The 115,343-nt window shown below is 69.3% G+C and carries 105 protein-coding genes and 8 pseudogenes (2 of these 113 only partly in view); 81 read left to right on the forward strand and 32 right to left on the reverse strand.

Translation table 11 applies throughout. The features are described from left to right. From HEP81_RS07825 to HEP81_RS07995, 36 genes are all read left to right on the forward strand, one after another. Positions 1-423 carry the 3' portion of a DUF6238 family protein gene (locus tag HEP81_RS07825; RefSeq protein ID WP_078967616.1) on the forward strand. It extends 21 nt beyond the left edge of the window, so the window shows 423 of its 444 coding nt (coding positions 22-444); the start codon falls outside the window, past its left edge; the stop codon is at positions 421-423. Positions 424-451: 28 nt separating this feature from the next. Further along, positions 452-1,966 carry a VirB4 family type IV secretion system protein gene (locus HEP81_RS07830; RefSeq protein WP_037661102.1) on the forward strand — a complete coding sequence of 505 codons (1,515 nt, stop codon included), beginning with the start codon at positions 452-454 and terminating at the stop codon, positions 1,964-1,966. Positions 1,967-1,978: 12 nt separating this feature from the next. Beyond that, entirely contained in the window at positions 1,979-2,800 is an 822-nt protein-coding gene (locus HEP81_RS07835) for a hypothetical protein (RefSeq protein WP_243279321.1), read from the forward strand. After that, positions 2,790-3,704: a hypothetical protein gene (locus tag HEP81_RS07840; protein ID WP_051850515.1), complete on the forward strand. Its 915-nt coding sequence runs from the start codon at positions 2,790-2,792 to the stop codon at positions 3,702-3,704. Before HEP81_RS07835 ends, HEP81_RS07840 begins: the two co-directional genes overlap by 11 nt. A 224-nt stretch (positions 3,705-3,928) precedes the next feature. After that, positions 3,929-4,501, forward strand: a complete 573-nt coding sequence (locus tag HEP81_RS41385) for a hypothetical protein (RefSeq protein WP_051850514.1) — start codon at positions 3,929-3,931, stop codon at positions 4,499-4,501. Between the two features lie 171 nt (positions 4,502-4,672). Next, on the forward strand, positions 4,673-5,113 hold the full coding sequence (locus HEP81_RS07850) for a hypothetical protein (RefSeq protein WP_421673926.1): 441 nt from the start codon (positions 4,673-4,675) through the stop codon (positions 5,111-5,113). A gap of 38 nt (positions 5,114-5,151) precedes the next feature. Continuing rightward, positions 5,152-5,892 carry a glycosyltransferase family 2 protein gene (locus HEP81_RS07855; protein ID WP_037661170.1) on the forward strand — a complete coding sequence of 247 codons (741 nt, stop codon included), beginning with the start codon at positions 5,152-5,154 and terminating at the stop codon, positions 5,890-5,892. Next, positions 5,885-6,991, forward strand: a complete 1,107-nt coding sequence (locus HEP81_RS07860; protein ID WP_037661099.1) for a hypothetical protein — start codon at positions 5,885-5,887, stop codon at positions 6,989-6,991. The genes HEP81_RS07855 and HEP81_RS07860 overlap by 8 nt, the downstream gene beginning before the upstream one ends. A 39-nt stretch (positions 6,992-7,030) precedes the next feature. After that, complete coding sequence (locus HEP81_RS07865; RefSeq protein WP_037661097.1) at positions 7,031-7,489, forward strand: hypothetical protein; 459 nt, start codon at positions 7,031-7,033, stop codon at positions 7,487-7,489. Next, the gene (locus HEP81_RS07870; protein ID WP_106980028.1) at positions 7,486-8,676 is read left to right on the forward strand and encodes a hypothetical protein; all 1,191 of its coding nucleotides are present in this window, start codon (positions 7,486-7,488) and stop codon (positions 8,674-8,676) included. Before HEP81_RS07865 ends, HEP81_RS07870 begins: the two co-directional genes overlap by 4 nt. A gap of 106 nt (positions 8,677-8,782) precedes the next feature. Then, a complete protein-coding gene (locus tag HEP81_RS07875) occupies positions 8,783-9,280 on the forward strand; it encodes a hypothetical protein (RefSeq protein WP_243279327.1) in 498 nt (165 codons plus the stop codon). A 100-nt stretch (positions 9,281-9,380) separates the two neighbouring features. Beyond that, positions 9,381-9,821: a hypothetical protein gene (locus tag HEP81_RS07880; protein WP_037661095.1), complete on the forward strand. Its 441-nt coding sequence runs from the start codon at positions 9,381-9,383 to the stop codon at positions 9,819-9,821. A 273-nt stretch (positions 9,822-10,094) separates the two neighbouring features. Next, positions 10,095-10,799 carry a hypothetical protein gene (locus tag HEP81_RS07885; protein ID WP_037661093.1) on the forward strand — a complete coding sequence of 235 codons (705 nt, stop codon included), beginning with the start codon at positions 10,095-10,097 and terminating at the stop codon, positions 10,797-10,799. Positions 10,800-10,825: 26 nt separating this feature from the next. Beyond that, positions 10,826-11,584, forward strand: a complete 759-nt coding sequence (locus HEP81_RS07890) for a hypothetical protein (RefSeq protein WP_037661092.1) — start codon at positions 10,826-10,828, stop codon at positions 11,582-11,584. After that, positions 11,581-12,228 carry a hypothetical protein gene (locus tag HEP81_RS07895; protein ID WP_037661090.1) on the forward strand — a complete coding sequence of 216 codons (648 nt, stop codon included), beginning with the start codon at positions 11,581-11,583 and terminating at the stop codon, positions 12,226-12,228. Before HEP81_RS07890 ends, HEP81_RS07895 begins: the two co-directional genes overlap by 4 nt. 321 nt (positions 12,229-12,549) lie before the next feature. Next, positions 12,550-12,933, forward strand: a complete 384-nt coding sequence (locus tag HEP81_RS07900; protein WP_037661088.1) for a hypothetical protein — start codon at positions 12,550-12,552, stop codon at positions 12,931-12,933. Further along, entirely contained in the window at positions 12,930-13,733 is an 804-nt protein-coding gene (locus HEP81_RS07905; protein WP_037661085.1) for an SPDY domain-containing protein, read from the forward strand. The genes HEP81_RS07900 and HEP81_RS07905 overlap by 4 nt, the downstream gene beginning before the upstream one ends. 29 nt (positions 13,734-13,762) lie before the next feature. Further along, positions 13,763-14,119, forward strand: coding sequence for a hypothetical protein (locus HEP81_RS07910; RefSeq protein ID WP_037661083.1), 357 nt, complete (start codon positions 13,763-13,765; stop codon positions 14,117-14,119). Further along, positions 14,110-14,931 (forward strand): SPDY domain-containing protein, encoded by an 822-nt coding sequence (locus tag HEP81_RS07915; protein WP_037661080.1) that lies wholly within the window; start codon positions 14,110-14,112, stop codon positions 14,929-14,931. The genes HEP81_RS07910 and HEP81_RS07915 overlap by 10 nt, the downstream gene beginning before the upstream one ends. 74 nt (positions 14,932-15,005) lie before the next feature. Next, positions 15,006-15,467 carry a hypothetical protein gene (locus HEP81_RS07920; protein ID WP_190275962.1) on the forward strand — a complete coding sequence of 154 codons (462 nt, stop codon included), beginning with the start codon at positions 15,006-15,008 and terminating at the stop codon, positions 15,465-15,467. A gap of 2 nt (positions 15,468-15,469) precedes the next feature. Next, the gene (locus HEP81_RS07925) at positions 15,470-16,249 is read left to right on the forward strand and encodes an SPDY domain-containing protein (protein ID WP_037661072.1); all 780 of its coding nucleotides are present in this window, start codon (positions 15,470-15,472) and stop codon (positions 16,247-16,249) included. A gap of 22 nt (positions 16,250-16,271) precedes the next feature. Continuing rightward, positions 16,272-16,955, forward strand: a complete 684-nt coding sequence (locus HEP81_RS07930) for an SPDY domain-containing protein (RefSeq protein ID WP_051850512.1) — start codon at positions 16,272-16,274, stop codon at positions 16,953-16,955. A gap of 126 nt (positions 16,956-17,081) precedes the next feature. Continuing rightward, a complete protein-coding gene (locus HEP81_RS07935) occupies positions 17,082-18,872 on the forward strand; it encodes a type IV secretory system conjugative DNA transfer family protein (RefSeq protein WP_037661069.1) in 1,791 nt (596 codons plus the stop codon). After that, on the forward strand, positions 18,869-19,126 hold the full coding sequence (locus HEP81_RS07940; protein WP_243279328.1) for an XF1762 family protein: 258 nt from the start codon (positions 18,869-18,871) through the stop codon (positions 19,124-19,126). Before HEP81_RS07935 ends, HEP81_RS07940 begins: the two co-directional genes overlap by 4 nt. A 170-nt stretch (positions 19,127-19,296) precedes the next feature. Further along, positions 19,297-19,518, forward strand: a complete 222-nt coding sequence (locus tag HEP81_RS07945) for a hypothetical protein (protein WP_037661158.1) — start codon at positions 19,297-19,299, stop codon at positions 19,516-19,518. Between the two features lie 193 nt (positions 19,519-19,711). After that, positions 19,712-20,854, forward strand: coding sequence for an AAA family ATPase (locus HEP81_RS07950; protein WP_037661066.1), 1,143 nt, complete (start codon positions 19,712-19,714; stop codon positions 20,852-20,854). Further along, positions 20,851-22,650, forward strand: a complete 1,800-nt coding sequence (locus tag HEP81_RS07955; protein ID WP_037661063.1) for a hypothetical protein — start codon at positions 20,851-20,853, stop codon at positions 22,648-22,650. The genes HEP81_RS07950 and HEP81_RS07955 overlap by 4 nt, the downstream gene beginning before the upstream one ends. Before the next feature lie 234 nt (positions 22,651-22,884). Continuing rightward, the gene (locus tag HEP81_RS07960; protein ID WP_037661062.1) at positions 22,885-23,487 is read left to right on the forward strand and encodes a hypothetical protein; all 603 of its coding nucleotides are present in this window, start codon (positions 22,885-22,887) and stop codon (positions 23,485-23,487) included. Between the two features lie 191 nt (positions 23,488-23,678). Next, entirely contained in the window at positions 23,679-24,089 is a 411-nt protein-coding gene (locus HEP81_RS07965) for a hypothetical protein (protein ID WP_037661061.1), read from the forward strand. A 67-nt stretch (positions 24,090-24,156) separates the two neighbouring features. Next, entirely contained in the window at positions 24,157-24,924 is a 768-nt protein-coding gene (gene trpA / locus HEP81_RS07970) for a tryptophan synthase subunit alpha (RefSeq protein WP_421673949.1), read from the forward strand. After that, complete coding sequence (locus HEP81_RS07975) at positions 24,917-25,360, forward strand: hypothetical protein (protein WP_037661060.1); 444 nt, start codon at positions 24,917-24,919, stop codon at positions 25,358-25,360. Before trpA ends, HEP81_RS07975 begins: the two co-directional genes overlap by 8 nt. A 54-nt stretch (positions 25,361-25,414) precedes the next feature. Then, entirely contained in the window at positions 25,415-26,338 is a 924-nt protein-coding gene (locus tag HEP81_RS07980) for an adenine nucleotide alpha hydrolase family protein (RefSeq protein WP_243279786.1), read from the forward strand. After that, a complete protein-coding gene (locus HEP81_RS07985; protein WP_037661059.1) occupies positions 26,335-27,591 on the forward strand; it encodes a DNA cytosine methyltransferase in 1,257 nt (418 codons plus the stop codon). Before HEP81_RS07980 ends, HEP81_RS07985 begins: the two co-directional genes overlap by 4 nt. Continuing rightward, a complete protein-coding gene (locus HEP81_RS07990) occupies positions 27,591-28,712 on the forward strand; it encodes a DnaB-like helicase N-terminal domain-containing protein (protein ID WP_078967612.1) in 1,122 nt (373 codons plus the stop codon). Before HEP81_RS07985 ends, HEP81_RS07990 begins: the two co-directional genes overlap by 1 nt. Before the next feature lie 64 nt (positions 28,713-28,776). Next, positions 28,777-28,986: a hypothetical protein gene (locus tag HEP81_RS41390; protein WP_243279330.1), complete on the forward strand. Its 210-nt coding sequence runs from the start codon at positions 28,777-28,779 to the stop codon at positions 28,984-28,986. An 11-nt stretch (positions 28,987-28,997) separates the two neighbouring features. Further along, on the forward strand, positions 28,998-30,140 hold the full coding sequence (locus HEP81_RS07995) for an SPDY domain-containing protein (protein ID WP_243279331.1): 1,143 nt from the start codon (positions 28,998-29,000) through the stop codon (positions 30,138-30,140). Between the two features lie 176 nt (positions 30,141-30,316). Here HEP81_RS07995 and HEP81_RS08000 read toward each other — a convergent pair whose 3' ends face one another. Then, positions 30,317-31,213 (reverse strand): DUF5655 domain-containing protein, encoded by an 897-nt coding sequence (locus HEP81_RS08000; protein WP_037661057.1) that lies wholly within the window; start codon positions 31,211-31,213, stop codon positions 30,317-30,319. Between the two features lie 406 nt (positions 31,214-31,619). Between HEP81_RS08000 and HEP81_RS08005 the strand changes: the two genes are divergently transcribed. The 5 genes from HEP81_RS08005 (at position 31,620) to HEP81_RS08025 (ending at position 41,456) form a co-directional block, all read left to right on the forward strand. Continuing rightward, the gene (locus HEP81_RS08005; protein ID WP_063755273.1) at positions 31,620-32,855 is read left to right on the forward strand and encodes a helix-turn-helix transcriptional regulator; all 1,236 of its coding nucleotides are present in this window, start codon (positions 31,620-31,622) and stop codon (positions 32,853-32,855) included. A 92-nt stretch (positions 32,856-32,947) separates the two neighbouring features. Continuing rightward, positions 32,948-34,192, forward strand: a complete 1,245-nt coding sequence (locus tag HEP81_RS08010) for a restriction endonuclease-related protein (RefSeq protein ID WP_157854548.1) — start codon at positions 32,948-32,950, stop codon at positions 34,190-34,192. Beyond that, positions 34,189-37,512, forward strand: coding sequence for an ATP-dependent DNA helicase (locus tag HEP81_RS08015; protein ID WP_037661050.1), 3,324 nt, complete (start codon positions 34,189-34,191; stop codon positions 37,510-37,512). Before HEP81_RS08010 ends, HEP81_RS08015 begins: the two co-directional genes overlap by 4 nt. A 107-nt stretch (positions 37,513-37,619) precedes the next feature. Next, positions 37,620-40,514, forward strand: a complete 2,895-nt coding sequence (locus HEP81_RS08020) for an RNaseH domain-containing protein (RefSeq protein WP_167739869.1) — start codon at positions 37,620-37,622, stop codon at positions 40,512-40,514. Between the two features lie 127 nt (positions 40,515-40,641). Beyond that, a protein-coding gene (locus HEP81_RS08025) for an IS5 family transposase (protein ID WP_243279756.1) occupies positions 40,642-41,456 on the forward strand; the annotation gives its coding sequence in 2 pieces (ribosomal slippage) (positions 40,642-40,990 and positions 40,990-41,456; 816 coding nt in all). A 267-nt stretch (positions 41,457-41,723) separates the two neighbouring features. Here HEP81_RS08025 and HEP81_RS08030 read toward each other — a convergent pair. After that, positions 41,724-42,614 (reverse strand): DUF5655 domain-containing protein, encoded by an 891-nt coding sequence (locus tag HEP81_RS08030; protein ID WP_037664721.1) that lies wholly within the window; start codon positions 42,612-42,614, stop codon positions 41,724-41,726. A gap of 202 nt (positions 42,615-42,816) precedes the next feature. Here HEP81_RS08030 and HEP81_RS08035 point away from each other — a divergent pair, with 202 nt between their 5' ends. Further along, complete coding sequence (locus tag HEP81_RS08035; RefSeq protein WP_037664724.1) at positions 42,817-43,071, forward strand: helix-turn-helix domain-containing protein; 255 nt, start codon at positions 42,817-42,819, stop codon at positions 43,069-43,071. Between the two features lie 122 nt (positions 43,072-43,193). Here HEP81_RS08035 and HEP81_RS42620 read toward each other — a convergent pair whose 3' ends face one another. Then, a complete protein-coding gene (locus HEP81_RS42620) occupies positions 43,194-43,625 on the reverse strand; it encodes a 3'-5' exonuclease (protein ID WP_421673950.1) in 432 nt (143 codons plus the stop codon). Between HEP81_RS42620 and HEP81_RS08045 the strand changes: the two genes are divergently transcribed. Then, positions 43,518-43,826, forward strand: coding sequence for a transposase (locus HEP81_RS08045; protein WP_190275964.1), 309 nt, complete (start codon positions 43,518-43,520; stop codon positions 43,824-43,826). The genes HEP81_RS42620 and HEP81_RS08045 overlap by 108 nt on opposite strands. Beyond that, positions 43,823-44,695 (forward strand): IS3 family transposase, encoded by an 873-nt coding sequence (locus HEP81_RS08050; RefSeq protein WP_190275965.1) that lies wholly within the window; start codon positions 43,823-43,825, stop codon positions 44,693-44,695. The genes HEP81_RS08045 and HEP81_RS08050 overlap by 4 nt, the downstream gene beginning before the upstream one ends. Positions 44,696-44,716: 21 nt before the next feature. Here HEP81_RS08050 and HEP81_RS08055 read toward each other — a convergent pair whose 3' ends face one another. The 3 genes from HEP81_RS08055 to HEP81_RS08065 form a co-directional block, all read right to left on the reverse strand. Then, positions 44,717-46,243, reverse strand: a complete 1,527-nt coding sequence (locus tag HEP81_RS08055) for a UvrD-helicase domain-containing protein (protein ID WP_051850808.1) — start codon at positions 46,241-46,243, stop codon at positions 44,717-44,719. Between the two features lie 5 nt (positions 46,244-46,248). Then, complete coding sequence (locus HEP81_RS08060; protein WP_190276115.1) at positions 46,249-47,496, reverse strand: ATP-dependent nuclease; 1,248 nt, start codon at positions 47,494-47,496, stop codon at positions 46,249-46,251. A gap of 77 nt (positions 47,497-47,573) precedes the next feature. Further along, a protein-coding gene (locus HEP81_RS08065) for an IS3 family transposase (protein ID WP_190275966.1) occupies positions 47,574-48,817 on the reverse strand; the annotation gives its coding sequence in 2 pieces (ribosomal slippage) (positions 47,574-48,535 and positions 48,535-48,817; 1,245 coding nt in all). Here HEP81_RS08065 and HEP81_RS08070 point away from each other — a divergent pair. Beyond that, positions 48,816-49,088, forward strand: a complete 273-nt coding sequence (locus HEP81_RS08070) for a hypothetical protein (protein WP_157854613.1) — start codon at positions 48,816-48,818, stop codon at positions 49,086-49,088. The two genes, HEP81_RS08065 and HEP81_RS08070, sit on opposite strands and share 2 nt — an antisense overlap. A gap of 139 nt (positions 49,089-49,227) precedes the next feature. Further along, positions 49,228-49,431: a hypothetical protein gene (locus HEP81_RS08075; protein WP_190275967.1), complete on the forward strand. Its 204-nt coding sequence runs from the start codon at positions 49,228-49,230 to the stop codon at positions 49,429-49,431. A gap of 63 nt (positions 49,432-49,494) precedes the next feature. On the opposite strand, the gene HEP81_RS08080 is transcribed toward HEP81_RS08075, so the two are convergent. Further along, positions 49,495-50,034: a hypothetical protein gene (locus tag HEP81_RS08080; protein WP_157854612.1), complete on the reverse strand. Its 540-nt coding sequence runs from the start codon at positions 50,032-50,034 to the stop codon at positions 49,495-49,497. Positions 50,035-50,555: 521 nt separating this feature from the next. Here HEP81_RS08080 and ilvB point away from each other — a divergent pair. Beyond that, complete coding sequence (ilvB, locus tag HEP81_RS08085; protein WP_051850608.1) at positions 50,556-52,331, forward strand: biosynthetic-type acetolactate synthase large subunit; 1,776 nt, start codon at positions 50,556-50,558, stop codon at positions 52,329-52,331. 208 nt (positions 52,332-52,539) lie between these two features. Continuing rightward, positions 52,540-52,842 (forward strand): cupin domain-containing protein, encoded by a 303-nt coding sequence (locus tag HEP81_RS08090; RefSeq protein ID WP_157854610.1) that lies wholly within the window; start codon positions 52,540-52,542, stop codon positions 52,840-52,842. Positions 52,843-53,800: 958 nt separating this feature from the next. On the opposite strand, the gene HEP81_RS08095 is transcribed toward HEP81_RS08090, so the two are convergent. Further along, positions 53,801-54,175, reverse strand: coding sequence for a LuxR C-terminal-related transcriptional regulator (locus tag HEP81_RS08095; protein ID WP_078967703.1), 375 nt, complete (start codon positions 54,173-54,175; stop codon positions 53,801-53,803). A gap of 361 nt (positions 54,176-54,536) precedes the next feature. Here HEP81_RS08095 and HEP81_RS08100 point away from each other — a divergent pair, with 361 nt between their 5' ends. The 9 genes and pseudogenes from HEP81_RS08100 to HEP81_RS08140 form a co-directional block, all read left to right on the forward strand. Beyond that, positions 54,537-55,259, forward strand: coding sequence for a hypothetical protein (locus HEP81_RS08100; RefSeq protein WP_157854608.1), 723 nt, complete (start codon positions 54,537-54,539; stop codon positions 55,257-55,259). 5 nt (positions 55,260-55,264) lie between these two features. Next, complete coding sequence (locus tag HEP81_RS08105; RefSeq protein ID WP_157854606.1) at positions 55,265-56,539, forward strand: NAD(P)-binding protein; 1,275 nt, start codon at positions 55,265-55,267, stop codon at positions 56,537-56,539. Positions 56,540-56,579: 40 nt separating this feature from the next. Beyond that, positions 56,580-57,326 (forward strand): HisA/HisF-related TIM barrel protein, encoded by a 747-nt coding sequence (locus HEP81_RS08110; protein ID WP_157854604.1) that lies wholly within the window; start codon positions 56,580-56,582, stop codon positions 57,324-57,326. Between the two features lie 92 nt (positions 57,327-57,418). Further along, entirely contained in the window at positions 57,419-58,339 is a 921-nt protein-coding gene (locus HEP81_RS08115; RefSeq protein ID WP_421673951.1) for a zinc-binding dehydrogenase, read from the forward strand. A 25-nt stretch (positions 58,340-58,364) separates the two neighbouring features. Further along, positions 58,365-61,505: an amino acid adenylation domain-containing protein gene (locus HEP81_RS08120; protein ID WP_157854600.1), complete on the forward strand. Its 3,141-nt coding sequence runs from the start codon at positions 58,365-58,367 to the stop codon at positions 61,503-61,505. Between the two features lie 66 nt (positions 61,506-61,571). Next, complete coding sequence (locus tag HEP81_RS08125; protein ID WP_037662517.1) at positions 61,572-62,240, forward strand: hypothetical protein; 669 nt, start codon at positions 61,572-61,574, stop codon at positions 62,238-62,240. Positions 62,241-62,305: 65 nt separating this feature from the next. Then, positions 62,306-63,223: an SAM-dependent methyltransferase gene (locus HEP81_RS08130; protein WP_037662515.1), complete on the forward strand. Its 918-nt coding sequence runs from the start codon at positions 62,306-62,308 to the stop codon at positions 63,221-63,223. Positions 63,224-63,380: 157 nt separating this feature from the next. Then, a complete protein-coding gene (locus HEP81_RS08135) occupies positions 63,381-66,512 on the forward strand; it encodes an amino acid adenylation domain-containing protein (RefSeq protein ID WP_078967699.1) in 3,132 nt (1,043 codons plus the stop codon). Further along, a pseudogene (locus tag HEP81_RS08140) lies at positions 66,509-67,108 on the forward strand (aminotransferase class I/II-fold pyridoxal phosphate-dependent enzyme); the annotation flags it as partial. The gene HEP81_RS08135 and the pseudogene HEP81_RS08140, both read left to right, overlap by 4 nt. 38 nt (positions 67,109-67,146) lie before the next feature. Here the strand turns inward: HEP81_RS08140 and HEP81_RS41395 are convergent. From HEP81_RS41395 to HEP81_RS08160, 4 genes and pseudogenes are all read right to left on the reverse strand, one after another. Next, positions 67,147-68,188: pseudogene (locus HEP81_RS41395) on the reverse strand (IS3 family transposase); the annotation flags it as partial. A gap of 989 nt (positions 68,189-69,177) precedes the next feature. Further along, positions 69,178-69,390: pseudogene (locus tag HEP81_RS08150) on the reverse strand (IS110 family transposase); the annotation flags it as partial. A gap of 43 nt (positions 69,391-69,433) precedes the next feature. After that, positions 69,434-70,630: an acyl-CoA dehydrogenase family protein gene (locus HEP81_RS08155; RefSeq protein ID WP_037662511.1), complete on the reverse strand. Its 1,197-nt coding sequence runs from the start codon at positions 70,628-70,630 to the stop codon at positions 69,434-69,436. Between the two features lie 25 nt (positions 70,631-70,655). Further along, positions 70,656-72,212 carry a class I adenylate-forming enzyme family protein gene (locus tag HEP81_RS08160; RefSeq protein ID WP_037662510.1) on the reverse strand — a complete coding sequence of 519 codons (1,557 nt, stop codon included), beginning with the start codon at positions 72,210-72,212 and terminating at the stop codon, positions 70,656-70,658. Positions 72,213-72,362: 150 nt separating this feature from the next. On the opposite strand from HEP81_RS08160, the gene HEP81_RS08165 reads away from it, so the two are divergent. Beyond that, positions 72,363-72,959, forward strand: a complete 597-nt coding sequence (locus tag HEP81_RS08165) for a TetR/AcrR family transcriptional regulator (protein WP_037662509.1) — start codon at positions 72,363-72,365, stop codon at positions 72,957-72,959. 20 nt (positions 72,960-72,979) lie between these two features. Here the strand turns inward: HEP81_RS08165 and HEP81_RS08170 are convergent, their stop codons facing one another. Next, complete coding sequence (locus HEP81_RS08170) at positions 72,980-74,302, reverse strand: MFS transporter (protein WP_037662506.1); 1,323 nt, start codon at positions 74,300-74,302, stop codon at positions 72,980-72,982. 160 nt (positions 74,303-74,462) lie between these two features. Here HEP81_RS08170 and HEP81_RS08175 point away from each other — a divergent pair, with 160 nt between their 5' ends. Then, complete coding sequence (locus HEP81_RS08175; RefSeq protein WP_037662505.1) at positions 74,463-75,644, forward strand: serine hydrolase domain-containing protein; 1,182 nt, start codon at positions 74,463-74,465, stop codon at positions 75,642-75,644. Between the two features lie 64 nt (positions 75,645-75,708). On the opposite strand, the gene HEP81_RS08180 is transcribed toward HEP81_RS08175, so the two are convergent. Both HEP81_RS08180 and HEP81_RS08185 read right to left on the reverse strand, forming a co-directional pair. After that, positions 75,709-77,958, reverse strand: coding sequence for an MMPL family transporter (locus HEP81_RS08180; protein ID WP_051850603.1), 2,250 nt, complete (start codon positions 77,956-77,958; stop codon positions 75,709-75,711). A gap of 86 nt (positions 77,959-78,044) precedes the next feature. After that, on the reverse strand, positions 78,045-78,749 hold the full coding sequence (locus HEP81_RS08185; protein WP_078967697.1) for an LmeA family phospholipid-binding protein: 705 nt from the start codon (positions 78,747-78,749) through the stop codon (positions 78,045-78,047). Positions 78,750-78,836: 87 nt separating this feature from the next. On the opposite strand from HEP81_RS08185, the gene HEP81_RS08190 reads away from it, so the two are divergent. Further along, positions 78,837-79,478 (forward strand): TetR/AcrR family transcriptional regulator, encoded by a 642-nt coding sequence (locus tag HEP81_RS08190; protein WP_051850602.1) that lies wholly within the window; start codon positions 78,837-78,839, stop codon positions 79,476-79,478. 733 nt (positions 79,479-80,211) lie between these two features. Here HEP81_RS08190 and HEP81_RS08195 read toward each other — a convergent pair. From HEP81_RS08195 to HEP81_RS08205, 3 genes are all read right to left on the reverse strand, one after another. Continuing rightward, entirely contained in the window at positions 80,212-80,784 is a 573-nt protein-coding gene (locus HEP81_RS08195) for an RICIN domain-containing protein (protein WP_037662501.1), read from the reverse strand. An 888-nt stretch (positions 80,785-81,672) separates the two neighbouring features. Next, positions 81,673-82,590, reverse strand: coding sequence for a cupin domain-containing protein (locus tag HEP81_RS08200; RefSeq protein ID WP_037662498.1), 918 nt, complete (start codon positions 82,588-82,590; stop codon positions 81,673-81,675). 105 nt (positions 82,591-82,695) lie between these two features. Next, positions 82,696-83,814: a YncE family protein gene (locus HEP81_RS08205; protein WP_037662495.1), complete on the reverse strand. Its 1,119-nt coding sequence runs from the start codon at positions 83,812-83,814 to the stop codon at positions 82,696-82,698. A gap of 93 nt (positions 83,815-83,907) precedes the next feature. Between HEP81_RS08205 and HEP81_RS08210 the strand changes: the two genes are divergently transcribed. From HEP81_RS08210 to HEP81_RS08225, 4 genes are all read left to right on the forward strand, one after another. After that, positions 83,908-84,051: a hypothetical protein gene (locus HEP81_RS08210; RefSeq protein ID WP_157854598.1), complete on the forward strand. Its 144-nt coding sequence runs from the start codon at positions 83,908-83,910 to the stop codon at positions 84,049-84,051. 24 nt (positions 84,052-84,075) lie between these two features. Next, positions 84,076-84,333 (forward strand): hypothetical protein, encoded by a 258-nt coding sequence (locus HEP81_RS08215; RefSeq protein ID WP_051850601.1) that lies wholly within the window; start codon positions 84,076-84,078, stop codon positions 84,331-84,333. 780 nt (positions 84,334-85,113) lie between these two features. Then, complete coding sequence (locus HEP81_RS08220; RefSeq protein WP_243279334.1) at positions 85,114-86,595, forward strand: PP2C family protein-serine/threonine phosphatase; 1,482 nt, start codon at positions 85,114-85,116, stop codon at positions 86,593-86,595. Then, complete coding sequence (locus HEP81_RS08225) at positions 86,595-87,086, forward strand: STAS domain-containing protein (protein WP_051850600.1); 492 nt, start codon at positions 86,595-86,597, stop codon at positions 87,084-87,086. The genes HEP81_RS08220 and HEP81_RS08225 overlap by 1 nt, the downstream gene beginning before the upstream one ends. 361 nt (positions 87,087-87,447) lie before the next feature. Here the strand turns inward: HEP81_RS08225 and HEP81_RS08230 are convergent, their stop codons facing one another. Both HEP81_RS08230 and tkt read right to left on the reverse strand, forming a co-directional pair. Continuing rightward, positions 87,448-87,726, reverse strand: coding sequence for a hypothetical protein (locus HEP81_RS08230; RefSeq protein ID WP_037662493.1), 279 nt, complete (start codon positions 87,724-87,726; stop codon positions 87,448-87,450). A 113-nt stretch (positions 87,727-87,839) separates the two neighbouring features. Next, complete coding sequence (gene tkt / locus HEP81_RS08235; RefSeq protein WP_037662492.1) at positions 87,840-90,053, reverse strand: transketolase; 2,214 nt, start codon at positions 90,051-90,053, stop codon at positions 87,840-87,842. A 257-nt stretch (positions 90,054-90,310) separates the two neighbouring features. On the opposite strand from tkt, the gene HEP81_RS08240 reads away from it, so the two are divergent. Then, a complete protein-coding gene (locus HEP81_RS08240) occupies positions 90,311-90,871 on the forward strand; it encodes a hemerythrin domain-containing protein (RefSeq protein ID WP_037662491.1) in 561 nt (186 codons plus the stop codon). A 54-nt stretch (positions 90,872-90,925) separates the two neighbouring features. Here the strand turns inward: HEP81_RS08240 and HEP81_RS08245 are convergent, their stop codons facing one another. Further along, complete coding sequence (locus HEP81_RS08245; protein WP_190275968.1) at positions 90,926-91,462, reverse strand: GNAT family N-acetyltransferase; 537 nt, start codon at positions 91,460-91,462, stop codon at positions 90,926-90,928. A 168-nt stretch (positions 91,463-91,630) separates the two neighbouring features. On the opposite strand from HEP81_RS08245, the gene HEP81_RS08250 reads away from it, so the two are divergent. Beyond that, positions 91,631-91,975, forward strand: a complete 345-nt coding sequence (locus HEP81_RS08250; RefSeq protein WP_037664509.1) for a type II toxin-antitoxin system PemK/MazF family toxin — start codon at positions 91,631-91,633, stop codon at positions 91,973-91,975. On the opposite strand, the pseudogene HEP81_RS41400 reads toward HEP81_RS08250, so the two are convergent. Next, a pseudogene (locus tag HEP81_RS41400) lies at positions 91,972-92,118 on the reverse strand (IS630 family transposase); the annotation flags it as partial. The gene HEP81_RS08250 and the pseudogene HEP81_RS41400 overlap by 4 nt on opposite strands. Before the next feature lie 358 nt (positions 92,119-92,476). Between HEP81_RS41400 and HEP81_RS08255 the strand changes: the two are divergent. Both HEP81_RS08255 and HEP81_RS08260 read left to right on the forward strand, forming a co-directional pair. Continuing rightward, positions 92,477-92,836 (forward strand): STAS domain-containing protein, encoded by a 360-nt coding sequence (locus HEP81_RS08255; RefSeq protein WP_051850793.1) that lies wholly within the window; start codon positions 92,477-92,479, stop codon positions 92,834-92,836. Positions 92,837-93,117: 281 nt separating this feature from the next. Then, positions 93,118-93,960, forward strand: coding sequence for an RNA polymerase sigma factor SigF (locus tag HEP81_RS08260; protein ID WP_037664510.1), 843 nt, complete (start codon positions 93,118-93,120; stop codon positions 93,958-93,960). Between the two features lie 80 nt (positions 93,961-94,040). Here HEP81_RS08260 and HEP81_RS08265 read toward each other — a convergent pair whose 3' ends face one another. Next, on the reverse strand, positions 94,041-94,400 hold the full coding sequence (locus HEP81_RS08265) for an STAS domain-containing protein (protein ID WP_037664513.1): 360 nt from the start codon (positions 94,398-94,400) through the stop codon (positions 94,041-94,043). 184 nt (positions 94,401-94,584) lie between these two features. Between HEP81_RS08265 and HEP81_RS08270 the strand changes: the two genes are divergently transcribed. Continuing rightward, on the forward strand, positions 94,585-95,043 hold the full coding sequence (locus tag HEP81_RS08270; RefSeq protein ID WP_037664514.1) for an ATP-binding protein: 459 nt from the start codon (positions 94,585-94,587) through the stop codon (positions 95,041-95,043). 53 nt (positions 95,044-95,096) lie between these two features. Here the strand turns inward: HEP81_RS08270 and HEP81_RS08275 are convergent, their stop codons facing one another. Next, positions 95,097-95,546: an ATP-binding protein gene (locus tag HEP81_RS08275; RefSeq protein WP_078967827.1), complete on the reverse strand. Its 450-nt coding sequence runs from the start codon at positions 95,544-95,546 to the stop codon at positions 95,097-95,099. A gap of 182 nt (positions 95,547-95,728) precedes the next feature. Next, complete coding sequence (locus HEP81_RS08280) at positions 95,729-96,601, reverse strand: alpha/beta fold hydrolase (protein WP_037664519.1); 873 nt, start codon at positions 96,599-96,601, stop codon at positions 95,729-95,731. Positions 96,602-96,725: 124 nt separating this feature from the next. On the opposite strand from HEP81_RS08280, the gene HEP81_RS08285 reads away from it, so the two are divergent. Beyond that, a complete protein-coding gene (locus tag HEP81_RS08285; RefSeq protein WP_051850795.1) occupies positions 96,726-97,145 on the forward strand; it encodes a MarR family transcriptional regulator in 420 nt (139 codons plus the stop codon). A 21-nt stretch (positions 97,146-97,166) separates the two neighbouring features. Here HEP81_RS08285 and HEP81_RS08290 read toward each other — a convergent pair whose 3' ends face one another. After that, positions 97,167-98,042, reverse strand: coding sequence for an IS5 family transposase (locus tag HEP81_RS08290; protein WP_051850796.1), 876 nt, complete (start codon positions 98,040-98,042; stop codon positions 97,167-97,169). A gap of 92 nt (positions 98,043-98,134) precedes the next feature. On the opposite strand from HEP81_RS08290, the gene HEP81_RS08295 reads away from it, so the two are divergent. Then, a protein-coding gene (locus tag HEP81_RS08295; protein ID WP_106980134.1) for an IS5 family transposase occupies positions 98,135-99,009 on the forward strand; the annotation gives its coding sequence in 2 pieces (ribosomal slippage) (positions 98,135-98,470 and positions 98,473-99,009; 873 coding nt in all). 263 nt (positions 99,010-99,272) lie between these two features. On the opposite strand, the gene HEP81_RS42625 is transcribed toward HEP81_RS08295, so the two are convergent. The 3 genes from HEP81_RS42625 to HEP81_RS08310 form a co-directional block, all read right to left on the reverse strand. Beyond that, on the reverse strand, positions 99,273-99,749 hold the full coding sequence (locus HEP81_RS42625) for a transposase (protein ID WP_106979999.1): 477 nt from the start codon (positions 99,747-99,749) through the stop codon (positions 99,273-99,275). A 153-nt stretch (positions 99,750-99,902) separates the two neighbouring features. After that, positions 99,903-101,051, reverse strand: coding sequence for a serine hydrolase domain-containing protein (locus tag HEP81_RS08305; protein ID WP_037659743.1), 1,149 nt, complete (start codon positions 101,049-101,051; stop codon positions 99,903-99,905). A gap of 650 nt (positions 101,052-101,701) precedes the next feature. Next, positions 101,702-102,154: a hypothetical protein gene (locus HEP81_RS08310; protein WP_051850427.1), complete on the reverse strand. Its 453-nt coding sequence runs from the start codon at positions 102,152-102,154 to the stop codon at positions 101,702-101,704. A gap of 507 nt (positions 102,155-102,661) precedes the next feature. Here HEP81_RS08310 and HEP81_RS08315 point away from each other — a divergent pair. The 6 genes and pseudogenes from HEP81_RS08315 to HEP81_RS08340 form a co-directional block, all read left to right on the forward strand. Continuing rightward, positions 102,662-102,841 (forward strand): annotated as a pseudogene (locus tag HEP81_RS08315) (peptide deformylase); the annotation flags it as partial. 219 nt (positions 102,842-103,060) lie between these two features. Beyond that, positions 103,061-104,194 (forward strand): PP2C family protein-serine/threonine phosphatase, encoded by a 1,134-nt coding sequence (locus HEP81_RS08320; RefSeq protein ID WP_037659746.1) that lies wholly within the window; start codon positions 103,061-103,063, stop codon positions 104,192-104,194. Positions 104,195-104,370: 176 nt separating this feature from the next. Next, positions 104,371-105,771, forward strand: coding sequence for a dihydrolipoyl dehydrogenase (gene lpdA / locus HEP81_RS08325; protein ID WP_037659748.1), 1,401 nt, complete (start codon positions 104,371-104,373; stop codon positions 105,769-105,771). A gap of 571 nt (positions 105,772-106,342) precedes the next feature. Continuing rightward, positions 106,343-107,154 (forward strand): IS5 family transposase gene (locus tag HEP81_RS08330; RefSeq protein ID WP_421673927.1). Its coding sequence is split into 2 segments (ribosomal slippage): positions 106,343-106,688 and positions 106,688-107,154, totalling 813 coding nucleotides; the frame shifts between segments, so codons are not numbered across the junction. A 795-nt stretch (positions 107,155-107,949) separates the two neighbouring features. Then, positions 107,950-108,330, forward strand: a pseudogene (locus tag HEP81_RS42630) (zinc-binding dehydrogenase); the annotation flags it as partial. A gap of 179 nt (positions 108,331-108,509) precedes the next feature. Further along, positions 108,510-108,701 (forward strand): annotated as a pseudogene (locus HEP81_RS08340) (4-hydroxy-2-oxovalerate aldolase); the annotation flags it as partial. On the opposite strand, the pseudogene HEP81_RS08345 reads toward HEP81_RS08340, so the two are convergent. After that, positions 108,692-110,128 (reverse strand): annotated as a pseudogene (locus HEP81_RS08345) (cytochrome ubiquinol oxidase subunit I); the annotation flags it as partial. The pseudogenes HEP81_RS08340 and HEP81_RS08345 sit on opposite strands and share 10 nt — an antisense overlap. Positions 110,129-110,279: 151 nt before the next feature. Here HEP81_RS08345 and HEP81_RS08350 point away from each other — a divergent pair. From HEP81_RS08350 to HEP81_RS08365, 4 genes are read left to right on the forward strand one after another with little or no spacing between them, the layout of a single operon-like run. After that, positions 110,280-110,684, forward strand: a complete 405-nt coding sequence (locus HEP81_RS08350) for a GntR family transcriptional regulator (RefSeq protein WP_197697413.1) — start codon at positions 110,280-110,282, stop codon at positions 110,682-110,684. After that, positions 110,681-111,646, forward strand: coding sequence for an ATP-binding cassette domain-containing protein (locus tag HEP81_RS08355; protein WP_063755262.1), 966 nt, complete (start codon positions 110,681-110,683; stop codon positions 111,644-111,646). The genes HEP81_RS08350 and HEP81_RS08355 overlap by 4 nt, the downstream gene beginning before the upstream one ends. Beyond that, the gene (locus HEP81_RS08360) at positions 111,643-112,638 is read left to right on the forward strand and encodes an ABC transporter permease subunit (protein ID WP_037659758.1); all 996 of its coding nucleotides are present in this window, start codon (positions 111,643-111,645) and stop codon (positions 112,636-112,638) included. Before HEP81_RS08355 ends, HEP81_RS08360 begins: the two co-directional genes overlap by 4 nt. A 54-nt stretch (positions 112,639-112,692) precedes the next feature. Then, positions 112,693-113,910, forward strand: a complete 1,218-nt coding sequence (locus tag HEP81_RS08365; protein ID WP_051850428.1) for an acyltransferase family protein — start codon at positions 112,693-112,695, stop codon at positions 113,908-113,910. Here the strand turns inward: HEP81_RS08365 and HEP81_RS08370 are convergent. Further along, complete coding sequence (locus HEP81_RS08370; protein WP_037659761.1) at positions 113,871-115,106, reverse strand: cytochrome P450 family protein; 1,236 nt, start codon at positions 115,104-115,106, stop codon at positions 113,871-113,873. The genes HEP81_RS08365 and HEP81_RS08370 overlap by 40 nt on opposite strands. Next, positions 115,103-115,343 carry the final stretch of a cytochrome P450 family protein gene (locus HEP81_RS08375; RefSeq protein WP_051850429.1) on the reverse strand. 1,034 nt of this gene lie beyond the right edge of the window, so only the last 241 of its 1,275 coding nucleotides appear in the window; the start codon falls outside the window, past its right edge; it ends in the stop codon at positions 115,103-115,105. Before HEP81_RS08375 ends, HEP81_RS08370 begins: the two co-directional genes overlap by 4 nt.

The following is a 115,343-nucleotide window of genomic DNA, read 5'->3' on the forward strand; positions in this document are numbered from 1 at the left end:
GCGCCCGACGCGCACCCCTACCTTCGGGCCGCCACCGCAGGCGTCCGCCACCACGCTCGGGCCCTCGACCATGCCGCGCCCCCGGATCGCGGGCACCTCGACACATTCCACGCCCACCTCACCGAACTACACCGGTTCATCGACCAGTTGGCCGAGGCAGCGCGGCCTCCGCATCCTGCAGCAGGCCGCCACCTCGCCACCGCGCACACCCGCCTGTGGCAGGCCGCCACCGAGATCCATGCCGCCTTCCACCTGCTCCCCGGCCAGGCAGACACCGAGACGAGCGCGTGCCATCCGGAACGGCTGCCCGAAGGGCCGCCCGTGCTGACCATCTGCCAACGCCACCTCGCCGCCGGACACAGCATCCGGCGCAAGACCACCCCCACCGACCTCCGCCCGCACACCACGGCCTGCGTGCGATGAGCACCACCCGCAGAATCGAAGGCCCCCGATGAGCCACCGGCCCGCCCGCCGCGCCCGCCGCGCCTCCGCCAGCCCGCTGTTCACCCCCCACGGCACCGACCGCGCCAGCCGCAAGGCCGCCCGCCGCCAGCTCGCCGAAGCCACCGCCAAGGCCCGCGCCGAAGCCAGCGCCCACCAGGGCGAGAGCACACCCGCCGAGCACGAGATGCCCGCTCCGCTCTACCCCCCGAGCGGACGGCCCGGGCCCGCCTCCGCCCGCCACAACCGGCTGAAGCTGCCCGCACACCGCATGACCACCGCGGTCGCCGCCGGCGCGTACCCGTTCCTCGCCGAAGGCGGGCTCGGCGCCGAGGGCATCTACATCGGCCGCGACGTCCACGCGGAAGCGTCGTTCGTCTTCGACCCGTTCGCGCTGTACGGCAAGGTCGAGGGATTCACCAACCCCAACCTCCTGCTCGCCGGAGTGATCGGCCAGGGCAAGAGCGCGCTCGCCAAGTCCTTCGCCTTGCGCTCGATCGCCTTCGGATACCGCGTCTACGTCCCATGCGACCCGAAAGGCGAATGGACGCCGGTGGCGAACGCGCTCGGCGGCCGGTCCGTCGCCCTCGGACCCGGACTGCCCGGACGCCTGAACCCCCTGGACGCGGCCCCGCGCCCAGGCAGCGTCACGGAGGCCGACTGGGCCGGCGAGATCCGCAAACGGCGCCTGCTCCTGCTCGGCTCCCTCGCCCGGACCGTCCTGGGCCGGGACCTGATGCCCATGGAACACACCGCCCTGGACGTCGCCCTCGATGCCGTCGTCACCCGCGCCGCCGACACACACCGCACCCCGCTCCTCGGCGACATCGCCGCCACCCTCAACAACCCCCACGCACTCGACGAGGCCGCAGGGATGATGTCGGGCCAACTCGGCGACGCAGCCCGCGACCTGGCCCACGCCATGCGACGCCTGGTCCACGGCGACCTCGCCGGAATGTTCGACGCCCCCTCCACCGTGAGCTTCGACCCCAGCGCACCGATGCTCACCATCGACCTTTCCCGCCTCGGCGGCTCCGGGGACGACACCGCCCTCGTCCTCGCGATGACCTGCGCGAGCGCCTGGATGGAATCCGCCCTCTCCGACCCCGGCGGCGGCCGGCGCTGGATCGTGTACGACGAGGCATGGCGCCTGATGCGGCACGTCGGCCTGCTCCAGCGGATGCAGGCCCAGTGGAAACTCAGCCGCGGCCTCGGCATCGCCAACCTCATGGTCATCCACCGGCTCTCCGACCTGCTCACCGCCGGCGACGCCGGCTCACAGGGCCGCGCCCTGGCCGAGGGCCTCCTGGCGGACTGCTCCACCCGGATCATCTACCGCCAGGAGACCGACCAGCTCCACGCCGCGGCGTCCCTGCTCGGCCTGACCTCCGTCGAAATGGACGCCATCGCGCACCTCAACCGCGGGCGCGGCCTGTGGAAGGTCGCCGGCCGGAGCTTCATCGTGCAGCACCTCCTGCACAGCCACGAACTGCGGCTCTTCGACACCGATGCCCGCATGCACTGAAAGCAGGAGCCCATGAGTTCCGACCCGCGTCGCGAGCTGATACCCCGCACCGCCACTCTCCACCTGATCGACTCGCTTGACGCCCTGCAGGCCAGACTCCGCTCGGCCGCCGAGCAGACACACCTGCTGGACGACGCCGGCCGAGTGCCCGCCACGCCGTCGTACGCCGAGCTGCTGCAGCACGCCGCCGAGGCACAGGTCCTTTCCCGCGATGTCCTCCAGCTGACAGCCGACTTCGCCCGCAGCAGCCACAGCACGACCCGCGCCGGCAACTCCGTCCTCGCCCACCTCGCGACGGCCACCACCATGCCGAGTCACGCCGTACCGCACTTTGCCGAAACCGCAGAGCATGCCCTCGCGCTGCTCCGGTCTGCCAACCCCGCTGACCGGGACTACCTCACGAACCACATGGTCTCGGACCACGCCACAGCACGCGCCTACCTGCGCCGCGCCTCGGACTCACTCCGAGGAGCAGCCAAAGAACTCAACGACCACCTCGGCGCCCGCCCACCGCTTCCTCCCTTCATCTCCCCCGCAGCAGAGCCCGACGCCTCCGCCACCCGGGCCGAACGGTCGCCACCGATAGCCGCGAACCTGATCCAGGCCGCAAGGAGACCCCTGAACCGCTCCGACCACATCAGCGACACCGACCGGGCCGACCACCAGCAGCGCCAGGCCGAGCACGACAACCACATGGCGCAGACCGCCGAACGGGAAGCACAGCTGGAGCATGACCTGATCGCCGCCTACGCCGAGTACGAAGCCGACCTCTCCCGCCGGACGCCTCCGCCCCATCCGACACCAGCGGCCCGCAGGAGAAGCCGTGGCCGCTGACGAAGCCAACACCTCAGCTGCTTCCGCGGCTCCCCTCGCGCCGCTTCCCGACCACCGCGACGTGCACACGCCGTGGTGGCAGGAGCTGCGGCGTCGCCACGCGCACATCACCACGCCGCTGCGGCAGCGCGGGCTGATGTGTGACATCGAGTTCGGCCTCAGCGCCTACCTCGTGCGCGTCTCGCTCCCCGACGACAGCTACCTGGTCATCAGCCCGCCGCACGAACCGTCCTCCGAGCGACCACCCGGAGACCCGGAAGGCTGGATCGCCACTCGCGAGCACCCCGACGACCAGACGCTGTTCGAGGTCATCTACGACTCGGCCCCCTCCACCGGCCCCGGTGTTCCCCAGCGGCCCGAAGCCCGCCACGGCGGCAGCGTCCAACCCCTGATCGAGGCGATCGACCACCGCCTCGCCCAGCTCGGACTGCTCCCCTCTCTCCTCGCGCCCACCGGAGACCCGCTCATATCCACCACCCCGCAGCACCCCGCACCTAGTCACACCGGCACCACAGGCCAAGCCCCCGCGTATGTCTACGGCGATGCCATCCTCGCCCTGACCGACCACCTCACCGGGACCGCCTCCTATACGGAGGTCGCCGCCCTGCTTCACCAGATGGGGGATCCGATCAACGGCCTCCTGGAGCGGCTCGCCGACTTCGTCGAGGCAGCCGGTGAGAAGGCCAAGGAATCCGAGGATGACGACGGCTTCGACCTGTCGTACGACCTCGCCGACGCCGCCGCCGATATCCGCAAGGCCGGGGAAGTCCTGTACGTGGCCGAAGACCGGATGCGGGCCCTGTCCCCGGCGCCTGCAACGCCACGGTCCCCCGCCGGCCCTTCCCGTACGCCGGCGTCTGCCGCGCCTGGCCTCCCGCTGGCGGCGCCGCGACGTACACGTTGACTCCGTCGCGTCCACACACTCCTTCGTCGCCTGCCATCCCGATCCCGAGCGGTACCCGCATCTGCGTCGCACGCCCGCTCACCGCCGACGGCATCGGCGTCGACTTCCGCCAGGCCACCACCCGCACCCGCCACCCGCCACCCGCGGCACCCGGCAGGCCCGCCAGCGCGCGGCAGTCGTCGTCCGCAGTACGTCGATAGTGCGGGCCGTGCGCATGCATCGCCTTGCCCGCCCTCACTGAACGTTCTCCCCGAGGATTCCCACTGAGAGACCCCGACTTCGAGCTGTACGACAACGTCGGCCGTGACGCCGACCAGATCGCCGCCGCACGCTACGGCACCGCCACCCGCAGCGACCTGTTGCGGTGGGCGAAGCGCGACGCGAAGCCGTTCCTTGCCGACCACCCCCTGCCCGACCAGCCGCTGCCCGCACCGGACGTCGACCCCTACCTCACCGCCCTCGCCGCGGCGAAAACGCCCGCCGAGGTCAGCGCCGTCACCCAGCATCTCCTGGACGCCGCGCAGCCCGCGCTGGGTGCGGTGAGCGAGGTCCTGGTGGCCATTGCCCGGCGGGGTGGCCGCAATCGCTTTGCGGAGCCGGGGAGCCCGCCCAAGATGCTGATGAGCGCGGCCAGTCAAGTCCTGGCACCGCTGAACCTCGCCGACCTGGCCGACCTGACGGTCCTGCGCGCCGAGTACGACCCCGCACCGCGCCCGCCGGCACCGCCCCAGGATCGGACGGCGCCCAGTCCTCCCGCGGTACCGCCCGGCACGCCCGGTCCGAAGCGCGCCCGCTGACCCCAAACCACCTCCCGGAGGAGGCACCCCCTGTCAACCAGCTCCTTCATAGCCCGCCCCAAGACTGACGGTTACGACGGCATCTTCGTCCACTACGACGGCCAGCCGAGTCAGAAACTCCCTCTGCTCCTCGCCGCCTTCCAGTACCGCTTCGACCGTGATGTGGACGCCATGGCCCGGCACCTCATCGACGACGTGGCCATCGGCTGGGACGAACTGGGCACCGACCTCCTCGACGGTGCACCGCCCGCGATCGTCACCGCGCTGACCGGCGGTGAGCAGTGGCCCAGCAGGGCCCTCGACGGCTTCCTGATCACACCTGACGGCTCCCCGCCGGACCGCATGACCGTCACCGAACGGTCAGCGGCCGACCAAGAGTTGAAGTGGGGCTATGTCCTGCGCCCCACGGGCATCGAAGTCATCAACGTACAGCTCCAGGCGGGCTGGGGTCCGGTCGTCGGCTGGGACACCGACCCGCGCACTCACTTCAGCGACCACACCGCTCACTGGGCTTTTCACCTGCCGGTACCGGCGGTCAAACCCGGACGGGCCGCCCGGCCCGCGCAGCCCGCACCCGGTACCGCGTCCCGGCGCAACACCACGCGACGCTGAACCGCCCGCTCATCGGAGACCACGACTTGCCCGCACCCCTGATCACGGTGGTCATCGCGACCCGCCTGCGCGAGGACCGCCTCGGATACCTGACCGCCATGCACACCAGCCTCACCCGGCAGTCCGTGCCCTGGGAGGCCGTGGTCGCGCTCGACGGCGCCTCACCCGAGCGCCTGCCGGCCCCGCTCGCCCAGGACCCCCGTGTCCGCACGCTGGCGCTGCCCCGTCAGGTCGGCGCCGCCTGCGCCAGGAACCTGGCCCTCGCTCACGTACGCACCCCGTACACCAACTGGGCAGACGACGATGACGAGTTCACCAACGACGCCATGGCCGTACGGCTGAACACCCTGGAGTCCACCGGGGTCGGCTGGTGCGCGGGCTGGAGCGAGGACCAGCACCCCGACGGGTCGACCACCCTGTGGCGCTGCCCCACGCCGCCCGGCCGGCACGAGGCCGGTGACGTGTGGACCTACTGGAAGTCACCGGCCGACACCATCCCCATCGGGCCAACCACGATCCTCGCCCCCACCGACCTCGTGCGCGCCGCGCCGATGGGCGGCCTCGTCCAGGGCGAGGACTACTGCGCGGCCCTCGGCGTCACTACTCTCGCTCCCGGAATCCTGCTGCCGGTCCCCGTGTACCGGTACCGCAAGTGGAACGGGCAGATGACGGCTCAGGCCGGATACGACCAGCTGGAGGCGGCGGCCCGCGAACACGCCTGGGCGTACGGCCGCAGCCTGCGCTCCGTCCTGCACAGCGAGGCCCTGGTCCGTGGCTGAGGCGCAGATCATCCTGTCGCACGGCCGGGAGTCCGGGATCGTGGCCGTCGCATCGGGCGAGCGGTACCAGTGGGCGCACACCGCCCTCGCGGAGAGCGGCTTCCAACGGGACGACGACGGCGTCTGGCACCTGCCCGCGGACGGCACCCAGACCACCGTGGTCGACCTGCTCAAGTGTGCGAAGCGGCACCGCACCAGTGTGAACATGAGCAGCCGCCGGTTCATCGGCGACGCCGCCCGCGATCTCGCCCGCCTCCTGCCCGGCCAGTGGCACGCCTCGGTCGAGGTCTACTCGCACCCCGCCTGGCAGGAGGACCTGGTCCCCTGGATCTGGGACAGCGGCGAACTCGGCCGCGCCGTCCGCAGCGAGCGGATCCCCTACGCCGCGCTTCTCACCAACGCGGTGCAGGGCACCACGATGCTGTTCATCGAGCGCCCCGGCCGTCAACTCGACTACCTGGTAGGCGCCTTCTCGCCCGAAGGGCTCGAAGGAGGCTACGGCGATCCCCACGCCCCGCGCGGCATCGTCCTGCCACCGTACGCCGGACCGGCGGCCCAGGCCCTCACCAGCCGGTACCTCCCCGCCTACGAGCAGGCCGTCCACGCCCGCCGGACGGCGGCCATCGCCGCCGTACTCGGGGACATCCGCCGCGAGCACAACACCTGGCAGGCCATGAACGCCTCCGGCCGCTACAGCGACGCCACCCCGCTGAGCGCCGCCGCCCTCGGCGCCTCGACTGAGTTGTTCCTCGACCACGCCTGGCACCGTTTCCTGACCGTCGTCGACCACGCCCCTGCGCTGCTGGAGCGGTGCCGGCCCGCGAGCAGCCCCTGGCCCGACGACGCCGCGGCCCTCGCCCGTCTGGCCGACGCCGTGATCGACGCCGAGGGCCTGGTCGACGACATCGTCCACGGCGGCTTCGGTCCGGATCAGCAGCGCCGAGCACGCTCGTGGCCGGCCATCGAGACCTGGCTCACCGACGGCGAAGCGTTCTTGCGTCAGGCCCGCATCAGCGCACCCCACCGCCGCCCGGCCCTGCCCGTCGCCGCGCCGGCCCGCCCCCTCACCGCGGCCCGACCCGCGCACCGCCGCCCCTGACCCTCCCCCTCCCCACGCCCCGAGGAGAACACCGCCCCCTTGCAACCCGGCACCCACTTCGCCTTCGGCGACCACGAAGAACACGGCTTCGTGGCCTCCTTCACCGCCTCCATGCCCGCGCACCTCGCCCACTGGTTCCTGGAGCGCGAGCAGTTCGAGCCCGTTCCCGCAACGCCCGGCCTGTACCGGCTCAGTGAGCCCGAGCGCGACGGAGTCCGCCGCACCCGCCAGGCCGTCCACGACCTGCGCCGCCACGGCTACACCGTGCAGGCCGACATCCGCCTCGACCCGGCCCTCTCGGCCGGCCCGGCACACCCTGCCCGGCTCAACGGGCTCCGGGAGCGCCGCAGCCGTCTCGCCCAAGCCGCCGCCGGCCGGACGACGCAGCGCTTGGCACCGCCCACCACCTCCCCGCCGGCGGGCCGGCCGATCCCGCCGAAGCCCACCTCCGCTCCGACCGTCCACCTGACGGCCGTAACCGGCGGGCGGCCCCGATGACACCCGCAAGCTATCCGCCCCCTGACGGGCCCTTGCCGACCGCTCCCGAACTGGCGGGCGCGGCAAGCGACTTCCGTCTGCGGATGGCGGTCATCGACTGCGAGTCCGAGGCCGCGCTCGACCTCACACGCGACCGCCACGGCCGAACCATTAACGCGAGCGCAGCGGCAACCGCACGAGCCCACCGCGACAAGGCGGCGGTCGAGGCATACGCCACCCACCTCGCCCCGCACGCCGAAGCTCTCCTCGATGCCGCCCGTCTCGCGCTCGACGAGCTACCCCCCTCCCGGCACCTCGCCGGGTGGCGGGCCGTCCTGGACGGCCTGGCCGTCTCCACAGCCGAGATCCGCCGGGCCCTCGACCCCCCGGCCACGCCCGGCTCCCCGGCCGAACGCGTGCAGCACACGGCCCTGAGGCCGCACCTGGCCGCCTGGGCGGACCACGGCTCCATCGCCGGCAACCTCGCCGACCAGCAGGGCGGCCCGCGCCACAAGGCTCCGCTGACCGACGAGGAACAGCAGCTGTGGACCGAGAGGGCCCAGGCCGCTCAAAGGCGCGGCGAGCTGGAACTGACCGAGTCGTGGTACGCCGCCGACGGGCAGCCGATCACCCTCGCCTACCTGGTCGAGGACGACGACTCGACAGTGGTCGCGCTGCGCGGCGATCCGGGGGCACCGGGCTGGCAGGTGATCGGGCACTACGCCCACGAGTACGAGGCGGGCAAGGCACTGCCCGCTCCGGTCCCGCCCGGCGTGCTGCGCGCGGACCTCTCCCGGTTCAACCGCCCGGCACCGGCTCCGGAGCTGTCCCTGCAGGACCTCATCCGCGACGTCGTCGAAGGCCACAGTGCCGGTGACGCATCGAACGCTCTCCTCGGCGCCGTCCAGCGCGGCTACGCCGCCGGCCCCATGGTCCGCCTGCAGGAACTCCTGGAGATCAGCGGCCAGTTCGCCAGCGCTCTGGAGACCGTGCAGGGCCGCCAGATCGCCGCCCGCCTGGCAGCGTTGAGCCGGCAGATCGAGTTCCTCACCCGCGAAGTCGAAGAGGCGGCCGAGGACCTCGGCGCGACCGTCGCCGTCCTGCCCCCGCACCGCACCCCTGTGCTGCGCGCCCGTCCGCGCCCCGCCGTGGGCACCACACCGCCCACGCCGCCACCCCGCGCCAGCACCACCGCCCGACACCGCTAAGCAGTCGCGGTGCGGCTGGCGCCGGTGCCTGCTCCGTGGCCGGCACAAGACGCCCTGCTCAGGGCGCAACCCCCACATTGCAACCCCCTTTTGAGGAGATCAAATCTTGGCCGTGCGTACGCACTGGACCGTGGACCACGCCTGCTCCCACCGCGTGGATCATGACCTGTCCCATCGCCCTGCCGACAAGCGGGCCGGCTTCGCCCGCTGGCTCGCGTCGAAAGACTGCACCGACTGCTGGAAGGCGGCTCGCGACGCCGACTCCGAGTCCAAGGAGGAGTGGCTCGCGGCCAAGCGCGCCGCAGAGCAGGAAGCAGCCCTCGCGTGGGCGAAGCAGTTCGACATGCCGCAACTGGAGGGCCCGGCCAAGGCCCTGGACTGGGGCGAGCGCTCCCGCCACCAGCTGATGACGGCCGCGCACACCGCACTCGTCGTCGAGGGCACCTGGGACGAGGCGGACTGGGCGGAGCTGGAGGAGAAGGCCCGCTCCATCACCCGCGCCGGATGGTGGATCGACCAGCGCGACTCCGAGGGCACTGACCTGCTCGAACTCCTCGACGCCGCCACCGAGGCGGACCGCGGGACAGAGAACCCGTTCCGCTGACGGCGGGGCAACATAGCCGGGAAACGCCGGTTAGCCAAACCGGCGTTTCTCCGGACTATTGATGCTCCCACCCCGCCAGCAATCGTGTGGAAGGAACCGCGTGCTCCCTCCGTCCTGGGAACATCAACCCACCCCCGCCACCGCCCCCGTCCCCGATCCGCTCACTCCCAACCGGGATATCACCCACGCCCACTTCCAGGCCGGGGACACCGTCATCGTCCTCAAGGGGTTGGTCGGCGGGGAACTGTGGGGAGACGCGATGCGCATCGTCGCCTCTTCCTGGCACACCCCCACCGACGAGGACGGCTGGCGACTGCGTGACGCGACCGGCGGCACCCAGTCCTACGTCACCGCCCACCCTCGCTACCTCGTGCACCTCTCGCGCCGCCGCTGCCCGGACTGCCTGATCTACCTGCGGGCCATGGAGGACACTCTCCTCGCACGGTTCGCCGGCCGCGATGAGCTGATCGACTGCGGCTGGTACACCACCACCGCCCTGGGCCAGCTCGTGCACACCGCCGATATCCGGGGCGGCCGATGACTTCCTCCACGCGCCGCCTTGGCCGTTGCGACCTGGTCCGCGAGCGCTCCCTGCTCTGCACAGCCCGCGACCTTCATCAGCACCAGTCAGCCGTCCGCCCGTCGAGCTGGGTGCGGTCGCGGTTCGCGCGGGCCGCCGAGCTGATCGCCCGCCGCCTCCACGCGATTCAGCAAGACCTGGACACCACTGCGGCCCGCCTGGCCCGCCCCCGGGCCGCCGCACCGGCCGCGCCCCGGCGCCCCGCCCACAGATCTCCGTAGGAGCAACGCCTTCTTGCCCCGCACCACCGACCGCTTCCTGGACATCCGCCGTGATGCGCACTCCGACGAACTCCTCGCCCGCGGCGGCGACCTTGAGGCACACAGCATTCTCCAACGCACGGGATTCATCGCGGTCGTCCGCCTCCACGAGACCTACCACCGCGCTCCCGCCGGCCTCACCGAGGCCGACGAGGCCCGTCTCGCCAGCGACGCCGTAGGGCGGCTTCGGGCCGCCGGGTACCACGTCGACTGCGACGCGCCCTTCGACACCGACGCCCGCCCCGCCCGCTATCCCACGCTCGGCGCGTCTCTCTCCCACCTCGCCGAACGCCTCCGCGAGGCCACCGACACCGCCGAGGCAGCCGGCATCCTCACCGAACTCACCGCGCCCCACGACGGCGTCCTCGCCGGGGTGGAGGAAACCCTCGGCGCCCTGGCGGAGTTCTTCGACGGCCTCGGCAACGCGAGCGATCCGCACACCGCCCGGCGCCTGCGCTACCTCGCCGACACATACGTCCGCGTCATCCACTCCGACCTCGCGCACACCCGTAACCAGCTGGCCGACCGGCACGCCCCTCACCCCGGCCGCCGCGCCTGCACCGGGCAGGTTCCCGACCACGAGCCCGAACGCTCCGCGGTGTGTGCCTGCCCGCCCCCGCCGCGTGCCCTGCCGGCCCCGGCACCGCCGCCCGTCGGTGCCACCCGCCTGCACCGCTGAGCCCCCTGCAACTGCCCAAGGACACCATGCACGACCACGACACCTCCGACCGCCTCGCCTCCTACGCCGACGTCCTCGCCGGCGAACTCCCCGGCACCTGGACCAGCACCCACCTGACGGCCGACGATAAGGACGACCTCGCCGACCTCGCCGACCGCATCTGGGACCTGGACCTGGTCGCCGCCTCCCTCGCCGAACACCCCCTGCAGCATGCAGCCGTCCTCAGCCGCCCCGACGGCGCCCAGCTCGCCCTCCTGGATCGGCACGACGGACGCGACGGCTCCCTCCTCGCCGCCGTCGCCCCGCGCGCCCTGCCCGACGAGGCGTACCGCGCCGTGCCCGAGCCCAACGGCATCGCCCTGGCGGACGACCCCTTCCTGAGTGCCGAGCAGGTCGCCGGCGATCTGCTCGCCCGCTACGACCGTGCGCTCGCCCAGGCCCGGCACAACGCCCTGGACGGCATCCAGCCCTCCCAGCCGGACCGGGTCGTTTTGACCTGGCAGCCGGACGGCAGCGTCGCCACCGCCCCCGCCGACAACCGGGCCGGCACGATCCTCCTCGCCCACGGCTTCATCCAGGACCCGCACAGCGGCATCTACCGCCTGGAGGGCGACGACACCCAGGCCCAGGCCCGCGCGCTGCGCGAGATCGGCCCGCGCCTCGACGCGCTCGGTATCGGCACCGCCCTCCAGCACCCCGCAGCCCGGACCGCACCCACCTCAGCCCCGGCATCCATGCCTGCGGCCCCCGCCGGCACCCGCACACCCACCGCCAGGACGCGATGACCCAGGCGGAGCCCGACTTCTGGGTCCTGGAGTACGTCACCATCACCAAGGACCCCCGCACCGGCCTGGTCGTGGCCATCGGCGGCACCGAGCAGGCAGCGGACATCCTCCAGCGCACCGGCGGCTTCCTCTCCGCTGCCGGTCCCCGCGGGGACTACCACCGTCTTCCGCACGGCTTGCCCATCGAGCAGCAGCGCCTGAAAGCGACCACCGCCTCGCACGCCCTGCTCGCCGCCGGCCACAGCGTCCACCTCGACCCCACCCTGAACATGCTGACCACGCCCGACGGCGAACGTGAGGCGGCCCTGCGCTACCTCACCCAACTCGCCGAGCGCGCCTCGGCCGCCAAGACGAGCACCGCGGTAGCCGAGGTCCTGACCGAGGTCGCTGCGCCCGTGCACGGGCTGCTGCCCTTGACCAGAGAAGTGATCCTCCGCGCCTGGATCGCCGCCAATGATCTCCAAAGCACCGCATCTGGCGAGGAACCCGAGCCCATCGCACGGCTCGGCAGCACCGCCACCTCCCTGAGCGAGGCCGCGCGCGTCATCCGGCACGCCCGCAACCACGCCGCCCACCCGACGCAGCCGCCGACCACCGCACCCGCACCGGGCCGCGCCCAGCCCCCGGCATCCCGCCGGCACTGACCCCGCAGACGGCCAGCTCGCCCTCGTACCTCGCCTCGGCCCGCCGCGCCCTGTAAGACACCCGAGCGGTCTCGGCGTCATGCCGGGGCCGCCCGCCCCGACTCCCGGAGACACCCGTAGCAGCCCGCACCGTCCCGCCGATCAGTTACCGGCTCAAGCCCCGCCTCGCGACCGCCCTGTTCCGCCGCTATCTGCGCGCCTGCATTCCCACCGGCCCCGACCGCGCCACCCCGCTGGCCGGCGCCCGCCCGGAGGCCGTCCTCACCGAGACGCAGCGCGTCGGGCAGCGCCACCCCTGACCGTCCACCGACCCGGAGGAGCATGTCCCACCCCGCCCCCTACCCGGTGAGGCTGGCCGACGAGATCACCCGCCAGCTCGGCCAGCTCGCCGACCACCTCTCGCAGCTTCCCCCGCCCCAGGCCGCGCAGGTCATCGCCCGCGTTCTCGACCCGGACGCCGGAGTCCTCGTCGGCGTCACCCACCTCGTCGCCACCGGCAGCCACTTCGCCAAGGACCAGGCAGAGCGCGGCGCGCTCCCCGCGGAGGTGTGGCTCGCTCTGGGCCGTGCCTCCAACGAACTGCACGACATCACCCTCGACCTGGACGAACACCAAGACACCCTCCAGCGCGTCGGCACCCAGCCCGCCACCACCGCGGTGGAGCCCCCCGTGCCCGCACCGCTCGTCGTGCGGCGGCGCCGGTGAAGAAGAAGCAGTGGCAGGGCTGGGGACTGGGCGAGCAGGCCGAGCAGCACTACCTCGTCCAGCCCCGTGCCCTGGCCGGAGGGGGCGACATCCGGCACGTCTCGGAGTTCCTGCGCGCCTCGGGCTGGCGGGACAAGTCCAAGACGGGCGGCCCCCTGCACATGGAGAGCCCGGACCGCGCCGTCCGCGTCGCCTACGACCCCTACGTCCTTCCCGGCGGCTGGGCCATCCACGGCCGGGCAGATGGGGCAAACGGCGAGTGGTCTGCGCACCTGGGCCGGCAGACCCCGGTGGAGATCATCGCGGGGCTGACTGACCAGCTCACCCGGCCCCGCTCCGCCCACGCTCCGAACGTGTGGGCCCCGCTGCAGGAGCAGCAATGGCACGCACGCCGGGAAGGCCGGCACCACATCGCGACCAGCCCCGACGGGCTCGCCTGGATGCACTTCCGGCAGGACGCAGACGGCCGCGCCCTGTGGTGGGCGGGCGCCCGGGACGGACAGGGCATCGGCTGGACCGCGCAGTTCACGTCGACCACGCCGATGCACCTGGTGCAAGCGTTCTCGGCCGCGCTCGCCAGCCCCGAGCCCGTCATGCGCCCGCGCGGACGCGTCCCGCACAGCGCACAGATCACGGTCACGTCGGTCTCGGTCCTGCCCTCCCAGCTCAGCGCCTGGCAGCAGGCCCGCATCACGGCCGCCCGGGCCGCCGCCTGGGCCCGCAACAGCGTCCGAAGCACCCGGCCGCGCGCCACTACCCGTCCTCACGCCGCCGCCGGCGGCGCACGAACCCGCCGCTGACCACCACACCCACCACCCCGAGGAGCCCGATGCCCGCACTCACCCCGGACACCATCCGCGCCGCGACCGACACCCTGTGCCGCCTCACCGAATACCTGCGCGAAAACCCCGACCCCCAGGAGGCGCTCGCTCTCGTCGAGCCCCTCCTCGACGAATACACCGGCCTGCCCATCCAGCTCGGCGACACCCTGCGCGCCCTCGCCCGCGCCGTACAGAGCCACCCGAACACCCCGCGCAACGAGAAGATCAGCGAACTGGTCACCGAGCTGCGCGCCGCGGCGTGGGTGCAGACCGACCAGCACACGCTCCAGTACGTCCTGGACGAGCTGCGCAAGGCGATCGTCAGCGCCGCATCGAGTGAGCCGGGTTGCGGTCGGTGCCGCTAAGCGAACGGCAGCTCGCCGCCTTCGCCGACCAGCACGCCTGGCGGATCCCCTTCGACACCAACCCCCGCCACCTCGCCGGCCCCGGGGATGCCCGCCACGTCACCCACGGCCTGGCCGCCGCAGGATGGGCCACTGTCTCCGACCCGCTCAGCGCCGAGATCGTGATGGCCAGCCCCGATCACCGCTACCGCCTGCAGTTCGACCCGCAGTCCGCCACCTCCGCCTGGTGGCGGCTGCGGGCCGCCCACGGCGTCAACGAGCCCGGCTGGTACGCAGAGTTCGGTGAACTCGTGCCCGCAGAGGTCCTCGCCGGCTTCACCGACGCCCTCATCGCCCCGCCGCCACAACAGCCAGATCCGTGGCAGCCGGTGACCTCGGCTAACTGGACCCGCGACTCGGACGGTACGGCGCGCTCGCCGGACTCCATGTGCCACATCGAGCTGCGCCCGCTGAGCGAATTCAGTGGCCGGTCGTCCTGGCACGTTGAGACCTGCGAGCCCCGTGACGGGCAGTTCCCGGGCCCGCGCATCTGGCACGCCTATTTCGACGAGGACGTCCCCGTCCACCTCGTCGGATCGTTCCTCACCGCGCTGGTCGACCGCAGCCCGCTCCAGCGCGGCATGTACGACCGCACCGGCCACTACAGCGCCGTGCAGGAGCCCAGCCCGCTGCGCCCGCAGCAGGTGGTCGACGCCCACACCGCCCGTATCGACTCGCTCCGCGCCCGGGCACGCTCCGCCCGCAGGCAACAGCCGAAGCCCGTGACGGCCCCGGCGCCGGCCCACACAGCCCAGCCGGCCGCCCGCCGCTGAACCGACAGGACTCCTTTCCCATTTCCGCCGATCCCCGCGCCCACCGCGCTCTCCTTCGTCACCTCGACCATTACGTGAGCGACAGCAAGAAGATCCTCGACGCCTGGGACGCCTACTCCGACGAACACACCGACCTCGACGGCTGGCCCTACGACGACCACGCCTACGGAAGACGCGCCAGCCAGCGCGACGCCGACACCGCCGAGGCATTCGAGCCGCTCCGCTACGGCGCCCGTCACCTGCTGGCCACGGCCGAAACGCAACTGGCCCAGCTGCCGGAGACCCACGTGCAGAGCCGCTGGGTCTACCAGCTGGGCGTCCTGCGCGACGCCCTCCCCGCCACCGCCAAACCCGGCACCCCGGACTTCGACGACGCACTCGCGGAACATCACGCCGAATCGTGGAGCTACCTCGACGACTGGGCCACCCACGGCAAGGCGCTCCGGGAAATCAACACGGCCGCCCGCAAAGCCCCTTCACCCCTGGTCCCCGCCCCGGCCACCGCGCCCGGCCGGCGAACTGCGACACGGATGTGAACATGCCCCCGGCCCCCGAGACCGTCGAGGTCGACTTCATCACCCCGCGCCACCTGGCCGGCGGCGGTGACCCCGCCTGGATCACCGTCCCCCTGCACCGCGCCTGCGGCTGGAGCCACGGCAACGACCCCCTGATGCCCCGCGTCATCCTCTCCAGCCCCGACCAAAAAGCCCTCCTTCGCCTGGAACCCGACCCCGACGGGCAGTGGTGGACCCTGCACCACGCCCAGGAGCCGGACCGGCCCGCCTGGTACGCCAGCTTCGGCGCCCGTACCCCGGTGGAACTGATCGCCGCGGTCACCGACACCCTCACCGACCCGGCCCCCGCAGCGAGCACACCTTCGGACCCGTACGAGCCGCTTCGGCAGGCTGGCTGGTGGCCCGCCCACGCGGACGACGGCTTCGTCTCGCCCGACGCCACCGCGTTCGTCCAACGCACGGGGAGCCCTGAGGATCCGGGCGCATGGTTCGTCACCGCCATCCTTGGACCGGACCGCCCGGTGTGGCAGGCCCGCTTCAGCGAACACGCGCCGCCCCACCTGATCACGGCATTCACCAGGGCCCTCGCCAACCCGGAACCCGTGCTGCGCACCGACGGTCCGCGTGCTCTTGCGACCCGCGATCCGGACATCGTCACCCGCAACACCACGGACGTTGCCGCCGCGGACGTCGCCGGCGTACTCGAAGAACGCGTCCGCCGACTCGCCGGCCGCTCCACCCCGTCCCCGACACCGCTCCCGACAGACCTCGCGCCCCAAGCCAACCGGGGCCGTGTCCTCTGAACCGCACTCCGCTGGATCCCGCTTGACCGAACACACTGTCCTGGTCGCCCCCCGTCACATCGCCGGCGCCGGGGAGGCCAGCATCGTCACCACGCACCTGCGCCAGCACCACTGGCGCGACCTGCTGGAGCCCGGCGGCCTGCGTACCTACCTCGAAAGCCCCGACACCACGATCCGGCTGTGCCTGGAGCCCAACCCGGAACGGCCCTGGTGGACCGTGGTCGGCACCCCGCCCAGCGGCGAACTGTGGCACGCCACCTTCGAGGCCCGAACCCCCGCCGAGATGGTCCTCGCCTTCGCCCAGGCCCTGACCCACCCGGACCGCGTGCCCGGCGAAGACCCTTTCAACGTTCTGACCGACGCGGGCTGGACCCGCCCCTACGCCCGGAACCCGTACTACAAGCGCCAGTCACCGGATCAGCTCGCCCTCTGGGACCTGCGCCGGGACGACGAGGTCACCGGCTGGTACGCACGCTGCCGCGTCTACGGCGAACCGCTGTGGTCCGCCGTGCTCAGCGCCCACACCCCCCGCCCCGCGGTCACGGCGTTCGCCACCGCCCTCGCCGACCCCAGCCCGCTGCCCCGGTCACCCGACGCCATCCCCACGGCCGCCCACAAATTCCTCACCCACCGCACAGCCGTCCCACGTCCCACGACGGAGCTTCCGGTCCGCCCGCATCCCACGCCGGCCGTCCGCATCCGCTGACTCCTGGCTTTCCCGCCTCGTCCGCGGCACTCCCCCGCACCACCGCCCGACGCCCTTCCCGGCATCGAGACCGCGCCGAGCCGGTGAGCACTCCCGTCCAGTAACTCCCCTTCCGGAACAGCCCTCTTGACCCAGTCCTCCTCCAACACCGGTGATGGCTACGACATAGCCTTCAAGATCCTGCTCGGGATCCTCGCCGTCACCCTCCCCCTGTCCAACCTCGCCTGGCTCGGCGGCCAGATCACCTCCTGGGCCACCGGCTCCGGGCCCGGCGCCCCCTACCAGCCCGTCCAGGCGCTCCTGCACCCCGCCCGGCTCTGGCCCCGCCTGGGAGAAACGTCCCTCCTCATCGGCACGCGCATCCTGCCCGCCGCGGTGCTGCTCGCCCTCGGGATCACCGCCGTCACCCTCTACCAGCGCTACAAGGCCGGCGGGGGGCGCACGAAGCGCGTCACCGGCATGGCCAAGCGGTCGGACGTCGAGCCGCTGATGACCAAGGCCGTGACCGCCAAGGCCCGTTCGCTGCGGCCGAGTCTGAAGGATGCCAAGCGCATCGAGGCCCGCGACACCGGGGTCCTCCTCGGCAACCTCCAGGGCACCAAGCATGAGGTCCGTATGGGGTTCGAGGATGTCGCCGTCGCCATCATGGCGCCGCGCTCGGGCAAGACCACCTCGCTCGCGATCCCCTCCATCCTCAACGCCCCCGGTGCCGTGCTGCTGACCTCGAACAAGGCAGCCAACGACGCCTTCACCGCCACCCTCGACGCCCGCGCCGCGGTGGGACGGGTCTGGGCGATGGACCCGCAGCAGATCGCCCACGCCGCCCGCGAGATGTGGTGGAACCCCCTGGCGGACGCCAAGACACTCGACGGCGCCGGGCGGCTGGCCGGCCACTTCCTCGCCGCCTCCGTCGACGCGAGCCAGCAGGGCGACTTCTGGTCCAAGGCCGGCAGCAACGTGCTGAGCCAGTTGTTCCTGGCCGCCGCACTGGACGAGCGGCCCATCACCGACGTGATGCAGTGGCTGGCCTTCCCCGCCGACCGCACCCCGCTCGACATCCTGCGCGACCACGGCTTCACCGCGGTCGCCGCCCAGCTCAAGGGCACGGTCGAAGGCCCTCCGGAGACGCGCGACGGCATCTACGAGACCGCCCGCCAGTACGCCGCCGCCCTGCTGAACTCCGAGATCGCGGCCTGGGTCACCCCGCAGAAGGACATCCCCGAGTTCCGGCCGAGCGAGTTGGTCACCTCCACCGACACCCTGTACCTGCTGTCGAAGGACGGCGGAGGCGGAGCGTCCGCACTGATCGCCGCGTGCGCCGACTCCGTGATGCGGGCCGCGACCACGCAGGCCGAACGCGCCGGAGGCAGGCTCGACCCGCCCATGCTCGCGATCCTCGACGAGGCCGCCAACGTCTGCAAAATCTCGGACCTGCCGGACCTGTACTCCCACCTCGGCTCGCGCGGGATCATCCCGATCACCATCCTCCAGTCCTACCGCCAGGGCCAGAAGGTATGGGGAGACGCGGGCATGGACGCCATGTGGTCCGCCGCAACCGTCAAGGTCATCGGCTCCGGTATCGACGACCCGGACTTCGCGGACAAGCTCAGCCGCTTGATCGGCGACCACGACGTGGAGACCACGTCCACCTCGTACTCGGAGTCAGGGAAGTCGACCTCCGTCAGCATGCGGCAGGAGCGGATCCTGCCTGCCGACGCCATCCGCGCCCTGCCCAAGGGAACTGCGCTCTGCTTCGCCACCGGCATGCGCGCCGCCATGCTCGACCTACGGCCGTGGTACCGGGAGCCCGGGGCGGAGGAACTGTCCGCGGCGTCCGCCCGCGCGTCCAAGGCGATCACTGCCCGTGCCATCGCAAAGAACGCGCCGACGCAGTCCGACTACGGGACGGCGGCATGAGCGAGGGCCGACTGCACCTGGGCCCGGTCCGCTCACGCCAGGCGAAGGACTTCGTGCGCACCTGGCACCGCCACCATCCAGCGCCCGCAGGGCAGATCTTCGCCGTCGGCGCCGCCGACGAGACCGGCATCCTGCGCGCCGTGGCCATCGTCGGCCGGCCCGTGGCCCGCCATCTGGACGACGGCGCCACCCTGTTGGTGCATCCGGCTATCAGAACGTGCGGAAAGGCGAGTCAGGTAGCTGCGGGGCGGTGAGGCCCGCCCTGGAGCATGCCGGCAGTCATTGCCCGTCGTTCGTGGTCCAGCCACGCGCCGTTGATGTGCTGGAAGCTCCGGGCCCGCCTCGCCTTCGCCCAACACCCCACCACTTTCCCGCCACCACCAAGAGGAGATTCGCCTTGCCCGAAGCACCAGTGGAGCCGTTCATGACGATCCGGCACGCCATCACCGGCGAGATCACCACCACCGGCTACAACGCCGCCGCCCGGCGGATCCTGCTCCAGGCCGGCTTCGAAGAGACGCCAGGCTGCGCCTGCCGAGCGACGGAACCCGGTAAGGAGCGGACGCACGGGCCTGCTCGGCAGCCAGCGAGCTGCTCATCGCCGGCCATCCCCTGCACCTGTACCGAGCCCTCGGTCGGCCAGTGAGCGCCGACGCTACGCCCCGGTTGGGCCGGTCGCCGATGCCGGCACAGTCCGTGACCGCTCCGAGAGCGGCCAGCCTCTCCAGCGCATCGCCAACCCCGCCCGCACCCGCACCCGTTGAAGGGGCCTCGTTTTGACCAGACCCGGAACGCCTACCCGTCCAGCGCGCACCAAGGGCGGCGAACTACGGGCCAAGGTGGCCCGACTGCTGGCCGACCTGCCGGCGGACGCGCTGACCATCGGGGACATGGCCAGGCAGCTGGGCCACTCCCACGGCGCCGTCCGCAACGCCGCCCTCACCCTGGTGCGACGCGGCGAGGCCGACCAAGGCGGAAGCAGACAACCCGAGTTCCGCGCGAACGCGAAAACCGCCGCAGCCGCGCAGACCGCTGTGATCAGCCCACCGGGCACCCACTCTCCTCGTGCCCAGGCGGCCACGCCCCGTACGACCATTCCCGCAGCAGCCACGTCCAGGCAGACCGGCCCGATCCGCCGCGCGGGGGGCCAGCTCTACCACCCCCGGGAGCTGGCTGATCTGCCCGACGTCGAGGCGTTGAATCGCCTGCGCGACGCCGACGTGCCGGTGCTGCTCTACGGCCCTCCGGGCACCGGCAAGACGAGTCTGGTCGAGGCGGCGTTCCCGGACCTGCTCACCGTCGCCGGTGACGGCGACACCACGGTCGGCGACTTGATCGGCGAGTACACACAGGACGACGCGGGAGCCTACGTCTTCCAGTACGGTCCGCTGGTCACCGCGATGACCGAGGGCCGCGCCCTGCTGATCGACGATGCCACCTTGATCTCACCGAAGGTCCTGGCGGCGCTGTATCCCGCGATGGACGGGCGCAGGCAGATCCAGGTCAAGGCCCACAAGGGCGAGACCATCAAGGCCGAGCCGGGCTTCTACGTGGTGGCGGGCCACAATCCCGGCGTCCACGGCGCGGTTTTGACGGAGGCGCTCGCGAGCCGGTTCAGCGTGCAGATCCAGATCGGCACGGACTATGACCTCGCCCTGGCGCTGAGGATCGATGCCCGGGTGGTCCGGGTCGCCCGACATCTCGCACACCAGGTCGAACTCGGCGAGCTGGGCTGGGCCCCTCAACTGCGAGAGCTGCTCAGCTACCAGAAGACCGAGGCCGTCCTCGGCACCAAGGCCGCGCTCGCGAACCTGGTCGGCATCGCTCCTGTGGAGGATCGCGACGCCGTCGCCGCTGCCGTCATCAAGGCTGTCGGCGTCAAGGCGGTCGCGCCCCTCACCCTCGGCAAGCAGCTCTCCGCCTCGGCCGTCCGGCAGCCCCCGGGCAGCACCGGGGCCGCGCACCGGGGCCGCTCGCGATGAGCGCCCACCACCACGTCCAGTCCCCCGCCACCACGCCGGGCGACGACGCCGACCTCGCGCGATGGGACGACGACGGCGCCCCGCCCGCGCAACCCCGTTCCTCCCCGGCCGCGTGGCTGCGCGTGGGAGCCGAACTCGGCGATCGGCTGGTCGCCCTCTCCGGCCGCCAGGACCTCCTCGTCACCTGCCGCCCCGGCACGCGCAGCGGCGCACCGGCCGCGTTCTTCCCCACGCTGGGCGAGGTCGAGTTCGACGCCGGCCTGTTCGCCCCGCTGAAGCCCCACGAGGTCCATCCGCGGATCGTGGGCGACGAGGAGCGGTATCCCGCCGCCTGGGGAGTGTTCGTCCACGAAGCCGCGCACGCGGCCCACTCCGTCTGGACGGCGCCTGCCGGAGCGGACCCCCGTGTCGTCGAGGCCGCGCTCCTGCTGGAGGAGAGCCGTGTCGAAGGCGCACACCTGATCACGCGGCCCACGGACCGCACGTACCTGCGCACCAGTGCCCGAACCCTGGTCATGCCCGACATCGCCCACCCCACCTTCCAGGGCGTCGAGCAGGCCGCCGCCGTGGCGGCCCTGGTCCTCGGCCGCCGTGACGTCGGCATCCTGGACGCCGGCGAGACCCGGGCCGTCGCCGATCTGTGCGAAAAGGTGCTGGGCGCAGACCTGCTGGCCGCACTCACGCGCATCTGGACCGCAGCCCACCAGTGCGCCGACCACGACGCCACGACCATGCTCGCGCACGCTCAAAAATGGTGCGACGCTCTGGACACCGCGGCCCCCGCCCTGCCCGTGCCGGAGAACCTCACCGATCTGCTGTCCGGCGCCGTGGGGGTCGTCATGGACCACGCGGCAGCCACCGACGCCGCCGACCTTGCGGCACAGGCCGCAGCGACCAACGCCATGGCCGCGCGGTCCAAGGCGCAGGCTCAGGACCGCGCCGAGCGGGCCGGCCAGCGACGCAGAGCCGCCGCCACCGCCAAGTCGGTCTTCAACGCCCGTGGCACCACCGTCACCCCCGACGGCACACCGGCGCCCTACGGCAACCCGGTCACCGGCACCCGCAGGCCCACCGCCGCCGAGCAGAGTGCCGCCGCGCGCCTGAGCCGCGCCCTGCGTGCCGCCGCCTACCGCGAGCGGACCGAGGAGCGGACCACCAGCCCCACCCCGCCCGGCCGCCTCAACATGCGCGCGGCCCTCGCCCGCGACGCTCAGCGCGCGGCCGGGTCGGTCCCTACCGCGGAACCGTTCACCCACACCCGCCGCCGGAACTCCCCCACCCCGCCGCTGCGTGTGGGTATCGCCGTCGACGTCTCCGGCTCCATGCGTGCCGCCTGCGCGCCCGTCGCGTCCGCTGCCTGGATCGTGGCACGCGCAGCAGCCCTGACCGACCCCGACTCCCTTACCGCCACCATCGCCTACGACAGGCACCTGACCGCGCTGATCCGGCCCACCCACCGGGCGCCAGAGCGCGTGACGACGTTCGATGCCAACGGCGGCCACCACAACCTCGGCGACGCCATCGACGCACTCGACCACGGCCTCGAACTCAACCGCCCCGGCGCCGGCCGCCTCCTCGTGATCGTCACCGACGCCCGGTACGGCAGCGACGAAACCGCTCAAGCCGTCACCCGCGTCAAGCAGCTCACGACCGCCGGCTGCGCCGTACTCCAACTCACCCTCACCGCGAAGTCCCACCACTTGCCGGGGACCACCTTGCTGCACCTGTCCCAGCCCTCCAGCGCTCCCGTCGCCATCGCCAAGGCGGCCACAGACGCCATCCGCAGGACACGCTGAGACGACGCAGAAGGCGGAAGCGTCCCCGAGACCACCGCCAAGCACTCCAACGGCTCCCTGCACTCACCACCGCCCGACCAACCAGCAGCCCGATCACGAGCGCGGCACGCACGGAGACCGTTGGTCGTCCCCTTTCCTCCCATCTGCTGCACGCCCTGACGTTTCAGTCAGTCCGTCCCAGCGCGCCGCTGGCGCCCCTCCCGGCCTGCAGCCCGCCGAACCCCTTGGACCACCGTGTCTCTTCTGGACTTTCCCGATGTATTCATCGGGTCCACCGACGACGGACACACCTTCGTCGTCCTCAACCGTCGCATCCGCGACGCCGATCTGCTGCTTACCGAGGCCGGCTTCCTCCCCCGTGAACACCTCGGCCGCAGGCTCTACCTGCTGCCACCGGGCACCGCGCAGGAGGCACACGAGCGCGCCGGAATGGCGATGTACGGGCTCCTAGCCCACACACACGACCTCATCGACCTTTCCTGGACGACACGCTGGAGCCCCGACCATCGGGCAGTCGACCCAGACCTTCACTTCCAGTTCGGTGACGGCACCGTTGCGGTGACCGCCAAGACCACCAGCGCCCGTTCGCTCCTGGAGCAGCACGGCTTCGCACCCACGGCAGGCGGCTCGCTCTACCGCCCGCAGGAGGGGCTGGACGAGCGCGGACTGCTCGGCATCGTCACGGCTGCCGAGGCGCACGCATACGCCCACGGTCTCAGCGCGCGCGTCCAGCTCGGCATCCCCACACCAGCCGACATCCCCGCCAGCGCCCGTCGCCGCCCGACTGCTGGCACCGGCCCGCAGACCACGCCCTCGGTCCGTCGCCGCACCCGCTGACGACCTTCGCAGACGCCATCACCGCCATCCGAGGAGTTACCACGTCCTCCGACACCCCCACCGTGCATGCTCTCGCCCGCGCTCTCGCTGACCAGCTCCACCCCGGTGCCGCTCCCCGAGACGTGACCGTCAGCTTCGGTGCCCGCCGTCAAGCCCCCATCGAATACCGCAGCCGAGGTCGGGGTGGGCCCGTGACGGTCTACGCCCAGGCACTGCACGCCGCCCTCTACGGCCTCCCCACGCAAGACGAGCCGTTGCCCGCCGCCTTGGACGCGCTGCTGCAGGCCACGCACACCGCGACCGCCCCGGAGCAGAAGACCGCAGTCCTGCGGCAGGTCGCCGAGCAGCTGCGCAATGCCGCCGAGATCATCCAGCGCTACCAGTACCGAGCCCAATGGGACCGGCTCCCCGACGACGTCGCCAAGCAGCTCGCTGACGCCCACGACCAGGCCCAGCAGATCGCCCAGGCCCTCGACCGGGTGGCTCCCGCCTTCAGCAGCCCGCCCACCGCGGACAACGCACCCGGCCAGCAGCCCACTCACGGCCGGAACGCCAGCGCTCCGGTGCCCTCCCCGACTTCACCGGCCGCACGCCACCGCTGACCTGCAGCGACAGCCCGCCTGCCGAGAAAGGCACCCCCTGGCCACCACTGATTCCCTTCGCACCATCCTGGCCCAACCCCCATGCGCGCTGGGCGTGTTCGTTCCCGCCGGATTGTGCCCACCTCACGTCGAGCGCCGTCAGCTCGACCAGATCGCACGGGCAGGTGCCGACCTGTTCGAGGTCGGCCTCGCCCACCATGACGCCAGCCTCGACGGACCCGTCATCCAGGCGGCCTACCGCCGCGCCCTGCAGCACGCGAACGTCTTCGACCATACGGTCCGCACGGTCGAGCATGCCGCGCGCCTGCGGCCGACCGTCGTCATGACCTACTGGGAACCCGTCGGCCGACACGGCCCCGAGCGCCTGGCCCATCTGTTCGCCGACGCCGGTGCCGCCGGCGTGATGGTCGTCGACCTGCCCGACCACCAGGCAGCCCGCTGGCAGGACGCAGCGAAGTCCGCGAACCTTCACACCCCACGCCTCGTCCCGCGCCACAGCGCTGACACCGACCTCGCCAGGGTGATCGCCGGCGCGTCGGGATGGCTCTACGCGCCCGCAAGCACGGCTCCCACCGGCTACCGCGGGCCGCTCGACATCCCGGCTCTCGCCGACTTCACCGAGCGCCTGCGCGCCGCGAGCCCCCTGTCCGTGGTCTCGGGCGTAGGGATTTCCACCCCCGCCCCCGCGGCACGCGTCGCTCCGCTGGTGGATGCCGTCGTCATCGGCACCCCCGTCGTCCGCGCCCTGACCACCGACCCCGAGCGGGCACCAGCATTGACCGCCGCGTTCGCCCAGGCCCTCAACCTGCACACCGTCATGGAGACCCGTGCCTGACCCCATCAACCCGGCCCTGGCCCGGATCACGGCCGACGCGTTCACGCTGCGCCGGGCCCTGCGCGCCCGCCCCGCCGAACAGGCGCACACTCTGGCCGCTCGGATCACCGAGGCCCAGCAACTCGCTGGCACCGCCCTGCGGCTGTTCCTCGACCTAGCCCCGCACGCGGCGCAGTCTTCGCCCACGGACCTGCTGCTCCTTGACCGAGTCGCGCAGATCGCCAAGGCCGCCCAGGACGCGGGCGCCGAACTGACCGCAGCCCTTGCCCGCGCCGTAGAGAACCGCCGCCGCCAAGCCGACGCCAGATCAGGACGGGTCGTCCTGGTCGGCCCGTCACCACAGCAGTTCATCGAGTCGGCCGTCGACCTCCTCGACCGCATCCCAGCCCTCTACCACGCCATATCCCGCGACCGGCTGATTTCCTTCATCCGCTGATGCATCGGCGGCAATTAGGGCACACCCCAATTCCCCCACCCCTCAGGACAGACCATCTCAGACCAGCCCCAATTCCGCGCCCTTTCCCTCGGTGCGGGAGTTCAATCCAGCACGCTCCTCACCCTGTCAGCCGAGGGCGTTCTCCCGAGAGTCGACTACGCGATTTTCGCCGACACCGGATGGGAGCCCGAAGCGGTTTATGCACACCTCGACCGCCTGGAAGAACAGATAGCCGCGCCCGCCGGTATACCCGTGCTCCGCGTGTCGGCCGGAAATATCCGCGACGACGCCCTGAACCCGGATCACCGCTTCGCGTCCATGCCGCTCCACATCCTCAATCAGGACGGGCGCCCCGGAATGCCCCGGCGGCAGTGCACCGGCGAATATAAGGTAAAGCCAATCAAGCAGAAGGTTCGCGAACTACTCGGCTATCCTTATCCGGCCCGCGTCCCGAGGGGCGTTTTCGTCGAGCAGTGGGTAGGAATATCCACGGATGAATTCCACCGCGCTAAGGACGCGGACGTCAAGTACATGCGTAACCGGCACCCCCTCCTGGACATGTCCTGGAGCAGAGCCGACTGCGTGCGCTATCTGACCTCGCTCGGACTCGCCGACACCCCGAAATCGAGCTGTCTGGGATGCCCGTTCCACGAGAATGCGCAGTGGCGGCATATCAGGGACACCTCGCCGTCCGAGTGGGCGGACGTCGTCGAATTCGACGCGGCCATCCGGCAGGGCAATGCCCGTGCCAATGCGTCGAGCAGCAGGCTGCTCGGCGAGGCGTTCCTGCACCGCTCCCGGGTGCCACTCGACCAGGCGCCGATCGACGACGTCACCGCCGCCGAGCAGGCCGCCCTGCGGATCAGCGCGGACGATGCCGACGTCCTGGAGAACGGTGTCGAGGACGGCTGTTCGCCCTGGGCGTGCCGCGGCGACGCCGACGCGCTGACGCAGGACGACTTCGGGCTGGCCACGTGATACTCGACCTCTTCGCGGGGCCGGGCGGCTGGAGCAGGGCACTGCAACTTCTGGGCGTGCGCGACGTCGGGCTGGAATGGGACCCGTTGGCGTGCAGGACCCGTGCCGCGGCAGGGCAGTTGACCATCCGGTGCGACGTGGCGCGGTATCCGACCTGGCCGTTCATCGGCCGCACCCGCGGTGTGATCGCTTCGCCGCCGTGTCAGGCGTGGAGCATGGCCGGCAAGCGTCTCGGCTTGCTCGACCAGCCGCTGGTGCACGCGGCGGTCGAGGACCTGGCCGCCGGGCGTGACACCCGCGAACGCCTCCTGGCCGCCTGCCGCGATGAGCGCTCCCTGCTCGCCGCCGAGCCGATGCGCTACCTGTATGCGCTGAACACGGTCGGCGAGCCCGACTGGGTGGCCATGGAGGAAGTACCGGACGTGCTGCCCTTGTGGAAGCAGTACGCGGCCGTCCTGCGCGCCTGGGGGTTCTCCGTCTGGTGCGGGATCCTCAACGCGGCCGACTTCGGCGTCCCGCAGACCAGGAAGCGAGCGATCCTCCTGGCCTCCCGCCTCCGTACGGCGCAGCCGCCCACGCCCACACACGCCCGGCTCGCCGAGCCCGAATCGCTGTTCGGTCCGGGCCGTGCCCGCTGGGTCAGCATGGCCGAAGCTCTGGGGTGGGGGGCGACCGACCGGCCCGTCCCCACTGTCTGCGCGGGCGGCGGGCCCGGCGGCGGCCCCGAACCGTTCCCGTCAGGCTCCCGCAAGACGCTGTCCGATGCCCGGGAACGCGGCACCTGGATGCCCCGGCCGGACGGAGTGGTCTGGCAGTCCCGCCCCGAAGGCGCGGGACGGGAGGCCCGGCACAGCACTCGCGACAACCGGGCCGACGCTCCCGCGCCCACGGCCCACCGCTGGTCCTGGTCCCTGCGCAACAGCAACCAGGCCAACGCCACCGTCCGTCCGCTGTCCGAACCGGCCGGCACGCTGTTCTTCGGGCATCGCGCGAACGAGTGCACCTGGGTCGCCGAGCCCGCCACACCGCCGGCCGAAGAAGCCGATGCGCCGGCCGTTCCCGAGCCGATCCGGATCACCGCCCGCGAGGCCGGCCTCCTGCAGACCTTCCCCGCCGACTACCCCTGGGCCGGCAACAAGGGCCAGCAGTTCTCCCAGATCGGCAACGCCGTACCGCCGCTGCTCGCCGGCCACCTCCTCGCCCCGCACCTCGGCGTCACCCTCGACCCCGACGACTTCACCCTCGCCGCCTGATGCCCCACACCCACGAACCCCACGAAGACGACCTCGACACCGTCCCACCGCCCCAGCCGGTGTTCCACGTCGAGCAGGCCCTCCTGGGGGCCCTCCTCCTCGAACCGCACCACCTGGACGACGTGAGCGGCATCACCGCCGACTCGTTCTCCACCGCCGCACACACCGCCCTGTACGCGGCGATCAGCACGGTGCCGCGGCCCGACCCCGCCGAGCACGCGAAGAACACCACGTGGCTCGACCGCGTGCTCGCCACGGCTCGGAAGCAGGCGCGCGGGCTGACTGCTCCCTACCTGCACGCCCTCGTCCAGGTCTGCCCCTGGCCCCGCCACGCCCCCGCCTACGCCCGGATGGTCGAGGCGGAGCACGCCCGCCGCCGCCTACAGTCGGGCGCCGAACGCCTCGTCCACACCGTCCACGACGTCACCCTCCCTCAACCTGTCCAGACGGTGCTCGGTGAGGCCGACGCGCTCGCTGCGGTCGTGGACGACGTCGCCAACCGCTTCCCGCCCCGCGCAGGCGTGCTGCCTCGCACCACGGAACCGCCACCCACCGCATCCGCCTCCGCCTCCGCAGAGGCTGCCGAAGAGGAGCAGCTGCTGCTTGCGACCGCCACGGCCTACCCGTCAGACATAGAAGCCGTCCGGTGGCTGCTCCCCGGCGACCTCACCTTGCCGCTGCACGCCGGCCTGTGGCAGTGCCTGACCACCCTCGCCCGCCGCCGCGAGCCGGTCGACCCCGTCACCGTCCTGTGGGAAGCCCAGCAGCGCGGCCTGCTCAACGACGGCAGTGAACCAGACGAGGTCCTGCACATGCTGGCCGAACCCGCCGGATCCGTCGAACACTGGGGCGAGCGGACCCTGCAGCGCTCCCTCCTGGCCACGGCCGAGCACACCGGACGGCGCATCGAGGCGTACGCCGGCGACCCGGCGAACACCCCGTTCCAGCTCGTCGTCGGCGCCCGCCGCGCCCTCGCCGACATCGCCGCCGTCCGCACCCGCTGGCAGCAGGCCACCGGAGCCGTTCCGTCACCGCGGCGGCAACCGGCGTCCACCGCCCGCGCCGGCCCGCCGACCACCACGGCCGCACACGCCGCCCGGTCCACACGAGCAACCCGATGACTCCGAGCACGCCGGTGGCCGGACCTCAAGGTCCGGCCACCGGCAGAACAGTTGAGACGCCCACGTGACTCCCGCCATCGACGCCCATGTCCGCCTCGACACCCACCCCACTCACCCGAGCGCCGTGACCGCCGTCCTGACCGGCACCCAGGCCCGCGTCGCGTACATGGCTCTGGAGGCTGCCGGCTGGAGTGTCGCCGCCGCGGGCGTCCTGGTCCTGGCCCGCACGATCACGAGGAGCCCTACTGGGCCGACTATGCAGCCCGGCACCTGATCACCGAAGGCATGACCGTCGAGATCACCCCACGCCTCCAGGAGGCCATCGACGAGGAATGGACCTGGCCGAACTACCCGATGCCCTGGTGCACCCGCAGCGAAATCCGCGAGGTCTCCAATCAGGCGCAGAAGATCCACGACGCCATCCGCAACGGCCACCTCCTGATCCACGCCCACGCCCGCGACGGCCACACCACGGTCGCGGTCGGCACCTACCTCCACCCGGGCGGCAAGTCCGTCTACCTGCACGGCGAGGATCATCTGCGTCAGATCGCCGACACGTTCGACTCACCCGCCAAGGCACTGGTGGCCTTCGAGAAAGTCCACGCGGCCGAGATGCGCCCCGGCCCGGCGCCCTTGACCGACACCGAACGCGCCGCCATCGCAGCGCGTTCCGTCTTCGACGTCACCACGACCGAGGCCGAAACCCCCCGCCCGGAGCCAGAGACCGTCCCCGTCTACCTGGCCGATGCCGGCGACCACGACGCGCTCCTCGACGGCTTCCTCGACGCGCACGGTGACTTCGAAAAGTGGCGGACCTGGTCCGATGAAACGACCCACGCCATCCACGAATCGCAGACCCTGCGCATCGAGCGCGTCCACGACGCCCATGGCCGCGAGACCGCGTGGACCGTGGCCGCCTACGAGACACCCGTCTCCGACCGCGTATGGCACCTCACCGCGACCGGCGCCACCCCCGCCCCGGTGCTGCAGCGTCTGCTGATCCACCTCGCCAACGGCGACGGCTGGGACACGGTCATCTGTGCCCCGGCGGACGAGAAGACGGTCACCACAGCCACGCAGCCACTCACTGAAACCGGGTGGAAGCACACCCTGACCGGGCACGGGATCCGGTGGATGTCCCCCGACGGGGACGCAGGCGTTCGGTTTGACCCACTGACCGCGCAGGACCCCCAGAACCCAGCCACCTGGACCATCTGGGCCGGCCCCGCCCCGGACCGGCCCGCCTGGACCATCACCACGTCGCCGCACACGCCGAGTTCGCTGCTGGCCGACCTCTGCGAAACGCTCGCCCACGAGACCGGCACACGCCAGACGCAGCCCGGCCAAGAGCACCGGCCCCGCCGCGCCGCCAGCGCGCCGCCGGCTCCAACGGTCACGGCCGGCCGACCCGCCAGCCGTTCACGCTGATCACCGGCTCGCACGAGCGGGGCAACATAGCGCGGGATCGCCGGTTGGCCAAACCGGCGATCCCGCGCACCATAGACAGTCCACCGCCACGCCCTGCCCGCACGTCGAAAGGCTCCTCCCGCGGCCGCAGACACGACACACAGCGCAGCCCCCCAGAGGCCGGCCGCTGCGCGCGATCATGCCGCCGCGTAGCTTGCCCGGAACAGATCCTGCGCCCGCTCCACGTCCCTGAGCATACGGAGCTGCACCTCCAGGTCGCCCGTCCCGTGGTGCCCGAGACCGGACACGTCCCGGGTGAAGCCCGGAACCAGGTCGACGTCCTTCGGGTCGACCTTCAGGTACACCAGCAGCTTGCTGCGCTGCGGCGGGCACAGGCAGGCGAAGTTCCGCAGCCGCTGATAGGCCCGGTAGGTCTTGCGCTCCACGCGGTTCACGCCGTCTCCGAGCCCGAGCAGGGCCTCATCGACCGCGCCAGCCAGCTCCACCATCGACGCGCCCTGCACGTCGGCCGCTGCCTGGGCAACAGCCCGGTGCCGTACCCGGCGGCCCGCCTGCATGCCACCGCTCACGGAGGCCACGGTCTCAAGCCCGAGCAAGTCGCTGCCGAAGAGTCGGTAGCGGACCAGGTCGATCGAACGCCGGTGCTCGCGCACGGCGTGGACGTCGTAGCGGGTGAAGTCGCCGGCGATACAGATCAGCCGGGGGCTGCTCCACAGGACCTGGGACGCGGCCGTCACCCCGAGCCGGTCGCGGACCAGGTGCTCGAACTCGGCACGGTGGTCCATCAGCCACGCCAGGTAGAACAGGCCCTGGTTGATCACGCCGGCATCCGTGCCGCGCTTGTACTCGACGATGACCGGTGATCCGTTTTCGTCCAGCCCGAGCGAGTCGATCCGGCCCCCGTGCACCGGCCCGGTGCCGTACTCGCTCGCCAGGAACCGGACGCCCAGCAGCGTCTCCATGTGCGCCTCGACCAGACCCTGCACATCGGCCTCGATCTCAGCAAGACGCGGCATGACCTCGGTCATGCCGCTGTTCGTCGTGTCCGTGCGGAACAGCTTCAGGCCCGACACCTTCCCCTCCTCGGCTCGGAGATCACCAACGCCGACGGGGTGCGGGATTGTTTCCGTGAGAGGCTTCGGGGGCGTGAAGATGGTGTGAGACCCACTGACGGTCTGATCGGGGAGCGCTCGCATCCCCCGGTCGCCGGGAAACCGAGATTCCCCCATGCGTCCCCCGCGACCTGGGGGACAGCAGCGGGAAGCTTCGTTTACGCAGGTCAGCCCCCGTAGCTCAGCGGATAGAGCAGGCGCCTTCTAAGCGCTCACTCCATACTCCGGAACGCCAGCACGGGGCCCCTGTGGACCAAGTACGGCGACTGGGCTTCGGGCACTCCCCCGCACTCGCTTGACTCACCCCAGGCTGATAGCCACTCGGCGCATAGTTGCCATGAAGTCTTCACTGGGGTTCCCTACGGGTATGCCGAGGCGTCTGCTGGCCGTTGAGCACACCAAGATCCGGGCGCTGCGCGAGCAGGCTGGGCTTACTCCGCAGGAGCTTGCTGACCGTGTGGGGGTCACGTACCGCGTGGTCGTGTACTGGGAGGAGGGCAGGTATGTACCTGAAGCCAGGAACGTGCATCGGCTCGCAGATGCTCTGGGCTGCACCACCGCCGAACTCACGGGAACGCCAAGCGGGTCCGAGACACTAATTGACCTCCGGTATGCCGCTGGCCTCACCGCAGAAGAGGTCGCCACTCGTCTTCGCGCGACTGCCGTCGGCCGTGATCTGTTCGTGGACGCGCACAAAGTCCGCAGCCTGGAGCGGGGCCGTCAGGTGTCTGGATGGAACTGGAGGAAGCCGGGACACACGGGCCGACTCGTGCAGCAACTGGCAGCCGTGTACAAGGTGCCGGTCCGGATGGTGATGGACGCCTGGATGCGCACGCGGCCGACAGATGAGCCCCCGCGTCTGCCCGAGCGGGAGCGGCACGGTCCGCCGGCGTCAGCGGTCGAGGGCTGGGAGGGGCTGAATGAACGGCAGCAGGTCTATCTGGGAGAAATCCTGCGCGATGACCAGATGACTGAAACTGAGATGTGGATGCGCCGGCAGAACCAGGTCAGGGTTCCGCCGGCCAAGCAGTGGCGGAAGTTGCCGTTCGCTCTCGACGCCCCCACCGAAGTAGTCGGCCACACGCGCCTTCAGCAGCGCCTGCGGAGCGCTGGCGTCCACGATCAAGGGGCCGGGGCCACCCTCCACTCCCTGGAGCGGCTGGGGCTGATCAAAGTGACCAAGGACCGCGTAGAGGTTCCCGGAGTCGGCGAGGTAGACCGGACCCTCGTTGAGATTACGCGCCGCGGCCGTGCCTGCGCCCGCGCCGGGCTGGGAGAACCTGCCGAGTCGCCGCCTCCCGCGCATCTGCTGTCTGAATGGCTGTGGGGCGTTCTGCTGCGTGTCGCCGCGGCCGGCCCGGAGGGTCTCCACGAGAGCGAGCTGACCGGTAAGTCCCTGTTCTACTTGGCTGTCGGCTATCGACCGAAGCGCCAGGCACATCCCAGCAGAGGCTTCATCGAACTACGTCCCCGGATGGCACCGGGCGATACGCACGTCCTCGAATACCGGTGGCACACCACCGCTCTCGGGCAGCAACACATCGCCTCCTACCTGCACGTCTACACGGAAATGTACCCAGCTGCGGCGTCTCCAGCGCAATGATCATTTAGATCGGTCCGAGGTCATTCCGGAGGCATTGTCAGACCCATGCCCTACCGTCGTCTCCCGTGACGACCCATGTCGACGATGATGGCTTGACGTTCTCGCATTTCGAGGCGTTCCGCCTGATCAACTTCACCTTCATCAAAGCCTGTCAGACGATCACCGCACCGGACCTGAGCCCGAGGGACCGGGCCGAAAAGCTGATGCGGTATCACGGGGACTTGCTCGCCGCGTACGGCCCCGGAGTGCCACTGTCGTTCGGCGAGTTCCGCCGAAGGCTGCGCGGTCCCGTTGACGGCCTGCTCCCGCCGTGGCTGGACCGGTCCGGCTTCGGCGATCTCGACTTTCCGGTTGTCGACGCCGAGGGCTGCGTCACCGGAAACGCCTTCGATCTGCAGTGGGAGACCTCCCAGCTGCACCGGATTTTGAAGCGGCTTCGGCGGATCGGCCGGATGCGGTTCACCGAGGAGCAGCTTCAGGACGAGATCGACCAGGATCAGATGTACGAGATCCTCAAAGGCCGCGGTGACGCCCAGTACGTCAAGGACCGCACCACGCTGGTGGAATGCCCGGCCGGCACAGCCGCGGAGCTGAACAAGCGCGGCCTGCCCCTCAACGCCATCGGCTTCTACGAGCCGATCCCCTACCACGCCGTCTACCGCACATGGTGGTTCCCCTGCACGGTGTGCAAGTGGCCCATGAAGATCAGCAAGCGGATGAGCGCGGGCCGCGAGTACTACCGCGTCGCCTGCCTCTACGGCCGTCACGCCGATACCGGCGCCAGCTTCATGTTCCGCCCCACGTCCGGAGACGCGCCGCAGCTGCACCCGGACAGCCCGGACACCCCGACTCCGCACGAGGCAGCGCTCGCGCTCGGCACCACCGGTGCCGTGCCTGAGGCGAAGCCGGTTGAGGGGCATCTGGCCCTCAAACGAGGCGTGTGGCGCTACACCTGCGTGCCCGGCCTGCACGAGCTGCGTCTGCACACCGTTCTGCGGGAGCGGCTGGCCACCGCGCTGGCAGATGTAGACGAGGCCGTCAGGCTCTGGCCGATGAGCGATGCCTACGACCATCGCATCGAGGTCAAGGGCCCTGACGGGAGCACGCACGTCTTCACCGTGGATGTGAAGGACTACACCCACGGCCGTGTCCTGGCCGAGAGCCTGCACCGCAACGAGGGCGACAAGGGCGGCGCCGAATGGCTCGTCGTTCCCGACCACCGGGCCGACCAGATCCCCCTGCTGACCGTGACCTGCCACAAGTACGGAATGAAAGCCGCGACCATGACCGACTTCGCCAAGATGGTCTGCCAGAGCGCCGGGGTGGTGTGGGCATGAGCCAGATGACTGTCAGGGACGCCTTCGTCCGCGCCGCGCTTGCCCTGGCCGCCCACTACTTCCCGCAGCAGGACGATGACGGCAAGCCGCTGGCCTCCTTCCGCGACGCGGCGTTCTTCGCCAGCTGCAAACCGCAGGCATGGGAAAGATGGAAGGAGCTGGGCAGTGAGGAACGACTGCTCGTGGCCGAGGTGATGAAGCTCAGCAACCCCGACCTCGCCGACGAGAAGCGGTTCGCCTCCGCCGCGCGGATCCTCCTGGGCGCCATGGACACCGCCGACGAAGAGGACGAGCAGACCACCCTCCAGCTGTTCACCCTGGCCGGAGATCCTCTCACCGCCACCGCTGCCTACCCCCTGCTGGGAGGGGACTACCTCGGCTACACCAAGAGCCTTCTCGCGCCCTACCGGCGGCCGAGCAGCCGGCGCAAGCCCCACGAGTTCGCAGCGCCGGGCCAGACGTACGAGACGAGTGAACGCACCGAGGGAAACGAGATCGTCCACGGGCGCGTGACCATCCCCCGCTTTCCCGCTTTCACCCAGCCCCTCGGCCACGACACGCTTCCCGCCCTCGCCACCCAGCCCAACGTCGGCACGGTCCCGGTCTACGTCCAAGATCTCAAGGACATCGCGCAGCTCCTGGACACCCAGTACGAGGACACAGAGGCTGGCCCCTGGTTGCACAAGGTGCTGACGGGCCTGCTCGACCGGGTCAAGGCCCGCGACACCGACACCGTCAACGTGCTGGACCTCCTGGCCGGCAGCACCCAGATCTTCCACGCGCCCACCGGAACCGGTAAGTCCGTGCTGGTCCGTCTCCTGGGCTCGTGGGCCGCGCTCAACGGCTACCGCATCACCCTCCTCGTCCCTGATGTGAAGGCCACGCTCGCCGCCGTCTGGGACATCAGCCGCGACCTCGAGATCCTGCACGAGGCGGGCAAGACCGAGCACCTGGCGACGTGCGCTCCGCTGATGTCGCCGTCTTCACGGCACGAGCGGGCCCTCAAGCACGCGTCCCTAGTCAAGGAGGACCCCGACGCCCCCGGGGAATGGGGCAAGCGAGGCCGCCGTGACGTCGACCACCTTGCCTATGGATGCGCACAGCAGCACTGGCTCGACTCCGCCGGCATCTACCGCCCCGGCAAGGAGAACTGCCTGAGCCTGCGTGGCGGCGGAGAGATGCTGGCCTGCCCCTGGATCCCGACCTGCGGCAAGTTCACCCCCGCTTACCAGGCCGCTGACGCCACGGTGATCGTCACCAACCACCACAACTTCATCCAGGGCACCATGCGGGTGGGCATCCAGATCGACGGCCGCCCGGTCCGGTCCGTCACCGTCCGCGAGTTCGTGCTCCGCGCCAGCGATTTCGTCATCATCGACGAGATCGACGCCTTCCAGGCCGTCGCCGTCGACCGCTGCGCCACCACCGTCGATCTGCACTCCCGACGCCCGTGGACCGCAGAACCGCAGGTCCTGGACACCGCGGCCAAGCACCTTCCTCTGCGCTTCGAGGACCAACTCATCGAACCGGTCAGCCACGTCCGGCTCATGGCCGAGTCCCTGCTGACCGGACTGTGCACCAAGGCATTCCGCCTCAACCACCACGACGACGCCCGAGTCCCGCGGCTGAGGCACGAATACGACTACGAGGGCTGGCGCCTGCCACGCTCCAAGGACCGCGAGCTCATCAGCCTCCTGTTCCCCGAATACCAGGTCAACGACGGCCAGCCGCTTCCCGCCGAGGCCATCCACCGGCTCAACGCCCTCGTACCGGCACCCGACCTCGGCGAAGACGACGAGACGGCTCCTACACCCATGATCTTGGACCCCGAGTGGGAACTAGTGAGCAGCGTCCTCGGGGCCGTCGTGTCGCCGCGCGGCATCAACCAGCGCGACGCGCTCAAACTCAGGCTCCACGAGGCCCTCGCCCCGATGATCAGCGACGGCCGCACACGCAACCGGGCCATCGACCACCTCCTCATCCGCACGCTGATGAGCGAACTGGACGTGTCGCTCGCCGTTCTGCGCGACACCGCCCAGTCCCTGCGTCACTCCGGGCTGCTCAGCGCCAACCGCATCATCGACTCGATGCGCTCCGGCGGCATCGCCGACGTACTTCCGCACGGAACAATCGGCAGGCCGATCAGCGGCTACCGGGTCACCGGCATGAAGAACCCGGAGAAGGACGCCAAGCTCTCCACGCAGCACATGGCCGGCGACCCGCACACCTACGTGTCGGAACTCGGCGGACTCGTCTCACTGATCACCGCCGGCGTAGAGCGGCCCATCTTCGGGCTCTCCGCCACGGCCTACTTCCCCCAGGCGGTCAAGGAACACGTCCACGCCCCCGTGATGTGGTGGATGACCGACGCCCAGGAAGAGTCCATCCTGGTCGAGTCCTCGGCCGTCACCTACGGCAACGGCCACCGAAAGGCCGGAGAACGCATCCCGATCGCCGGCCAGTTCCCCTCCGACAAGCCCGAAGCCCTGCGTGAAATCGGTGAACGCCTGTACGAGACAAAGCTGTCGAGGAAACTCACGCGCCTGGCCAAATCGGAATCGACCCGCACCCGCGCCCGCGTGATCCTCACCGCCAACAGCTACGAACAGTGCGGCCACATCGCCACCGGCATCGCCAAGGCGAAAGGGCTCTCCCACCGCGTGTGCGTCCTCGTCCGGGAAGAAGACCGCCTCAGCAACGTCCGCTACCTCCCCGACCCGTCACTGGTCCGCCGCATCACCGTCGAAGAGGTCGAGGAATTCCCCCAATTCGGCGACATCCTGATCGCCCCACTGGCTAACATCGCCAGAGGACTCAACATCGTCGTCAATCTCCGCTCAGCCATCCACTCCATCTACCTGTGCGTGAGGCCCCCGCTGATCATCGACGACCCCACCTGGATGTACGGCAGTGTCAACGCCGCAGGCATCAACTCGTTGCCCGCATCCGGTGCGTCGGATCCCGTCCAGGCTCTGCAGACGGCTCGCACCGCAGCACGCGACCACTTGGCCACCATTCTGCGTTCCTCCCCGCAGCTGTCGACCATGGACCTCGTCCTCCAGGAACAGATGGTCGCCGGAATGCTGGTGTCCCTCATCCAGCTCGCCGGCCGAGCACGACGCGGCGGTACCAACATGGAACTGCACTTCGTGGACTACGCCTTCCACGACGAGACGTGGAGCTCCGACCTGGCCAGCATCATCGAACGCATGGCCGGCCGGTGGCTGCCGGAGGAACGCCGGCAGATGGCCGAACTGTACGGCGAAGCGGTCAACGCCTTCCTGGCCTACGCAGGCGTCGACCTCGCCCTCTCCGCATAGCCCAGCGCTTCTTCCCGAAAGAGATCACAGCATTGAGTGACACCACCGCGACTCTCCCGAGCACCCTCACCCTGCGCTGCACTCCCGAACTCGTCCAGGGTCAGAAGGTGTACGTACGGATCTTCCCGCGAAGCGTGCGCGATGAATGGGAGAAGCTGAAAGGCGCCGGAGACGACGAGCAGAAGAGCCAGCAGCATCCGGACGAGAAGAAGAACCTGCCGTACTCAACCGCCTTGACCTACCTGAAGTTCAAGACCGGCGGGTACGTCCACCTCGACCGGTACCTCAACTTCCTGGTCTCACTGGAGAAGATCGACGACGAGACCCTGCGCCACGTCTTCCGGTGCGTCGTCGGCTACAGCAAGGGGCTGAGCACCGACCAGGCCGTCCTCCTCGACGTACCGCCGGTGGCCGAAGCCATCGCGAACACGCCCGAGCAGGAGTTCGAGATGACGCGCTTCCTCAAGCCGGTGTCCGGCAGGCAGCCGAAGTGTCCCGACTGGATGTACGTGGCCGTGCCCTGGGTGATCTCCAAGAAGCTCGCCCAAGAAAAGTTCACCATCTACGACCTCGTCCCGATCACCAAGAAGGTCGCTGACAAGGAGAAGGACGGCTCCCCCAAGCTCGACGCCAACGGCGAACAGGTCTACAAGAACCGCACGATCGGCTGGAAGGCCAACCCGAACAAGAGGGAAGTCACCTACCTCCCCGACAGTCGGGGCGGCCTCATCGCCTGGGATCACCCCTTCGGACGCAAGTACAACCTCCGTGACGACGCAACCGAGGTCAACGAGGCCACCAAGGCCCAGTACGCGATGTCCCGGCTCTCAGTGGTCATGAAGACCGAGCCCAACGTCGTCCACCCCGTCATCTTCCTGGACGCCCACGTCACCCGCGTCCACAGCAACATGATCTATGCCAAGTCCACGCACATCTACCAGGGCAGCGACGGCCTTCCCATCCTGCACACCGAGCTGGTACGCAACGGCAACGTCCGCGCAGTCAACCAGCGCGCCCTGGAACTGCTCGCACGCGACGAGATGGACATCAGCGTCCTGCAAGCGCTGCAGACACGCGTCACCGAAGAGCGGGGCCTGCTGGAAAAGGCCGCCGAGAGGGGGGAATTCCCCTCGTTCATCACCCCTGACGCCGGCGTCATCCGCCCGCTCATGCCGCAGAACGACAACTTCGCTGTCGGCACGGGACCTGGCACCCTCCACCTGCGGCTCCTGGCCGAACACGTCTCCAAGGTGCTGGGCGAGAAGGCCACCTGGGTCGACTTCACGGTGGAACCGATGACCTTCGAGCCGCGCCCCACGGACAAGCAGAAGATGGCCCCGCAGGAGCGTGCAAGCCGCATCGAGGCCGGCGAACTCCTCCACACCATCGGCTTTCCCCCGCCCGAAGAGATCACCGCCTCGGTGAAGGCCCAGGGCTTCGAGCACCTGCGGATCGTATGCCTGTGGTACCGCTGGAACACCCGCCTTCGCATGATCAACGCGCTGTCCCTGGCCTTCCCGGACGGCTCGCCCATCGGCGATCCTGAGCCAGGCGAGGAGGTCTTCCTCGCTCCCGGCATCAGCGTGGTGTTCCGCCAGGCCGAGCGCTTCCTGTCACACGGCGACGACATCAACCGGACCGTGGAGTTCAAATCCCTCGAAGACGACTTCGCCGACAGCGAGTCGCAGGTAATGGTCGGCGCCTGGTGCGAGACTGAGATCCCGGCCCTGAAGAAGAAGGACGGAGAGAAGCGGAACGCATTCCTGCTGCGCAAGGAGCGCTATGACGGAAAGTTCCAAGTCCGCCGCTTCCTGGCCAAGAAGGGCTTCGTCTGCCAGTTCACCAAGGGAATGAAACCGGGATCCTTCGGAAACCCCGCAACAGAAATCAGTCCTCCGAAGCCCGGGAAAGATCACGCCGCTTACATGGCGCTCCTCGACCTGTACCGCTCACTCGGGATCATCGACCAGCGCCTCGCACGGGCCATCGCGAAGGACAGGAAGGGCCACGAAGCGGGGAAACTCGTCTACTGCGGGATCCACGCCCGCCGACAGGCCAAGACCGCCGACGGCAAGCACACCAAACGCATCATCGTTGCCACCGCCCTGTTTCCGCCGGAGGAGGAGGGCGACGCCTGGACGATGCGAGCGTGGACACCCCAAATCGGGGCCTGGGTGCCCTACCGGGAGGCAATCGCCGCCTTCCACGCCAGTGACTACGCACTCCACGTCGACGGCAAGGGCGAGACGGACAAGGAACGCTGGGCGGAAGCAGCAGCACACGTCGAAGACGCCCTCTCCAGCCTCGTCCGCGACGAGCTGGAACCCGGCATGGGCTATGTCGTCATGGTCGACGGGCACGCCTGCCGACGGATGTGGACGGGCCTGCACAACGAGAATCAGAGCTACCAGGAAGAGGACATCACCGATCCGCGCACCTGGCTGCCGGGATACGGCAAAGGCAGGAACGCACCTCGCAAGAAGCCGAGCGCGGTCATCCGGATGAACGTCGCCGCAGACGAGGTGCCCCAGTACGTTCCCGTCCCTCGCGAGAGCGATCCGGACACCGAGAAGGAATCCATCCTGTTTGCATCGGCCAAACTACACCGCGCCGACGTGGACTTCGGAAATCCCTTCTGGATCCTGTTCAACATCCCGCGCAACTATCAAGCCAAGGGCGGCGACCTGGGCAAGACCATCACTCGCTGGGACGCCGACCCGGGCAAGGGCGGAGAGGAGGGGGAGCGGGAGACGAATGAGCTCAAGGCTCCGTGGTGGGCCGTCACGGCGACCGAGATCTACCCAGTCGGTGTGGCCGATGGGGTCGACCGGACGATGCTCGCACGGGCGACCGCGCGCTTGTGTCACCAGACCATCGCCTGGTCCGACCGCTCCCGCTACCCCGTCCCGCTGCACGCAGCCAAACAGCTCGACCTCGACCATCCCCAGTACCGGCGGTCGGCGCCGCCCGAGGAACAGGGAGATGAAGCCACCGACGAGTAGCCGAAGATGCGTTTTCGGGAGTGATGCAGACGAGGGGCGGCGGATCGCCTCCTGGGCCGGCTGATGGTGATAAGCGATGGCGCACTTAGACCGTGTCCTACATGGCCAGTTGGTCGTTGGTTCGGTTATGGGGAGTGGGCGGTGGGGATGGATCGTTCCGGATGGCTTATGGGAGATCGCCAGGCCACTGCTGCCGCCGGCGCAGGTGCGTCCGCAGGGCGGTGGGGTCGCGAACATCGATGACGAAGCGGTGTTCGCCGCGATCATCTATGTGCTGGTCAGTGGCTGTGCCTGGCGGGCGTTGCCGCCGTGCTTCGGGGCGTCGAAGTCGACCGTGCACCGTCGGTTTCTCATCTGGTCCCGGGCTGGTGTGTGGGGACGACTGCACCAGAAGGTGCTCCAACTCCTGGACGGTCAAGGCCTGATCGATCTATCGCGAGCGGTCCTCGACTCGGCCCATGTCCGCGCTAAAAAAGGGGCGAACTTGCAGGTCCGAGCCCCGTGGACCGGGGTAAGCCCGGTTCCAAGATGCATGTCCTGTCGGATGCGAACGGACTGCCCCTACGCGTCGGACTCTCCGCGGCCAACACCCACGACAGCCTCGCCCTGAAGCCGATGCTGTCCCATTTCCACATGGGACACGAATCTCATGCGAACGATTCCAAGCCTGGGCGGCTTCACGCCGACAAGGCCTACGACGTCCCTCACCTGCGGCGATGGCTATGGGGCAAGCACATCGGCGTCCGCATCGCGCGCAAGGGCATCGAGTCCAGCGAGCGGCTGGGCCGCCGCCGCTGGGTCATCGAGCGCACGATGTCCTGGCTGACCGGCTACCGACGTCTCAACCACCGCTACGAGCGTCAGCCAGGCAACTACCTGGCCTTCCTCGGACTCGCCGCCGCCCTCTGCTGCTACAAGCGACTCCTCAAACTGACCATGTAGGACACGGTCTTATTCACTCGCCCAGGTCGTGTGACTGGGCGGAGGCGCTGCGAGCCGCCGCTGCTCGCGGCTGATGCCAGGGCCAGACAGGCTGATCACCAGCACCGCAAAGCGGGGGAACATAGCGCGGGATCGCCGGTTGGCCAAACCGGCAATCCCGCGCAACATTGATAGTCCACCGCCACGCCCTGTCCCTACGTCGAAAGGCGCCTCCCGACGACCACAGACCAGCCACGAAGCGCGCACGGCCGAGGGACCGTCCAGCGATCACGCCGCCGCGTAGCTCGCCCGGAACAGATCCTGCGCCCGCTCCACGTCCCTCGGCGTACGAAGCTGCACCTCCAGATCACCCGTCCCGTGGTGACCAAGACCGGACACATCCCGGGTAAAGCCCGGAACGAGGTCGGTGTCCCTCGGGTCGACCTTCAGGTAGACGAGGAGCTTGCTCCGCTGAGGCGGACAGACGCAGGCGAATTTCCGCAGACGCTGATACGCCCAGTACTGCTTGCGTTCAACGCGGTTCACCCCGTCCCCGAGCCCAAGCAGTGCCTCGTCGACCGCGCTCGCCAGCTCCATCATCGACGCGCCCTGGACGTCGGCTGCCGCCCGGGCAACCGCCTGTCGGCGCATTCGGCGGGTGACCCGCATACCGCCGCTGACGGATGCCACACTCTCAAGCCCGAGCAGAGCGCTGCCGAAGAGTCGGTAGCGGACCAGGTCGATCGAGCGCCGGTACTCGCGCACGGCGTGAACGTCGTAACGGGTGAAGTCGCCGGCGATACAGATCAGACGCGGGCCGCTCCACAGGACCTGGCCCGCGGCTGTCACCCCGAGGCAGTCGTGGACCAGGCGCTCAAACTCGGCGCGATGGTCCATCAACCACGCCAGATAGAAAAGGCCCTGGTTGATGACGCCGGCGTCGACGCCGCGCTTGTACTCGACGATGACCGGCGAGCCATTCTCGTCCAGCCCGAGCGAGTCGATCCGGCCCCCGTGGACCGGCCCGGTGCCGTACTCGCTCGCCAGGAACCGGACGCCCAGCAGCGTCTCCATGTGTGCTTCGATGAGGCCCTGCACGTCTGCCTCAACCTCAGCAAGACGCGGCGCGACCTCGCTCATACCTTCATTCGTCGTGTGAAACAGCTTCAGGCTCGACACCTTCCCCTCCTCGGCTCGAAGATCGAGAACACCGGGCGGGTCAGGATTGTTTCCGTTAGGGGCTTCGGCGCCGTGAAGAAGATGTGAGATCCCGGATTAGTAGCCCACCCCTGGCCACCATGTCCACACACATCTACTACTGCCGCAAGCAACACAGAATCGAAAGGCATCGCCGACAAGAATGCCCAGCCAGAACAGCGCAATGCAGCACGGGCAGTTCAGCCCGGCACATATACGAGCCACCTGGAGCGGAACCGCGAGCGTCGAAGAGGCTGCCCAAGCGTTTGGGCTGTCCAGGTCGAAGAGCTACGACCTCGTCCGCCGCGGCGAGTTTCCCTGCCGCGTGCTCCGAATCGGCCGCGCCACCCGGATTGTCACCGCATCACTGCTCCGAGTCCTGGAAAGCGGCGAACCGGAATACAACACCGTCGACACCAGGCACCTCACGGGCTCCTGACCCAACGTGTCCATGCCCTCGATGGCCTATTGCCCCTCGCCCCGTGACCAGTGCGTGTTCCCAAGGCGAGCCGGTGCCGTCGCCTCAGTGAGGTCAGAAACCGAACGATGGTCTGGGCCGCTCTACGTCGTGCTGTAGGGAACACCCTTGACATCGAGTATCGCAGCAACTCGACTCGTGTGCTTACGATGCAGGGCGCAGACGAGCAGTTCCTGCGCTCGGGAGCCAGCCACGTAGAGGACACGCCGGGCCTCGGTGTTGTGGGCGCCTTCCCAGTCGTCCAAGACCGTCCGCCCAGTCACCGGGTCTACCCGCAACCTGTCTGGCAGGACAAGTACGACTCCGGGGAATTCCATGCCCTTGACGCCGTGGACAGTGGTGGGCTTGATCCGCTTTGACGGACATCGGAGATCAGGGGTTTCGGCCCCGGAAGGATGATGTTCATCATGGAGAGTATGGGGAAGAAGAAGCCGCGTCCTCGCCGCTCGTTCACGCCGGAGTTCAAGGCCGAGATCGTCGAGCTGTGCCGGCGTGGGGACCGCTCGGTCGGTCAGGTCGCGAAGGACTTCGACCTGACCGAGACCGCGGTCCGCGACTGGGTGAAGCAGGCCGAGATCGACGCTGGCGAACGCGATGGGCTGACCAGCAGCGAGCGTGAGGAACTGGCCGCGCTGCGGCGGGAGAACCGCCGGCTGCGGGAGGACGTCGACGTCCTCAAGCGTGCGACGGCTTTCTTCGCGAAGGAGACCCGGTGAACGTCGACCCGTTCATCGAGGCGGAGAAAACTGCAGGTCACAACGTCAAACGGACGTGTGAACTCCTCAAGGTCTCCCGGACCGCCTACTACGCCCGCCGCACAGGCACCCCCGCCCCCCGCGCGGTGCGGGATGCCGAGCTGACCGAGCAGATCACCGCCGTCCACCAGCGGTCCCGCGGCACCTACGGGGCACCACGCATCCACGCCGCCCTCCAGCGTGAAGGCGCCGGCTGCGGACGCCGCCGCGTCGCCCGGCTGATGCGGCAGGCCGGCCTCACCGGCCGGCACCGCCGACAGCGACACCGCACCACGATCCCCGATCCGCACGCGGTCACCCGCCCTGACCTGGTCCTTCGCGACTTCCGGCCCGACCCGGCAGGCCTCGACACCCGCTGGTGCGGCGACATCACCTACATCGCCACCCAGGAGGGCTGGCTCTACCTGGCGACCGTCATCGACATCGCCTCCCGACGCGTTGTCGGCTGGGCCACCGCCGACCACCTGCGAACCGAGCTCCTCGCCGACGCCCTGCGGACTGCTTGCCACACCCGCCGCCCGCACAGTCCGGTGATCTTCCACTCCGACCGGGGCCGCCAATACACCAGCCGTGAACTCGCCACCCTCGCAACGGAGTTCAACGTCCGTCTGTCGGTCGGACGGACTGGCCAGTGCTGGGACAACGCCCTCGCCGAATCGTTCTTCTCCACCCTCAAGAACGAACTCGGCGACAACCGGCCCTGGCCATCCAGAGCCGCTGCCCACACCGCGATATTCGAGTGGATCGAGAGCTGGTACAACTTGCACCGGCTTCACAGCAGCCTCGGCTACCGCAGCCCCGCAGAATACGAGACAGCCTTGGCGGCCTGACCAACACACCAACGGTGTCCGTCAAAGCGGAACAAGCTCAGTGGAGTGGCGGATGGACGGGCTGTTACCGAAGCTGGAGACGCTGGCCCAAGCGGCCTCCGGTGGTGCTTTGAACAGCTTGCCCAAATCGCTGGAGGCCGGGGCTGGCCCGTCTCCCCAGCTGGCTTGTTTCAAGAACTCACGCACCTCGGCTGCGAATTCGAGCCTGGTCTTGCCTTGAGCGTCGAGCCCCAGAGCCATCCGTACCGCGAAGCTCTCCAGCCACCGAGGGTCGACACTGATCTCTTCGCAGGCCGCTGCAAAGCTGTGATGCTGTGTGTCCCGCCCAGCGGTGAGCGTCGCCAGGATGGCTCGCTGCACCTGTTCGACGGCCTTCCGACGGGCCTTCGGGTCCGTCTCCCGCGACCGGAGCGTAGATCCGGCGTTGGCGATGGCCATCACGCGATAGCTCCCAGCGGCTTCTTGGCTAGCAACGCCGGCCGCCTTCATCCCATGAGCCTCGGCGTGGGACAGGACGACGAGATCGTCTGCTGCGAGCTTGTATCGCTCAGCGACTTCCAGCGCCGCAGGCACGATCTGGTCGAGAGCCGAGAACTCGATCAGGTGGACCGGGGTCTGGACGACGGAGTTCTCGCCGCGAGCCGTCTCTACCAGTTGCCCGGACCTCAGGGCAATGCTGAAGGCACAAATGGCCGGCGAGCTGCGCCAGTTGTCGTCGAGTTCGAGTTGGACAGGGAGGTCGGCGGCAAACTCCTGGACCGCGGCGGGAGTCGCGTTGCGGAACTCGTAGATCGATTGGTCGAGGTCTCCCACCATGACCACGCGGACGCCGCTGTCTCGAAGGAAGCGGAGGATGTCGAGCTCTTCTCGGCCACAGTCTTGCGCTTCGTCCACGATGACCTCGGCGAAACGAGCCCGCAGCAGCCCTGCAAGGATCGCCCGCTCATTGGAGCTGTTGAGCCAGAACGCGGCCAGCAGACGGGCAGCCTCGCAGGTGATGGTCCCGACCTTGAGCAGTTGGCCAAAGATGTGCGACGCCTTGGCTTCCGCCTCGTGTTTGCGTCGCGCCAATTGATGGTGCACCGCGGCATCGCCGAACGCCTTCGGCACTCGGCTCAGGTCCAGATGAGCGCGCCCGTCCGGGTCGAAGTCGAACCAGCGGAACTCCAGGTCTTTGGCCCTTCCTAGATCAGGGACGAGGCGAAAGCTCGTACTGGTCACGTCCTGCCAGGACTGTACGTAGTGGGGCCTCCGGTTGTACGCCTTCACGTACAGAGGGGTGACGATGAAGCGGTGGATGAACGTGTCGAACGTGCCGACGAAGTGGGGTGCCCGCAGGGCCTCCGTCTGGCTGCCACACCTGTGTCGGACCTCGTCCACCGCGGCGTTGGTGAAGGAGATCAGGGCGATCCCGCGTCGGGGTTCCTCGGCGGTCCGCTGGAGGAAGCGGGCGACCATGGCCCGGGTCTTGCCGGCCCCAGGGCAGGCCGCCGCGAACAGGCTGTCTGTGGCGTCGACGAGGGCCTGCTGGCCGTCGGTGAGCTTCACCTCGTTCAACGTGCCTCACCCGAGGTGTCCGCCAGGACGCCGCAGATGGCGTCGGCGAGGTACTGCGGGGCTTCGAAGGTCTCCCCGTTCTCGATCGCCAAGGCCACGTCGTGCGCGAACTCGCCCTTGCCGATGAACTTCTTATGCTTGCGGAGTTTGAGGTAGAAACCCCAAGCACGCCCCCGTTCATTGTCGAGGATCTCCTGCCACTTCTTCTTGGAGCGCGTCTTCTGCTTAAGGAAGGCCGCTTTGAGTACGGGCTCGTTGGCCTCGGGCGTCAGGAGGTCGGCTTCCAGGGTGTGGGGAGCCTCGGCCACGTGCAGGTGGCCCTTGGCCCCGATCAACTCGGCGTGGGCTGTCAGCCGGTCCTTGCGGTTGTTCACCGCGCTGTCGTCATCGTCGTCGTCCGGCTCGTCCTCATCGGTTTCAGCGTCCGCTTCAGGATCGTTTCCGGTCGGGGCAGCGGCTGCCGGTTCCTGGACCTCGCCCTGGCCGTCCTCGCTCTCCCCTTCCTCTGTCTTCTTCTCCTTGGGGATGTCCGGGTCGCCATCGGTGATGACGGTCAGCTTGTCCAGGAGCCGGCACCCGTTGACCTCCGACAGCAGCAGCGTGATGTAGGGGGCGAAGTCGACGCTGCCGACGTTGATGATCGTGACGCCGTGGAAGTCCCGGCGCTGCTTGGCCTGGGCCTCGCCGCCGAAGACGCAGTGACGGGCGATCACCGGCAGCAGGACGGCCTCGGCGATCCCTTCGACGAGGATGACCCGACGGGCAAAGAGCAAGCCGGCCCGGGTGGCATCCAGGTACTGGTTGATCTTCCGCCGCTCGGCCTCAGAAAGCTCGATCTTGGCCAGCGGGAGTGCCTGGCTCTTCCGGCGCAGCACGTCCTTGTCCTGGCCCTGGCCGTCCTGGACAGTCTCCTGGTCCACTCGTGTGCGCAGCGCGACAACGTTCTCGATTCCGACGCTGCTGGCCAGGTTGGGCGAGTGTGTGCTGGCGATGACCTGGATCCGGCCGGCCGGGCCCTGCGTGTCGTCCTTGAGAGAAGCCTCGGCCTGTTCCTGCAGGTAATCCAATAGGACTGCCTGAAGCTGCGGGTGGAGGTGCGCCTCGGGCTCCTCGACGAGGAAAAGCGTCAGCTCCATGTGCTGGGCCTTGCGCAGTTCCAAGATGACGGTCGCGATGAACAGCAAGTTGGCGTAGCCCAGACCCGACTCGGTGAGGTCGGCCGGCGGGATGCCGGCCTCGGCCATCTTCACTCGCAAGCTGCGCGCCAGGCGGTGCAGTTCGTACTCGGCGAAGGTGAACCGCTCCGGGATCGGTGGAGGCTCTATGCGCTGACTCCAGCCGCCGGTTGGGGCTGGTGTTGAGCGTAGTGGTCGGTCTCGTGCTCGTGGGGCGGGATGTATCCGATCGCGGTGTGGAGGCGCTGGTTGTTGAACCAGTCGACCCATTCCGCGGTGCCGAGTTCGACGTCGGCGAGGCCGTGCCAGGGCCTGCGGGGCTTGATCAGCTCGGTCTTGTAGAGGCCGATCTGGGATTCCATGAGCGCGTTGTCCAGGGCGTCGCCGACAGTGCCGATCGAGGCATCGGTACCCGCCTCGATCAAGTGCGCGGTGAACGCGAAAGACGTGTATTGGCTGCCTGCATCCGAATGATGAACCAGCTCCGGGCCAGCGGGAGTTCCGGCGCGGTCGCGGCGCCACAGAGCCATGTCGAGGGCGTCGAGGACGAGCTTGGCCCGCTTGCTGGTGGCGGCGGACCAGCCCACGATCGCCCGGGAGAACACGTCCACGACGAACGCGACGTAGACGATCCCGGACCAGGTGGCGACATAGGTGAAGTCCGCGACCCGTCTTTCGTTCGGCCGGGACGCCGTGAAATCGCGTTGCAGCAGGTCACCTGCCCGATCATGGCCGTCGTCCCGGATGGTGGTGCGGATCTTCTTCCCTTGCCGGGCGCCCTCCAGGCCCAGGTCGCGCATCAGCCGGGCGACGGTGCAGCGGGCCACCGGTATGTCCTCGCGATGCAGTTGCCTCCAGACTTTCCTGACCCCGTAGACGCTGAAGTTGTCCGTGTGGACGCGGCTGATCTGCGCCTTCAGTGCGGTGTCGCGGACTGTTCGGGTGCTGGGTGTGCGGTTCTTCGCCGCGTAATAGGTGCTCGTCGCGATCTTCAGTCCATGGCTGGTCAGGACTCGGCAGATCGGCTCGGCTCCGAACACCTTCTTGAACTCGTCGATGAACGCTACGAGCGCTTCGACGGCCGGTCGAGCTCGGCCGCGAAGAAAGCCGAGGCCGCCTTGAGGATCTCGTTCGCCCGCCGCAGTTCGGCGTTCTCCGCCTTCAGGCGCTTGATCTCTGCAGCCTCGTCCGAAGTCACGCCTGGACGCTGGCCGGCATCGACCTCGGCTTTGCGGACCCAGGTCCGCACCGTCTCAGCGGCACCGATCCCGAGCTTCGCGGCGACCGCCTTCATCGCGGCCCACTCGGTCGGGTAATTCGGGCGGACCTCCGCGACCATGCGCACCGCACGCTCACGAAGCTCAGCAGGATAGGGGGACGGACGTGCCATGACTCGATCCTCTCAGGGAATCGAGCCTCCATCAGACCCGGAGCGGTTCAAGGCGACCCAGGGCGACGGCGGGCGCTTCGAGCTGGGAGAGAGCGAGGTACGCGCAGCCCAGCAACACGCGGGCAAGGACCGCTGGCGCCTCCTCATGGTCACCCACGCCCTTACCCCGGACCGGATGAACATCCGCATGCTTCCCAATCCCTACGCGAAACGCGGACGCGGACGCTACCGGGAGGAAGGCGGCTCGCTGCGCTTCTCGTACCGGCTTTGAGCTTTATAGCCCCGCCGGAGTACACGTCCCCCGACCGGCATCGGGCACTGGCCCGTTTGTCACACGCGACCCCTCCAAGCCTGAGTCGTTACATAGCCAGCTGGGCTAACAGACGTTGTCATTTGTACCGGTACAGCTGGTGAAGGTGGAGGACGTCGGCTTGCCACTGCGAGCGCGCGTCCTGGGCATTGCCGGACACGTACCCGCCCAGCTGGCCTCCAGTGCAAGCGCTACCGGGCACGAATCAATCATGATCGGTTCGGCCGACTTCACCGACCTCGCCGCCGCATTCGCACGCCAGCACCGCATCACCGTTCTCGGCCGCGCCGAGATCAAGAAGTAGGCCCACGGCACCCACCTGTACCGAGCCGTCGACATCCTGATCTGACCTGTCTCCACCCGGCCGTCACGGATGTTGAGGGTTCAGACCTGTACGCCAGCCCAAGTCCAGGCCCGTCGAGTCCTTAAGGACCTTGTTCAGCGCCCCGTCCTCTGCGCGGTCCTCGAAGAGCGCACGGGGAAGGTGATCCGAGGCGAGAGGGCCGGTGCCGTGCAGTACGTCGTCGTACGCGGACGCCACGGCGGCGCTGATCAGCAGGTCCGTGGCCTCGTTGAGGTTCACGTGCTCCGCCGGCCATCGGTACTCACCCTGGCTCACCCGGAACATGGGGAACAGCCACCACATGTCCGGGTCGGGGTCGATGAACCTGAGTGCCCGGTCGTTGAGGAAGTTGACGCCGTAGTGGGTGAGCGCGCAGGCATCCTGCTCGCGGAGATCGAGCAGGCGTGAGGCGCACAGGAAGGAGACGGCCGGGGTGCGTCCGGCCAGGTGCATGGGGATGGTGGCGGCCTCCCGCAGCATGGAGAGTCCGGATAGGCGGGAAACCACGCGCCCCATCCGGAGCCCGCTGCGTTGGGCCAGCATGTGCTGGAAGTGAATCGTCATCTCATGACTGGGGTACTGGAATTCCAGGTCGCTTTTCCAGTCCGCCATCGCCTTTGCCGCCGCCGCGAAGCGGTAGGGAGGGTACAGCTCCCTCCAGTCGACGGACGGGTCGGCAGAAGTCAGGCCCGGGACCACCGGGTTCAGCGCGAAGTTGATGAGCCCCAGGACAACGCTCCCAAGGGCGTTGGAAGCCGGTCGCCCACGCACAGCGCTGCTGCCCCCTGCTTTCCTTTCGCCGGCTGTCGTTCCCCGAAAGCGCGCAGCGCAGTCGGTGCCCGGTGGCGAGCAGCGGGGTCGGCGTCTTGGCCCTTCGCAGCACGCGCGAGGCGCAAAGTCCCTGCAGGGGCCGCGCAGCGAGGGCGGGACCGCAGCGGACGCCTGGTGACCCCGACGTGTGGCAGGCTGCGACCGATGCTGTGGTCGATCCCATGCTGCTGATTGGCTTGCATGCCTCTCGCGCCGCCGGTACGGCAGCCTCTTGAATCGGAAGGGCAGAGAGGCGCCGTCGAGAGGACTTCAGCATGTCCGGACCAATCGAAGACCTCCTGCCCCATACGACATCAGGTGCCGCCGCAGCACTCCGGGTACTGTGGCACGCAGGCGTGAGGGTGATGTTCGGAATACCAGGGGGAGCGAATCTTCCGCTGTACCAGACGCTGAAGGAATTCCCCGGCCTGCGTCACATACTGACCCGGCATGAACAAGGGGCAGGCCACGCGGCTTCCGGCTACGCCCAGGCCACCGGTTCTCTGGGGGTCTGCCTGGCCACCTCTGGTCCCGGAGCGACCAACTTGGTGACCGCCCTCATGGACGCATACATGGACTCCGTTCCCGTGCTCGCACTGACCGGTCAGGTCGAAGCGTCGCAACTGGGTACCGCAGCCTTTCAGGAGACCGACATCTGCTCCATCGTGGCCCCGGTCACCAAGTACGCCGTCGAAGTCACCCACGCCCGCGACGTCGCTCAGGTCCTCAGGGAAGCGATCGCTCAGGCTCTCAGCGGCCGACCTGGCCCCGTGCTGGTCTCCATCACCAAGGACGCGCTCACCGGCACCACCACTGCGGCATGGGGTGCGTTGGCGGCGCCGGCGCTGCCCGAGCCGCCACAGCCGGCCGCTGAGGAGATCGAGCGGGCCGCCGAACTGCTGTACAGAGCTGAGCGGCCGGTCCTGTATGTCGGTGGAGGCGTGGTCAAAGCAGACGCCGCCAGGCCATTGCGTGATCTCGCGGAGTTGTTGAACCTGCCTGTCGTCACGACGTTGATGGCCCGCGGCGCCTTCCCCGACAGCTACCGTCAGCACCTGGGCATGCCCGGCATGCACGGGACTGTCGCCGCTGTGGCCGCTCTACAGGAAGCCGATCTCGTCGTGGCCGTCGGCGCCCGCTTCGACAACCGGGTGACCGGCAAGCTCGACTCATTCGCGCCACATGCGGCCGTCGTGCAGATCGACATCGACCGCGGCGAACTGAACCGCAAGCGACGGGCCGCGGTTGCCTTGCACGCACACTGCTCTCCAGCCCTTACGGCTCTCGTGCGTCAGGTGCGCAAGCTCCCTCCGTGCGCACCACCTGAGCGACGGCTCGCTGAATGGTGGCACCAGCTGGACGGCTACCGCGCCCGCTACCCGCTCGGCTATCCGAACCGAGACGACGAACTCATGCCCCAGTACGTCATCGAGCGGCTCGGAGTCCTCACAGCAGGAGCCGCTACGGTATACACCGCCGGCGTCGGCCAGCACCAGATGTGGGCCTCGCAGCTCATCCAACATGAACGGCCCCGCAGCTTCGTCAACTCCGGCGGCGCCGGCACTATGGGGTACGCGGTACCAGCCGCGCTGGGCGTCCAAGCGGCTTATCCGGACGGCGAAGTGTGGGCCATCGATGGGGATGGGTCGTTCCAGATGACCTGTCAGGAGCTCGCGACCTGCGTGCATTCCGGATTGCCGGTGAAGGTTGCGGTGCTCAACAACGCCTCACTCGGGTTGGTGCGCCAATGGCAGGATCTCTTTCACAACCGTGAGTTCATCGAGTCGGATCTCGGCTCACCCACTGCGCCGACCAGCCCCGACATCACCGAACTGGCTCGTGCCTACGGTTGCGCGGCCTACCGGTGCGACAGCCCGGAGGAGGTCGACCGAGCCGTGCTGGCCGCGTCCTCGGTGCGTGATCGTCCGGCGGTGATCGAGTTCGTCGTCGCCAAGGACGCCATGGTCTGGCCGACAGTGCCCATGGGGGTCTCCAACGACGAGATCATGATCGCCCGCGGTCTCCGTCCCGAATTCGGTTTGGAGCACTGACGACCAGCTTTCCTCACCCCTACCTGAACATCCGACGTCGGTCGGTGGGATGGAGCACAACATGGTCGAGGCTGACGGACCACACCGACGTGCGGACGCCCTCCGCGCGGCGTTTCCCCCGCCGCAGGCACCGGCCGCCCGCCACGTGCCCCTCGCACGCGGGATACTCCGGGACGCCCTCCCTGACCTCGGGGAGGACGTCACTTTCGTGACGGTGCGTAAGATCGTACTGCCGCCGGGTGGTACGACGGGGTGGCATTACCACCCTGGCCGCCTACTCGTCGTGGTGGACCAGGGCGTGCTCACCCACACCCACGCGGACCTGGCGGTCGAGACCCTTACGGCGGGCAATTGCCTGGTCGAGGCCCGGGGGGCGGAGCACGCGCACATTGGCACCAATCTCGGTGACACTCCGCTCGTGCTGCACGCCATCTACTTCCAGCCGAGCCCGGAAAGCCCCCTGGCCGTTCAGGTGGCGGCCCCGGTGGCCTCCGACCGGCTTGCAGAATGAATGGGGGGAGCCGTCCTCTCTGCTGCGCGGCGTGGCCACCGACTTGGCTGTCAAGGTGGTGGACTGCCAGCACAACGCCGTCGGACGAAGGTGTCGCCACTGAACTCGTGCACGGTAGGCGGTGAGGCGTCGAGCTCGTGATCGTCGATCATGGTTGTGCAGTAGAGAACGCGTCTCGCGCTACGACCGTCAGCGACCGGACGATCACGGGCCCGTCGGCTGAAGTGATCGCTGAACTCGGTACCGACGTCAGCCCGTTGTGACACGGTCGGCACCAGAACAGGCTCGGATCCAGGCCGCGGTAGTGACCTGCGGGCGCAGCCGCCAAGCACCGGCTGATTTTCGTCGACCGGGTCCTGGCGACCGCTCGTGCGTCTCCGTCATGGGACCAAAGCGCTGATCTGCTGGTTCGGCGTGGACCGCTCCACCGTCACCCCCGCCGTCGCCAGCGGGAAGACCGGCATCATCGACGGCACCGAGACTCGGGTCCGCCGGCCGGCCACCGGGCGCAGGGACCGGAACCGGAACCGGTTCATCTCCGGCAAGAGCAAGCAGAACGCCGTCAAGGCCGTGGCCGTCACGGACGAGGACGGCCGAGCGCTCCTCTGCAGCCCGACCAGGCCGGTGCGCGGACATCACCCGTGCCCGCCTGTCAGGGCTGGTGCGACGAGATGCACAAGCGCGGCGCAAAGCCCGGCCACTCCTCACTCCGTGTCCGCGTCGAACACGGCATCGAACACCTGAAGAACTGGCCCGCCGGACTGCTGTCCTTCAGGAGACCGAGAACCTGACATCAGCACGACCGCTGGAAATGCCGAATCCCCGCCGCGGCATTCGATGCCTCACTGTCTACCGCTCACGAGTTCGTCAGCCGTTGCCGGGCGACCAACAGTCCACCTGCCCAGACGTCAGGCTGCGGGGCTCGTGGATGCCCATCCAGTGCCCCACATGAGCGGGTCTAACTGTTCGGCTCGTGGCGTCGGACGGAGGATCCGAAGTATTGAGCCATCACCTCCGCCCGGCCCGCAACGCCGAACTTTCGGTAGACGGAATGCAGATTGTTTTTCACTGTGCGTTCCGCTATGCCGAGTGCGCGGCTTATCTGGCGGTTCGACATCCCCGTTACCAGAAGGCGGAAGATTTCACTTTCGCGGTCCGTGAGAGATGTAATCCCGTTTTCAAGTGCGCATGGTTCCGCGGTGGAGGATTCGAACCTCGACTCGTTTTCTTGGAGCAGGATCCGCAAGAGACGAAGAATCTCGTCGACGCTCTCCAGCAGTGCCCGAAGGCTGCAGGCGATCTCCTGGTGGCACGGCTCTTCGCTGTCGGGCATGACAACGCCCCCGGGGGATGGGTCTGTTGTTCACGGATGGATCAGCGGTGCTGGCGACGACAGGCAGCGCAGACAAGACCTCTATGCCCCGATGCGCGGGGTGGGGAACCTGCGATCCGGTCAGTGTCCGTTGCCCTTACAGACGTTGTGCTTCCGTCGTGCCACTGCCTTTGCGTCATACCTTCCACAGTGGTGATCAGTTGTCCAGTTGGCGCCTGGAGTCACCGACGCAGACGTCTGCGTACGTTTTGGACGGCCAGCCTGAGGGGCCGAGTCCCGTATCGAAGGTACCTAATTGCTCACTGTTTCCGGGGCTGCCCCTCGGGCACTCGCGGCAGTATCGAACAGACTGGACGGAAAGGTGGGCAAGAAATTCATGGATGCCGGTCTCGCAACGTCAGCAACACGGTTACTCGCAGAGCAGGATCACCTCGTGGGTCAGCGTGACAACGCATTGCTGCGCTCGGCGCGGGACGGCAGGGTGAGCCGCCAGGACCTTCGCCGCATGGTGCAGGCTGACCAGCTCTGTCTGGAGGCCGAGACGGTGTCCTACGCAATCCTTCTCTCCCGTTTCCCGAACGGACCGGCCGCCGATCTCTTCAGTGGGCTGAACGCTGCCTTGCGCTCGCTCAAGCCAAGCCTTGACCGGTGCGCCAAGGCTCTCGAGGCACCTTCAGCATCCGTACTCGACCCGTCCCGGGACGCCACCGCGTTCGCTTTTCCTCGGGCGGTCTCCTGGATGTGTCTGCACGCCGGGCCCATCGCTGCCGCGCTGGCAGTGCGTGCTGACTTCGCCGCCTACGCGCGAGAGTCGGGGGAACTGCTACGGGCGCTGAGCGATGACGGCATCGAGGTGCCCGAGGCGTTTCGTGAGCACTACAGCGTGCCCGCATCCACAGAGCTACTCGACCTGGCCGCCGCTGTCGTGCAGGAAGGCTTCGTGGAAAGGGACAGCACGTCAGGTCGGGCCGCCTCTGTCGCCGATGTGCTGCTGGTCGGTCTTGACGGCTTCTGGCTGTTCGCCGCCGGAGACCGGCGTGAGCCGTCCGCAACCGCCGCGGACCAGAGCATCCGGCGCGGGTGACGGCCGTGCGCGTGGGAATAGCGGGCGGTGGGATCGCGGGCCTGACCTTGGCCTGGCTACTTGCCGAGGACCACGAGGTGCTGGTGCTCGAAGAGCAGCCGAGACTCGGCGGGAACGCGGAGTCGGTCCGGACGACGTTGCATGGCAAGACATACGTCATCGACCTTGGGGTCAGGGAGACTCCACTCGAAGCGTCCCCGGTCTGGCGGCACATGGCCGCGGCGGCAGGGATCCCGGCGGAGGACTTGGTGGAGACCACGTCGTCCCGCGTGGTGTTCCGCGAGCACGAGCGCTCGGCCCTGTGGGTGTCCGCCGACCCCACCGACATGACGCGGCCGGTCACACCCGATGGGCAGACGGACCAGGCCATGGCCCGTCTGGCGCAGCAATCCGCGCGCTGGCAAGAGCAGGGAGCGTCCTGGGACCTCACACTGGACGAAGCCCTCAACGACTGGTTGCCGCGGTCCTTCCCGGCGCAGCGTCTGCTGTGCGCACTGCCGGCTTCCCTGTACGGCTGCACACTGGACGAGGCACGGCAGCTGTCCGCACGTGCGGTCGGTGCGACACTCACCCCGCCGGACGGGGTTCCCCGGACGACGTACCTGCGTTCTGGGGCCGCATCCCTCATTCACGGCCTCGCCGCCGGCTTCTCACGTTCGGTCAGGATGCGCTTGAGTACCGGTCTTCGGACGGTGCGCCAGGCTGGGGCGGGGTTCGAGCTCGTTGACGGGGCAGGCGCCGTCCATCGGGTGGACGCGCTGGCGCTGGCTCTCCCCGCGGACCGTGCTCTCGCCGTGCTCTCCGGTCTCGTGGGAACGGGTGCTTGGCAGACCGCCCTGGGCTGCATCGCGTACCGGAATGTGACCTACGCCCTGCACCGCGACCCGTACGGGATGCCCGAGAACCGGCGTCTGTGGTCTGCAAGCAATACGACCGTGGACGAGTACCGGAGCCAGACGACGACGTGGTACGGCCCCTCACTGGGCGTCGACCTGTTCGTCAGTCAGGTCGACCATCGCTCTGCTCCGCCCCGGGAGCAACTCGCCCGCTCCTCGTTCCGGGCGACCCTTCCCACACCGGCGGCGTGCCGTGCCCGTCAGCGACTGGGCGAGATCGAAGCCGGGCAGCGACTGCTCTTCCTCGGTCACTGCACGACTCCGGTGGAAACACAGGAAGCGGCCATGAGATCGGCCATGGCCGTCGCACATCACCTCGCACCCCGCGGCGCACGGCTGCGGAGGCTGCGCAATCACGTGGAGGCGATCAATGATGGCTCATGACGGCAGTACCACAGATACCCGGGCCCGGGTGGCCCGGCAGGTGATTCCGTGCATCGACGTACGCGACGGGGTGGCGACGGATCCGTCCGGCATTCCCGGCCTCGTCGATCCCCGCGACGTCGTGGACATCGCCGACGGCTACGCACGCGACGGGGCCGGCCAGTTGTTCCTGGATGTCGTCGACTCCTGGGCCGCCGTCGGCTACCTGCCGGAGCTGTTGCGTGAGGTGCACAAAACCGGCCTGGAACTGCTCGTTTCCGTACAGCACGGAGTCCTTCCTTCGCTCACGGAGTGTGCGGAGTTGCTGTCCGCGGGCGCGGACGCGCTCTCGGTCAGCACCAGCCTTGTCGAGGAGCCCGGGCGGGTGGCGGAGGCCGTTCGCCTGCTCGGGGGACAACGGGTCCTCGGCGTCGTCAACTGCTCGGGGGACCGGCAGCGGGGGTGGCGAGTCCGCATCCACGGTGGCGCCACGCAGACCTCTGCGGACGCCGTCGCCGTGTCCCGACAGTTCGGCGAGCTGCGCGTGCGCGCCCTGCTCGCGAACAATGTGGACCGGGAGGGCACTGGCATCGGTTACGACCTCGACCTGACGCGGGCCGCCGCTCGCGCGTCCGAGCTTCCGGTCATCGCCTCCGGCGGTGCAGGCTCGGCGGCACAACTGGCCGACGCCCTGCGCACCGGCGACGCCACCCACGTGCTCGTCAACAAGGTCGTCCACAGCGGCCGGGAGACGGTCGGTTCACTGAGCAGGAGCCTGTACCGGCACCTGCGCGGCGAAGCGGGCTGACCGTGCGGGCCCTGGCCTTCCAGGCGTACGGCGACCCTTCCCGTGTGCTACGCCTGACGAACCTTCCCCGCCCCGAGCCGGGCCCAGGTGAAGTGCGGGTGCGGCTCTCCGCCCGACCGATCAATCCCTCGGACCTCCTGTTCATCCAGGGGGTATACGGCCGCGCAGCGCGCTTCACTCTACGGCAGGGCGGTGGTGCACCGGACGGAGGATGGGCTGTCGCCGGTTTCGAGGGCGCAGGCACCGTAGACGCCCTGGGCCCCGGTACGGCAGGGCCCGTACCGGGGACCCGGGTGGCGGTCTCCGCCACGGGGACCTGGCAGGAGTACGTCTGCGTGAGCGGCACCTCGGTGATCTCCGTTCCGCGCGGCGTGTCAACCGAAGCAGCCTGTCAGTTCACCGTGAACCCCTTCACCGCCCACCTGCTCGTGCACGATGTCGCCCTCGCCCCGGGCGACAGCCTGCTCCTCACCGCTGGTGCCTCCGCCGTTAGCCGCATGGTGATCCACCTGGCGAACGAGCGAGGTGTCCGGTGTCTGCCCGTGGTCCGGCACCGGGAGCAAGCACGCGCGCTGGCCGGCCCGGGCACGCAGCCACTTGTGGCTGGCCGCGCCGAGGCTCTCACCGAGGCGGTGCGCGAGATCGGGGAGCATGGCGAGGTGGGAGCGGTGCTGGACGCGGTCGGCGGAGCTCTCGGCGCCGCAGCACTTCAATGCCTCCGTTCTGCCGGACGGTTCGTGTCCTACGGCATGCTGTCCGGTCACCCGGTCCCGGTGCAGCCTGACGACCTTGTCTTCCGGCAAGTGAGCATGTGCGGCTTCTGGTTGCCCGCTCGAATGGGGCGTCTGGACGAACGGGACATGGCATCCCTCAACGAGCAGGTGCAGGAAGCCGTAGTGCGCGGTCTGCCCGGTTTCCAGGTCGCCGAGCGCCGTGACCTTGCCGACTTCCGGTCAGCGCTCGGGCACACGATGCGCTCGGGACGGAACGGAAAAGTCGTACTCACCGGCTGACCCGGGCAAGTGCCGCATCCACCGAGTGGACCACTCACGAAAGGCTTCGATTATGTCATCGCCGGCGCCCACTCCTCCCGGCCTCGCTCAGGAGCACGCTCGCTCCGATGACGACACCGGTGCCGGTTACCCCCGCGACGCGCTGCTGACCGACCTGTTCGCTGAGCAGGCGCAACAGTCGCCGGACAGCGATGCTCTGGTGTGGAGCGGCGGCCGCTGGACGTTCGGTGAACTCCACGACAGAGTGGTCCACGCTGCCGGCGAGTTACGGGCTCGCGGTGTGAAGGACGGAGACGTCGTCGCTGTCCTACTGGACCGCTCCCCGCAGTCGGTGCTGACCACGCTCGCCGTCCTCGAGGCAGGCGCCGTCCATCTTCCCCTTGACCCCGCAACCCCTGCCAGCAGGCTCGACGCGATGTTGGGGAACGCGGCCGCCACATGCCTGGTGACCGACGCAGGTGCTCCGTTCCGCCCGTCCCACCCGCTCGTGCGCGTCACCACCCGCGAGCTGGAAGAGGCGCGAGGAGCCGGGCGAGCACCGTACCGAACCACGGGCCGGACGGCCGCGGATGCCGCATACCTCATCTACACCTCGGGATCGACTGGGCTGCCCAAGGGCGTGTTGTGCCATCACCGGGGGGTGGTCCGTTTCGTGACCGCCCATCACCCCGCGGTACCGGGGCACGGCGACCGCTTGCTCGCTACAGCCAGCCCGACGTTCGACGTCTCCTGGTACGAGATCTTCTGCACCCTGCTCAACGGAGCATGCCTGGTGCTGCCGGAACCCGACATCTTGCTCGACACGGAGGCTCTGGCGCAGTGCCTGCATCACCAGGGCATCACCACCCTGTGGCTGGCCGCCGGGCTGTTCCACGTGCACGCTGCCGCGCCCGGCATGTTCTCCGGACTGCGATGCCTGATGGTGGGCGGCGACTCGGTCAGCCCGAGCGCAGTCCGCGCCGTACTGGCTCACGGAGCGCCGGGTGCCCTGGTGAACGGGTACGGGCCGACGGAGAACGGCATCATCAGCACCTCCTACACGGTTCGTCACCTCTCCGACCAGGAGGAGCTCGTCCCGATCGGGGGGCCTGTACCGGGCACCACCGTTCACGTGGTCCGACACGACGGCAGCCTGGCCGAGCACGGTGAAGTGGGCGAGCTGTGGGTGGGCGGGGACGGCGTGGCGATCGGGTACCTCAACGACCCGCAACGGACTGCTGAGTGCTTCCTTCCCGACCGTTTCGGTGATGATCCGTGCGGCCGCCTGTACCGGACGGGTGACATCGTGCGTCGTCGGGACGACGGCATGCTCGAGTTCTTGGGGCGCAGGGACCGGCAGGTGAAGGTGCGGGGCTTCCGCATCGAACTGGACGAGGTCGAGGCCGTCCTGTGCGCGCACCCCGACGTCCGGGAGGCTGCCGTCGACGTGCTGGGCGAAGGACCGGGCCAGCACTTGGGCGCGGCCGTCGTCGGTGCTCCGGGAATCGACGCCACAGTCCTGACCGCGCGGCTCTGCGATCATGTGCGGGACCGTCTGCCGGCCCACATGGTGCCCAGCAGGGTTGATTGCGTTGCGAATCTGCCGCTGACGACGAGTGGCAAAGCGGATCACGTCCGTCTGCTGGCCGGGCTCACCCGACCGGCTGCCGGGTGCTTCGAGGGCGGTACTCCGGCACGCCGGGACGCGAGGGCCGTCGAGCAGGCCTGGTGCCAGGCCCTCGGCTCGGACAGCCTTCGGCCCGACGACGATTTCTTCGCGCGGGGCGGCACCTCGCTGACAGCGATACACGTGGTCGCGGCCATCCGTCGTCACTTCGGCCTGACCTCGGACAGTGTCAGTCCCCTCGTCCGGGAACTGCTGGACCATCCGACCCTCGGAGCCTTCACCGCACGGGTGTGTCGACTTGCCTTGCAGGAGACAGCTCAGGTCTCGCACGCCGTGCCTGACCTCGACGCCGAGGCCCGACTGCAGCGGGTGATACCAGTGCCTCAGCCCTCGCCGGCAGCGGGACGCCCCGAACGGGTCTTCATCACCGGTGGGACCGGCTTCCTCGGCGTGCATCTCATCGACCGGCTTCTCAGGGCTGGTGTGGAGCACCTCCACTGCCTCGTCCGCACTTCGGACGAGGCGCACGGTGCTGCGCGTTTGGCCGCCCGGATGCGACGCTACGGCCTTGACCGGAAGGTCGCTGAGGGACGGATCACGGTGATCCCGGGCGATCTGTCGGCCGTACGGTTCGGGCTCGACAGCACCGCCTGGGAGCGACTGGCGCGGGACAGTGATGTCATCGTGCACTGCGGCGCGCGGGTCAACCTGGCCTACCCCTACAGTGCGCTGGCCCCGGACAACGTCGACGGCACGCGGACGGTCATCGAACTGGCCGCCTCGCACCGGCTCAAGCCCTTGCACCACATCTCCACAGTCGGAGTCCTCGCCGGCCTCGGCCCGGGGGGCGTCCGGCGAGTGACGGAACGCACGCCGCTCGGCAGCCCCGACCGCTTGTCGGGCGGCTACGCGGAGACCAAGTGGGTCGCCGAGAAGCTGGTGAGAGAAGCCGCGCGCCAGGGACTTCCGGTGTCGATCTACCGCCCGAGCGAAGTGACGGGCACCAGCGACCGGGGAGTGTGCAACACCGACACCCTGATGTGCGCATTGTTCCGCACGATCGCACAGGGCTGCGAAGCCCCCGACACAGCGTTGTCGCTCGACTTCGTCCCCGTGGACCACACCTGCGATGTGATCACCCGCGCGATCACCCACGAGCAGCCCGACGGCCGCACGTACCACATCACCAACTCCGCGCCAGCCCCCTTGTCCCTGCTGGTGGAGCGCCTGCGCGCCATGTCCTACCCGGTGCGCACGGTCACCTACCGGAGATGGGCCGACGGTGTCGTCCGGGCGACCGACGCGGACCCCCAACACCCGATGGCGCCGTATCTCCCGCTGCTCGTCGAGCCCGCGTCCGGTACGGACCCCGCCGCCACGCCGCCGTACTTCACACGCCAGTTGCCCCGGCTCGGCCGCGACAACACCGAGCATGTGTCGGCGCACGCCGGACTGGCCTGCCCGCCCGTGGACGCCCGGCTGATCGACCTCTACCTCGAACGCCTCAAGCACAGCGGGTACCTCCCGCCGCCGGGAGACAGCGGTCTCCCAGCCGCCTGAGGCGCACACCGTCCCTTCATCGCGACGGCCATCCGTCGCCGACCACCTTCGAGAGGAAGAAAGCACATGACCGACCGACACCACACCGACTCCAAGACCCTGGCCGACGACGTCCGGCAGCGCCTCACCGACGATGTCCCCGGCAGCCCGCTCGTCCAGGCGCCCGTCACGGGCCCCGGCGTCCTCGAACCCCTGCGCCGTCTGGTGGCGGTGGAGTACCAGGCACACCGGGTGGAACTCGTCGCGCACGGAACCCTGCTGGCCAGGTTCCCGCACCGGCCCGCCGCCGAACTGTGGGTGACCACGGCACGCATCGTCCATGAGGCCACTCCCAAGCTGCGCGAGGTGGCCCGGGCCCTGAAGATGTCCGACGCAGACCTGGCCGGCCGGGTGGCGGACGGCGGCGCTTACGCCTTCCATGCCGCCATGTCCTGGATCGCCACGTCCGGGAGTCAGAGCACGGCAGCCCTGGCGGCCCACACCGACATGGAGGTCTACTACTCCGGTGCCAGCGCCGTCGCACGACGCCTGCGGGAGACGGGCGCCCCGGTGCCGGAGGAGTTTCTCGACTACTACGACGACCCCGGCGACGACGACCTGAAGGAACTCGCCCTGACCGTCGTCCAGGACGGTCTCGACCGCGGCGACGACCCGCACGACGCGCTGTTCCACGCCCAGCGCATCGCGGACGCCCTGCGGGGTGTCTGGAGGGCCACAACGGCCGACTCCGCCTGATTCAGGCTACCGGCGGTGCCGGGCGGCCATACCGGCACCGCACCATCCACCGGAAGGAAACCGCGGTGAAACATACCGACGCACCGACGTACGAGACACTGCCGACCCGGCGAAGTGATCCGTTCCGCGACCATGTGGTCCGCGCCTACGAGGACTCCGTGGAGGACTGGCAAAAGGTCATCGGCGAACAACTGCATTTCCAGTGGGGCGTCTTCGGCCACCCGGACGCGCCTCGCCCCGTGTCCCTCGACGAGGCAGGGCTCAGGCACCTGGAGCGGCAACTCGCCCTGGCCTTGGACGAGGTGGGTGAGCACACTCGCCCGGAGCGCATCCTCGACCTGGGATGTGGGTGGGGAGCAACGCTCAAGCATCTCGCACAGGTCTTCCCCGACTGCTCTCGACTGGACGGTGTGAACATCAGCTCCGTGCAACTCGCGCACTGCGCCGCCCTCGTACGGGGTCTGGAGCAGCCGGACCGCGTCCGCCTGTACCTGTGTGACGTCGCCGACGTCAGCGAGCTGCCCGATCCGGACCAGCCCTACGATCTGGCGCTCGCCCGGGGCGTCATCACCCACCTCCCCCCTCAGGTGTACGAGGCCATGATCACGGCGCTCGCCCGACGCATGCGGCCCGGTGCCGTGCTCATCGTCTCCGAGACGCTGTACAGCGAAGAGTTCTTGGCCCGCGAGCCGCATCCGCCCGAGGACGCGGACCCTCTGGCGCTGGGACACCGCAAGTCCCTGCGCTATGTCACCGACGTCCTGCGGGACGGTGGCTTCAGGATCCGGGACGACCGAGTGCTGCCCAGCGCGGAGGACGCCGCCCGCTGGGTGCTGGAGCTCAAGAGCAACATCGACGTCCATTTCCCCGAAGCTGCGAGCCCGCCCCTCGATGGGATCCGGCGCATGGCCACGGACTTGGCAGTCACCCTGCTCCGGCAGGAAGCCTCCGTCCACAGCATCATCGCCGAACGGACCCGGTGAGCCGCGCGTAGCAGGGGCTGCGTCACGACGTTGTACCTGCCGGACGTCGGCGCGCAGCTCACGGGCGACCCGCACCTCTTTCACTTCACCTTGTCAGTCGGCCAGGGCTGACACCCGACAACGACGACCCGTCCACAACCGAACCTGAGGAGTCGGCGTGGCAACACCAGACAACACCACCCCTTCTGTCCTGCCCCAGCATGCCCGGGACTGGAACCGGACGTCGATCGACTATCCGCGGGCGGCCACCATCCCACTTCTGTTGACCGAACAGGCCCAGGCCCGACCCGACGCGACCGCCGTCGAATGGGCGGACGGCGCATGGTCGTACCGGGAGCTTGTCGCACGGGCCCGGCGCGGCGCCACAGCCCTTCGAGCACAAGGAATCGACGCCGGCGACGTGGTGGCAGTGGCCATGCGGCGTTCCCCGGCCGCAACAGCGGTCATCCTCGCGGTGCTGCACGCGGGCGGGGTGTACCTGCCGCTGGGGCCGGACCAGCCCGCCGACCGGCTGACCCAGATCATGCGGGACGCTGGGGTCCGGGTGGTCGTGCACGACGCGGACGAGACCGTCGCGGTACCGGATTCGACGACCGCCGTCTGCGCCGACGACCTACTGGACCATCCCGACGACGCCGATCTCCGGTGGTGGGGCGAACGCGGCGCCGACGAGGCGGCGTACGTCATCTATACGTCCGGATCCACCGGCGCGCCCAAGGGCGTGGTGTGTCCCCACCGCGGCCAGACCAGGCTGGCCCGCGGCCCCGGGGAACTGCGCATCCGACCCGACGACCGCGTCCTCGCCACCACCGACCTGACGTTCGACGTCTCCTGCTTCGAGATCTTCGCCACGCTGCTGAACGGCGCCTGTCTCCTCTTCACGCAGGACTCGGACCTGCTGGACTCCAAGGCACTGGAGGGCGTGGTGCGTGACCGTCAGGTCAGTGTGATGTGGCTGAGTGCGGGGCTCTTCCACCAGCACGCCCACCTGGCACCGCACCTCTTCGCGGGGCTGCGCCTCCTTGTCGCAGGCGGCGACGTACTCAGCCCCCGCGCGGTGTGCGCCGTACTGACCGAGGGGCGGCCCGATGTGTTCCTCAACGGCTACGGGCCCACCGAGAACTCGTCCCTGTCCACCGTGTGCCGAGTGGACGAGCTGTCTCCACGGGCTGAGAACGTCCCCATCGGGGTGCCCGTCGCGGGCTCGACCGCCTACGTCGTGCGGGAGGACGGCACGGTAGCCGACCCCGGTGAAACCGGCGAACTGTGGCTCGGCGGGGACGGAGTGGCACGGGGGTACCTCGGTGACCAGCGCAGGACGGCGGACCACTTTGTCGAGGACAGGTGGAGTCCCGATGGGGTACGCGGACGGCTCTACCGCAGCGGCGACATGGCCCGGTGGCGCAAGGACGGAGTCCTCGAGTTCCTCGGGCGGCGCGACCGGCAGGTCAAGATCCGCGGCTACCGCGTCGAGCTGGACGAGGTCGAGTCGGTGTTGTCGGCGCATCCGCAGGTGCGTCAGACGGCGGTCGACGTCGTCGGCGAGGATGCGGGGCAGCAACTGGTGGCCGCTGTCGTGGCACACGGCGGACACGGTCAAAAGGACCTCACGGCCCGCCTGCACGAGCACGTACGCGACCGCCTGCCCGGCTACATGACACCGACACGCATCGCGCTGGTGGACGCACTCCCTCTCACGTCCAGCGGCAAGGTCGACCGCAGGTCGCTGTCCGCCCTGGCCGCGCCCGCCGCCCCAGCGGCCGGCGACGACGCGCCCAGTGGCGAGGTGGAGGAAGTCCTCGCAGGCGTATGGCGCGACGTCCTGCACGCGGACGTGGTCGGACGCGACGCGCACTTCTTCGCCCTCGGCGGTACGTCGCTGCGTGCCACCCAGATCACCGCTGCGGTACGCGAGCGGCTCCAGGTACCGGCTGGGTTCGGGCGTGCGATGATCCGCAGCCTGGTGGCGGACCCGTCCCTGCGGGACTTCGCCGCGACGGTACGGGGTCTGCTGGACGGACATGAGGACACCGCCCAACCGGACACCGACTTCGAGACCGAGAGCCGACTCGATCCGGAGCTGCGCTACACCGCTCCTTCGGCAGCAACGCCCGGGGCACCCCGCCAAGTCCTGCTGACCGGCTCGACCGGTTTCCTGGGTGTCTACCTCGTCGACCGGCTGTTACGGACGGGCACGGAGCGAGTTCACTGCCTGATCCGTGCCGATGACCGCCCACAGGCCCTCGCACGGCTGGCGGCCCGGATGCGACGCTACGGCCTCGATCCCGAGCCGCTGCTGGACCAGGTCGTGCCGGTACCGGGAGAGCTGGCTGAATCGCACTTCGGTCTGCCGGACCGCGACTGGGACCGTCTGGCCCGTGAGGTCGATACGATCGTGCACTGCGGCGCGCGGGTCAACTTCGCCTACCCCTACCGCGCACTCGCGCCGATCAACGTCGGTGGCACCCGCACCATGCTGGAACTGGCGGGCGAACACACCACCAAACCGCTCCACTACATCTCCACCATCGCGGTGATCGCTGGATTCGGCACCGCCGGTGTCCGGCACGTCGAGGAGGACACCCCGCTCGACCACGCCGACCGCATATCCCTGGGCTACCCCGAGACGAAGTGGGTCGCGGAGAACCTCGTCGTCGAGGCAGGACGACGGGGCCTGCCCGTTGCCGTCCACCGGCCCTACGAGGTGACCGGAACCGTGGACCGGGGTGTGTGGAACACCGACACCATGATGTGTGCGCTCTTCCGCACCATCGCCGAGACCGGCCTCGCCCCAGACATGGCCCTACCGCTGGACTTCGTGCCGGTGGACTACACCGCTGACGCGATCACGCACATCATCACTCACGAGGAGCCCGACGGCCGCGTGTACCACCTCACCAACCCTCGTGCGGCCCGCCTGCCCCTGCTCGTAGAGCGCTTGACCGCCATGGGCTATCCGGTACGGACGGTGCCGTACGAGGCGTGGACGGAGATGCTCGCCAAGTTGACGGCCCAACGGCCCGACCATCCCATGGCCCCCTACGTCCCGATGTTCGTGGAACCGGCTCGTGACAGCGAGGTCTCGGTCAAGCAGATGTACACCGACGGTGTCTTCCCCACCTTCAGCCGTCGTCACACTGACGCCGCGCTCGCCGAGAGCGGCCTCGTCTGCCCACCCGTCGACGCCGGGTTGCTCGACACCTACCTGCGCGAGTTCCGGCGGACCGGGTTTCTCGCGCCGCCCTCTACGATCAGCCCGGATGCATCCATGTCAGGGGCCTCCGCATGACGTCGCGTCGTGAGATCCGCACATCGCGGAAGTTGTCGGGTGTCTCCTACAGTCTGCGCGGCCCGCTGGCGGCACAGGCCGAAAGCCGGCGGGCTGCGGGGCAGGACGTACTCGCGCTGAACCTCGGAGACCCGGCCGCCTACGGTCTGCCTCCCGCTCGTGAGGTGGTGCGGGCGGTGCGTGACCACCTCGACGACTCCTGCGGGTACAGCGGCGCCGCCGGGCTCCCGGAAGCGCGTGACGCGGTGGCCCGGCACTACCGCGGCAAGGGACTCCACACGGTGCGACAGTGCGACGTCTACCTCGGCAACGGAGTCTCGGAACTTGCGCCCCTGTCCCTGCATGCTCTCCTGAACCCCCGGGACGAGGTCCTCGTCCCGGCCCCGGACTACCCCATGTGGACTGCCTCCATCGTCATGGCGGGCGGCCAGCCGGTGCACTATCAGTGCGACGAAGCCTCCGACTGGTACCCCGACCCGGGAGACGTCGCCCGCCGGGTGACCGACCGGACCAGAGCCATCGTAGTGATCAATCCCAACAACCCCACCGGTTCCGTATGGCCCTACGAGGTCCTCAACGGCATAGCCGACGTCGCCCGCACGCACGGTTTGGTCCTCCTGGCCGACGAGATATACGCCGACTTCCTCGCGGAGCTGCCAACAGCGCCCATCGACTGGATGACGCCCAATTCGCCGCACAAGTCGGCGAATTGCCGCGACGTGTACTGGGCGCCGTGGTCAGAGTGGAAGATCGCGCCGTCGAGGCCACCGCGGGTGGCGTCCGCCATGCGCAGGGCGTCGGTGACCAGCCCGGTGCGCATGTGATCGGCGATGGACCAGCCCACGACCCGGCGGCTGAAGCAGTCCAGGACGGTCGCCAGGTAGAGGAACTGGCCGTCCCTTACTGGGAGATACGTGATATCGCCCATGTACTTCAGGCCAGGCTCGGGCGCGGTGAAGTCCCGCTGGAAATGGTCCGGGACCGGTGTCGCCGACGGCTCGGGGATCGTGGTGCGAACCCGTCTGCGCAGGCGTATGCCCTGGATGGAGAACTTGCGCATCACGCGGGCCACCCGCTTCTCGTTGATCTTCCGGCCGTCGGCGCGGAGCTCGGCGGTGATCCGCGGAGAGCCGTAGGCGCCGTCGGAGTCGGTGTGGACGACGCGGATCTGTTCGGCCAGGGCCCGGTCGGCGGCCTGCCGCGCGGTCCGCGTGGCGGCCCCGTCCCGCCACTTGTAGTAGCTGGAGCGGCGCCCAGCACCTGGCACAACCGCTTCACGCCGAAGGCGTCCCGGTGGTCGTGGACGAACTGGAAGCGGTTCACCAGTTCGTCTCGCCGGCGAAATACTTGGCCGCCTTGCGCAGGATGTCCCGCTCGGTGGCCAGCTTCCGCTCGTTCGCCTCAAGCTCAGCCACCCGGGCCTCGAGCTGCCGGATGCGCTCGTCCGGGTCGGTGGACGGTGCCGGCTGTCCTGCCCGGGCCGACGCAGACCCACCTGACCGAGCGGCCGCAGGCGCGACGCCGCGGCGCTCCCGGTCCCGCAGTACCCACTCACGCAGCGTCGCCCTGTTGATGCCCAGGTCAGCGGCGATGCTCTTGTAGGTCGCCCCGGGCGTGGACTCGTACAGGGCCACGGCATCGGCCTTGAACTCTTCCGAATAGTCCTTCATCGCCATCGGCGGTGTTCTCGCTTCCTCCGGATCAAGCAGATCCAGTATCAACGTGTCCACCACTCAGGGGGAGGCCCCAGTCGACAGGTCCGTGACTGGACACTTCGGTCATAGATCTCACGAGTCAGACCCCCGTCCGGGACGGCACTGGGCAACCGTCCCATCGATGCTGGTACAGCGGCGTGACTCGATCACTGCCGGATGACTTCGGCCGAACGGATGCTCAACCTGACTGAACGCGCTGACAACGCGTTGGCTCTCGTCCATTCCTGACCGGTATCGGCAGGGATACTTCACGCAAGGAGGCGGCGCTCACCGGCTGCGGCAGTTGGGGCTCCCTCCCTGGTTAACAGAACCCCGATGGCCAACTCACCAAAAGACTCATGACCTGCATCCGAGAAGCCGTTGTCGTACCGATCACGGTAGACATGGAAGTGCGTCCACGCGGCTGGGTGATCTTTCGGTGGGACGCGCATGAGTGCAGGGCCTCCTGATCAGCTCGGGATTGCCGAAGTTCAAACGAACTGGCCAGGAGGTCGCCCGCATCGGGCTGAAGCCCGGCGATCGTCATCAAGCTCAAGCAGACCGTCGCCGACCAGAACGCCGAGATCCTCGAACTACGCCAGAAGTTCGCCAGGCTCGCCCTCGCTGCAGCCGTACTCACCCATCGAACCGCCCCCTCTACCTCGGACGCTGGCAACGTGGTAGCGCTCCGCCCGCCGACGGACTGACCATCCCGTCGAACCGGGCCGCCCGCATCTTGCACAGCGACAGGCAGCCCCCTCGCCACCGCTCGCCGAACTCCTCGGGCGTACCCCTGTGGCCGCCTGCCCACCAGAGCAGGCGGCCACAGTGAGCAACGCGTCCCAGCCGAAGGTCACCGGCTGGGGCGCGCGCAACGGACGGTCAGCAGCCCCGGCGCCGAACGGAGCCATGGCCGTGTCTCGGCTGCCCGAAACAGTGGCCTACTCGGACGCCCAATAACAGGGGGACGCCTATAGCAGGGGGACGCTGGACACCGTCCTGACCAGGTTGAAGACCTCTCGGGCGGCATATCGCCTGAGGCATCGGATGATCTCGCGTCGGGTCTTGCCCTCCTGGGTGCGGCGTTCGTAGTACTCCCGGGTGCGCGGGTCATGGCGCAGGCGGGTGAAGACGATGCGGTGCAGGGCGGCGTTGGCCTGGCGGTCGCCGCCGTGGTTGAGCCGGCGGCCGGTATCCACCGCTTGCCGTCGCCGGCCTACGCCCGGGTCAGTGGTTGAAGGCCAGGAGCTTGGCGATGCCGTTGCGCTGTATCTCGGACGTGCCGGTGAGGACGCGGAACATGCGGATCTTGCGGAAGAGGTACTCGATCTCGTTGCCCTGGGTGAGCCCCTCCTTGCCGTGGATCTGCACGGCCTCGTCGAGGATACGGAAGGCCGACTCGGCGACGAACAGCTTGCACATGAAGGCTTCCGCGGACACCTCGCGGCCCGCGTCCAGGGCCGCCAGCGCAGCGTAGGTCATGGAACGCGCGGCGTAGAACTCGGTGGCCATGTCGGCGACCTTGTGCTGGATGGCCTGCAGCATGAGGAGGGGTTGACCGCCGGCGACCTTGCGGGTCCGGGTGCGCTCCAGGGTGAGGGCGAGGGCGCGGCGAGTGGCGCCGAGGACGGTGGGGCAGTGCAGAAGGCGGTTGGTGGTGACCCGGCCGAGTGCGATCCGCATGCCCTTGCCCTCTTCGCCGAGGAGGTTGGCGGCAGGGACGAGGCAGTCGTCGAGGACGATGTCGCTCTCGATGTGTTCGCCGGACATGGGGGTGGCCCCGTCCTCGACCCGGCAGCCGGGACTGTCCAGGTCGACGAGGAACGCGGAGAACTGCGGCTTGTCACCCTCCTGCTCTCCGGTGCCGGCCATGCGGGCGACGACGATCGCGAAGTCGGCGAAGGGGCCGGCGGAGGAGAAGACCTTGCGGCCGGTGAGCCGGTAGCCGTCGCCGTCGCGTACGGCGACGGTGCGCATGGAGCGGACGTCGGAGCCGGCGTCGGTCTCGGTCAGGGAGAAGCAGCACGCCCTCTCTCCGCGGATGAGGGGCAGCAGGTACTTGTCCAACTGGTGCTCGCTGGCGTGCTGGAGGATGTCGCCCGCGCGCAGTGGGCCGCCCATGTCGCCGAGCACGCTGTGGCCGAGGATGCGCCCGCTGGCGCCGATCTCCTCCTTGAGGGCGGCGAGCTCGGTGTAGGTGAGGTTCTGGCCGCCGTACTCCCCGGGCAGGTGGATGCCGTAGAAGCCCAGTTCGCGGCTGCGGCGCCAGACCGGTTCGAGGTCGGCGCGGGTGAGCCGGCTGCCGGGGGTGAGGCCGCGCTCTCGTTCGTACGCGGCGAGTTCACCGTCGAGGTAGTCGCGCAGGCGGTCGACGAGTTCGGCGGTGCGCGGGTCGTCGTAGGCGGGGTGGAGGGAGAAGGTCACGGGAAGGGCTCCGAACGGGGTGGGGTCAGTTGACGCGGCGGGCGGTGTGCGCCCAGAACGGTTCGCGTACGGTCTTGCGGTCGAGCTTGCCGTTGCGGTTGTGGGGCAGTTCGGGCACGAAGTCGACCGAGCGCGGCTTCTTGAGGCGGTCCAGCCGGTCGGCGCAGAAGGCGATCAGTTCCTCGGCCGTGACAGTCGTACCGGCATGGGTGACGACGACGGCCTTGACGGCCTCGCCCCACTGCTCGTCGGGCACGCCGACGACACATGCCTCCTGGACGGCGGGGTGTTCGTACAGGGCGGCCTCCACCTCGGTGCAGTAGATGTTGAAGCCGCCCGAGATGATCATGTCCTTCTTGCGGTCGACCAGGAAGAGGTAGCCGTCCTCCCGCATCCAGGCCAGGTCGCCGGTGTGCACCCAGCCGTCGCGGAACGTCTCGGCGGACAGCTCCGGCTCCTGCCAGTACTCGCGGACGCAGTCCGGGCCGCGCACGATGACCTCGCCGACCTCGCGCGGACCCAGCTCCCGGCCCGACTCGTCGACGACGCGTATCTCGGTGTCGTAGGACGCACGACCGCACGACTGAAGCAGCTCCGGATCCTCCTTCACCGCGCGGGCGATCTCCTCGCTGCTCAGGCCGGCGACCACGCTGGTGGTCTCGCCCAGCCCGTATCCCTGGGCGACGACCGGCCCGAAGAACTCCACCGCATCGCGCAGGCGTTGGGGCGAGATGGGTGCGCCGCCGAGGCGCACGCTCGTCAGCGAGCGCAGGTCGTGGTCCGCCGCGCCGGGATGGGCGAGCACCATGTTCAGCATGGCCGGCACCAGGAAGGTCGCGGTGATGCGTTCCGTCGCGACCGTTTCGAGGAAGCTCTGCGGGCTCCAACTCGGCAGCACGTAGGTGGTCGAGCCGCCGAACACCCCGGCCAGCAGGCCCATGCCGGTGGCGTGAGTGATGGGGCCGCAGGCGAGGTAGCGGGTGCCGGGGCGGGGCCGGGACTCGTCGGCCATCAGCTGCTTGCGCATGTTGGCGAGGCGGTTGCCGACCGTCTGCACCGCCGCCTTGAGCGCACCGGTGGATCCGGAGGTGAAGTTCAGAACGCAGGGGGCGTCCTCGCTGACCTCGACGTGGAACGGCAATGCATCCCCCTCGGCCAGCAGGCCGCTGTAGGAGACCTCGCCGGGCTGCGCGCCGTCCAGGCAGACCGGCAGGCACCCGGTGCCCGCCGCGGCGATCGCAGCGAGGGCGTCCTCGCGATGCGCCGCGTCGTAGAGGAGTACGCGGACCGGGGCGTAGCGCAGGATGTGCCCGATCTCGCCGGTGCCGAGCCGGGCGTTGATCGGTGCGCGCGTCAAACCGGCCTTGTACAGCGCGAACTCGAGCTCCACCAGCTCGCCGCGGTTCCAGGCGAGGGAGGCCACCGCGTCACCGGGACGCAGGCCCCGGGCGGCCAGGGCGCTGGCCAGGCGGTCGGCCGCCCGGTCCAGGTCGGTGAAGCTCCAGACGCGGTCCCCGCAGACGAGGGCGGGGGCCTGGGGCCAGTAGCGAGCGCTGCGCGAGAGGTAGATGCCGAGGTTCATGAGGGCCTACTCAGTTAGATGACGTCCGTAGATTTACATGTCGATTGTTTACAGACACTCTGTTCAATAACCGACGGTGGTGTCAAGAGTCTCTAGACTGGCCCCGCACGCGTCACCGCGGCGTGCGGGACGATCGACGAGGAGGGGTGCATGGCGGAGGACAGGCGGACCAGGCGCTCGCGCCGGGCTCTGGGGGCTGCCCTGGTGGAGCTGGTGCTGGAGCGGGGGTTCACGGCGCTGACCGTGGAGGACATCACCGAGCGCGCGGATGTGGCCCGGGCGACCTTCTACGCGCACTTCCGCGACAAGGAGGACCTGTTCGCGCGCGTGACCGCCGACCTGCTGGCCGAGCTGTCCGAGCGCCTGGTTCCCGCGGTCGCCGGCAGCGCGGTCGGCTTCACCGGCAAGCCGATCCTGGAGATGCTGCGGCACGCGCGCGAGGACCGTGATCTGTACCGGATCGTGCTGCGCGGCGAGGGCGACGGCAAGCCGCTGCAGATGTTCGTGGACGCCTGCGCGCGGGCCACGGCCGAGGAGTTCCGCGCCCGCGCGGAACGCAACGCCGTACAGCCGCGCATCGATCCCGAACTGCTGGCCCGGGTGTGGGTCGGAGAGCAGATCGCGGTGCTGCGGTGGTGGGTCGAGCAGGAGACCCCCTCACTGCCGGCCGAGGAGGTCGTCCGCATGCTCCTCGACCTGGCCCTGCACGGCCGCTACTGGGCCAGCGGCTTCGAGCCGCCGGCCTGAGCCACGCGTTTCTCACCGGTTCACTCGACCGGGAGCAACCGGCGGATGTCCCGCTCGGGCCGGATCGCGGTCAGGGCGGCCAGACCGCAGACCATCATCACCGCGGCCGACACCAGGAAGGCATGGGTGTATCCGGTGCTCTGGGAGGATGCCGAGTCCAGCAGGCGTCCGGTCAGGTACGGCGCGATCAGCCCGGGCAGGGTTCCGGTGGCGGCGACGATGCCGAACACCGCGCCCCGCTGCGAAGGCGGCACGACGGCGGCCGTTGTCATGTAGTGCAGGGGGAAGGTGATGGCGTGCGCGCCGAACGCCAGCGTGACCAGCGCCAGGAGCAGCGGCCGAGCCCCGGCGAAGGGGAAGGTCGCCATGGCCAGCGCGGCGAGGGCGACGGAGATCCCCTGCGGCGCACCGCTCGACCAGCGGCTGCGCACGCCCCGCCGGTTCAGCGCGTCGACCAGCGGTGAGACGACCAGCAGCAGAACGAAGCTGAACGCCGAGACGCCGCTGATGAACGCGGCCGCCGTACCCGGTGACATGCCGAGCTGCGTGCGCAGGTAGGCGGGCAGCCACGCCTGGCTCAGGGACAGGGCCCAGGAGGCGCCGAAGGCTCCTGCGATGCTTCCCGTCACCGTGCCGTTCAGCAGCAGCCTGCTGTACGGCAGCCGGCGTGCCGGCCCGGAACCGGAGGCGCCTGCCGGCGCGGACGCGTGGCCGTACGGACCGTCGTGCCCCGCGCGCCACCACAGCAGGCTCCACACCGCGCTCGTCACCGCGAGCACTCCGAACGCCGAGCGCCACCCGAACGCGGTGATCAACCAGGTCACGACCGGCGCGGCGATCAGCGTGCCCAGCGCGGCACCGCTGATCTGCAACGCCGACGGCAGTCCCCGCCGGTCTTCCGGAAACCACTTGTACAGCGCGTGCATCGACATGGGTGCGGCCGGCCCCTCGGCCGCACCCAACAGCACCCGTCCCGCCACCAGCGCCGGCACCGAGGCCACGAAGAGCACAGGCAGCTGCGCCACCGCCCAGACGGCGGCCATGGCCACCAGGAGCACCCGGCTCGAGACCCGAGCGGAGACGAACCCTACGACCAGCCCGGAAAGGCTGAACAACACGGCGAAGGAGCTGGAGATCAGACCGTAGGTGCTGTTGCTGATATGCAGCTCATCCATGATCGGCACCGCCGCGAGCCCCAGGACGGACTTGTCCGCGTAGTTGATCAGCATGAACGCCACGATGAGCGCGGTGACGAGCCAGGCGTGCCGACGGCCGGACCGCGGGTCCGGCGGAGGACCGGGGGCGTTCGGGTAAGCGGCGGGCCGGGGATGCTGCGTGGCCATGGACACTCCTGCGGCTCGGAACTGAAAGGTGAGTACGATGTCGGACAGCTTGTCTTGTAGCGGACGAGCTGATTTGGCAACCTAGGCGCCAGACAGCCGCAAGGTCAACGCCTTGACGAGCCCCACGCTCGGAAATCCGATCCGGCAACAGGAGTGACCCATGTCCGAGACAGTTCCGCTGAGCGATCTGCGGTGGACCCGCGGCTACACGGATCCCGCCTGGATCCGCCGCTTCACCTCACAGGGCCGTGAACTCTCGCCCAGCCGGCGGGTGTGGCGGGGTCAGGAGCTCGCGCGTCCCCTGACCTGCACCGAGGCGGACCTCGACGCCCTTGTCGTGACCACCGACACCGGCGCACTCAAGCTCCCGGGCCTGTTCGCCGCGGCCCAGACGGACGCGTTCCTCGTCATGCACCGGGGCCAGGTCGTCTACGAGCGCTATCCGCACGGCGCTGACGCGCACACCCCTCGCTTCAACGCCTCGGCGGCCAAGTCCTACCTCGGGCTGGTCGCGGCGACGCTGGCACACCAGGGGCTGCTGGACCGTACGGCGACGGTCTCCGCCTACGTCCCCGAACTGGCCGGAACGGCTTTCGGCGACGCACGGGTGCAGGACCTGCTGCACATGGGCACCAAGGTGAGCTATGCCGGCCGCCCCTTCGACAAGGCGATCGAGGCCCAGCGGTACCACGCGGTGATCGCCGCGCAATTGCGGCCCTTCGGCTACAGCGGGCCCACGACCATCCGCGAGCACCTCCTGACGGCCCGTGCCACCGGGGCTCCGGGAGAGGAGTTCCGCTACGAGAACGGCAACGTGGAGACGCTGGCCGAAGTCCTCCGCCGCGTTACGGGCCTGACCACGTCCGCGCTGCTCAGCGACCTGCTGTGGGCGAGGATCGGTGCGGAGGAGGACGCGTACTACGTCCTGGACGGCGACGGGATGGAAGCAGCCTGCGGAGGCTTCAGCGCGACAGCACGCGATGTGGCCCGGCTCGGTGAGATGCTGCGCTGCGGCGGAGCGGTCGGGGATCAGCAGGTGGTTCCGGAGGAAGTGGCCCGCACGATCACCAGCGGCGTGCCCGACGGCTACCCCCGCCGGGTGCGCTTCCCGGCCGCGCCCCCCGACTCACCGGCCACGCTCTCCTACCACGACCTGTGGTGGGTCTTGAACGACTCCTACGACTCCTATATGGCCAGTGGCATCCACGGCCAGCGGCTTTTCGTGTCGCCGGGCCTGGACCTCGTGATCGTCCACTTCGGCTCGCAGGTCATGTCGCCCGCCGTGCCGCCGGTCCCGCTGGTGCAGGCGTTCGTGCGGATCGGCGAGCACCTCAACTCGTAAAGCCGCGCTGAAACAGCGGAGTCCGTGACCGGGTGACGGTCACGGACTCCGCTCGGCTGTTGCGTCAGCGCAGGTTCTCATGGAAGTTTTCGCCGACCGCGACCGGGGCGCCGGGCCGGTGCCGGTCGTCGCCGCCCGTCGGCTGGTCCGCGGCAAGCCGTTCGCCCTCGATGTCGAGGTCGGGCAGCAGCCGGTCGAGCCACTTCGGGAGCCACCAGCCCGCCCGGCCGACGAGTGCGAGGACGGCGGGGACAAGCGTCATCCGGATCAGGAAGGCGTCGATGAAGACGCCGACGGCCAAGGCGAAGGCGATCGGCTTGAGCATGGTGCTGCCGCCGGGAATGAAGCTCGCGAACACCGCGAACATGATCAGGGCGGCGGCGGTGACCACGCGGGAGGCGTGGCGTGAGCCGGCCAGGACGGCCTCGCGGGGTGCGGCGCCGTGGACGTGTGCCTCGCGCATGCGGCTGACCATGAACACCTCGTAGTCCATGGCAAGTCCGAACAGCACCGCCATCACCAGGACGGGCAGGATGCTGACCACGGGCCCGGTCTCCGGGACGCCGAGTGCGCTCGCCAGCCAGCCCCACTGGAACACGGCCACGACCGCGCCGAAGGTGGCGGCCACCGACAGCAAGAAGCCCAAGCTGGCCTTCAACGGGACGACCACCGAGCGGAAGACCAGCAGCAACAGCAGCAGTGACAGGCCGACGACCACGAGCGCGAAGGGGATCAGGGAGCTCGCCAGCCGTTCGGAGACGTCGATGTTCACGGCGGTCGTACCGGTCACGGAGACCTCGGCCCCTGTCCGCTCGTGCCAGGTGGGTGCCTCGTCGCGGATGTGCTGGACGAGGTCTTTCGTCTTCTGGTCCGAGGGTCCGGTCTTCGGTACCACCTGGATCACGGCCGCCTCCCCGTGATCGATGACCTGTGGCTTTTCGACCGCGGCGACGCCGTCGGCGGTCTTCAGGTCCTTGACGAGGCTTGCGGTGGCCGCATGCGGGTCCGGGGCGTGGGAAGTGTCGGCGTGGACGAGCAGCGGGCCGTTGAAGCCGGGCCCGAACCTGTCGGAGACGGTGTCGTACGCCTGCCGCTGACTGCTGCCCACGGGGGCCGAACCGTTGTCCGGCAGCGCCAGTTGGAGGTCCCTGGCGGGTACCGCGACGGCGAGCAGGCCGACGAGTACGGCCAGCAGGGTCAGCAGCGGCCGGCGGATCGCCAACCTGCCCCAGCGCTCCCCCATGGTCCTGCGGCTGCCGTGCCCGGTGCCGCGCGCGGACTGTTCACGGCGGGCCGCGCGCGAGCCTGGCTTCGGACGTAGCCGGTCACCGGCGAAGCCCATCAGGGCCGGCAGGAGCGTGGTGGACACGCCGACCGCGATCAGCACCGCTGCGGCGCCGGCCACGCCCATCACGGTCAGGAAGGGGATGCGGACGACGGACAGGCCGCACAGCGCGATGATCACCGTAAGACCGGCGAAGACAATCGCGCTGCCCGCGGTGGCGGTGGCCCGGGCGGCCGACTCCTCGGTGTCCATGCCGGTGGCGAGGTGGGAGCGGTGACGGGAGAGGAGGAAGAGGGCGTAATCGACGCCGACCGCGAGGCCCAGCATCGAGGCGAGGGACGGGGCGGTGCTGGAGATGGTCAGCACACCGGTGAGCGCGGACAGTCCCAGCATGGTGACGGCGACGCCGGCGACAGCGGTCAGCAGCGGCATGCCGGCCGCGAACAGCGAGCCGAAGGTGATCGTGAGGACGACGAGGGCGACGGCCGCTCCCATCAGTTCCTTGGTGTGGCCGGTGCTCTTGCTGCTTCCGTACGCGGACCCGCCGACCTCTACGGTGAGCCCGGCGTCCTTCGCCGGCCCGGTGGTCTTCTCCAGCGAGGTGAGGCTGTCCTCGTCCAAGCCGGCGCGGGTGACCTGGTAGCGGACCTGGCCGAGTGCGGCGGCGCGGTCCGGCGATATGACCTTGTTCCGCACAGGGTCGGTGACGCCGACGACCTGGGGCGCCTTGTCGGCCTTCGCCATCGTGGCGCTGACAGCGTTGGCGTACCTCGGCTCGGTGATTGCATGACCCCTGGGCGCGACGAAGACGATCTGGGCGCTCGTCCCGGCTGCCGAGGGCAGTTCCTTCTTGAGGGTGTCCATCGCGGTCTGGGCCGGTGAGCCCGGGACCGTGAACTCGTCGTCGGTCGTGCCGCCGAACGTGATCACACAGGTGACGGCCGCGGTCAGCACCAGCAGCCAGGCGGCCAGCACAGCCCGGCGATGCCGGAAGGCACCGCGGCCGAGCCGGTAGAGGAGGGAAGCCATCGGAAACGTGCTCCTTGAGAGGGACTTACGGGGCTGAGCGGCACCTTCGGAGAGAAACCCGCGGGCAGACGCCGGGAAGTGCGGGATCAGGCGTCGAACGCGGCGCGGCCGCCGCTCAGAGTGAGCCGGAGGCCGTCATCGGTGACCTGGAGCCGACGCGGTGCCAGTCCCAGCGGGAGGTCGGACAGGGGGACGGTGCGGCCGGCTCTGGCCGTGACCTTTCTCGCCAGGGCGTCGGGGAGGGGGCGGCCGGCGAACGTGGGCCGACCGGGCGTGACCCGGATCGTCAGGCCGTCCAGAACCGGGGTGACCGGGACAGCCAGAGCACCGGCACGGCCGATGTGCACGACCAGCCGTCCGTGCGCGGGATCGGGCACCACCACGCTCTCCGCAGGGCCCGCGCTCGCGCCCGCGACCAGAGACGCGGAGCCGATGTCGACGGTCACGGTGGACGAACCGACCGTGCCGCCCTTCCGGCTCCGGCGCACCTGACTGAGGCGGGCGTCGACACGGAGCCCGGTCAGGTGCCGAGCGGCCACGTCGTCTGCGGTCAGCTCGACGTCCGCGAAGGCGCCCCGCGCCAGCTGCCAGAGCACGGGTGTGGCCCCGAGCCCGACCGCCGGTCTGGTGCCCAGACGTTTCGCGGCCGCCGTCGCGATCCGATCTGCGATCCGCCCCCGCGTCACCGCCTCTGCCGTGCCGACGAGAGTGGCCAGGACGAGCACGGAGGCCAGGGAGACCACCGTGCGGCGAGGGAAGCCCAGCCCGACCAGTCGACCAAAAAATGTCATGACTGACACGGTACCCGTACTGTCAGGACTGACAGTTTCAGGAGAGCGGATCCCGGCCCCGGACGGCGGGCGTGCCAGGATGAAGGCGTGCAGGAGGGCAACGTGCAGGAGATGGGGCGTCGGGACCGCAAAAAGGCCGCCACGCGCGGGAGTCTGCTGCGTGCGGCCACCCGCATGTTCGCGGAGCGCGGCTACCAGGAGACGACGGTCAAGGACATCGCCGCGGCGGCCGGTGTGACCGAACGCACTTTTTTCCGCTACTTCCCCTCGAAGGAGGACCTGGTCTTCGCGGAGATCCTCGACTTCGTGCCGCTACTCGTGAAGGAGATCGCCGGCCGCCCGGCGAGCGAGCCGCCCTACACGGCCGTACTCAACGGCCTGCTCGCCGCCGCCCAGGGCCTCAACGGCGGCCTGGGCATCCTCTTCGTCGGCGTACCACCTCGAGCCCTGTCCACCGGCACACGGCGCAGCGGCGTGCTCACCGACCTCGAGGACGGCATCACCGAAGCACTCGCCGACCGCCTCGCACGCCGGTCACCGGACGAACCGGCCCCCACCCGCTCCCTGCACGCCTCCGTCCTGGCCCGCGCCTCGGTCGCCGCCGTGCGCAGTGCCCTGATCGCCTTCACCACTCGCGACGAACCGGTGGCCGGGCCGCCCACCCCCGTCGAGGACTTCACCCAGCTCCTGCACCAGGCGTTCGCCGTGCTGCGCGGCAACGGGTCATGACGGGGACGCGATGCTCGGCCGCACCCTGGCATCGAGTCGGTGGAGGCGTGACCGGCCCGCCCGGCGACCAAGGGGCGGGCCGCAGCCCAGCAAGGCGCAGCAGGCATTCCCGCACCTCGGTCCTCCGCTGAGTGTGCCACTCCCCCGGCGTCGAGGTGCTGGCCGTGCTTCGCTCGGCGGGGCCCGTGCCGTCTCGGACGTCCCGTGGGACAGCGGCCGGCCCGGAGACTTCGGCAGCCGGCAGGCGGGCCGGCCGGATAGGAAGCTCGCGAACACCGTGAACGTGGTCAGCGTGGCCGCCGTCACCGCGTGAGGCGCGGCGCGAGCCGCTCAGGATCGTGTCACGCGGGGCCGCCGTACGGGGACGACAGGGTCGGGAACGGGTGAGTCCGGAGACCCCTCCCGCCGCCGCGGAACCTACGCAACAGGCCGAGGATCTTGCCCGAGAACCGCAGAGGACACCCGTGACAGACGATCACGTGCTACCGATCTCCACCCAGACCAGCACGAGCACTTCCCCGGGACAGCACACCAGCCCCGCCGATCAGCAGAAAACAGGTTGGCGTGGGCTCGCTGCGGAACACCCCCGCTCGAGCGGGGGTGTTCCGCAGCGAGCCGCCGTCAGAGGGCCAGAGGGGTCAGCGGATCCGGTTCTGTCGGCTTCTCCCAGGGGCGCAAGTCCGCAGCAGCCGCGCGGGGCCGCCGCGCCTGTCAGCCTTCCTTGACCGGGAGGTCAGGCGGCCGACCTCGGGTCGATCTTCCAGCGCATGTTGGTAGGCGCGTTGGTTCCGGTGAAGTGCTTGAGGGTCACGTACACATCAGGGTGGGGGTAGTTCTGCGACTGCGAAGTGATTGCCCACTGCCGGAAGTTCGCTCCGGCCGGGGTGATGGTGTAGGTCTCGGAGGTGCCGTCCTCGCGGACGATCCAGTCCTGTGCCGGACCGCCGTTGCAGTCGGTCACGGTCAGCGGGCCGTTGTCCTTCGCATTGTCCGGCACCGTCAGACAGGCCGGGGTCGGGTTCTTGATCGGTTCGGTCTCGATGACGTAGTGGTCGCCGTACTTCTGCTTGAGTCGCCAGACCGACCCCGAGCCCTCATTGGCCAGCGGCCAGGGGTACCACACCTGGACGTACTGCGGCCGGTTCTCATTCTGAGTGTCGGTCTGCAGGTAGAAGCCGGTCGAAGCGTTGCTGATGATCACCGCCTGGTTGCTCGGGGGGTAGCCGGGGCCGTTGGCTGCGGCCGGGGCGGCAGCAGCCACGCTTGCGGAGAGTGCCAAACCGAGCAGTAGAGCGATCTTGCGCATGGACGGTCCTTTTCGTCGAGCGGCATCTGCCAGTGGTATCTGTCGTCGACGTCCCTGCCCCTACGATCGACTGCCAAAAGAGCCCGCCCCGGAATGAATCCGAATGAGGGGGGTGTTCGGATTGGCGTACGGCTCGACGCCCACTTCTGGATCGCGTCGCGGAGATTGTGCAGGATGCGGCCGTCGGGGCCGACGAGCACCGCCCCGGCGGTGACGTGGCCGGGCCAGGGGTTTGCGGCTGGTGAGGTCGTCGCCGTCGTCCAGAAGGCCGAGGAACCGCACCGACATCCACCAGGTCGCAGTCATCGGCACGGTCGTGCGCCCCTGGTTACGCCCCCGGTGTGCATCTTCGTCACTCCTTCGTGGCTGGTGAAGATCAACTGTGTGGCGCGCCGGGGGTTCGGTCCGGTCAGCGCCGCATCCTCGTGGCTGCGTCGAGAGGAGTGAGCTGTGACCTTGACGGCTGAGACCGTGGAAGCCGAGATGGAGGCCGCAAACCAGGAGGGAGACCCGGCTGCGGACGCGCTGGTGTCCGATCTCATGGACAACAGGGAGGTCGACGGCGTCAACGGCCTGTTCCGCACCATCGGGACACTCAAGCCCCGCATGCCCATGGACGAGCTGTCCGACCTTCCAGAACGGCTCGCGCAGTTCCTGCACGATGCCCCGAACAGCCGCCCGGCTGGAGCGAGGCCGACGTCAAGGCCGCGGAGGGCTTCTTCGCTCACCACCACGGCGTGGCCTCCATGCTGTAGGGCACCGTCGTCCCCTCCGCGCGGGAGGCCGCGGCCCGCTCGGTGGCGGTCACCGGGGCGCCGACCGTCGGTCGCCTGGGCGAGCACGACACGGACTCAGCCGCGGCGGAGGGGTGCCACACCATCGCTGGGCTCAGGTCAGCTTGGTGTTGGCCAGGACCCGGCGCAGGATGCTCCAGGAGAGGTCGGACTCGGTGGCGAAGGCACGCCGCTTCTTGGACTCCTCGTCGATGTAGTTGAAGGCATCGCGGCTGTAGCTGTCGCCGTCGTCGTCCTCGACGCCGGTCTCCTCCGGGTTGAGGTAGACGTGGAAGCTGGCGCCGAAATCGGCGGAGGCGTTCATATAGCCGGGGCCGGTGGAGCCGCCGCCGCCGTCCATCGGGCAGTACACCCGGTGCACGGCGTAGTTGTCCCTGGACAGCCAGGCACACTGCCCAGGGGTGAGGGTGATCAGGCCGAGTTTACGGGCGTTCCAGTCGAGGTGCTCGTAGACCATGACGTCGAGCTGGCCGGCGAGGCAGAAGACGATGCCGGTGGTGTGTCCGTGGGAGTGGATGGGCGAGTAGTGCTGAGCGGGCCAGATCTCCAGGACGACGGGCGAGCCGATGTCGCCCTTGGGGTGGTCGTCGGGGTGGAGGTGGCCGTGCTTTGCTGCCAGGTGGTCGTAGTCGCCCCGGCCGGTGCAGGCGACACGGATGTACGGCGGGTGGGACGGATCGTGCTTGTACTTCTCCACGAGGATCTGGCGCAGCAGGCCCACCTTTTCGCCGGGTGCGGTGGCGGGGGCGAGGTGTTTGCGCATCGCTTCGGTCTCCCACGCCGACAGGCGCAGGTCCTCGGCCTTGCGCGCGAGGTCCATGACAGCCGGCGGGATCATCAGCTGGCGGGCGTACTCGTCGAAGGACGTGGCCTGCCCGATCACAAGGGACGGGACGGCCTCGGCTCCCAGGAGACGCAACTGCCGTTCTTCTTGCCTGGTGATGTGGAAGGGGTACGTCGCATCGCCGTACTCCGGCTGCCCGGCGGGCGTCTGGTCGGCGGTCAGGCTCATGAGTGAGGACTCCTTCGTGTGCAGGGGTGCCGCGGCTCGGCGCAGGACCCGATGACGCCACGCATGTTCGGTGTCACGGCTCGAGGCGGGTTCTGAGCGGTGTGATCAGTGGCTGGGCAGGCGTGTCGCCTTGAGGCCGTCGAGGGGGTACTCCGGGGGCAGGTGGGCGGGGTCGCCCGGCACGGTGATGAGCACGGTGATGGTCCGGGCCGTGCCCGCGGCGAGGAACTGGTCGCCCACCGAGCTCAGATACGCCTTGCCGTCCTGGGCGATGACGTCGACGCCGGACGCTTCGGCTTTCGCACCCTTGACCGTGGGCAGGTCGAAGGAGATGCGGAACTTCCTGACGTCCTCCGCCGTGCCGCTGTCTTTGCTGACTGCGGTGAGGGTGAGGTCGAAGCTGTAGACCCGGCCCCGGGGTTCGCCGTTCTCCCATGTCCCCTTGAACTTCTTCGTCACGACGATCTCGTCGTAACTGGGCGGCACAGGCAGCGGGGTGATACGCCCGGCCCCGTTCACGATCTCCAGGTCGCCGACGGGCACCCTGCCCCGTCCGATGCGCTGCGAGTGGTCAGGGACCTCCGCCGTGGTCAAATCCAGGTGGTTGACGTTGCCCGCGGAGTCGACGGCGTAGAAGTTGCCGTCATGGTCGAAGAAGGTGGCCTCGTACGCCTTGCGCGAGCCTGCCGCGCCGCTGGCTTGAGCCGGCGGGAAGACACCAGCCTTGAGGACGGTCTTCATGGGCTGCCGGCCCGGGTCGATGAGCAGCAGGTCGCCATTGTCGCCCTCCACCGAGTACAGCCGCCCGTCCTTGGGGTGGTAGGCGAAGTCGTCCCACCGGCCGCCTCCCGGTGCGTTGCGCGGTGCGGCCGTGCCGGCTGCCACGTCGATGGCGTAGCTGGGGGTGTCGGGGTTGCCGGCGACGAAGAGATTCTTGCCGTCGGGGTCCATGTCGCCGTCGAACCAGGGCCCGTTTGGCAGCCCGTCGATGACCTGCTCCTTCAAGGTGCCGGCCGCCGCGTCGACGGTTATGAGCTTGTTGCCGGTCACGGCCAGCAACAGGGGCTCCTGGTCGTCGCCGCGGTACTGCGCTCCCATGGCGGTGTAGCCGCTCTCGTAGGGCGCGACGTTGTCGACGACGCGGGTGTCGCCGTCGATGGGGTCGAAGCGGTAGATCCGGGTGCTGGTCCGGCCGACGGCGAGATACACCTTGCGGTGAGCCATGAAACAAAGCGTCCTTCCACGCGACTGCGGAACGCTTCGACGTCCGCCCCCAGACCCACGAAGACAAGCACCCTAAGTATTCGTTCGAACACAATGAGCCACACGCCTCGGGCGCTGTACACCTACAAGCAGGTGCTTTTCGTGGAAGGTGTGCAGGAAGTGCCGCATCGTCGGCGTACGGGGTTGACCCAGCTCCAGCACCAGGCGTTCGCCGTGCTGCGCAGCAACGGGGCATGAAGGGATGCGAGGTTTGCCTGCGCGTTGGCGGCGCACACCGTGGAACTCGCCCGCCACCGCGGCCTGAAGGTCACCGCGCTCGCCTCCGCACACGGCGAGCAGTTCCTGTGTTCCCGGGGCGCCGACCACTTCCTGCCCCGCGACGCGGCCCTTCCCTCGACGGCCTTCGTTGGCATCGTCGATACCGCCGTACCCGGCCAGGAGTCGGCACCCAAGCGCGGAATCCGGGTCGACGCCCTGGACGTACGTGCCGACGGCGCCCAGCCCGCCGAACTGTCCTGACTGGCCGACCAAGGCGCCGTGCCGGCCCGCATGGCCGGGCCCTTCCCTCCCCTGGCGGACTCCGCCGCAGCCCGCTCGCGCCTGGCCGAGGGGGCCTGCGCGGACGCATCGTCCTCATGCTCCGCCTCCCGGTGTGAGGACGCGGCCGCTGCTGTCCCCGTGCCATGCAGTTCCCCGCCCACTGCCGTGTGGCGGCAGCTGAGTGCCTGACGCACCGGGTCAGGAGAAAAAAGATCGCGGGGAGCGCCACCCCCTCGTCGACCTCGTGGTGCTGTCGTCGACGAGCGCTGCGCCGGTGCGGAGGAGCTGTGCGCTGGCCGACCCGGCCTGTTCCTCCCTCCCCTCCCCCGCCGGCCGACGCCGGCGAGAACACGAACCGGAGGGTGCCCTGGTCATGCGCGTTCTTTTTCGAGCCGACGGCTTATCGCTCGTCGGTACCTGGCCGTGCGGACGGTCAGGGTCGTGGTGACGCCGTTCCGGCAAGCTCCTGCCGAGGACACGCCCGGTCAGCCCGAGACCAGCAACGCACCGTCACCGGTCACTGGTCACTGGTCGCTGGTCGACACAATGTGTGTGATCAGCAGACCGCGGTCGGCAATCACAGGAGTCAGATTCCACTGGCAGGACCCGCCTGCCGATACCAACCGGCACATCGCACGGAAGGCCGCGGCCGGGTACCCGGTTGACGACGGCATTGGCGCTCGGGCGTGTGGGCGATTTAGGCTGCGTCGGTTCGTGCCGTTCACGGCGGCAGCCCATCGACGGCGAGGAAAGCCGATCATGCAGCAGGCATCGGCCACCGACCCGGCTCCCGGGCGCCGCCCCGAGCTGGTCCCTGACCCGGGTGTGGAGGCGGCCCGGATCGCGGCGGTGCGCCGCTACGACATCCTCGACACCCCGCCCGACGGGGCGTTCGACCGAGTGGCGGCGATGGCCGCCCGCCTCTTCGACGTGCCGGTGGCGACGGTCACGATCGTGGACACCGACCGCATCTGGTTCAAGGCCGCCCACGGCCTGGAGGGTGTCGCGCAGATCGGCAGGGATCCGGGCCTGTGCGGCTCGGCGATCCTGCGCGACGACGCGATGGTCATCCCCGACACCCTCAAGGACCCCGTCGCGGCGGACAATCCGCTGGTCGCCGGGGAGATGGGGGTGCGCTTCTACGCCGCCGCACCGATCATCACCCCCGACGGGCACAAGCTCGGCACGGTCAACGTCCTCGACACCCGGCCGCGCTCGATCACCGAGGAGGACACCGCCACCCTGGCCGATCTCGCCGCGATCGTGCTGGACGAGATGGAGCTGCGGCTGTCGGCGCTGCGCGCACTGCGCGACGAGCAGGCCCGCCGGGAAGCGGAGAGGCGGCACGCCGAGGCGGAGCGGGCGCGGGCGGAGGCGGAATGGGCGGCGCGGGAGAAGGCGGAGCAGGACAGGGCCGCCATCGCCGCGTTCGCCTCCACCCTCCAGCGCACCCTGCTGCCCCCGGCCCTTCCCGTGGTGCCGGGTCTGGAACTGGCCTGCCACTACCGCACCGCCTCCGCCCACGACGTGGGCGGCGACTTCTACGACGTCTTCCCCCTCGACGGCGACCGGTGGGCGTTCTTCCTCGGTGACGTGTGCGGCAAAGGCCCCGAGGCAGCGACCGTCACCGCCCTGGCCCGCCACACCCTGCGCGCCACGGCCCAGATCAACGCCGACCCCGTCACCGTGCTGAGCGCGCTCAACACCATGCTGCTCACCGACGTCACCGCCGGCCGCCGCTTCTGCACCGTCGTCTTCGGCCTCCTGGAGCCCAGGGACGACGGCGGCTTCACCGTCACCGTCGCCACCGGCGGCCACCCGCCGGCCTACCACCTGCGCCCCGACGACGGCGGCGCCGTCTGGGTGCGGGCCGTACGCCCCCAGGGCGGCATGCTCGTCGGCGCCTTCCCCCAGGCGCCCTTCGCCCAGACCACCTTCTCCCTGACGGCCGGCGAGAGCCTGTTCCTCTACACCGACGGGCTGACCGAAGCCCGCACCACCGAGGGCACCATGCTCGGCGACGACGGCCTCACCGGCTTCCTCCACCAGCGCACCGGACCCGTCACCGCCACCTCCCTGATCGAGGACAGCATCACCCTGCTGGCCTCGCTGCCCGACGGAGCCGGCGACGACGTGGCCCTGCTGACCTTGTCCGTCCCCCACCCTCACACCATGCCCGACGGCAGTGTCACAGCGACCGCCCACACCGCCGCCGCGCCCGAACACTTCGGCCAGGAGTGATGACCGACGTGACCGACACGCTGTACCTGACCGTCCAGCACCCCCGCCCCGACCTCGCCATCGCCGCGGTCGTCGGGGAGGTGGACATGCACACCGCGGAAACCCTGCGCCGCGACGCCTCGATGATCATCGAGCGAGGGCGCCCGCACCTGGTTCTGGACCTGTCACAGGTCGGTTTTTGCGACTCCGCCGGTCTGAGCGCGCTCATCGGTCTCTGGCACGCCGCCCAGGCGGTGGGCGGTGCGCTCGGGCTCGCCAACGTCCCCGACCGCCTGATGCGGATGCTCGTCCTCACCGGTGTCGACACGATCCTGCCGGTTCATGCCACCACGAGCGAAGCAGTCAACACCATGATCGCCGACGAGCCCACCAGCGTAGGGCCGCAGGGCTCCGTCGACCGTGTGAGCACCACCGGCGGGGCTGGTGCGCCGGCCGGAGGGGGACGCACGGCCTGCGACAGCGCTCGTCACCCCTCCGCGAACCTGAGCTGATCGCGCGGACACGCCACGACCAGGCGTCTGTACCAGCGATCGAGCCCGGCGCGCCTACCGCAGTACCCCCGCGCTGGCTGTCCCGTTCCCCGTGTGCCGCGGCGGCCCGCGAGCGATAGGCAGCATCGGCGCCTTGGAGACGCAACTGGCGTTCTTCTTCCTCAGGTGATGTGGAAGAGATACCGCGCATCGCCGGGAGCCGGTTGCCCGGCGGACGTCCGGGCGGCAGTCAGACTCACGTGGGGACTCCGTTGAAAGGTGACGGTTGCGGACGCGCAGGGCGATGCCTTGCGTGTTCGGGTGCGCGGCGGCAGGCGTTGCCCCGTGGAGTGTGATCAGTGGTTGAGCAGACGCGTGGCCCTCAGGCCGTCGAGGGGGTGCTCACGCGGCAGATGAGCCGGGTCGCCCGGCACGGTGATCGGCCGGACGTGCCCGCGGCGAGGAACTGGTCGCCCACTGAGTTCAGGTAGGTCTTGCCGTCCTGAGCGATGACGTCGACGCCGGATGCCTCGGCTTTCGCGCCCTTGACCGTGGGCAGGTCGAAGGAGATGCGGAACCTCGTGACGTCCTCCGCCGTGCCGCTGTCCTTGCTGACGGCGGTGAAGGTCTCAGACGTAAAGGAGATCTCCAGCGGCAGCAACCAGCAGGTGATCAACGAGGCCCGCAAGAACCTGCCCGTCCTGCAGACCCACCTGAAGCTCGCCGAACAAACCCAGTCGCAACTCGAAACCTCACCGGTGCTGGGATGAAGATCTACGGGCGGTCGCCAGTACCGCCTTCGGTGGGTGCTAACGTGTGCTGTTGGCCGCCGGGGCGGACGGTGCGCTGGGCGTCGCTGATGCTGTCACGGGCAGCGGCGGCGACCGCTTCGGGAGTGATGCCGAACTCGGTGTAGAGGCGCTGGTAGTCGGCGGAGGCGCCGTAGTGTTCCAGGCTGACGACTCGCCCGGCGTCGCCGATGATTTCGCGCCATCCCTGTGCCACAGCGGCTTCGACGCTGACTCGGGCCCGGACGGAGGGTGGCAGGATCGAGTCCTGGTAGCTCTGCGGCTGGGCGGCGAACCACTCCCGGCACGGCATCGACACCACCCGCACCGCGAGGTTCTCTGCGGCCAGCAGGGTGCGGGCCTCAAGGGCGATGTGGACCTCGGAGCCGGTGGCCACCAGGATCACCTCGGGTGCTGCGTCGACGGCGTCCGCGAGGGCGTAACCGCCGCGGGCCGCTTCCCGGGCCGGGGCGTATTCGCCGTTGCCGCGGTCCAGGACGGGCAGGTTCTGTCGGCTCAGGATCAGGCCGGCGGGCCGGTCGGTGTGCTCCAGGATGGTCTGCCAGCAGGCGGTGGTCTCGTTGGCGTCGGCGGGCCGCACGACGTCGAGGCCGGGGGTGGCGCGCAGCGCGGCGAGCTGTTCGACGGGTTGGTGGGTGGGACCGTCCTCGCCCAGGCCGATGGAGTCGTGGGTCCAGATGTAGGTCGCGGGCAGCTGCATCAGGGCGGCCAGGCGTACGGCGGGGCGCATGTAGTCGGAGAAGGTCAGGAAGGTGCCGCCGTAGGGGCGCGTCAGGCTCTGCAGGGCGATGCCGTTGAGGATCGCGCCCATGGCGTGCTCGCGGATACCGAAGTGCAGGGTCCGCCCGTAGGGGCCGCCCTTCCAGTCCTTGGTCTGGTGGTCGGCGGGGAGGAAGGACGGCTCGCCGTCCATGGTGGTGTTGTTGCTTCCGGCCAGGTCGGCCGATCCTCCCCACAGCTCCGGCAGGACCGGCGCGAGCGCACTGAGGACCTCGCCGGAAGCGGCCCGGGTGGCCATTCCCTTGGCATCGGCAGGGAAGACGGGCAGCGCGTCGGTCCAGCCGTCGGGCAGTTCCTGTTTCTGTAGCCGGTCAAGCAGCGCGGCGCGCTCGGGATTGGCCTTCTGCCAGGCCGTGAACGTCTCGTCCCATGCCGCGCGCGCTTGCCGGCCGCGCTCAGCCGCCTGCCGGGTGCGGGCCAGGACCTCGTCCTCGACGGTGAAGTGTGCGCCGGGATCGAAGCCGAGCAGCTTCTTCGTGGCCGCGACCTCGTCCTCGCCCAGCGCGGAGCCGTGGGCCTTGCCGGTGTTCTGCTTGTTCGGGGCGGGCCAGCCGATCAGGGTGCGCAGCATGATCAGCGACGGGCGGCCGGTCTCCTCCCTCGCGGCCCGTGTGGCGGCCAGCAGCGCGTCGACGTCCTCGACGTAACTGCCGGTGCCGGTCCAGTCGACGGTCTGCACGTGCCAGCCGTAGGCGGCGAAGCGGGCGGGTACGTCCTCGCTGAAGGCGACGTCGGTGTCGTCCTCGATGGAGATGTGGTTGGAGTCGTAGAAGACGGTGAGGTCGCCGAGTTTCTGGTGGCCGGCCAGGGAGGCGGCCTCGCTGGCGACGCCCTCCATGAGGTCGCCGTCGGAGGCGATGACGTAGACGTGGTGGTCGAAGGGGCTGGTGCCCGGCTCCGCGTCTGGGTCGAGCAGTCCGCGTTCGCGGCGGGCCGACATGGCCATGCCGACCGCACTGGCCAGCCCCTGGCCCAGCGGTCCGGTGGTGATTTCCACTCCGCGGGTGTGCCGGTGCTCGGGGTGGCCGGGGGTGGCGGAGCCCCAGGTCCGGTACGCCTCCAGGTCCGATAGCTCCAGGCCGTAGCCGGCCAGGTAGAGCTGGGTGTACAGGGTCAGGCTGGAGTGCCCGCAGGAGAGCACGAACCGGTCCCGTCCCAGCCACTGGTCGTCTTCCGGGTCGTGCCGCATGACGTTCTGGAACAGCAGGTAGGCCAGAGGGGCGAGGCTCATCGCGGTGCCCGGGTGCCCGTTGCCGACCTTCTGCACCGCGTCGGCCGCCAGCAGTCGCACGGTGTCCACCGCCCGCACATCGACCTCGTCCCAGCCTGCCTGCTCCGCTACCGGGAGCGCCAAGGACCTGTCGCGTCCCGCAGTGCCGTCGGGCTGTTCACTCGCCATGCCGTTGCTCCTTCGTCAAGCCGGGCCCTCTGCTTCAGCCGTGCTCTGCTTCGGGAGACCAGCACACGCCCCCTCGACGACGTGCGGACCCGGGTCAGAACAGGCGTACCCCACCGACGGCATTCCATCGCAGTGCCGCCCACTGGGTGCCACGCGGTGAGCGGATGCGCCGAATGCCCACCCGGTTTGCGGGCGCTGGGCCGTGGATACACGGTCGAGGCATTCCGGACGGCGCAGCGTGAAAGAAGGGAACGCCCATGGGACACGGCGGGGACGTCATCGCGGAACTGACCACCGACCACCGCGAGGTCGATGAGCTGTTCGGGAAGATCGAGGCCCTGAGCCCGGGAGACAAGCAGCGCAAGAAGTACGCCGACCAGGCCGTGATCGAGCTGGTGCGGCACTCGGTCGCCGAGGAGGCGTACCTCTACCCGGCCGTGCGCGAGTTCCTGTCCGACGGTGACACGGTCGCCGACAAGGAGATCGAGGACCACGCCGAGGCCGAACGGACGATGAAAGCGCTCGAAGCCGTCGGTGCCGACGATCCGGAGTTCGACCGGCTCATCGGTGAGCTTATGACCGAGATCCGCAGCCACGTCCGCGACGAGGAGGACAACCTCTTCCCCCGGCTGCGGTCGGCGGCCTCCGAAGAGGAGCTGATGAAGCTGGGTGACAAGGTCCGCCAGGCCAAGAAGACGGCGCCCACCCGGCCGCACCCGTCGGCTCCTGACACGCCGCCGGCCAACAAGCTGCTGGCCCCCGGCACAGGCATGGTGGACCGGATCAGGGACGCCCTGACGGGGCGCGGCAAGGACTGACGGCGCACGGCGTCCTGCCCGGAACGCTGCGCGGCTTTCGCTACAGGGGGCCCGTCACATAGGGAGTGAGGACAGCCGTACTGGCCCTGAGGGCCACCGGGCGTCGTCGCGCAGGGGCGTCACCATGGTCCGCAGCGGCATGGTCACGAGGCGGCCTTCGGGTTGTTCGACGAGTACGTCCTTGTCGAGCGGGTGCCATCCGAGGCGCTGGTAGAGCGACACGAGGGGAGGCCGGCAGAAGAGGAGTGCGTGTTGAGGCCCCATCGTTCGGGCGTGCTCCAGGGCAGCTGTGACGACGAGGCGAGCGAGGCCGTGACCTTGCATGCGGGGTGAGACGGCCACCCCGCCGACGCCCACCACCTCTGTCTCGGCGTCGCCGATCGCAACAGGCAGTCGCAGCAGGCCGGCGTGTGCCACGAGGCGGCCGTCGTGCCGGATGGCGAAGTGCTCTTCTTTCGGCAGCCAGGTCAGACCGGTCCAGGCGACACCGAAGGGATCATCGCTGATGCCAAGGATCTCCTCCTGGTCCGCCTTCGTGTACTGGGCGAGCCGCACCACAGTCGGTGCCACAGTGGATCGGTTCTCAGTCATTCCCACATGATGATCTCTCCGCCGAGCACTGGCCTAGGGCTGTGAGCGCGCAGGTTCACCGGGTTCGCTGGCCGCTGCGACCGCTGGACTGGTTGGATTACGGTCGGCAATGGGGTGTTCGGTCCGGGGCGTGCATGGTTCCCCTGCGATCCTGCGTCGGGAGGGCACATGCAGCGCGGTGAGGTCTGGTTGGCGGACTTTGACGAGCGGCGGCCGGTGGTACTGCTGTCAGGAGACGAGGCGTCCGGGTTCCGAGCGATGCAGGTCGTCGCTCCTGCGGGGATCGAGATCAGCGGTGTGGCCGTTGAGGTGGCAGTGGGGGCGCCCGAGGGGCTGCCTGTCGAGGGCGTCCTTCGAGTGGCGCTGCCTCGTCCCGGTCTTGTCCCGTGCACTTGGCTGGTCACGCTGGCCAAGGAAGATCTGACCGAGCGGGTGGGAGTCTTGTCGTCAGCGAAGCTCGGCGAGATCGAGGATGCCCTCCGTGCCGGTGGACTCGAGCAGGCTGCGCGCTAGGCTGCTTGATCAGGCAACGAGCAGGGGCGGCTTCCCCAGCGAAGGCCCTTCTCGGCGTGCAGGGCCCGGGTCTGGATCGTGTGGTTCGGATGATGCGTATTAGCCAGGGTGAACTGCCGCAGCGGCCCGAAGCGGGCCTCGACGCACGCCCCCAAGTGGTGTCAAAACTTGGCGATATCACTCTCCGCCAGCACCGGGCGGTGTCGCGGCCGCTCGACAACCGGTGTCAGGAATCACCGATACAGCCAGAAGCCGTCGGCAGGTGTCAGTCGGTATCCGCTCCGCGAGTTGGTTCGAGAGACACTTCTCACGGGCGTCGATACCGTTGACGCCTAGGACAGGCCCGGGTTCGGAGCAGGTGGACGGCATCGACTGGCCCATGGGCACCACCGAACCATCCAGGGACACGCACGGGCTCAGAAACGCGCTGTGCCGGTGCGTCCTTGGAACCCGACTGATATGCCCGCACGCTGGCGTCACAGCGATCGAGGGAGACGCGGGATGAGTGGCGCGGGAGGCATCACCACCCTGGTTGTCCATGAGGGCGGCACGGCGGTGGTGGGCGTCTTCGGTGAACTGGACCAGTTCACCGGTCCGGAACTGTGCCCCGTCCTGGCTGAATGTCTAGATCAACGGCCGGTCCGGCTGCTGCTGGACCTGTCCGGAGTGTCGTTCTGCGACGCGGCCGGACTCACGGCCTTGGTAGCGGCCAGAGGCGGTGCCTTGCAGGCCGGGACGGAATTCGCTCTGACCGGCGTCCAGCCGGTTCTGCTTCGCGTACTTGCGATCACGGGCCTCGACGCCTTGTTCGTACTGCGACCACAGCACGGTCCCGCTGCCAGGTCCAACCCTGCTTCCTGACACCCTGTCGGCGCTCGCTCGAAAGCCGCGCCGCCCAGAGGCGCCAGCAGCTGCGGACAGGTCAGCTGTGAGCGTTCGGACGGGCGGACGGTACGGCCCTGCGCAACGACCGCTGTCGGCTCAGGGACACTGCCCCCGCCATGCGTCCTGGCGCCTGAGCGGAGTCCGATTCACCGTTCGCTCAGGGAGCAGGCATGGGTGCAGGATGGCGGGGTAGGCGGCATGTCGTCGGCCGTTTCGGCAGGCAGGAGCGGTGAGATCGATCCTGGGAGGGTATCAGCATGGCGCCCAGCACGCTGGCAACGCACACCCGGACGGCCGAGTTGCCGGAGGTCGCCGATCCTTCCCAGGTGGCGCCCAAGGACGCTCGTGAGCTGTCCAAGCTGTTCTTCCAGCAGTTGGCGGTGCTGGAAGAGGGCACGCGGGAGTACAGCTATGCCCGTAACACGCTGATCGAGATGAACATGTCCCTGGTCCGCTACGCGGCGGGCCGGTTCCGCAGCCGTGGGCCGGAGGAGATGGAGGACATCGTCCAGGTCGGCATGATTGGCCTGATCAAGGCCATCGACCGGTTCGAGCTGTCCCGCGAGGTGGAGTTCACCTCCTTCGCCATCCCCTACGTCGTCGGTGAGATCAAGCGTTTCTTCCGTGACACCACCTGGGCCGTGCACGTGCCCCGGCGGCTGCAGGAGGCCCGTGTCCAGCTCGCCAAGGCGACCGAGGAGCTGCGCAGCCGTCTCGACCGTGACCCGACGGTCAAGGAGCTGTCGGAGCTGATGAGCCTGTCCGAGGACGAGGTGCGTGAGGCCCGCTTGGCCTCGAACGGTTACAACTCCTCCTCCCTGGACGCCACGCTCAACGGGAGCGAGGACGGCGAGGCGGCGCTCCAGGACTTCATCGGGACCGAGGACACGGCTCTGGAGCTGGTGGAGGACTTCCATACCCTCGCACCCATGATCGCCGAGCTCGACGAGCGAGACCGGCAGCTCATTCACATGCGGTTCGTGGAGGAGCTCACCCAGGCCCAGATCGGCGAACGTCTGGGTGTCTCGCAGATGCATGTCTCGCGACTGCTGTCCCGGTGCCTGGCCCGGCTGCGCGAAGGCATGCTCACGACCGGCTGAGTCCATCCGCGGTACCCCTCATGATGCCCGCCATGGCTGCGGCGGGCATCAGCCATGCTCAGCTCATCCGGCTGACGGGGTCAGACGGCAAGCGCGTCGCGCAGAGTCGGGTGGCAGGGGATGACCTCGGTGAGGCCGACGATCCCGAGGGTCTCGGAGACGGCGGGGCTCGGCGCAGCGAGTCGCAGCCGGCCGCCATGGCGCTGCGCGGCGTGATGCGCGGCGATGAGAGCATTGATGCCGCTGGAATCCATGAAGGTGACGCCGCTGAGATCCACCACCGTCACCTGAGCGGCAGCGTCACCGGCGGTCAGGGCATCCAACAACTGCGGAGCGCTGTCAAGATCGATCTCGCCGCACGCCGTAACCACCCGGACGCCACTGGTATGACTCATGTTGATCGACAGACGCGCATTTCCTGCAGAACGGTTGTCCGCCACAGTCCCTCAGCACCTCAGCAAGCGTCGGTGACGCCGTACCCAGCACTTCCTCGATGTGGATCTGCTCGCGCATGGTACCGGTACTGCACCCGGATGGCCTTGCCACCCACAGGTACAGGTTGCGCGAGCGCGGTACCCGCCCGGGAGGACGGCGTACGCGAGCAGGGCGGGAGTGACATGACAGATGGGCGCGGACCCAGAACGTGAGTGTTGCCACGGACCGAACTCCACGGCGGTCGAGGAGACCATCGCGCTGTCAGGAGACGGCTCCTACATCGCCGAATCCCGTCACCGAACCGCCGCCTTCTTCACCGGGGACGCAGCCGACAACCGTCCAACGAGGGTGTCGGGGCGGATCGTGAGCTTGGCTCAGCTGGTGGTCAGCGAGTTGGTCACCAACGCCTGCAAACACGCACCCGGCCCCATCCGGTTGTGCCTGCGGCCGGCGGACGAGGCGGTGGAGGTGGAAGTGTGGGACAGCCATCCCGGGATTCCGGCGGCTCGGCAGGCGGACCCTTACAGGGTGGGCCAGCACGGTCTGGAGATCGTGAAGGCCGTTGCGTCCGACCTCACCGTCCTGCCCGAGGAGGCCGGGAAACGGGTCACCGCCCGCCTCCTGCTTGATCCCCGGCCCTCGGCCTGACGCCGGCCCGGCGGGAGATGTCAGCCGCTCTCGGTGCGCGACTCTCGCGAGGGTCAGCCGGCCGGTTGCTGCAAGGGCAGGTGTGCGACGACTCGTTTGCCCGTGCCCAGGGCGATGGTGCGTACCTGGTCGCAAAGCCGGGTGACCAGGTACAGGCCGTGTCCGCCGATGCGGCCGGCGTCGGGCACCTGAAGACGTGGCGGGAGCGGGGAGCTGTCACGGACGCTGATCCGCAACTGCGCGGCGTCCGGAGAGACTTCGAGCAGGAGTTCACCCGGTCCGGGTGCGTGACGGACGGCGTTGGTGACCAGTTCACTGACGACGAGCTCGGCGTCCTGGCTGGAACGCTCGCGCGGATGGTGTCCTGCCCGTGCCAGCAGTGAACGCACGGCGTGGCGAGCCTGGGCGATGTGCGCACCCCTGGTGCCCCAAGCGGCGCCGTAGCGCCAGGGCGCCCTCGGCCGCTGCTCTTCCGGTGTCTGCTTACTGAGCGTGGTAGTCATGGAGGATCCCTTGTCGGTTTCCTTGGCATTTCTTCACGTGCAATAGGACTTGCCTGTATTCGCCTACCCGCTGTGACGCCATTACGCCTCTGGCAGCCTACTAGGCCGTGTATCGGAAGTGCTATTAGCGGAGCTAAACGAGGGTTGATTTTCAGGGTGCGGTGCCCGGGGCGGGCTGAGACTCAGTCACCGGACCGTTCCAGGAAGCCGGCGAGGCTACGGTTCGCCTCGGGCGGGATGGCGTGCGGAAGCGCGTGATGGGACACATCCGGCAGCACGGTCGTTGCGACGCGTGGCAGCAGCGCCTCGGCGCGGGCGGCCACCTTGGAGGGGTCATGGGTCCTGCTGCTTCCGGCGAGGAGCAACAGGACCGGCAGGTCCAGGCCGCGCAGGGCGTCCGGTGCCGGGCGCGGCCCGGTTACGGGTCGGAGAGAGGGGAAACCGGCGGCCGCCTCTTGGAGGGCGAGCCAGTCGGGATCAAGGGCGGAGTCTTTGGTCTCCCACTCCAGGAAGGCGCGGACCCGGCGGGGTGTGTTCCGCAGCAGCATGGGCAGTGCGTGCACCAGGTAGGCCGGGCTGAACCCGGCGAAGCACTGGGTCGGGTCCAGAAGGGCCAGGCGGCGTATCCGGTCGGGCGCGCGCATGGCGTGATGCAGCGCGATCCAGGCGCCGTACGAGTGTCCGCCCAGGTCGGTCTCGGCCACTCCGAGGCCGTCGAGGAGCGCGTCCAGCCAGGCCGACAGGTCGGCGACCGTGCGGGGGCGGCGGTCGCCCTCGGGAGTGCTGCGTCCGGGGGCGCCGATCAAGTCGACGGCGAACACCCGGTGGGTGCGGGACAGTTCGGCGGCCTGCGCGTACCAGGACGCGGAGGTTGCGCCCCCTCCGCCGGGCAGGAGGACGAGCGAGGGCCTGTCGGCCGGGCCGCATACGTTGACGTGTGTCGTGCCGAAGGGCGTGGGAACGGTCGCCGTCTCGCGAGCGGCAGGCCACTTGGTCATGACCTTGTCGTAGGCCATGAGGAAGTTGTCGGCGTCGTACGTATCGCGAGCGTTCATGAACGGCGACTCCTCTATTATCTCGCTCAGCAAGATTCTTGTTGGGCGAGATAATACGTGGAGGTGGTCCGTGCCCGATCAGGAGGGTGAGGAACTCGTCGAACGAGCCGAGCCGGGGCCCGAGATGGAGATCGTCCACCTGCTGCGCGCGGTGGCCGTCGACCTGGGCAGGCACAGCACCCGGTTCGCACAGCGCAACGGCATGCACCCCACCGACGTGCGTGCGCTGATCACCCTGATGGACGCCGCCCGCGCCGGCGAGGAGACCACAGCAGGGCACCTAGGCACCGCTCTCGGGCTCAACTCGGCAGGAACCACAGCACTGGTCGACCGCCTGGAACGGGCCGGGCATGTACGGCGGGTGCGCGATGCGCGGGACCGCCGCAAGGTCACCATCGAAGTGGACGAGCGGGCGGTCGCCCTCAGCTGGTCCCACTTCGGACCGCTCATCGATCGGGCGGTGGACCTGCTGCGGGGATACGACGAGCGGGAACTGGCTGCGGTCAGGGGCTTTCTGACTGGGATGCGGAAGGCAGCGGTCTAGGATGTATCTCGAATATGCTGGTCACAGCCACTCGTTGATGGCCGCGACGAGAACGGTTGCCTCGTAACGAACCGCGAGTTTGTCGTATCTCGTGGCCACGGCACGATGCCTTTTGAGGCGATTAATGCCGCACTCGACCGCGTGGCGCTCGCGGTAGTCGACCGGGTCGAACTTCGGCGGCCGACCGCCGCGGGAGCCGCGCTGCTTGCGGTGACGCGCATGGTCGGCCTTGTCCGGGATGGTGCAGCGGATACCTCGTCTACGCAGGTAGGCGCGGTTCTTGCGGGAGGCGTAAGCCTTGTCAGCGCGCACGCGGTCCGGGCGAATGCGTGGCCGGCCCACCCCGACGCGAGGCACGCGAATCTTCTCCAGCACGGCCTCGAACTGTGGCGAGTCGCCGCGCTGCCCGGCCGTCACCACGATCGATAGAGGCTTCTGGCCCTGCTCGACAGCCAAGTGCAGTTTGGTGGTGAACCCGCCGCGCGAGCGCCCCAGTCCGTGATCACGAGGCTCGGTGACGACACCGCCCGGCGGCTCCTTCTGCAGGTCACCGTGCTTTCGGGCCCCGGCCGCATGCTGATGAGCGCGACACACCGTGGAGTCGACGCTCAGGTCCCACGAGATCGCCCCCTGCGCGTCGGCCAGAGCCTGGAGCCGGGTGAGAACCCGGTGCCAGGTGCCATCCCGCTGCCACCGGCGGAACAAGTCGTAGATCCGGCCCCACGGCCCGTACTCGACGGGCACATCCCGCCACGGAACACCGGTCCGGACACGGAACCGTATGCCGTCGACCAGCTGCCGCCGCGGCCAGACGGGCGGCCGCCCCACCTTCCTCCCCGTCGGCAACAACGGCTCCAGCACAGCCCACTGTTCATCCGTGAGATCTCCCCGCCCCATGAACACGATCATTCACAGGTCAAGATCCACTTTCGATACACGGCCTAGGGTCTGTTGCGAAAGTGGATCTTGTTCGTTGATGATCACCTTTCGTGGGACGTGGGGATCTGACGAACGGCCAGTGGGCCCGGCTTGAGCCGTTGCTGCCGCAAGGCATCAAGCCGGGTCGTCCGCAGGTGTGGACGCGGCGGCAGCTGATAGACGGCATACGGTGGCGGACCCGGACCGGTGCCCCATGGCGTGACGTGCCCGAACGCTACGGGCCGTGGGACCGGGTTTATGACCTGTTCCGGCGCTGGCAGCGGGACGGCACCTGGGCGAGGATCCTCACCCAGCTCCAGGCCGAGGCCGATGCGGAGGGCCTGGTCACCTGGGACGTGAACGTCGACTCCACCGTCTGCCGGGCTCACCAGCACGCTGCCGGCGCGGTGAAAAGGGGGATCTCCAGAAGGAACCGCCCGGCGGGATCTTCGTCGAGCCGGCCGACCACGGTCTCGGACGATCCCGCGGCGGGCTGACCAGCAAAATCCACCTCGCGGTCGAGCAGGGGCAGAAGCCCTTGTCCGTCGTGATCACGGCTGGACAGCGGGGCGATTCCCCGCAGTTCGAAGCGGTCCTGGAAGCCATCCGGGTTCCGAGGCTGGGACTCGGCAGGCCGCGCAAGAGGCCGGACCGGGTGCGGGCCGACAAGGCGTACGACTCCCGCAGCAACCGCTCCTACCTGCGCAGACGCGGCATCAAAGCCACCATCCCAGTCCCTGCGGACCGCGTCCGCAACCGCCTCAAGCGCGGCTCGCGCGGCGGGCGTCCACCGGCGTTCGACAAGGACGACTACAGGCAGCGGCACGCGGTCGAGTGCGGGATCAACCGGCTCAAACGCCACCGGGCCGTCGCCACTCGGTACGACAAACTCGCCGTCCGCTACGAAGCGACAGTGCTGGTCGCAGCCATCAACGAGTGGCTTTGACCAGCACTTTCACAACACGCCCTAGGCGACTGAGGTGTGGCTGTCAGGACGAGAGCGGCTTGGTCGTCGTCCATGCCCGTGGTACCGGTACGCGCACGACTTGGGTGACAGTGTGATCGCTGCGATGGTGTGGCTCTGAGTGGCCAGCGCGTGCGTGAGGCGGTCTTCACCGAACTGCTCCCCCTGGTGGTCGGGGCTTCGGTGAGGGCCTCGGTGCAGAGCAGCAGACTCTCGGTTGGCTGGAGGTGAAGCCGGTGCCTGAATCAGTGCTCATCCTCAGGCCGGTGGAAGTCGAAAGTCCCTGATCGCCAGGGACCGTGCTCGGTCAACTCCGAGTCCGGCCGCCGCAAGACGGCCGGGACGCTCTCGCAGCCGCGGTCGGCAGGGTTCGCTTGGGGGAAATGGCGCACGGTCCAATGCGTTGGCAGGTGAGTCGTCCTTCGCACGGGTGATTCGCCGATGCAGGCGCGTGCCGACAAGCGGGCTGCGGCAAATACCACGAAGGCTCCGGCCCGCTGCCAGCGGTTCAGGCGCCGCCAGCAGGTCTGCCCGGATCCGAATCCCAGCCCCAGCGGTAGGAGTTGCCAGGCGATGTCCTGGTGCAGGACGTACAGGACGTCCTGCAGACAGAGCCGATCACCCACTGGCGTCGGCCTCGGCGACCGCGTCGGCCAGGGCGGCCGCAGTGGTTCGGTCAGCGCCCACATGTCATTGTCCACGACCCACGGCCGAGTCGTCATACCCGCCGAGCGATCAGATCGTCACAACAGTCACGCTCGACCGGGACACCTCAGCAAGATCTCCTTGCGTGCTTAAACAGCCGTGCGTCGTGGTCCGATCTCGCCACCCGGTCAGCTGGCCCACCGTGAGGTTCCGGGCGTGAGATGCGTGTGTCAGGCGTCCGCCGCGTACCGCCAGAACTCCCTGATCACCGGTGCCGGCACGGGACCCGTCGCTGCCACCTGGGTCAGCAGGATGGTGACCGCGCCCGTGGCCGGGATGACGTGCGCCGCTGTGCCCGTGCCGCCGACCCAGCCGTAACGGCCGGGCGCGTTCCACGGGTTGGTCCGGTCGATGTCGACCGAGCCGCCGAAGCCCCAGCCCTGGCCGTCCAGGAACAGTCGGCCGATGTCGCGCTGCGCCGGATTCGTATGGTCGGTGGTCATCATGCGCACGGAGTCGGCCGACAGCACCCGGCGGCCGTCGGCTGCCACCCCGCCGGCCAGCAGCATCCGGCAGAAGGCCAGCCAGTCGTCGGCGGTCGAGGCCAGCCCGCCATTGCCGAGCGGTAGCGCGGGCAGGCTGCTCCACTCGCCGTCCGGGCCGTCGGCGAGCTCCAGGCTGCCGTCGTCACCTGGCCTGTAGAAGCTGGTGAACCGGCCCCGCTTGGCGGCCGGCACCTCGAAACCGGTGTCCACCATGCCCAGTGGCTGGAAGATCCGCTCCGTCAGGAACTCGGGCAGCGGCTGTCCGGTGACCCGCGAGATCAGTACCCCCTGCAGGACGGAGCAGGTGTCGTACAGCCAGGCAGCACCCGGTTGGTACAGCAGCGGGATGCGGCCGAGCGCCGCCATCCACTCGTCGGCCGGCGGGAAGTTGCTCGGCACCCGGCCGTCCTTTTGCACCGTGAACAACTCCTGCACCGCCGGCAGTGTGAAGTCGGAGGGAAATCCGTACCCGGCCTGGGAGGCCAGCACGTCGAAGACGGTGATGGGCCGGTCGGCCGGCACCACGTCGTCCACCGGGCTCGCCGGCGTGCGTACGACCATCGGCTTCCCCAGCTCCGGCAGCCACGTCCAGATCAGGTCGTCCAGTGCGAGCGTGCCCTCCTCCAGAAGGATCAGCAATGCGGCGGCGGTGACGGACTTGGTGAGCGAGGCGACCCGGAAGACGGAGTCCCTCGCCATCGGGGCGCCGTCGCCGGCGTCCTGCGCGCCGACGGCCACCACCTCGACCTGGTCAACCCGGGCCACGAGGCCCACCGCTCCCGGCAGCGTACCGGCACCGACGTGGGCTTCGAGCAAGTCGTGCAGGCTCGTCATGAGGCCGCCTTCCAGAAGATTGCTGTCGAAAGACAGACTCCCGCACAGGCCGGGAATCATCGGCCTCGGCAGGTCTGGTGGCCGGAGCTTTGCCAGGTGGAGGACGTGGTGGTGCGCACCCTCGTAGAGGTGCCCGAGCGTGCCACGCACTGGTCGAAACGGGAGCTGGCCAAGCGGGTGGAGATCTCGCCCACGGGCGTGCTGCGGATGTGGCGGGCGTTCGGGGGACGACCTCACCCGATCGGCCTACACCGCTCCCGCGCCGATGTGCGGCGTACCCCGTTCGGCCGCATGGTGAGGGTGACCAGGTTGCCGCCGAGCAGCAGCTGTGATGCTGCAGCAGGGAGGCGTCGTGACCGTGATAGCTCTGCTCGTCCCGGTGGTGGTCATCCTCATTCTGTTCGGGACGTCCGCTCTGGAAGACCTTCTGTTCCCGCCGCCTCGAGCACCTTCACCGGAAGGGCAGACGGCGAGGCCGAATGATTGACGCTCTCTGCCCTGGAAGACATGCAAGAACATAGGAGCGCAATTCGCAAAGCGTGTGCCCATCTTCGGCGCGCGGACGCGGCAGTGGGGCCGGACAGGTCGATCCCGGCCCCACTCAAGTCCGGCTGCGCCACGATCGGCTGCAGACCCGCCTCAGCTCGCCGTCAACTGACCTGAACGGTGAGCGGCGACGAGTGGAACGTGCCGGACTTGGTCGCCACCCGCACTTGCTCGGTGCCCTTCTTGGTGAACGTCCGCTTGATCGTGTAGGTGCCGTTCTTGTTGACGACGGCTGTGGTCTTCAGCGTGGTCCACTTGCCGTTGTGCCTGTGCTGGAGCACCAGCGTGGAGCCGGCCTTTATGCCTTTGACCCGGCCGGTGAACATGACGGTGTTGCCCACCTTGACGGCCTTGCGGTTGGCCGAGACGGTGATCGAGCCCATCGCGGTCGGCGTCCGCGACGGCTTCACGCTCGGCATGCCGGTGTGAGTCATGGTGGGCTTGGGGGCCGGGGTCCCGGTCGCTGCGACGGCTCCGGCCGTACCGGTCGACAGCAGGGCGGCGGACAAAGCACCGGCGGCGAGTGCGCGGGTGTGATGGCTTCGGGTGACGCTCATGTGGGTCTCCTGGACTGATCGGAGTTCCCCCCCCGGGAGCGAGTCGGCCATTCGGGACGGCTCGCGCATCCAGGCTGGCCCGAGCACGGCGGACCGGCATGTCCAAGCGAGTACCAAAGACGTTGAAGAATCCATCACTTCCGACGAAACCGCAGCTGGGGCCAGCAATTTCTCACCGCCCACCGCTAGCTCGCTTTCACCGTGCATCACTGGAATGGACGAGCGTGGATACGTAGAGCGAGCATTGAGGGATCGCGGGGCTGGTCGGAATCGCCTGTGACCCCGCAGCATGTTCCACGGTGCGCGCTGCTCCGCACCCGGCAGGCCACCCGTTCGGAGGTTTGCGAGCGCGGGTCAACCGGGTCAGGTTGTCTGGGTTGGTGTCCGGCCGACGGACAAAGGCCAGCACGGCCCTAGACGAGGAGAAGTCGTGTTCCAGCACAGCATCAGGCGTGAGCGTTGGACCGCTCGGGGGCACCGGGGTAGCCCGATGAGCAGTACGGGGGCTGCCTCAGTTTCTTCGACGTGCGCGACGTCGTCCCTCGTCCGCTGAGAATCACGGTGGAGGCCACCACCCTGTCCGACGAGATCACGACCACGGTGTACGAGCGCGGCCTCGCCCGCCCCATTCACCATGAGCTCGACCACCTCGACGGGCTGCTGTACACCACGCGGATGCACGACTGAGTCACCCCGATCCCGGTCGAGGACCGGCAGACGGCCCGCGCCTGGGCCTACGAGTAAGCCACCTCCCCGAGACCGGTCGCCGAAGGGAGCACCGCGGCCGAGTCGGCCACCGATACCCGGGCCGAAGCGTTCACGCCCCCTTGCCAAGCAGGTCCGGTGCTGCTTGCAGTCGGGAGTCTCCGCTCGTCATGGCTCTCACGACGGTGCAGTCTGGACTACATGAACGTCCGGCGGCGCGAGGCCGGGGTGCGCAGGCCCTGGCAGTCGAAGCAGGCGTTGCTGGCGGTGCCGATCGTGCTCATCGTCGTGATCACGGCGGTGGACCAGCTCGTACCGGAAGACGTTCACCTCAGCCCGCTACTGGTGGTCGCTCCAGCGATCACCATCGCCTTCGCGGGTCCGTGGCTGACCGCCCTGGTCGGTTTTCTGACCGTGGTGGCGCAGGCGTACATCGGCTGGCACTTCAACGTGCTGATGACCCGCAACGTCTTGGTACAGATCCTCGCTCTTGCGGTGATGTCGGCCTTGGCGGTCCTCTTCTGCGTGGTGCGTGAGCGCCACCGCCGTCAGCTGGCGCGGGTGCGGACGGTCGCCGAGGCCACGCAGCACGTACTGCTGTGGCCGCTGCCCGACCAGCTCGGCAGCGTGCAGGTCGCAGTGCTGTATCTGGCGGCTGAGGACGAAGCCCAGATCGGCGGTGACCTGTATGCCGCCACCTCCACCGAGGACGGTGTCAGGATCATGATCGGTGACGTGCGCGGCAAGGGACTCCCAGCCATCGGCGAGGCCGCCCTGCTCATCGGGGCCTTCCGGGAGGCCGACCATGAGCACGCCGGATTGGCGCAACTGGCCGCCGCACTGGAACGCAGCGTCACCCGGAACCTGGCCAGCCTGGCTCCGGCAGAGGAGAACGAGGAGCGGTTCGCCACCGCGTTGCTGGTCGAGATCCCTGAGGAGGACGGCATCGCGCGTATCGTGAGCTGCGGACACCCCCCACCGCTGTTGATCAGCGCGGACGGCGTCACCCTGGTTCCGGTGAACCCCGCTCCCCCCTTGGGAACCGGCTCGCTCGGGCCTGTGATCTACACGGTTGAAACGTTCTCCTTCCAACCCGGTGACACCCTGCTGCTCTACACCGATGGCGTCATCGAGGCACGGGGCACCGACGGTGGCTTCTACCCCCTCGTCGAGCGGGCTGCGCAGTGGACCGGCTACAGCCCCGAGAAGCTGGTGCACTTCCTTCGCTGTGATCTCCTCGCCCACACGGGCGGCTGCCTCGACGACGATGCGGCGGTGATCGCACTGTGCCGCTCTCGCAGCACACACGGCCAGCACCTGGAGATGCGGAGGTGAAAGAAGGGCAGGAGGCTCGCCGGCCAGCGCCAGGACCGCTGCGGGCACGCGTGTCGAACATCACCTCGAAGGGACGTGAGGGTAGTTGGTAGCTTCGACACATCAACTGCGCCAGGACCGCGGCTGGTTCGGGCGGCTTGCGCGTTGTGCCACTGTCGGACGAAGATCGACCTTTCGTGAGCCAACATTTCGATGTCATTGTTCTAGGAGCGGGCCCGGGCGGTTACACAGCCGCGGTCCGCAGTGCGCAACTCGGCCTGTCTACCGCAGTGGTGGAAGAGCGGTACTGGGGCGGCGTCTGTCTCAACGTGGGCTGCATCCCCTCCAAGGCACTGCTGCGCAATGCCGAGATGGTGCAGTTCGTCACGAACGAAGCCAAGGCGTACGGCATCTCCGTGGGCGATGACGTCTCCGCGGACTACGGGGTCGCCCACCAGCGCAGCCGCAAGGTCGCCGACGGCCGGGTCAAGGGCGTTCACTACCTGATGAAGAAGAACGCCATCACCCAGTTTGAGGGGCGGGGCGCTTTCACTGACGACCACACCCTGACGGTGACCTACGCGGACGGGCGTACGGATACGGTGACTTTCGGCCATTGCATCATCGCGGCCGGCGCCACTCCACGGCTGCTGCCCGGCACTGCCCTGTCGGATCGCGTGGTGACCTACGAGAGCCAGATCCTCAGCGAGACGCTGCCGGACAGCATCGTCATCGCCGGCGCCGGCGCCATCGGTGTGGAATTCGCCTACGTGCTGCGCAGCTACGGCGTGGACGTCACCATCGCTGAGTTCCTGGACCGCATGGTCCCGCTGGAGGACGAGGAGATCTCCAAGGAACTCGCGAAGCACTACCGTAAGCTCGGCATCGAGGTCCTCACGGGCACCGCCGTGGAGACCATCGACGACTCGGGCCCGCGCGTCCGCGTCACGGTCGCCAAGAACGGCGAGCGCCGGGTCCTGGAGACCGACAAGGTGCTCCAGGCCATCGGCTTCGCCCCGAACGTCCAGGGCTACGGCCTGGAGCACACGGGTGTCCGCCTCACCGAGCGAGGCGCCATCGACGTCGACGGACGCTGTCGCACCAATGTGCCGCACATCTTCGCGATCGGGGACGTCACCGCCAAGCTGATGCTGGCGCACGCCGCCGAGTCCATGGGCGTCGTGGCCGCAGAAACCATTGCCGACGCGGAGACCATGGAGCTGGACTACACCATGATCCCGCGAGCCACCTACTGCCAACCGCAGGTGGCCAGCTTCGGCTGGACGGAGGCCCAGGCACGCGAGCGCGGATTCGACGTCCAGGTGGCCAAGTTCCCCTTCACCGCCAACGGCAAGGCCCACGGCCTGGGACATGCCGTGGGTTTCGTCAAGGTCATCAGCGACGGCAAGCACGGTGAACTGCTCGGCGCCCACCTCATCGGCCCCGAGGTCACCGAACTCCTCCCGGAGCTGACACTCGCCCAGCAGTGGGACCTAACGGTGCATGAGGTCGCTCGCAACGTTCACGCGCATCCCACGCTCGGCGAGGCGGTCAAGGAGGCAATCCACGGCCTGGCCGGCCACATGATCAACATGTAGACAGCAGACGCTTAAGCTCAGGGTGCCTTCGGCCTATGGTCCATTGGCAGACGTGGAGCTGATTACCGCGATGCACCGCGGTAATCAGCTCCACGCGGATTCCTCCTGAAGTGCGGTTACGCTTCCAGTCGGCCACCACTTAGCTGAGGTGTCGATGTCCATAGCGTCAGGCGCGCGTGGGACGGAGCGTGGGCTGGCAGTAGCCGAACCTGCAGCGTGCCTCCTGACAGGCGACGGCGCCCCTCACTACCTCGCTCGTCTACAACAACACGCCCGCGCACGCCTTCTGGGCCATTCTCGCCCCGGCGAACGGCCTCGCGCCCAGCGACCAGCAGCGCATGGCCGCCCGCATCATCGAGTCCGCCGACACTGAACCCGCCCGCCTGAGCCTGGTTCTCGGCTCACAGACCCTGGACTCCACGAGACTAGGAAGCGAACGCTCGAGCGTCGGACCTGGGCTGCACCATCCGAAGCTCAGCACAAAGGAACACCCGACGAAACCGGCTCTTACTGGCCCTAACAGAAGTCGTTGATCATGTGACTATCGGCGGGGCTGTTCGTTGGTCTGGTCGTGGGGAAGCGTCAGTCGCGGGCGTGGGTCGTGTCAGATGAACTGTGGTCGTTGATCGAGCCGTTGCTGCCCGAGCCAGGTCCAAAGCTGGTCTCGGGCCGCCCGCGGGTGCCGGACCGGCAAGCGCTGTGCGGGATCCTGTTCGTGCTGCACACCGGGATCCAGTGGGAGTACCTGCCCCAGGAGCTGGGCTTCGGTTCGGGCATGACCTGCTGGCGACGCCTGGCCGCCTGGAACGAGGCAGGCGTGTGGGGCGAACTGCATCTGGTGCTGCTGAGGAAGCTGCGCTCGGCGAAGAAGCTGGACTGGTCCCGGGCGGTGATCGACTCCTCCCACGTGCGGGCGGCCCGGCGGGGCCCAAAAGCGGTCCCAGCCCGGTCGACGGCACACGACCGGGCAGCAAGCACCACATCCTCACCGACGGCCAGGGCATCCCGCTCACGGTGTCGCTGACCGGCGGCAACCGCAACGACGTCACCCAACTGCTGCCCTCGCTGGACAAGGTCCCGGCCGTCGCAGGGCTTGTCGGCCGGCCCACGCCCGACATGCTGTTCGCCGACCGCGGCTACGACCACGACAAGTACCGGCGACTGCTCTGGCAAAGAGGCATCCGCCCCGTCATCGCCGAACGCGGCGGACAGCACGGCACGGGCCTGGGCACCTTCCGCTGGGTCGTCGAGCGGACCATCTCCTGGCTCCACGGCTTCCGCCGCCTGCGCATCCGCTGGGAACGACGAGACGACATCCACGAAGCCTTCCTCGGCCTCGCCACCTGCCTCATCACCCACCGACACGTCCAACACCTTTGTTAGGACCTCTTATATGCGCGGGCGAGTGCGATCGCGAAGTCGGCGCATTCTGAGAGCGTCACAGAAACACGAACCGCATGCGGCGCCGACCGCATCGTGCGCGCCAGAGCGGCCGATCTCACGACGAAGTCGGACGGGAGCGCTCCGGTGCGGCTTCGTCGTCGCACGGCTCCGCGTAGCGGTCCCGTGGGCGGACGTCGGCGGGGCCTCGCCGTATCACTCGCCTATCACCCAGCCATCACCAACTGGGCGGCCTCACTTGGACCAGAAGGACCTGACCTGCGGTTTCATGCCCGCCCTGGACTGGCGTGGACGCCCCTGGACGGTCTTTCCAACCTGTGCCAGGTGGTGCCCAGTGAGGGACCCAGGATCAGGACCGGAGCGTCTTCTGGCCCGTCGAGGCGGTATTGCAGGGTGTTCGGTGGTGTCTCACTCACGCACCCGACCCTCTCACGTCTCACGACTGCCCCTATGAGGGGGCTGCTGACTGCACTTGTCCGACCAGGTGGAAGACCTCCGGGCCGCGTAGCGTTTGAGGCGAACTGCCGGCGTCCCGAGGAACGCTCGACGGAGCTGAGGCCGCACAGCGCGGCGAACGACGCCTCGCTGTCCAGCCGTTCCGAGGGCACGCTACTGCCCATCCCGGACGAGCTGCCTTTCGACCAGGCTGCGATCATCCCCGACGCGGTCTCCACGCCGTACGCCGCGATCGTGGGCACCGGCGCGGTCCGCCCCGCCCAGTCGGTCGGCATCTGGGGCGCGGGCGGCCTCGGCGCCCACGCCGTACGGCTCGCCCGGATGGTCGGCGCGGCCCCGATCATCGCGATCGACCCGCTGCCGTCGGCCCGCGAGCGAGCCCTCCTCTTCGGCGCGGACGTCGCCCTCGACCCGATCGCCCCGGGCTTCGCGGAGGCGGTGCGGGAGGCGACCGCCGGGCGCGGCCTCGACGTCGCCTTCGACTTCGCCGGCGTGGGCGCCGCCCGCGCCCAGGCCGCGTCGGTCCTCGGCCCGTTCGGTTCGCTCGTCCTCGCCGGACTCACCCCGGAGCCGGTCACGATCGCCGACAGCATCGGATTCTGCTTCAACGTCAACCAGGTCCGCGGCCACTACGGCTCCGAGCCCGAGCACGTGGAGCAGCTCGTCGGCCTGGCCTCGGCCGGACGCATCGCCCTGGCCCCCTCCATCACGGCCCACGTCCCGCTGGCCGAGGCCGCGGACGCCGTCGCCCGCCTGGAGAAGAAGGTCGGCGACCCGATCCGCCTGATGCTCACCCCCCTGAGCGGGAGGAGCGGTGGCCGGCTCCCCCGGCCGCCGCGACCGCCGCTCCAACGACCGGGCAGGCGCGGAGGGTTCGACCGGTCTCGCTGTCGGTGGCCAACAGCGTCGTCGCCGTGGAGAACGGGGTGCGCCGGGTCGACGCCTCTCTCGCCGGGCACGGCGCGGGCGCGGGCAACTGCCCGCTGGAGGCGTTCATCGCGGTGGCGAACCTCTCGGGGATCGAGCACGGCTGCGATCTGTTCCGGCTCCAGGACGCCGCCGACGATCTGGTCAGCTCGGGCGGCCCGGCCTTGACGTACTTCACGAGCAGCTTGACCTCGATGACGGCGAGGATCGCGTAGAGCAGCGTGAACAGGGCCAGGGAGGCGATGACCTCGCCCTGGGAGACGCTGGGCGAGACGGCGTGCCGGGTCTCCAGCATGCCGTAGACGACCCATGGCTGGCGGCCCGTCTCGGTGAAGATCCAGCCCCAGGAGTTGGCGATCACCGGGAAGGCGAGGGTGAGGGCCGCGATCCGCCAGTACCAGGCGGTGTACGAGGGGGCGAGGACCCGGTTCTTGAAGAGGACCAGGTGCGGCACCTCGTCCTCGCCGACCCGCAGACGCTCGGGCAGCATGAACTTCTCGCGGGTCAGCCAGAGTCCGAGCAGGCCGATGGCGAAGGACGCCATGCCGAAGCCGATCATCCAGCGGAAGGCCCAGAAGGTGACGGGGATGATCGGGCGGTAGTCGCCGGGCCCGAACCGCCGCTGCTCGGCCTTGTTCGTGTCGTCGATGCCGGGGACGTAGGAGTGGAAGTCGTCGTGGGCGAGGAAGGAGAGCAGCCCGGGGACGGACAGTTCCACGGTGTTGCGGCCCTTGCTGACGTCCCCGTAGGCGAAGACCGAGAAGGGTGCCGCGTGCTGGCCGTGCCAGAGCGCCTCGGCGGCGGCCATCTTCATGGGCTGCTGGGTGAACATGACCTTGCCGAGCCGGTCGCCGCTGATCGCGGTGAGCAGTCCGCCGACAACGATCGCGACCAGGCCGAGCCGCAGCGAGGTCTTCATCACCGGGATGTGCCGCTTGCGCATGAGGTGCAGGGCGGCGATGCCGGCCAGGAAGGCGCCGCCGGTCAGCAGGGCCGCCGAGAGGGTGTGGAAGACCTGGACGACCACGGTGTTCTGGGTCAGGACGCGCCCGAAATCCGTGAGTTCGGCGCGTCCCCTCGCCCGGTTGATCCGGTAGCCGACGGGGTCCTGCATCCAGGAGTTGGCCGCGAGGATGAAGTACGCCGACAGGATCGACCCGAGGGCCACGATCCAGATGCAGGCGAGGTGGATCCGCTTCGGCAGCCGGTCCCACCCGAAGATCCACAGCCCGATGAAGGTGGACTCGAAGAAGAAGGCGAGGAGGGACTCGAAGGCGAGCGGGGCGCCGAAGATGTCGCCCACGAAGCGTGAGTAGGCGGACCAGTTCATGCCGAACTGGAACTCCTGCACGATGCCGGTGACCACGCCCATCGCCATGTTGATCAGGAAGAGCCTGCCCCAGAACTTGGTCGCCCGCAGGTACTTCTCCTTGCCCGTGCGCACCCACGCGGTCTGGAGGCCCGCGGTCAGGGCGGCCAGGGAGATCGTCAGCGGGACGAACAGGAAGTGGTAGACGATCGTGACGCCGAACTGCCAGCGCGCCAAGGTCTCCGGCGCCAGAGCGAGATGCACGTCTTCCGTCTCCTTTTACCGCCGTCGTCACGCGGAACTTTATCCCCTTTGCGCCGTATGGACACCGACGTCCGGCCGCCCGGACCCGACGGTTTGACACTGTCTCAGGCGGTGACTACTTTCCCTAATCAATTAGGGAAAGGGTTACCTGATGAAGTACCAGCTGCGCAGATCCAGCGGCACGCCCGCCTATCAGCAGATCATCGAGCAGACCGAACAGGCCCTGCGGCTGGGCATTCTGAAGCCCGGTGACAAGCTGCCCACCGCCCGTGAGGTGGTGGAGAGCGCCGTGGTCAACGGCAACACCGTGCTGAGGGCGTATCAGGAGCTCCAGCGGCGGGGCCTGGTGGAGTCCAGGACGGGTCTTGGCACATTCGTGGTGGGCACGCTCGGCAGCGCCGACCGGGTCGACGGCTCCGGGCTGCGGCAGGAGCTGGAGCAGTGGATGACCCGCGCCCGGGAGCACGGCCTGGAGCGGGAGGACGTCATGGCCCTGGTCGTCTCCGTCGGCGACGCCTGCTTCGCGGAGCGGGCGCCCGAGGGGCGGGCGCGGTGACGGCGCACGCTCCGACGGCCGTCCAGGCGGAGGGGGTCGGGCTGCGCGCCGGGCGTGGCGGGCGGCGCCGGGACCTGCTCGCCGACTGCGCCTTCCGGGTCCCGCGCGGCGCGGTGTGCGGCATCGTCGGCCCGAACGGCGCGGGCAAGAGCCTGCTGCTGTCGGCCGCGGCCGGGCTCGTCCGGCCGCACTCCGGCCGGCTCACCGTGCTCGGGCAGCCCGCGGGCGCGGACGCGTTGCTCGCGGACGTCGCGTACGTCGACCAGCACCGCCCCCTGTACCCGCGGATGCGGGCCGCCGAACTGCTGGCCATGGGCCGCGACCTCAATCCCCGCTGGGACCACGACCGCGCCGCGGAACTACTGGAGCTGGGCCGGATCCCGCTCGACAGCAGGGCCGGGTCCCTCTCCGGCGGCCAGCGCTCCCTGCTCGCCCTCGCCCTCGCGCGCGGCAAGCGGCCCCGGCTGCTGCTGCTCGACGAGCCGCTGAGCGATCTCGACCCGCTGGTGCGCCGGGCCGCCCTCGGCCTGCTGCTGGGCGATGTCGCGGAGGGCCAAGGCACGGTCCTGCTCTCCTCCCATGTGCTGGGCGATCTCGAAGAGGCCATCGACCATCTGCTGCTGATCGACGGCGGCCGGATCCGGCTGGCCGGCGAGCTGTCCGAACTGCTCGCCGCACACCGGCTGCTCGACCGGCTCGGCCTGCTGGAGTGCCAGGCGGGTCTTGCACCATGGCGGGTGCACCCGGTGGACCCGGTGGACGAAGAGCCACGCCATCTCACGCTGGTCCGCGTGGAGCAGGAGACGCGCACCGAGGCGGCCGAGGCCGAACTCCCCAGACTGGAAGAGCTGGTGGTCTCCTATCTGCGCTCCCCCTCCGTGGCGGGCTGGCTGGCCCCCGGCATGCGGCCGGGCCGGTACGGCGACGCGGACCAGAACGGCACCGGGACGGTGGCGGCATGACCGTGTCGTCCCCCCTGCGGGTCGTGCCGGTCCGGCTGAACCGGCCGGCCCTGCACCCGAGGCCCGTGCGGTACCGGGCCCTGGTCCGGCTGAGCCTGCGGCGCCATCGCGGCACCCTCGCGGCCATGGCCCTGGCCTCGGCGCTGCTGACGGCGTGGGTGCTGCGCACGGCGCACGACGTGGTGCGGGTCCGGGCCGAGCGCGCCGCGACCTCGTGCGCCGAACTCCCCTATCTCGAACGGTGCGACGCCACGGTCCGCGATGTCTCCGACGCGCTCCAGGCCGTCCAGCACGCGCAGTTCGCCCTGGTGGCCGTGCCCACGCTGGTGGCGGCGCTGCTCGGCGCGCCGCTGCTGGCGCAGGAGTACGAGCGCCGTACGCACCGGCTCCTGTGGACGCAGTCGGTGCCCCGGCAGCGCTGGCTCGCCGGTCAGCTCCTCGTGCTGGGCGGCGCGTCCGTCGCGCTCGGCATCGTCGCCGCCGTGCTCGGCGGCCGCCTCCGGGCGGTCACCTCGCCGACGCTCACGCACGACTCCTCCGCGTTCTCGGCGCTGCCGTACAACTCCTTCGGGCCCGTCCTCGCTACGGCGACCGTGCTGGCCTTCGCGATCGGGGTGCTGGCCGGGGAGCTGATCCGGCGCACGGTCCCGGCCATGGTCTGCGCCCTCGCCGGGTACACGGCCGTGCTGACCCTGCTGACCTGGCTGCGCCGCTTCCTCCAGCCGACCCTCACCCGGTTCCCGCCGCACGGCTACGACCTGGCCCCGGACGACTGGCTGCTGCGGGACGGGGTGGTCACCCCCGACGGCCGCAGGCTGTCGTACGCGCAGTGCGGGCCCGCCGGCTGCCCCGACGGCTCACGGGTCTTCGACGCCTACCACAGCGCGAGCCAGCTCTGGCCGATGCAGTGGACCCAGGCGGCGCTGACGGTGCCCCTGATCGCCCTGGCCCTCCTCACGGTGCACCGGTCCGTCCGCCGCCGTCTGCCGTGATCCTGCGGCCGCCCTCCCCCCGCCGCAGCCCATCCGACGAAGGACACCTTCACCATGTCCGTTTCCGCTGACCCGGCCCCGCCGACGGCCGCACCCATGACGAGCAGGGCGGGCGGCGGGCGGCTCGCCGCCGTGGACGCGCTGCGCCTGCTCGCGGCGGCCGGGGTGGCCGCCTACCACTACCTCGGCACCCCCACCCCGCACTTCTGGGGCACGTACGACCTGACCCGCACCGCGCCCGCGCTGCACGCGCTGAGCCGCTATGGCTGGCTCGGGGTGGAGGCGTTCTTCCTGATCAGCGGGTTCGCCATCTGTATGAGCTGCTGGGGGCGCACCCCGGCGCAGTTCGCGGTCTCCCGGATCGCCCGGCTCTTCCCGCTCTACTGGACGGTCGTCCTCGTCATCGTCGTCGTCGCCTGGATCGCGCGGCTCGCCGGACAGCGGCCCGGGGCGCCCGTCGATCTGCGCACCACCCTCGGCAATCTGACCATGCTGCCGGGGCCGCTCGGGCTGCGGACCACGGACGGGGTCGCCTGGACGCTGTGGGTGGAGGCCCGGTTCTATCTGCTGATGGCCGTGCTGCTGCTGATCGGCCTCACCTACCGCCGGACGATCGCGTTCTGCCTGCTCTGGCTGACGCTTGCCGCCATCGGCCGGGAGCTGCACTCCAGTGTGCTGGACGAGTTCCTGCTCACCCGGTACGCCGGGCTGTTCGTGGCGGGCATGGCGCTCTATCTGATGCACCGCTTCGGACCGAACCTGCTGCTGTGGCTGCTCACCGGCTTCGCCTGGTGCTACACCCTGACCCTGCTGGGCGACCGGGTCGCCGCGCACGCGGCCCCCGCGGCCCGGGGCGGGACACCGGGCTGGGGGATCTGCGCCGCCGTCCTCACGGTGTTCCTGATCCTGCTCGCGCTGTCCGGGCCGGGACCCCTCGGCCGGCTGCGCTGGCGCGTCCTGGCCTACGCGGGCGCCCTGACCTACCCGTTCTACCTCGTCCACCAGAGCCTCGGCATACCCGTCGTCCGCGGGCTGCTCAAGGCGGTGCCCGCGCTCGGCCTGGTCCCGGCGATCGCCCTCGGACTGTGCTTCTCGCTCGCCCTGTCGGCCGCGCTCAACCATCTGGTGGACCGCAGAGCCGGGGCGTGGCTGCGCCGCCGGCTCACCTCGGACATCGCGGTGCCGGGCGATCCGGTGGGGCGCCGGACTCCCCCACCGGATCCGCCGGTACGTCAGCCGTCCAGTCGTACCGGAACCGTCTGCCAGCCGTAGGCGATGAAGGACGGGACCTGCTTGAGATCACCGGCCTCGAAGGCGGGGGCCAGGTGGGGGAAGCGGTCGAAGAGGGCGGACAGGGCGGTACGGGCCTCCATCCGGGCCAGCGGGGCGCCGATGCAGCGGTGCACGCCGATACCGAAGGAGAGGTGGTCGTCGGCGGCGCGCGCGGCGTCGAAGGCCTCGGCGGTCTCCCCGTAGTGCGCCGGGTCCGAGCCGGCCGCCCCGTAGGTGGTGAGGATCGCGTCGCCCGCGGGGATGGTGACGCCGTCCACGGTGACGTCCGAGACCGCGAACCGCAGCGGCAGCGCGGCGATGGAGGGCCGTACCCGCAGCACCTCGTCGATGACCTGGTCCCAGTCGAGCTTCCCGGAGCGGACCTCGGCGAGCTGCTCGGGGTGGGTCAGCAGCTCGACCACCGCGTTGGCGATCAGGTTCACCGTGGTCTCGAAGCCGGCGCCGATCACCAGCAGGAGGGTGAACAGCAGTTCCTCGGCGCTGAGCCGGTCGCCCTCCTCGTCGCGGACCCGGATCAGCTCGGTGGTCAGGTCGTCGCCCGGGTTCTCGGCGCGGTAGGCGATCTGCGCGGGGATCACCGTGCCGATCTGCCGCTGCACGAAGTCCGCGTGCTCGGGGCTCGGGTCGGTGGTGTCCATGATCGCCGCGATCAGCTCGGCGACGCTCGGCCGGAGGTGGTCGGGCACGCCGAACAGCTCGCAGATGATCAGCATCGGCAGCGGCTGCGCGAACGCCTCCTTGAGGTCGACGACGGCGCCGTCCGCCCCCGACCGCGCCATCGTGTCGAGGAGTTCGGCGGCGACGGCGTCGACCCGGTCGCGCAGCGCCTCGGTGCGCCTGGCGGTGAAGCTGGGCGCGACCAGACGGCGCAGCCGGGTGTGGTCGGCGCCGTAGGTGGAGAGCATGTTGACCACGCCGATCCAGCCCAATACCCAGCCCCACTCCGGGTGTTCGCCGACCTCGGGCCACAACCGCCAGTGCTTGCGGGGGTCCTTGCTGACCTGCGGGTCCAGGATCAGGGAGCGCAGGGCGTCGTACCCGGTGGGCGCCCAGGCCGGGATGCCGCCGGGGAGTTCCACGGGGACGACCGGTCCCAGGGCGCGCAGCCTTGCGCTCTCCGCCACGATGTCGGACCCGAACGGGTCGATGGGCACGCGGGTGGGCGTAGTGGTCATGCTCGGGCTCCAGTCTGGGAGGACGCGGAAGGGGCCGTCGGGTCCGCGGGACGGTCGGGGGTGCAGGGGGTGAACCGGACCGGCAGCGAGACGAGGGAGCGGTGGAAGGGGCCCGGGCGCCAGGTGAGCCGGTCACGGGGCACGGTGGGCTCCATGTCGGGCAGCCACTGGGTGAGCCGCTCGATGGCCTCCGTGGCGATCAGCAGCCCCTCGTGCTTGACCGGGCAGGTGTGCGGG

Source organism: Streptomyces griseofuscus (assembly GCF_014673495.1).
In the GTDB taxonomy this organism is placed as follows: Bacteria; Actinomycetota; Actinomycetes; order Streptomycetales; family Streptomycetaceae; genus Streptomyces; species Streptomyces murinus.

Coding starts and splice junctions, on each gene's coding strand:
- HEP81_RS07830 (WP_037661102.1), top strand. CDS start 452: ATGAGCCACCGGCCCGCCCGCCGCGCCCGCCGCGCCTCCGCCAGCCCG.
- HEP81_RS07835 (WP_243279321.1), top strand. CDS start 1,979: ATGAGTTCCGACCCGCGTCGCGAGCTGATACCCCGCACCGCCACTCTC.
- HEP81_RS07850 (WP_421673926.1), top strand. CDS start 4,673: ATGGCCCGGCACCTCATCGACGACGTGGCCATCGGCTGGGACGAACTG.
- HEP81_RS07870 (WP_106980028.1), top strand. CDS start 7,486: ATGACACCCGCAAGCTATCCGCCCCCTGACGGGCCCTTGCCGACCGCT.
- HEP81_RS07890 (WP_037661092.1), top strand. CDS start 10,826: ATGCACGACCACGACACCTCCGACCGCCTCGCCTCCTACGCCGACGTC.
- HEP81_RS07895 (WP_037661090.1), top strand. CDS start 11,581: ATGACCCAGGCGGAGCCCGACTTCTGGGTCCTGGAGTACGTCACCATC.
- HEP81_RS07900 (WP_037661088.1), top strand. CDS start 12,550: ATGTCCCACCCCGCCCCCTACCCGGTGAGGCTGGCCGACGAGATCACC.
- HEP81_RS07910 (WP_037661083.1), top strand. CDS start 13,763: ATGCCCGCACTCACCCCGGACACCATCCGCGCCGCGACCGACACCCTG.
- HEP81_RS07925 (WP_037661072.1), top strand. CDS start 15,470: ATGCCCCCGGCCCCCGAGACCGTCGAGGTCGACTTCATCACCCCGCGC.
- HEP81_RS07940 (WP_243279328.1), top strand. CDS start 18,869: ATGAGCGAGGGCCGACTGCACCTGGGCCCGGTCCGCTCACGCCAGGCG.
- HEP81_RS07945 (WP_037661158.1), top strand. CDS start 19,297: ATGACGATCCGGCACGCCATCACCGGCGAGATCACCACCACCGGCTAC.
- HEP81_RS07955 (WP_037661063.1), top strand. CDS start 20,851: ATGAGCGCCCACCACCACGTCCAGTCCCCCGCCACCACGCCGGGCGAC.
- HEP81_RS07990 (WP_078967612.1), top strand. CDS start 27,591: ATGCCCCACACCCACGAACCCCACGAAGACGACCTCGACACCGTCCCA.
- HEP81_RS07995 (WP_243279331.1), top strand. CDS start 28,998: ATGACCGTCGAGATCACCCCACGCCTCCAGGAGGCCATCGACGAGGAA.
- HEP81_RS08005 (WP_063755273.1), top strand. CDS start 31,620: ATGCCGAGGCGTCTGCTGGCCGTTGAGCACACCAAGATCCGGGCGCTG.
- HEP81_RS08015 (WP_037661050.1), top strand. CDS start 34,189: ATGAGCCAGATGACTGTCAGGGACGCCTTCGTCCGCGCCGCGCTTGCC.
- HEP81_RS08035 (WP_037664724.1), top strand. CDS start 42,817: ATGCAGCACGGGCAGTTCAGCCCGGCACATATACGAGCCACCTGGAGC.
- HEP81_RS08045 (WP_190275964.1), top strand. CDS start 43,518: ATGGAGAGTATGGGGAAGAAGAAGCCGCGTCCTCGCCGCTCGTTCACG.
- HEP81_RS08060 (WP_190276115.1), bottom strand. CDS start 47,496: ATGGCCGAGGCCGGCATCCCGCCGGCCGACCTCACCGAGTCGGGTCTG.
- HEP81_RS08070 (WP_157854613.1), top strand. CDS start 48,816: ATGACTCGATCCTCTCAGGGAATCGAGCCTCCATCAGACCCGGAGCGG.
- HEP81_RS08080 (WP_157854612.1), bottom strand. CDS start 50,034: ATGACGATTCACTTCCAGCACATGCTGGCCCAACGCAGCGGGCTCCGG.
- ilvB (WP_051850608.1), top strand. CDS start 50,556: ATGTCCGGACCAATCGAAGACCTCCTGCCCCATACGACATCAGGTGCC.
- HEP81_RS08095 (WP_078967703.1), bottom strand. CDS start 54,175: ATGCCCGACAGCGAAGAGCCGTGCCACCAGGAGATCGCCTGCAGCCTT.
- HEP81_RS08125 (WP_037662517.1), top strand. CDS start 61,572: ATGACCGACCGACACCACACCGACTCCAAGACCCTGGCCGACGACGTC.
- HEP81_RS08160 (WP_037662510.1), bottom strand. CDS start 72,212: ATGAACCTCGGCATCTACCTCTCGCGCAGCGCTCGCTACTGGCCCCAG.
- HEP81_RS08165 (WP_037662509.1), top strand. CDS start 72,363: ATGGCGGAGGACAGGCGGACCAGGCGCTCGCGCCGGGCTCTGGGGGCT.
- HEP81_RS08170 (WP_037662506.1), bottom strand. CDS start 74,302: ATGGCCACGCAGCATCCCCGGCCCGCCGCTTACCCGAACGCCCCCGGT.
- HEP81_RS08175 (WP_037662505.1), top strand. CDS start 74,463: ATGTCCGAGACAGTTCCGCTGAGCGATCTGCGGTGGACCCGCGGCTAC.
- HEP81_RS08180 (WP_051850603.1), bottom strand. CDS start 77,958: ATGGCTTCCCTCCTCTACCGGCTCGGCCGCGGTGCCTTCCGGCATCGC.
- HEP81_RS08185 (WP_078967697.1), bottom strand. CDS start 78,749: ATGACATTTTTTGGTCGACTGGTCGGGCTGGGCTTCCCTCGCCGCACG.
- HEP81_RS08195 (WP_037662501.1), bottom strand. CDS start 80,784: ATGCGCAAGATCGCTCTACTGCTCGGTTTGGCACTCTCCGCAAGCGTG.
- HEP81_RS08200 (WP_037662498.1), bottom strand. CDS start 82,590: ATGAGCCTGACCGCCGACCAGACGCCCGCCGGGCAGCCGGAGTACGGC.
- HEP81_RS08205 (WP_037662495.1), bottom strand. CDS start 83,814: ATGGCTCACCGCAAGGTGTATCTCGCCGTCGGCCGGACCAGCACCCGG.
- HEP81_RS08210 (WP_157854598.1), top strand. CDS start 83,908: ATGAGCCACACGCCTCGGGCGCTGTACACCTACAAGCAGGTGCTTTTC.
- HEP81_RS08220 (WP_243279334.1), top strand. CDS start 85,114: ATGCAGCAGGCATCGGCCACCGACCCGGCTCCCGGGCGCCGCCCCGAG.
- HEP81_RS08225 (WP_051850600.1), top strand. CDS start 86,595: ATGACCGACGTGACCGACACGCTGTACCTGACCGTCCAGCACCCCCGC.
- tkt (WP_037662492.1), bottom strand. CDS start 90,053: ATGGCGAGTGAACAGCCCGACGGCACTGCGGGACGCGACAGGTCCTTG.
- HEP81_RS08240 (WP_037662491.1), top strand. CDS start 90,311: ATGGGACACGGCGGGGACGTCATCGCGGAACTGACCACCGACCACCGC.
- HEP81_RS08245 (WP_190275968.1), bottom strand. CDS start 91,462: ATGACTGAGAACCGATCCACTGTGGCACCGACTGTGGTGCGGCTCGCC.
- HEP81_RS08250 (WP_037664509.1), top strand. CDS start 91,631: ATGCAGCGCGGTGAGGTCTGGTTGGCGGACTTTGACGAGCGGCGGCCG.
- HEP81_RS08255 (WP_051850793.1), top strand. CDS start 92,477: ATGAGTGGCGCGGGAGGCATCACCACCCTGGTTGTCCATGAGGGCGGC.
- HEP81_RS08260 (WP_037664510.1), top strand. CDS start 93,118: ATGGCGCCCAGCACGCTGGCAACGCACACCCGGACGGCCGAGTTGCCG.
- HEP81_RS08270 (WP_037664514.1), top strand. CDS start 94,585: ATGGGCGCGGACCCAGAACGTGAGTGTTGCCACGGACCGAACTCCACG.
- HEP81_RS08275 (WP_078967827.1), bottom strand. CDS start 95,546: ATGACTACCACGCTCAGTAAGCAGACACCGGAAGAGCAGCGGCCGAGG.
- HEP81_RS08280 (WP_037664519.1), bottom strand. CDS start 96,601: ATGAACGCTCGCGATACGTACGACGCCGACAACTTCCTCATGGCCTAC.
- HEP81_RS08285 (WP_051850795.1), top strand. CDS start 96,726: ATGGAGATCGTCCACCTGCTGCGCGCGGTGGCCGTCGACCTGGGCAGG.
- HEP81_RS08290 (WP_051850796.1), bottom strand. CDS start 98,042: ATGGGGCGGGGAGATCTCACGGATGAACAGTGGGCTGTGCTGGAGCCG.
- HEP81_RS42625 (WP_106979999.1), bottom strand. CDS start 99,749: ATGACGACTCGGCCGTGGGTCGTGGACAATGACATGTGGGCGCTGACC.
- HEP81_RS08305 (WP_037659743.1), bottom strand. CDS start 101,051: ATGACGAGCCTGCACGACTTGCTCGAAGCCCACGTCGGTGCCGGTACG.
- HEP81_RS08310 (WP_051850427.1), bottom strand. CDS start 102,154: ATGAGCGTCACCCGAAGCCATCACACCCGCGCACTCGCCGCCGGTGCT.
- HEP81_RS08320 (WP_037659746.1), top strand. CDS start 103,061: ATGAACGTCCGGCGGCGCGAGGCCGGGGTGCGCAGGCCCTGGCAGTCG.
- HEP81_RS08350 (WP_197697413.1), top strand. CDS start 110,280: ATGAAGTACCAGCTGCGCAGATCCAGCGGCACGCCCGCCTATCAGCAG.
- HEP81_RS08360 (WP_037659758.1), top strand. CDS start 111,643: ATGACCGTGTCGTCCCCCCTGCGGGTCGTGCCGGTCCGGCTGAACCGG.
- HEP81_RS08365 (WP_051850428.1), top strand. CDS start 112,693: ATGTCCGTTTCCGCTGACCCGGCCCCGCCGACGGCCGCACCCATGACG.
- HEP81_RS08370 (WP_037659761.1), bottom strand. CDS start 115,106: ATGACCACTACGCCCACCCGCGTGCCCATCGACCCGTTCGGGTCCGAC.